This window comes from Actinomadura geliboluensis, from assembly GCF_043197915.1.
Classification (GTDB): Bacteria; Actinomycetota; Actinomycetes; order Streptosporangiales; family Streptosporangiaceae; genus Spirillospora; species Spirillospora geliboluensis.
Window position 1 is genome coordinate 588,148 of the sequence record NZ_JBICUA010000003.1, and the last position, 115,343, is coordinate 703,490.

Annotated in this window: 83 protein-coding genes and 1 pseudogene; 44 read left to right on the top strand and 40 right to left on the bottom strand. The window is 74.9% G+C overall.

What is annotated here, in order from left to right; genetic code table 11:
* Positions 1-130: 130 nt before the first annotated feature.
* From ACGFI1_RS13020 to ACGFI1_RS13030, 3 genes are all read right to left on the bottom strand, one after another.
* Positions 131-1,324 carry a thiolase C-terminal domain-containing protein gene (locus ACGFI1_RS13020; RefSeq protein ID WP_392785227.1) on the bottom strand — a complete coding sequence of 398 codons (1,194 nt, stop codon included), beginning with the start codon at positions 1,322-1,324 and terminating at the stop codon, positions 131-133.
* Positions 1,325-1,423: 99 nt separating this feature from the next.
* Positions 1,424-2,479: a threonine aldolase family protein gene (locus ACGFI1_RS13025; RefSeq protein WP_386869495.1), complete on the bottom strand. Its 1,056-nt coding sequence runs from the start codon at positions 2,477-2,479 to the stop codon at positions 1,424-1,426.
* A gap of 63 nt (positions 2,480-2,542) precedes the next feature.
* Entirely contained in the window at positions 2,543-3,109 is a 567-nt protein-coding gene (locus ACGFI1_RS13030) for a hypothetical protein (RefSeq protein ID WP_138633531.1), read from the bottom strand.
* 560 nt (positions 3,110-3,669) lie between these two features.
* Between ACGFI1_RS13030 and ACGFI1_RS13035 the strand changes: the two genes are divergently transcribed.
* Positions 3,670-5,124, top strand: a complete 1,455-nt coding sequence (locus ACGFI1_RS13035; protein ID WP_138633528.1) for a helix-turn-helix domain-containing protein — start codon at positions 3,670-3,672, stop codon at positions 5,122-5,124.
* Here the strand turns inward: ACGFI1_RS13035 and ACGFI1_RS13040 are convergent.
* A complete protein-coding gene (locus ACGFI1_RS13040; RefSeq protein WP_386869491.1) occupies positions 5,108-5,875 on the bottom strand; it encodes a histidine phosphatase family protein in 768 nt (255 codons plus the stop codon). The genes ACGFI1_RS13035 and ACGFI1_RS13040 overlap by 17 nt on opposite strands.
* A 100-nt stretch (positions 5,876-5,975) precedes the next feature.
* Here ACGFI1_RS13040 and ACGFI1_RS13045 point away from each other — a divergent pair, with 100 nt between their 5' ends.
* Together ACGFI1_RS13045 and ACGFI1_RS13050 are read left to right on the top strand one after the other, a co-directional pair.
* Positions 5,976-6,341 (top strand): hypothetical protein, encoded by a 366-nt coding sequence (locus ACGFI1_RS13045; protein ID WP_364554659.1) that lies wholly within the window; start codon positions 5,976-5,978, stop codon positions 6,339-6,341.
* Between the two features lie 148 nt (positions 6,342-6,489).
* Positions 6,490-6,897 (top strand): hypothetical protein, encoded by a 408-nt coding sequence (locus ACGFI1_RS13050; protein WP_138633641.1) that lies wholly within the window; start codon positions 6,490-6,492, stop codon positions 6,895-6,897.
* Positions 6,898-6,958: 61 nt separating this feature from the next.
* On the opposite strand, the gene ACGFI1_RS13055 is transcribed toward ACGFI1_RS13050, so the two are convergent.
* On the bottom strand, positions 6,959-7,546 hold the full coding sequence (locus tag ACGFI1_RS13055) for an NERD domain-containing protein (protein WP_387074943.1): 588 nt from the start codon (positions 7,544-7,546) through the stop codon (positions 6,959-6,961).
* Positions 7,547-8,014: 468 nt separating this feature from the next.
* Between ACGFI1_RS13055 and hrpB the strand changes: the two genes are divergently transcribed.
* Positions 8,015-10,513 (top strand): ATP-dependent helicase HrpB, encoded by a 2,499-nt coding sequence (hrpB, locus tag ACGFI1_RS13060; RefSeq protein ID WP_392785230.1) that lies wholly within the window; start codon positions 8,015-8,017, stop codon positions 10,511-10,513.
* Here hrpB and ACGFI1_RS13065 read toward each other — a convergent pair.
* A complete protein-coding gene (locus ACGFI1_RS13065; protein WP_138641723.1) occupies positions 10,500-11,249 on the bottom strand; it encodes a TetR/AcrR family transcriptional regulator in 750 nt (249 codons plus the stop codon). The genes hrpB and ACGFI1_RS13065 overlap by 14 nt on opposite strands.
* Before the next feature lie 93 nt (positions 11,250-11,342).
* On the opposite strand from ACGFI1_RS13065, the gene ACGFI1_RS13070 reads away from it, so the two are divergent.
* Both ACGFI1_RS13070 and ACGFI1_RS13075 read left to right on the top strand, forming a co-directional pair.
* On the top strand, positions 11,343-12,302 hold the full coding sequence (locus tag ACGFI1_RS13070; RefSeq protein WP_387074950.1) for an ATP-binding cassette domain-containing protein: 960 nt from the start codon (positions 11,343-11,345) through the stop codon (positions 12,300-12,302).
* Positions 12,303-12,313: 11 nt separating this feature from the next.
* Positions 12,314-13,093: an ABC transporter permease gene (locus ACGFI1_RS13075; RefSeq protein WP_138641728.1), complete on the top strand. Its 780-nt coding sequence runs from the start codon at positions 12,314-12,316 to the stop codon at positions 13,091-13,093.
* Here ACGFI1_RS13075 and ACGFI1_RS13080 read toward each other — a convergent pair.
* The 3 genes from ACGFI1_RS13080 to ACGFI1_RS13090 are packed head-to-tail and all read right to left on the bottom strand — an operon-like array spanning position 13,090 to position 15,215.
* Entirely contained in the window at positions 13,090-13,842 is a 753-nt protein-coding gene (locus ACGFI1_RS13080) for a hypothetical protein (protein ID WP_392785233.1), read from the bottom strand. The genes ACGFI1_RS13075 and ACGFI1_RS13080 overlap by 4 nt on opposite strands.
* Positions 13,843-13,899: 57 nt before the next feature.
* The gene (locus tag ACGFI1_RS13085) at positions 13,900-14,622 is read right to left on the bottom strand and encodes an anti-sigma factor family protein (protein ID WP_138641726.1); all 723 of its coding nucleotides are present in this window, start codon (positions 14,620-14,622) and stop codon (positions 13,900-13,902) included.
* Positions 14,619-15,215: a sigma-70 family RNA polymerase sigma factor gene (locus ACGFI1_RS13090; protein ID WP_245868263.1), complete on the bottom strand. Its 597-nt coding sequence runs from the start codon at positions 15,213-15,215 to the stop codon at positions 14,619-14,621. Before ACGFI1_RS13090 ends, ACGFI1_RS13085 begins: the two co-directional genes overlap by 4 nt.
* 321 nt (positions 15,216-15,536) lie before the next feature.
* Between ACGFI1_RS13090 and ACGFI1_RS13095 the strand changes: the two genes are divergently transcribed.
* From ACGFI1_RS13095 to ACGFI1_RS13105, 3 genes are all read left to right on the top strand, one after another.
* Positions 15,537-16,244 (top strand): hypothetical protein, encoded by a 708-nt coding sequence (locus ACGFI1_RS13095; protein ID WP_392785235.1) that lies wholly within the window; start codon positions 15,537-15,539, stop codon positions 16,242-16,244.
* A 64-nt stretch (positions 16,245-16,308) separates the two neighbouring features.
* On the top strand, positions 16,309-16,734 hold the full coding sequence (locus ACGFI1_RS13100; RefSeq protein WP_392785237.1) for a PPOX class F420-dependent oxidoreductase: 426 nt from the start codon (positions 16,309-16,311) through the stop codon (positions 16,732-16,734).
* Between the two features lie 147 nt (positions 16,735-16,881).
* A complete protein-coding gene (locus tag ACGFI1_RS13105) occupies positions 16,882-17,328 on the top strand; it encodes an SRPBCC family protein (RefSeq protein WP_301176419.1) in 447 nt (148 codons plus the stop codon).
* 169 nt (positions 17,329-17,497) lie between these two features.
* On the opposite strand, the gene ACGFI1_RS13110 is transcribed toward ACGFI1_RS13105, so the two are convergent.
* The 8 genes from ACGFI1_RS13110 to ACGFI1_RS13145 all read right to left on the bottom strand — a co-directional run bounded on the left by ACGFI1_RS13110 (position 17,498) and on the right by ACGFI1_RS13145 (position 29,674).
* Entirely contained in the window at positions 17,498-19,978 is a 2,481-nt protein-coding gene (locus tag ACGFI1_RS13110; RefSeq protein ID WP_392734335.1) for a GMC oxidoreductase, read from the bottom strand.
* Positions 19,979-19,981: 3 nt separating this feature from the next.
* The gene (locus ACGFI1_RS13115; protein WP_138634416.1) at positions 19,982-21,076 is read right to left on the bottom strand and encodes an alpha/beta fold hydrolase; all 1,095 of its coding nucleotides are present in this window, start codon (positions 21,074-21,076) and stop codon (positions 19,982-19,984) included.
* Between the two features lie 134 nt (positions 21,077-21,210).
* Entirely contained in the window at positions 21,211-24,147 is a 2,937-nt protein-coding gene (locus ACGFI1_RS13120) for an ATP-binding protein (RefSeq protein WP_392785239.1), read from the bottom strand.
* A gap of 254 nt (positions 24,148-24,401) precedes the next feature.
* Positions 24,402-25,835 (bottom strand): rhamnulokinase, encoded by a 1,434-nt coding sequence (locus tag ACGFI1_RS13125; RefSeq protein WP_392785241.1) that lies wholly within the window; start codon positions 25,833-25,835, stop codon positions 24,402-24,404.
* A complete protein-coding gene (locus ACGFI1_RS13130) occupies positions 25,832-26,452 on the bottom strand; it encodes a LutC/YkgG family protein (protein ID WP_387074976.1) in 621 nt (206 codons plus the stop codon). The genes ACGFI1_RS13125 and ACGFI1_RS13130 overlap by 4 nt, the downstream gene beginning before the upstream one ends.
* Entirely contained in the window at positions 26,449-27,903 is a 1,455-nt protein-coding gene (locus ACGFI1_RS13135) for a LutB/LldF family L-lactate oxidation iron-sulfur protein (RefSeq protein ID WP_392734340.1), read from the bottom strand. The genes ACGFI1_RS13130 and ACGFI1_RS13135 overlap by 4 nt, the downstream gene beginning before the upstream one ends.
* Positions 27,900-28,613 (bottom strand): (Fe-S)-binding protein, encoded by a 714-nt coding sequence (locus ACGFI1_RS13140; RefSeq protein ID WP_392785243.1) that lies wholly within the window; start codon positions 28,611-28,613, stop codon positions 27,900-27,902. The genes ACGFI1_RS13135 and ACGFI1_RS13140 overlap by 4 nt, the downstream gene beginning before the upstream one ends.
* A complete protein-coding gene (locus ACGFI1_RS13145; protein ID WP_240807207.1) occupies positions 28,610-29,674 on the bottom strand; it encodes a LacI family DNA-binding transcriptional regulator in 1,065 nt (354 codons plus the stop codon). The genes ACGFI1_RS13140 and ACGFI1_RS13145 overlap by 4 nt, the downstream gene beginning before the upstream one ends.
* A gap of 304 nt (positions 29,675-29,978) precedes the next feature.
* On the opposite strand from ACGFI1_RS13145, the gene ACGFI1_RS13150 reads away from it, so the two are divergent.
* From ACGFI1_RS13150 to ACGFI1_RS13195, 10 genes are all read left to right on the top strand, one after another.
* The gene (locus ACGFI1_RS13150; RefSeq protein ID WP_392785244.1) at positions 29,979-31,517 is read left to right on the top strand and encodes a sugar ABC transporter ATP-binding protein; all 1,539 of its coding nucleotides are present in this window, start codon (positions 29,979-29,981) and stop codon (positions 31,515-31,517) included.
* Entirely contained in the window at positions 31,517-32,635 is a 1,119-nt protein-coding gene (locus ACGFI1_RS13155; RefSeq protein WP_386869458.1) for an ABC transporter permease, read from the top strand. Before ACGFI1_RS13150 ends, ACGFI1_RS13155 begins: the two co-directional genes overlap by 1 nt.
* Positions 32,632-33,630 (top strand): ABC transporter permease, encoded by a 999-nt coding sequence (locus ACGFI1_RS13160; protein WP_392785245.1) that lies wholly within the window; start codon positions 32,632-32,634, stop codon positions 33,628-33,630. The genes ACGFI1_RS13155 and ACGFI1_RS13160 overlap by 4 nt, the downstream gene beginning before the upstream one ends.
* Positions 33,631-33,686: 56 nt before the next feature.
* Positions 33,687-34,772 (top strand): rhamnose ABC transporter substrate-binding protein, encoded by a 1,086-nt coding sequence (rhaS, locus tag ACGFI1_RS13165; RefSeq protein WP_138634444.1) that lies wholly within the window; start codon positions 33,687-33,689, stop codon positions 34,770-34,772.
* A 4-nt stretch (positions 34,773-34,776) separates the two neighbouring features.
* Positions 34,777-35,106, top strand: coding sequence for an L-rhamnose mutarotase (locus tag ACGFI1_RS13170; protein ID WP_387074990.1), 330 nt, complete (start codon positions 34,777-34,779; stop codon positions 35,104-35,106).
* Between the two features lie 10 nt (positions 35,107-35,116).
* Positions 35,117-36,331, top strand: coding sequence for an L-rhamnose isomerase (gene rhaI / locus ACGFI1_RS13175; RefSeq protein ID WP_392785247.1), 1,215 nt, complete (start codon positions 35,117-35,119; stop codon positions 36,329-36,331).
* A 22-nt stretch (positions 36,332-36,353) separates the two neighbouring features.
* Positions 36,354-38,405, top strand: a complete 2,052-nt coding sequence (locus ACGFI1_RS13180) for a bifunctional aldolase/short-chain dehydrogenase (protein ID WP_392785249.1) — start codon at positions 36,354-36,356, stop codon at positions 38,403-38,405.
* Between the two features lie 136 nt (positions 38,406-38,541).
* The gene (locus tag ACGFI1_RS13185; RefSeq protein ID WP_392785251.1) at positions 38,542-41,073 is read left to right on the top strand and encodes an alpha-L-rhamnosidase-related protein; all 2,532 of its coding nucleotides are present in this window, start codon (positions 38,542-38,544) and stop codon (positions 41,071-41,073) included.
* A 9-nt stretch (positions 41,074-41,082) separates the two neighbouring features.
* The gene (locus ACGFI1_RS13190) at positions 41,083-43,293 is read left to right on the top strand and encodes an alpha-L-rhamnosidase-related protein (RefSeq protein WP_392785253.1); all 2,211 of its coding nucleotides are present in this window, start codon (positions 41,083-41,085) and stop codon (positions 43,291-43,293) included.
* Positions 43,294-43,311: 18 nt separating this feature from the next.
* Positions 43,312-44,730, top strand: a complete 1,419-nt coding sequence (locus tag ACGFI1_RS13195; RefSeq protein ID WP_392785255.1) for an arabinose isomerase — start codon at positions 43,312-43,314, stop codon at positions 44,728-44,730.
* A gap of 364 nt (positions 44,731-45,094) precedes the next feature.
* On the opposite strand, the gene ACGFI1_RS13200 is transcribed toward ACGFI1_RS13195, so the two are convergent.
* Complete coding sequence (locus ACGFI1_RS13200) at positions 45,095-45,442, bottom strand: DUF1801 domain-containing protein (protein WP_386869444.1); 348 nt, start codon at positions 45,440-45,442, stop codon at positions 45,095-45,097.
* A gap of 138 nt (positions 45,443-45,580) precedes the next feature.
* On the opposite strand from ACGFI1_RS13200, the gene ACGFI1_RS13205 reads away from it, so the two are divergent.
* From ACGFI1_RS13205 to ACGFI1_RS13235, 7 genes are all read left to right on the top strand, one after another.
* Complete coding sequence (locus ACGFI1_RS13205) at positions 45,581-48,775, top strand: family 78 glycoside hydrolase catalytic domain (RefSeq protein WP_392785257.1); 3,195 nt, start codon at positions 45,581-45,583, stop codon at positions 48,773-48,775.
* A gap of 5 nt (positions 48,776-48,780) precedes the next feature.
* On the top strand, positions 48,781-51,945 hold the full coding sequence (locus ACGFI1_RS13210) for a family 78 glycoside hydrolase catalytic domain (RefSeq protein WP_392785259.1): 3,165 nt from the start codon (positions 48,781-48,783) through the stop codon (positions 51,943-51,945).
* Positions 51,946-54,900, top strand: coding sequence for a glycosyl hydrolase (locus ACGFI1_RS13215; protein WP_392785261.1), 2,955 nt, complete (start codon positions 51,946-51,948; stop codon positions 54,898-54,900). It begins immediately after the preceding gene.
* 72 nt (positions 54,901-54,972) lie between these two features.
* The gene (locus tag ACGFI1_RS13220) at positions 54,973-55,446 is read left to right on the top strand and encodes a MarR family winged helix-turn-helix transcriptional regulator (RefSeq protein WP_392785262.1); all 474 of its coding nucleotides are present in this window, start codon (positions 54,973-54,975) and stop codon (positions 55,444-55,446) included.
* A 107-nt stretch (positions 55,447-55,553) separates the two neighbouring features.
* Positions 55,554-56,345, top strand: a complete 792-nt coding sequence (locus ACGFI1_RS13225; RefSeq protein WP_392785537.1) for an aldo/keto reductase — start codon at positions 55,554-55,556, stop codon at positions 56,343-56,345.
* 71 nt (positions 56,346-56,416) lie between these two features.
* Positions 56,417-56,641 carry a hypothetical protein gene (locus ACGFI1_RS13230; protein ID WP_138634480.1) on the top strand — a complete coding sequence of 75 codons (225 nt, stop codon included), beginning with the start codon at positions 56,417-56,419 and terminating at the stop codon, positions 56,639-56,641.
* Positions 56,642-56,695: 54 nt separating this feature from the next.
* Positions 56,696-57,601 (top strand): ribokinase, encoded by a 906-nt coding sequence (locus ACGFI1_RS13235; protein ID WP_392785264.1) that lies wholly within the window; start codon positions 56,696-56,698, stop codon positions 57,599-57,601.
* Here the strand turns inward: ACGFI1_RS13235 and ACGFI1_RS13240 are convergent.
* Positions 57,598-57,981: a PH domain-containing protein gene (locus ACGFI1_RS13240; RefSeq protein WP_240807213.1), complete on the bottom strand. Its 384-nt coding sequence runs from the start codon at positions 57,979-57,981 to the stop codon at positions 57,598-57,600. The two genes, ACGFI1_RS13235 and ACGFI1_RS13240, sit on opposite strands and share 4 nt — an antisense overlap.
* A gap of 108 nt (positions 57,982-58,089) precedes the next feature.
* Here ACGFI1_RS13240 and ACGFI1_RS13245 point away from each other — a divergent pair, with 108 nt between their 5' ends.
* Positions 58,090-59,019 carry a Ppx/GppA phosphatase family protein gene (locus tag ACGFI1_RS13245; protein ID WP_392785267.1) on the top strand — a complete coding sequence of 310 codons (930 nt, stop codon included), beginning with the start codon at positions 58,090-58,092 and terminating at the stop codon, positions 59,017-59,019.
* Between the two features lie 9 nt (positions 59,020-59,028).
* On the opposite strand, the gene ACGFI1_RS13250 is transcribed toward ACGFI1_RS13245, so the two are convergent.
* From ACGFI1_RS13250 to ACGFI1_RS13265, 4 genes are all read right to left on the bottom strand, one after another.
* Complete coding sequence (locus tag ACGFI1_RS13250; RefSeq protein ID WP_392785269.1) at positions 59,029-61,059, bottom strand: protein kinase domain-containing protein; 2,031 nt, start codon at positions 61,057-61,059, stop codon at positions 59,029-59,031.
* A gap of 124 nt (positions 61,060-61,183) precedes the next feature.
* Positions 61,184-64,462, bottom strand: coding sequence for an error-prone DNA polymerase (locus ACGFI1_RS13255; RefSeq protein WP_392785271.1), 3,279 nt, complete (start codon positions 64,460-64,462; stop codon positions 61,184-61,186).
* 9 nt (positions 64,463-64,471) lie between these two features.
* Entirely contained in the window at positions 64,472-65,983 is a 1,512-nt protein-coding gene (locus ACGFI1_RS13260; RefSeq protein WP_392785273.1) for a DNA polymerase Y family protein, read from the bottom strand.
* Complete coding sequence (locus ACGFI1_RS13265) at positions 65,980-66,816, bottom strand: hypothetical protein (RefSeq protein WP_392785275.1); 837 nt, start codon at positions 66,814-66,816, stop codon at positions 65,980-65,982. Before ACGFI1_RS13265 ends, ACGFI1_RS13260 begins: the two co-directional genes overlap by 4 nt.
* 149 nt (positions 66,817-66,965) lie before the next feature.
* On the opposite strand from ACGFI1_RS13265, the gene mtnA reads away from it, so the two are divergent.
* Positions 66,966-67,994 carry an S-methyl-5-thioribose-1-phosphate isomerase gene (mtnA, locus tag ACGFI1_RS13270; RefSeq protein WP_392785276.1) on the top strand — a complete coding sequence of 343 codons (1,029 nt, stop codon included), beginning with the start codon at positions 66,966-66,968 and terminating at the stop codon, positions 67,992-67,994.
* Here the strand turns inward: mtnA and ACGFI1_RS13275 are convergent.
* Positions 67,984-69,273: a M28 family peptidase gene (locus tag ACGFI1_RS13275; RefSeq protein ID WP_392785278.1), complete on the bottom strand. Its 1,290-nt coding sequence runs from the start codon at positions 69,271-69,273 to the stop codon at positions 67,984-67,986. The genes mtnA and ACGFI1_RS13275 overlap by 11 nt on opposite strands.
* A gap of 142 nt (positions 69,274-69,415) precedes the next feature.
* Positions 69,416-70,165: pseudogene (locus tag ACGFI1_RS13280) on the bottom strand (PA domain-containing protein); the annotation flags it as partial.
* 65 nt (positions 70,166-70,230) lie between these two features.
* On the opposite strand from ACGFI1_RS13280, the gene recD2 reads away from it, so the two are divergent.
* Positions 70,231-72,468, top strand: a complete 2,238-nt coding sequence (gene recD2, locus ACGFI1_RS13285; RefSeq protein WP_392785281.1) for an SF1B family DNA helicase RecD2 — start codon at positions 70,231-70,233, stop codon at positions 72,466-72,468.
* Between the two features lie 23 nt (positions 72,469-72,491).
* On the opposite strand, the gene ACGFI1_RS13290 is transcribed toward recD2, so the two are convergent.
* From ACGFI1_RS13290 to ACGFI1_RS13305, 4 genes are all read right to left on the bottom strand, one after another.
* Positions 72,492-73,277, bottom strand: a complete 786-nt coding sequence (locus ACGFI1_RS13290; RefSeq protein ID WP_386869414.1) for an MBL fold metallo-hydrolase — start codon at positions 73,275-73,277, stop codon at positions 72,492-72,494.
* Between the two features lie 8 nt (positions 73,278-73,285).
* Positions 73,286-73,849, bottom strand: coding sequence for a TetR/AcrR family transcriptional regulator (locus tag ACGFI1_RS13295; protein ID WP_392734392.1), 564 nt, complete (start codon positions 73,847-73,849; stop codon positions 73,286-73,288).
* A gap of 204 nt (positions 73,850-74,053) precedes the next feature.
* A complete protein-coding gene (locus tag ACGFI1_RS13300; RefSeq protein ID WP_138637615.1) occupies positions 74,054-75,079 on the bottom strand; it encodes a LacI family DNA-binding transcriptional regulator in 1,026 nt (341 codons plus the stop codon).
* A 61-nt stretch (positions 75,080-75,140) separates the two neighbouring features.
* Positions 75,141-75,710, bottom strand: coding sequence for a TetR/AcrR family transcriptional regulator (locus ACGFI1_RS13305; protein WP_138637614.1), 570 nt, complete (start codon positions 75,708-75,710; stop codon positions 75,141-75,143).
* 67 nt (positions 75,711-75,777) lie between these two features.
* On the opposite strand from ACGFI1_RS13305, the gene ACGFI1_RS13310 reads away from it, so the two are divergent.
* The gene (locus tag ACGFI1_RS13310; RefSeq protein ID WP_392785283.1) at positions 75,778-77,181 is read left to right on the top strand and encodes an MFS transporter; all 1,404 of its coding nucleotides are present in this window, start codon (positions 75,778-75,780) and stop codon (positions 77,179-77,181) included.
* On the opposite strand, the gene ACGFI1_RS13315 is transcribed toward ACGFI1_RS13310, so the two are convergent.
* Positions 77,094-78,623 carry a peptide ABC transporter substrate-binding protein gene (locus ACGFI1_RS13315; RefSeq protein WP_392785286.1) on the bottom strand — a complete coding sequence of 510 codons (1,530 nt, stop codon included), beginning with the start codon at positions 78,621-78,623 and terminating at the stop codon, positions 77,094-77,096. The two genes, ACGFI1_RS13310 and ACGFI1_RS13315, sit on opposite strands and share 88 nt — an antisense overlap.
* 167 nt (positions 78,624-78,790) lie before the next feature.
* Here ACGFI1_RS13315 and ACGFI1_RS13320 point away from each other — a divergent pair, with 167 nt between their 5' ends.
* Entirely contained in the window at positions 78,791-80,233 is a 1,443-nt protein-coding gene (locus ACGFI1_RS13320; RefSeq protein WP_386869405.1) for an LVIVD repeat-containing protein, read from the top strand.
* Positions 80,234-80,315: 82 nt separating this feature from the next.
* Here the strand turns inward: ACGFI1_RS13320 and ACGFI1_RS13325 are convergent, their stop codons facing one another.
* Both ACGFI1_RS13325 and ACGFI1_RS13330 read right to left on the bottom strand, forming a co-directional pair.
* On the bottom strand, positions 80,316-81,662 hold the full coding sequence (locus tag ACGFI1_RS13325; RefSeq protein ID WP_392785288.1) for an FUSC family protein: 1,347 nt from the start codon (positions 81,660-81,662) through the stop codon (positions 80,316-80,318).
* Positions 81,663-81,722: 60 nt separating this feature from the next.
* Complete coding sequence (locus tag ACGFI1_RS13330) at positions 81,723-82,256, bottom strand: CGNR zinc finger domain-containing protein (protein WP_138637609.1); 534 nt, start codon at positions 82,254-82,256, stop codon at positions 81,723-81,725.
* A gap of 116 nt (positions 82,257-82,372) precedes the next feature.
* On the opposite strand from ACGFI1_RS13330, the gene ACGFI1_RS13335 reads away from it, so the two are divergent.
* The gene (locus tag ACGFI1_RS13335; RefSeq protein WP_387075039.1) at positions 82,373-82,528 is read left to right on the top strand and encodes a hypothetical protein; all 156 of its coding nucleotides are present in this window, start codon (positions 82,373-82,375) and stop codon (positions 82,526-82,528) included.
* 46 nt (positions 82,529-82,574) lie between these two features.
* Here the strand turns inward: ACGFI1_RS13335 and ACGFI1_RS13340 are convergent, their stop codons facing one another.
* Positions 82,575-84,020, bottom strand: coding sequence for a hypothetical protein (locus ACGFI1_RS13340; RefSeq protein ID WP_392785290.1), 1,446 nt, complete (start codon positions 84,018-84,020; stop codon positions 82,575-82,577).
* 108 nt (positions 84,021-84,128) lie between these two features.
* Here ACGFI1_RS13340 and ACGFI1_RS13345 point away from each other — a divergent pair, with 108 nt between their 5' ends.
* From ACGFI1_RS13345 to ACGFI1_RS13360, 4 genes are read left to right on the top strand one after another with little or no spacing between them, the layout of a single operon-like run.
* Positions 84,129-85,253: an amidohydrolase family protein gene (locus ACGFI1_RS13345; RefSeq protein ID WP_392785292.1), complete on the top strand. Its 1,125-nt coding sequence runs from the start codon at positions 84,129-84,131 to the stop codon at positions 85,251-85,253.
* Positions 85,254-85,281: 28 nt separating this feature from the next.
* The gene (locus tag ACGFI1_RS13350) at positions 85,282-86,670 is read left to right on the top strand and encodes an FAD-dependent oxidoreductase (RefSeq protein ID WP_386869397.1); all 1,389 of its coding nucleotides are present in this window, start codon (positions 85,282-85,284) and stop codon (positions 86,668-86,670) included.
* 48 nt (positions 86,671-86,718) lie between these two features.
* Entirely contained in the window at positions 86,719-90,084 is a 3,366-nt protein-coding gene (locus ACGFI1_RS13355; protein WP_392785294.1) for a DUF4132 domain-containing protein, read from the top strand.
* Between the two features lie 44 nt (positions 90,085-90,128).
* Complete coding sequence (locus tag ACGFI1_RS13360) at positions 90,129-92,291, top strand: DUF4132 domain-containing protein (RefSeq protein WP_392785296.1); 2,163 nt, start codon at positions 90,129-90,131, stop codon at positions 92,289-92,291.
* Positions 92,292-92,304: 13 nt separating this feature from the next.
* Here the strand turns inward: ACGFI1_RS13360 and ACGFI1_RS13365 are convergent, their stop codons facing one another.
* The 3 genes from ACGFI1_RS13365 to ACGFI1_RS13375 all read right to left on the bottom strand — a co-directional run bounded on the left by ACGFI1_RS13365 (position 92,305) and on the right by ACGFI1_RS13375 (position 95,283).
* Entirely contained in the window at positions 92,305-93,555 is a 1,251-nt protein-coding gene (locus ACGFI1_RS13365) for a tetratricopeptide repeat protein (protein ID WP_392785298.1), read from the bottom strand.
* A 34-nt stretch (positions 93,556-93,589) separates the two neighbouring features.
* The gene (locus ACGFI1_RS13370) at positions 93,590-94,693 is read right to left on the bottom strand and encodes a cystathionine gamma-lyase (protein ID WP_392785300.1); all 1,104 of its coding nucleotides are present in this window, start codon (positions 94,691-94,693) and stop codon (positions 93,590-93,592) included.
* A 137-nt stretch (positions 94,694-94,830) separates the two neighbouring features.
* Entirely contained in the window at positions 94,831-95,283 is a 453-nt protein-coding gene (locus ACGFI1_RS13375; protein ID WP_392785302.1) for a MarR family winged helix-turn-helix transcriptional regulator, read from the bottom strand.
* A 111-nt stretch (positions 95,284-95,394) separates the two neighbouring features.
* Between ACGFI1_RS13375 and ACGFI1_RS13380 the strand changes: the two genes are divergently transcribed.
* Complete coding sequence (locus ACGFI1_RS13380; RefSeq protein WP_392785304.1) at positions 95,395-96,237, top strand: alpha/beta fold hydrolase; 843 nt, start codon at positions 95,395-95,397, stop codon at positions 96,235-96,237.
* 50 nt (positions 96,238-96,287) lie between these two features.
* On the opposite strand, the gene ACGFI1_RS13385 is transcribed toward ACGFI1_RS13380, so the two are convergent.
* Positions 96,288-97,187, bottom strand: a complete 900-nt coding sequence (locus ACGFI1_RS13385) for a tetratricopeptide repeat protein (RefSeq protein WP_138641524.1) — start codon at positions 97,185-97,187, stop codon at positions 96,288-96,290.
* Positions 97,188-97,202: 15 nt separating this feature from the next.
* A complete protein-coding gene (locus ACGFI1_RS13390; protein WP_392785306.1) occupies positions 97,203-100,682 on the bottom strand; it encodes a protein kinase domain-containing protein in 3,480 nt (1,159 codons plus the stop codon).
* 48 nt (positions 100,683-100,730) lie between these two features.
* On the opposite strand from ACGFI1_RS13390, the gene ACGFI1_RS13395 reads away from it, so the two are divergent.
* The 7 genes from ACGFI1_RS13395 to ACGFI1_RS13425 all read left to right on the top strand — a co-directional run bounded on the left by ACGFI1_RS13395 (position 100,731) and on the right by ACGFI1_RS13425 (position 113,239).
* A complete protein-coding gene (locus tag ACGFI1_RS13395) occupies positions 100,731-104,060 on the top strand; it encodes a DUF4132 domain-containing protein (protein ID WP_392785308.1) in 3,330 nt (1,109 codons plus the stop codon).
* Positions 104,057-105,151, top strand: coding sequence for an ATP-binding protein (locus ACGFI1_RS13400; RefSeq protein WP_138638422.1), 1,095 nt, complete (start codon positions 104,057-104,059; stop codon positions 105,149-105,151). The genes ACGFI1_RS13395 and ACGFI1_RS13400 overlap by 4 nt, the downstream gene beginning before the upstream one ends.
* Positions 105,151-107,424: a DUF5682 family protein gene (locus tag ACGFI1_RS13405; protein ID WP_392785310.1), complete on the top strand. Its 2,274-nt coding sequence runs from the start codon at positions 105,151-105,153 to the stop codon at positions 107,422-107,424. Before ACGFI1_RS13400 ends, ACGFI1_RS13405 begins: the two co-directional genes overlap by 1 nt.
* Positions 107,421-108,575 carry a VWA domain-containing protein gene (locus ACGFI1_RS13410; RefSeq protein WP_392785312.1) on the top strand — a complete coding sequence of 385 codons (1,155 nt, stop codon included), beginning with the start codon at positions 107,421-107,423 and terminating at the stop codon, positions 108,573-108,575. Before ACGFI1_RS13405 ends, ACGFI1_RS13410 begins: the two co-directional genes overlap by 4 nt.
* Complete coding sequence (locus ACGFI1_RS13415; protein WP_392785317.1) at positions 108,572-110,557, top strand: hypothetical protein; 1,986 nt, start codon at positions 108,572-108,574, stop codon at positions 110,555-110,557. Before ACGFI1_RS13410 ends, ACGFI1_RS13415 begins: the two co-directional genes overlap by 4 nt.
* A 61-nt stretch (positions 110,558-110,618) precedes the next feature.
* A complete protein-coding gene (locus ACGFI1_RS13420; RefSeq protein WP_392785319.1) occupies positions 110,619-112,055 on the top strand; it encodes a sugar porter family MFS transporter in 1,437 nt (478 codons plus the stop codon).
* Entirely contained in the window at positions 112,052-113,239 is a 1,188-nt protein-coding gene (locus ACGFI1_RS13425) for an FUSC family protein (protein ID WP_392785321.1), read from the top strand. Before ACGFI1_RS13420 ends, ACGFI1_RS13425 begins: the two co-directional genes overlap by 4 nt.
* On the opposite strand, the gene ACGFI1_RS13430 is transcribed toward ACGFI1_RS13425, so the two are convergent.
* Together ACGFI1_RS13430 and ACGFI1_RS13435 are read right to left on the bottom strand one after the other, a co-directional pair.
* Positions 113,223-114,161 (bottom strand): MBL fold metallo-hydrolase, encoded by a 939-nt coding sequence (locus ACGFI1_RS13430; protein WP_392785323.1) that lies wholly within the window; start codon positions 114,159-114,161, stop codon positions 113,223-113,225. The two genes, ACGFI1_RS13425 and ACGFI1_RS13430, sit on opposite strands and share 17 nt — an antisense overlap.
* An 88-nt stretch (positions 114,162-114,249) precedes the next feature.
* Positions 114,250-115,308, bottom strand: coding sequence for a rod shape-determining protein (locus ACGFI1_RS13435; protein WP_386869365.1), 1,059 nt, complete (start codon positions 115,306-115,308; stop codon positions 114,250-114,252).
* Positions 115,309-115,343 lie beyond the last annotated feature (35 nt).

Below are 115,343 nucleotides of genomic sequence, written 5' to 3' on the forward strand. Positions count from 1 at the left end.
CACCACGCCCAACCAAGAAACAAGATTCGCCCCCCCCCCGGGGGGGGCGGGGGGGCCCCCCCCCCCCCCCCCCGGGGGGGGGGGGGGGGGGGGCGCCCCCCCCCCCCCCCGGCGGGTGTTCTGAGCGGGGTCAGGCGGTGGCGGGCTTGTAGACGGCCACGGCGCAGGCGCTGCCGAGGCCGATGTTGTGCTGGAGGGCGACGCGGGCGCCTTCGACCTGGCGCTTGTCGGCCTGGCCGCGCAGCTGCCAGGTCAGCTCGGCGCACTGGGCGAGGCCGGTGGCGCCGAGGGGGTGGCCCTTGGAGATCAGGCCGCCGGAGGGGTTGACGACCCACTTGCCGCCGTAGGTGGTGGCCTGGTCGTCGATGAGCTTGTGGCCCTCGCCGACCTCCGCCATGCCGAGGGCCTCGTACGTGATGAGCTCGTTGGCGCTGAAGCAGTCGTGGAGCTCGATGACGTCGACGTCGTCGATGGAGACCTGCGCCTCGTCCATGGCCTTGCGGGCGGCCTGCTGCGAGACGCCGAACCCGACGACCTGGATGGAGGAGTGGTCCTCGAAGCTCTGCGGGGTGTCCGTGGCGATGTGGTGCCCGGCGATCTCGACGGCCTGGTCCCACAGGTCGTTCTCGTCCAGGAACCGCTCGCTGACGACGAGCGCGGCGCCGGCCCCGTCGGAGGTGGGGGAGCACTGCAGCTTGGTCAGCGGGTCGAAGATCATCGTGGCGTTCTTGACGTCGTCGAGCGAGTACTCGGTCTGGAACTGCGCGTACGGGTTGTTGACCGAGTGCTTGTGGTTCTTCCAGCCGATCCACGCGTAGTGCTCGGGGGTGGAGCCGTACTTCTCCATGTGCTCGCGGCCGGCGTTGCCGAACATCTGCGGCATGGGCGCCTTGTCCAGTTCCCACTCGCGGCCCGCGGTCATGGAGCGCAGGTGGTGGTCGATGATGGTGACCTTGGACTCGCCGACGCCGGCGCCGAGCGAGCCCTTCTTCATCTTCTCCATGCCGAGCGCGAGCGCGCAGTCGGCGAGGCCGCCGCGGACGGCCTGGCGGGCGAGGAACAGCGCGCTGGAACCGGTCGCGCACGCGTTCATCACGGTCATGACGGGGATGCCGGTCATGCCGGTCTCGTAGAGGGCGCGCTGGCCCATCGACCCGTACATGGAGCCCGCGTAGGCCATCTCGATCTTGTCGTAGCCGACGCCGGCGTCCGCCAGGGCCTTGCCGACGGCCTCCTTGGCCATGTCGGGGTACTCCCAGTCGCGGGAGCCGGGCTTCTCGAACTTGGTCATGCCCACGCCGACGACGAAGGTGCGGTTGGCCATCGGGCTCGCCTCCTGTAACCGAATGCTGTTCGGTGACACGATAACGCGCCGCCCGCGGGGCCGCCGGGGCGCTCTCGATGATCGGGACGAACCCGCCGGTCAGCCCGGCATCTCGGCGGCGAGGGCGGCGGCGAACGCGGCCACGTCCTGCTCGGTGGTGTCGAACGAGCAGACCCAGCGGACCTCGCCGGTCGCCTCGTCCCAGGTGTAGAAGGCGAATCGCTCGCGCAGCCGCTCCGCGACGTCCTTCGGGATGACCGCGAAGACGGTGTTCGCCTGCACCGGCTGCGTGATCTCCACGCCGGGGACGGCGCGGGCGGCGGCCTCCAGCCGGCCCGCCATCGCGTTGGCGTGCGCGGCGTTGCGCAGCCACAGGTCGCCGTCCAGCAGCGCGACGAGCTGCGCCGACACGTACCGCATCTTCGACGCCAGCTGCATGCTCGACTTGCGCAGGTAGCTCACCCCGCGGACGGCGTCCGGGTTCAGGACGACGATCGCCTCGCCGAGCAGCAGGCCGTTCTTGGTGCCGCCGAACGACAGCACGTCCACGCCCGCGTCGGTGGTGAGGGCGCGCAGCGGGACGCCGAGGGACGCGGCGGCGTTCGCGATGCGGGCGCCGTCCATGTGCACGGTCATGCCGCGCTCGTGCGCCGCCGCCGCGACGGCCGCGGTCTCCTCCGCCGTGTAGACGGTGCCGAGCTCGGTGCTCTGCGTGATCGACACGACGGCGGGCTGCCGCCGCTGGACGTTGCCGAACCCGGTCGCGTACCGCTCGACCAGCCCGGGGGTGAGCTTGCCGTCCGGCGCCGGGACGGTGACCAGCTTCAGCCCGGCGATCTTCTCGGCGGCGCCGCACTCGTCGGTGTTGATGTGCGCCGACTCCGGGCACACGACCGAGCTCCACCGCTCCGACATCGCCTGCAGCGACACCACGTTCGCGCCCGTCCCGTTGAACACCGGGTACACCTCGGCGCGGTCGCCGAAGTGCCGCCGGACGACCGCGCGGAGCCGGCCGGTGACCGCGTCGTCGCCGTAGGCGGGCTGGTGCCCGGTGTTGACCTCGGCGAGGGCGGCGAGGACGTCGGGGTGGACGCTCGCCTGGTTGTCGCTGGCGAAACCGCGCGCGGCGGGAGGGGTCTCGGGCGGGTGAGTCATGCGCCCATTCTCCCGGACGGCGGCGGCCCGCCGGATCGCCGGCCCGGCCGGGCCCGCCGATCGCTAGGCCGGGCGGTCGGTGATGTTCTGCACCGGCGCGGGCGCGGCGTCGGCCGGCGGGTGCTCGGCGGCGCGCAGCGCCATGCGGGCGCGCATGGCGTCGAGGTCGTCGCCGAACCTGGCCACGGTGGACTGCAGGTCGCGCCAGAGCCCGGTGCGCTGCTCCAGCTGGGCGACCTTGGTGCGCAGCTCGCCGAGGCGCCGCTCGGCGGTGTCCAGCCGGGCGCCGTGGCCGGCGGTGTCGCGGCCGGTGCGGATGAGGCTGGTGGCGACGGCGGCCAGGTCGCGCTCGGTGTCGTCCATCCGCTCGTCGATGCGCGGCAGCAGCCGGTCGTTGAGCTGCCCGACGAGGGAGTCGAGCTCGGTGCGGACGGTGCGCAGCTCGGCGTCCTGGTCGCGGACGGTCTGCTCTAGGATCGCGATGCGCTCGACGAGTGCGGGGAGCAGCCGGCCCAGCTCCACCGACCGTTCCAGATCCCGTCCCACCTTGGCGAGCAGGCCGACGCCCTCGCGCAGATGGCGCTCCGCCTCGGCGGCGGCGCGGCGGACGAGACCCGGGATCACGGTCATGGCGCTCCCTCCAGGGGCCGGTCGGGCGGAATCTCCTTAAACTGTAGGCGAACCGAGCGTGAACATTTTGTGAACCCGGATGTTTATTTCGGCGTCCGGGCGCGCCTCCGGGCGGCCGGCGGGCGGCGCGTCCGGCCCGCCGCCGGCGGCGGCACGGCGCAGGTGCAAAGGCCCCGGCGGACGATGAGCCAGGCGCGTTCGGCGGTGTAGTCCGCGCGGCTGAGCGCCGGGCGGACGCGGTGGCAGGTCAGGCAGAGCATGTGCGGTCGGTCCTCCCCGTAGCGGCCGGGAGCCCCCCGCGCCCGGTGGGTCGTTCCGGCCCGCCGCCCCGCGCGCATTCCCCCCGGATGCGCGGACGGGGCGGCGGGACCCACAGGATGGCCCTTCGTCTCCCAGCCGCCGGTAACGGTAGGCGTCCCCAGGTTGCATGCACGTTGCGACCGGATGCTCACGGAGCGTGTCCCCATCCGGCCGTGCGGGATCCGTGGAATCGGTTGCGCCGAACCCCGCGGGGGGCGGATCCTCGGACCGGCCGAGGTTCTCTCCGGGGGAAGGGACTGATGGTGGTGCGCGATCCGGTGGCCGTCCGCCTGCCCATCTCCGAGTCCTGGCGGCGCTCCCGGGACGCGGGCGTCGACGCGGGCGTGCAGGCGGCGCCGCTGGTGTACGAGCGGGACGTCCTCGCCGACGCCCGCGACGTCCACCCCCTGCAGCCGCACCTGCCGATGCTGGAGTCGCTGCTGCGGCGGGTCGCGGACGAGACCGAGCACCTGATGGTGATCACGGACGCGGACGGGCACGTGCTGTGGACGCAGGGCCCGCCGGCCGCGCGCCGGGCCGCCGACGCGATCGGGCTGACCGAGGGGTTCCGCTGGGCGGAGGACGCGGTCGGCACCAACGGGATCGGCACCGCGATCGCCGCGGGCCGGCCGGAGTACGTCTACGCCGCCGAGCACGTCGCGCACGTCCTGCACCGCTGGTCGTGCGCGGGCGCGCCGATCATCGACCCCGACTCGGCGCGGGTGGTGGGGTGCATCGACGTCAGCGCGACCGTGGCGGCGCTGCATCCGGCGACCGTCGCGCTGGTGGCCGCCGCGGCGCGGCTGGCCGAGTCGCGGCTGGAGAACGAGATGCTGGTGCGGGACGAGCGGCTGCGCGAGCGGCTGCTGCCGCACCTGCGCGGGCTCGGCGGGGGCGGCCTGCTGGTGACCGCCACCGGCCGGGTGCTGGCGGCGGGCGCGGCCGGGCTGCGCGGGCTGCGGCTGGCCGTCCCCGAGCCCGGCGGGACGGTCGCGCTGCCGGACGGCCGCGTCGCCGTCGCCGAGCCGCTCGGCGAGGCGTTCCTGCTGCGGTCGGCCGACCGGGTCGGCGCGCGGGTGGTCCCCGACCCCGGCGCGGAGGCGGCGCCGGCGGCCCGGCCGGCCGCCGGCGACGGGCCGCTGCTGGCGCTGTCGCTGCTCGGCGACGGGCAGCCGCACGCGCTGCTGGACGGGCGGCGCTTCGAGCTGACGCTGCGGCACGCCGAGATCCTCGCGCTGCTGGCGCTGCATCCGCGCGGGCTGAGCGGCGACCGGCTCTCGCTGTGCCTGTACGGCGACGACGGCAGCCCGGCGACCGTGCGGCCGGAGATCCACCGGCTCCGCCAGCAGTTCGGCGACATCGTCAGGGCCCGCCCGTACCGGCTCGGCTGCGCGGTCGAGGCCGACTTCATCACGGTGCGGCGGCTGCTGGACGACGGCGACGCCGGCGGCGCGGTGCGGCTGTACGGGGGCGAGCTGCTGCCCCGTTCGGACGCGCCGGCGATCCGCGCGGAGCGCGACGAGCTGGCGGTGCGGGTGCGGCGGCAGGTGCTCGACCGCGGCGGCGCCGAGACGCTGTGGGCCTACGCGCAGACCGAGCCGGGCCGCGCCGACCTGGAGGCGCTGGAGCGGCTGCGCGCGATGCTGCCCGCGGGCGATCCGCGGCGGGCCGCGGTCGCCTCGCGCAGCGACCGGCTGCTCAGCGGCGAGCTGTAGAGCGCGGCTCCGCGGGGGCCGCGGGCGGCGGCGCGCCGAGGCCGGTCAGGTGGGCGCAGTCGTTGTAGCAGACGGCCTGGAGGCCGGAGCCGTCGCCGCGCCAGCGGGTGACCGAGGCATTGGCGACGGGTTCCTTCTCGATCCGCATGATCTCGGCCTCGGTGAGGTCCTCCACCAGGTAGCGGGTCATGACGATGATCGCGTCGTGGGTGACGACGAGGACCCGGCCGCCGGGGGCGTCGGCCTCCAGGTCCCGGTAGAAGCTGCGCAGCCGCAGCGCGAGGTCGGCCCACGACTCCCCGCCGGGCGGGCGGTAGTAGAACTTGCCGAGCTGGTCCAGCCGGGCGGCCTCGGCGGGGAACCGGCGCCGGACGCCGAGGGCGGTGAGGCCCTGAAGGGCGCCCTGCTCACGGTCGCGGAGCCGCTCGTCGACCCGCAGCCGGGGGCCGCCGGGGTGCCGCGGGGCGGCGTAGGAGGTCTGCGCGAGGGCGATCTCGGCGGTGTCGACGGTGCGCAGGTAGGGGGAGGCGATGACGTGCGTCGGGCGCTCGTCCTCGGGGAGCGCGGCGAGCCAGCGGCCGAGGGTGGCGGCCTGGGCGCGGCCGGTGTCGGACAGGGGGATGTCGGCGTCGCGTTCGGTGATGCCGGCCTCTTCGGCATCGGTGCCGAGGACGGCCTGGTAGGCGAGGTTGCCGGTGCTCTCACCGTGCCGGGTCAGGTTCAGCCACTGCAGCGCTCTCACGCCCGCCATGCTGCCATGTCCCGGGGGCGGGCCGGTGCCCGTGCGCGCGATCCCGCCGGACGGTCAAGGCGATTCCGCTGTGCTCTACGGCCGGTAGTACTCTCGTTCCGTGACCGACGTCCTGGGCACCGTGATCATCGTGGTGGCGCTGCTGACCGCCGTTTACGCGCTGGTGTCGGCGCTGCGCAACCGGGCGATGGACCTCGGGCACCTGATCGCGCTCGGCGCGCTGGAGGCGCTGCTGATCGCGCAGGCGGTCGTCGCGTTCGTGAAGCTGTCGGGCGGTGAGGGGCCGGACGGCACCGCCACCTTCGTCGGCTACCTGCTGGGCTCGCTGCTGATCCCCGTCGCGGGCGCCGGGTGGGGGCTGCTGGAGCGCACCCGGTGGGGGTCCGCCGTCATCGTCGTCGCGGGGGTGGCCGTGGCCGTCATGGTCGTCCGGATGGACCAGTTGTGGAGCGGTGGCGGTGTCTGAGCCCGAGGGAACGCGCGCCGAGCGGGCCGAGCGGGCCGGGGGCGAGTCCGTCCGGCCCGGGGCCCGCGCGGACGGCGGCGCCCGCGCCGGCGCCCCCGCCCGCACGGGTGGCGGGTCCCGGCCCGGGACCGCGGGCGGGCCGGGACGGCTGCTGGTCGCCGTCTACGCGATCTTCGCGCTCGCGGCCGGTGCGCGGGCGGCGGTGCAGATCGCCACCCAGTACTCCGAGGCGCCGCTGGCCTACGCGCTGTCGGCGTTCGCCGCGGCCGTCTACGTCCTGGCGACGGTGGCGCTGGCCCGCGGCGGCCGCACCTCGTTCCGGGTCGCCGTCGCGGCCTGCTCGACCGAGCTCGCTGGGGTGCTGGTGGTGGGCACGCTGAGCCTCGCCGACTCCGCCGCGTTCCCCGACGAGACCGTCTGGTCCCTGTACGGGCGCGGCTACGGGTTCGTCCCGCTGGTGCTGCCGGTCGTGGGCCTGTGGTGGCTGCGCCGCACCGCCCGCGCGGGCGGCGGAACCCGCGCGGGCGGTGGGCGCCCTGTGAGCGGCGGCGTGTGAGCCCTCCGGCCACAGGTGTCGGGTGGTCATCGCTGCCCCTTCCGGCGGCGGGGCCCGCCGCCTAGGCCGCCGCGGACAGGGACGACCGGCCGCCGATCGGGAGGGCCTGCACGGCGGCGCGCATGATCGCCTCGACCTCGTCGGGCGACAGGTCGGCGGTGGGGTTGCGGCGCATCCAGCGGACCAGTTTCAGCGGCGGCGCGAACACGATGCCGTCGGCGGCGAACGGGGTGCGGACGAGGTCGCCGCCGTGCACCGCGAGCACCGGAGTCACCTTCACCGGGACCTCGGCGACGCGGGAGACCGCCACGGCGGCGGCCTCGGCCCGCGCGGTCAGCGCGCCGACCAGCTTGGACTGGGTGCGGCCGTCGATGAACAGCTTGCCGCCGTGGTGGGAGATCTCCGCGTCGGGGTGCCATGCCTCGTTGTGGACGAGCCAGAGCCCGCCCGGCCCGATGACGAGCTGGTCGGCGGTGCCGTGGCCGGGGACGGTCCGGGCGTGCAGCACGCGGTGGCCGTTGCGCTCCAATGTGTAGCGCAGCACCCGGTTCATGCGCTCGTCGCCGCGCAGTCCGAGCCGCCATACGCGGGACGAGTGGTACACGCGCCAATGGACGAACACGTCTGCGGACGCCACCGCAACGGCCATGATGATTCCGAATAGCGGGTTGACGAGCAGTCCGCACAGTATGAGCGTCGCCGCGGCCAGAAATGCGCGGGTCCGCAATCTCCCTTTTCGGCCGCGCTGCCAGAGCTCCTCGTACACCGCCTGCGGCGAACCGCCGGTGAACGCCGGCCTGTCCCTGAGGTAGATGGAGCTGCCGAACATGCCGAACCTCCCAGCACCTGCGATGACGCCATCATTATGGGGACGCCGATGCGATTTGCGCCACACTTCGCAAGGTGACTTATATCAAACTGCCAAGTCAGTTCCGGGGCTTGAAGTCATTGCTCACCTGCTCTTTCGCCAGGATTGGGAGGGGGGAGAGGCGGGAAGAATCCGGAACGTCCCGGAGAATGCAATGAAAGGCTCGATGCAAGTATCACCGCAACGAACAGAGCCTTTTTCGGTGCAATGGATTTCCGCTGCGGCGGGCGGGCCGGGCAGACTGGGGCGATGCAGCTGAGCGCCGCCGAGAACCTGCCCGTCCACCGCGCCGTCCCCGCGCTGCGCGCGGCGCTGGACGGGCACGGCGCCGCGGTGCTGTCGGCGCCGCCGGGCACGGGCAAGACGACCCTGGTGCCGCTCGCCCTGGCCGGGCTCGCGCTCGGCGGCCCGCCCGCGGCCGGGAAGGTCCTGGTGCTGGAGCCGCGCCGGCTCGCGGCCCGCGCCGCCGCCCGCCGGATGGCCTGGATCCTCGGCGAGCGCGTCGGCGGCGCGGTCGGCGTCACCGTGCGCGGCGAGAACCGCCCCGGCACCCGCGTCGACGTCGTCACGACGGGCGTGGTGCTGCAGCGCCTGCAGTCCGACCCGGAGCTGGACGGCGTCGGCACGGTGATCCTGGACGAGTGCCACGAGCGGCACCTGGACGCCGACACCGCGCTGGCGTTCCTGCTGGACGTCCGCGCGGCGCTGCGCCCCGACCTGCGGCTGGTCGCGGCATCCGCGACCGCCGACACCGGCCCGTGGGCGCGGCTGCTCGGCGGCGCGCCCGTCGTGGAGACCGAGGCCGCGCTGCACCCGGTGGAGACGGTGTGGGCGCCGCCGGAGCGGCCCGTCCCGCCGCCGCACGGCCTGCGCGTCGACCCGGCGCTGCTCGCGCACGTCGCCGCGACCGTCCGCCGCGCCGTGGCCGAGCGGGACGGCGACGTGCTGTGCTTCCTGCCCGGCGTCGGGGAGATCGCCCGCGTCGCCGGGATGCTCGGCGGGGTCGCGGCCGACGTCCTGCAGATCCACGGGCAGGCGCCCCGCGCCGTGCAGGACGCGGTGCTCGCGCCCGCGCCGGGCCGCCGGGTCGTGCTGGCCACGTCGGTGGCCGAGTCGAGCCTGACGGTGCCGGGCGTCCGCGCGGTCGTGGACTCCGGCCTGGCCCGCGAGCCCCGCACCGACCACGCGCGGGGGCTCGGGTCGCTCACCACCGTCCGCGCGTCCCGCGCCACCGCCGAGCAGCGCGCCGGGCGCGCCGGCCGGGAGGGCCCCGGCACCGTGTACCGCTGCTGGACGCGGGCCGAGCACGACCGGCTCCCGGCCCGCCCCCGCCCGGAGATCGAACTGGCCGACCTCACCGGCTTCGCGCTCCAGGCGGCCTGCTGGGGCGACCCCGACGCGGCCGGGCTGGCGCTGCCGGACCCGCCGCCGCCCGCCGCGATGGACGCCGCCCGCGCCGCGCTGCGCGCCCTCGGCGCCGTCGCCGGCGGCAGGGTCACCGACCGGGGCCGCCGGCTGGCCCGGATCGGCCTGCACCCCCGGCTGGCCCGCGCGCTGGTGGACGGCGCCGCGGCGGTGGGCGGCCGCGCCGCCGCCGAGGTGGTCGCGCTGCTGTCGGAGCCCCCGCCGCGCGCGGCGGGCGACGACCTGACCGCCGCCTGGCGCGCGCTGCGCCGCCAGGACCGGCCCGCCGACGCCCACGCCGCCCGCTGGCGCGACGAGGCCGCCCGCCTGCGCCGGGCGCTCGACGGCGGCGCCGGCCCCGCCGGGCCCGCCGGGCGGAGCGACGACCACGCGGCGGGGACGGTCGTGGCGCTGGCGTTCCCCGAGCGGGTGGCGCGGCGGCGGGGGAGCGGCTACCTGATGGCGTCGGGGACGGGCGCCGCGCTCGCCGAGGGGTCGGCCCTCGCCGGGGCGCGGCCGGAGTGGCTGGCGGTCGCGGCGGCCGACCGCCCGGCCGGGTCGGCGTCGGCGCGGGTGCGGCAGGCCGTGGTGATCGGCGAGGACGTGGCGCGGTCGGCGGCGGCGCCGCTGCTGGACGCGGCCGAGGAGGTCGCCTGGCGGGACGGGGACGTGGCGGCGCGGCGCGTCGAGCGGCTCGGCGCGATCGAGCTGTCCGCCCGGCCGCTGCGCGACCCCGACCCCGGCCTGCTCCGGGCGGCGCTGCTGGACGGCCTGCGCGCCGAAGGGCTCGGGCTGCTGACCTGGACGCCGGGCGCGGTCGCGCTGCGGGAGCGGCTGGCGTTCCTGCGTGCCGCGCTCGGCGAGCCGTGGCCGGCCGTCGACGACGCGGCGCTGCTGGAACGGGTGCCCGAGTGGCTCGCGGGGGCGCGGCGCCGCGCCGACCTCGCCCGTATCGACGTCGCGGGCATGCTGCGCGGCCTGCTGCCCTGGGACCAGGCCAAGCGCCTGGACGAGTACGCCCCCGAGCGCGTCGAGGTGCCGACCGGGTCCCGGATCCGGGTCGACTACTCGGGGGAGCGGCCCGTCCTGGCGGTGAAGCTGCAGGAGCTGTTCGGCTGGGACGCCGCGCCGGCCCTCGCGGGCGGCCGGGTCCCGCTGGTGGTGCACCTGCTGTCCCCGGCGGGCCGCCCGGCCGCCGTCACCGCCGACCTGGCCTCGTTCTGGCGGGAGGGCTACCGGGCGGTGCGGGCCGAGCTGCGGGGCCGCTACCCCAGGCACCCCTGGCCGGAGGACCCGTCCACCGCCGTCCCGACGAGGCGGACGAAGCGGGCTAGCGGGAGCTGATCAGGACCTCGATGCCGTCCAGCACGCGGGCGAGGCCGAACTCGAACGCGCGGCTCGGCGCGGCGGGGGCGCGGTACTCCTGCCCGGCCGCGGTGCCGACCCGGGTCCCGAGCGGGTAGTCGGCCTCGTCCACGAGCGTGTCGAGTACGGGGGCGACCGACTCCCACCACTGCTCGTCGCTCATGCCGGTGCGCCGCTCGGCCTCGGCGGCGCTGACCGAGACGCGGGCGGCGCTCTCGGCGAACCCGGTGACGAGCGCGACCACCGAGTCCATCTCCAGGTCGGTGAGGCCGAGGCCGTCCACGGCGCGCAGCTCGTACTCGTACTTGCCGAGGGTGTTCGGGCCCATGGGCGGGCGCGCCATCGTGATCTGCAGCAGCCACGGGTGCCGGTGGAACAGCGCCCAGTTGTCGCGGGCGATGTGCTCCAGCCGGGCCCGCCACGCGGCGTCGGCGGGCGGGGTCAGCTCGCCGAAGGCGCGGTCGACCATGACGTCGACCAGCTCGGCCTTGCCGGGGACGTAGGTGTAGATCGACATGGGCGAGACGCCCAGCTCGTCGGCGATGCGGCGCATGGAAACCGCGTCCAGGCCCTCGGCGTCGGCCAGCGCGATCGCGGTGCGGACGATCTCCTCGGCGGTCAGCCGCGGCTTCGGCCCGCGCCTGGGCGGCGCCTGGACGCCCCACAGCAGCTCCAGGCTGCGCTTGGGGTCGCCGCTCCCGCTGTACTCGGTCACCCGCCGATCCTCTCAGGGATGAAACTCTGTACGACGTACGTTATATTGGCCGCGATGGTAAATCCGTACGACGTACATAGTTTTGGAGGGCGCATGGCCGGACCACCGCTCGCGGTCGCCGCCGAGGGGCTGCGCAAGCGCTACGGCGACAAGGAGGCCCTCGCCGGGCTCGACCTGCGCGTGCCCGCCGGCACCGTGCACGGGCTGCTCGGCCCGAACGGCGCCGGAAAGACCACCGCCGTCCGCGTCCTGACCACGCTGGCCAGGCCGGACGGGGGCACCGCCCGGGTCGCCGGGCACGACGTCGTCCGCGCGGCGGGGGAGGTGCGGCGCAGCATCGGCCTCGTCGGGCAGCACGCGGCGGTCGACGAGGTCCTCGGCGGGCGGCAGAACCTCGTCATGTTCGGCCGCCTCTACCACCTCGGCGCCAAGGAGGCCCGGCGGCGGGCGGACGAGCTGCTGGAGCGCTTCGGGCTCACCGAGGCCGCCGCCAAGCCCGCGGGGGAGTACTCCGGCGGCATGCGGCGCCGCCTCGACCTGGCCGCGTCCATGATCCTCGCGCCGCCGGTGCTGTTCCTGGACGAGCCCACCACCGGCCTGGACCCGCGCGGCCGGGGCGAGGTCTGGGACGCCGTGCGCGCGCTGGTCGACGGCGGCACGACCGTCCTGCTCACCACCCAGTACCTGGAGGAGGCCGACCGGCTGGCGGCCGGCATCTCGGTGATCGACCGCGGCCGCGTCATCGCCGAGGGCGCGCCCGACGAGCTGAAGAAGCGCCTCGGCGGCGACCGGATCGAGGTCGTCCTGGACGACCCCGGCGCGCTGTCCGCCGCCGCCGGGATCGTCGGCCGGGTCGCGGCCGGGGAGGTCGACGTGGACGCCGAGGCGCTGCGGATCGGCGCCCCGGTCTCCGGCCGGGCCGCCGCGCTGACCGAGGCCGTCCGCGCCCTGGACGACGCGGGCGTCGCGGTCGCCGACATCGGGCTGCGCCGCCCGACCCTGGACGAGGTGTTCCTGCACCTCACCGACGACAAGCAGGAGGTGGGCGCGTGAGCGTTCAAGCGATGCGCTGGGCGGTCGCCGACGGCCGGACGCTCACCGGCCGGGCCCTCGCCCACTGGGCGCGGCAGCCCGGCCAGATCGCCATGGGGCTGCTGTTCCCGGTGATGGTCGTGCTGATGATGGGCTACCTGTTCGGCGGCCAGATGGACGTCCCCGGCGGCGGCAGCTACCGCGCGTTCATCGTCCCCGGCATGTTCGCCCTGACCATGGTGTTCGGCGTCGAGGAGACGTTCGTGCGGGTCGCGGGCGACGCGGCCAGGGGCGTGACCGACCGGTTCCGCGCCATGCCGATGTCGCCGTCCGCCGTCGTGGTCGGCCGCGCCGCCGCCGACATGATCCACTCGGTGGCGGGGCTGGCCGTGATGGCGGCGTGCGGCGTGCTGATCGGGTGGCGCGTGGAGGACGGCGCCGCCAAGGCCCTCGCCGGGTTCGGGCTCCTGCTGCTCCTGCGGTTCTCGCTGATCTGGCTCGGCGTCTACCTCGGCCTCCTCGCCAAGGGGCCGGAGTCGGTGGCGGCCGTGCAGGTCCTGGTGTGGCCCATCGGGTTCCTGTCCAGCGCGCTGGTCGCGCCGGACACCATGCCCGGCTGGCTGGGCGCGATCGCCGAGTGGAACCCGATGTCGGCGACCGTCACCGCGTGCCGCGAGCTGTTCGGCTCACCCGTCACCGGCGACTCGTGGGCGGCGCAGCACAGCCTGCTGATGGCGCTGGTGTGGCCGCTGGTGATCGCGGCGGTGTTCGTCCCGCTGTCGGTGCGCCGCTACCGCGCCATGGGCCGCTAGGGCAGCACCGACGCCCGGTGCCGGGCCAGCGGAAGCGCCGGGTAGCACTCCTCGGGAAGGGGCTCCGCTCCGTCTGCCGCGCGGGGGGACGACCCCCCACGCCCCCCGGCGGCCGCGCCGGGCAGCGCGGCGCGGAGCCTCTTCCCGGCCGCGGCGGCCTCGTAGGGCTGGACGACGCACAGCTCGGCCTGCATCGCCTGCCGCGCCGCGCCCATCAGCGCCGGGACGTCCCCGACGATCACGATCTCGGTGGGCGCGCCGCCGTAGGACAGCCGGACGGCCACGGCGTGCATCCCGGCGGTGCCGGCGCCCTCGTAGCGGAACTCGCAGACCAGGCGGTCGCCGTCCAGCGGCCCCTCCTGGATCAGCCACGCCTGGCCCGGCACGACGGCGCCGAGCGACCCCTCCCAGGGCGCCGCCGGGACCGTGCCGAGCGCGGCGGCCGCGCGCCCCGCGGCCTTGCGGCCCTCCGCCGGGCCGATCGCGGCGATCGCGGCCAGGAACGCCCGCGCGCCCGGCGTCGCCGCCGCCCGCAGGCAGCCGATCAGGTCGCCGAGCGCGGCGCGCCGCCCCTGTACGTGCGGGGCCGCGGCCTCCAGCGCGCCGAGCTGCGCCGACGCCCACACCTCCGCCTGCAGCGGGCCGGGCAGCGCCGGGAGGGCGTCCGCCTCCCGGACGTAGGCCGCGTACACCTCGCGGAGCCCCGGCAGCATCAGCTCGGGGCCTGTCGAAGACCGGCTCGCACTCACCCCGCCAGCCTATGAGACGCGGGGGAGCGGCCCGTCCGGAGTGTGCCCCGCGCCGCGCTACGCGGGGACGGTGAGCAGCGTGCGCCCCGTGCCGATCGTGCGGACCTCGAACCGGCTGATCTCCTCGGGCCGCAGCGCCGTCCCGCCCTGCAGCGCCAGCGCCGGCTGCGGCGACCCGGGCAGCCCGTAGCCCTTGGCGGGGACGGACCAGCCGACGACCGTGTGCGCCTCGCCGCGCCGGTCCACCGCGACCAGCTCGCACTCCAGCGGGCCGCGGACCTTGCCGAGCCGCATCGCGATCCGGCTGCCCCACGCCTTCTCCTGCGTGGCGACCGTCCCGGTGACGCCGGTGCCCGCGTCGGTGGCCGACGTCCGGTGCCCGTCGCGCAGCAGCGCCGCCGTCCCGTCGTCCTGCCGGGCCGGGGGCGGTTCGCGGTCGGCGCCGAGCGTGAAACCGGTGCCGAGCGCCCCGCCGAGCAGCACCACCCCGGCGGCGGCCGCGGCCAGCGCGCGCGCCGCCCGGTGCCGGCGCTGCCGCGCGGTCCGGTGCCGCATCAGGTCGGCGACCACGGCGGGCTCCGGCGGGACGGGCGGCGCGCCCGCCGGCTCGGCGATCGGGCCGATCCCGTCCAGCGTCCGCGCGACCCCGCGCAGCGTGCCGAGCTCCTCGTGGCAGGACGCGCAGGACGCCAGGTGCGCCTCGAACGCGCGGCGGTCGGGCTCCTCCAGCAGGCCGAGGGCGTAGGCGCCGACGTCGATGTGCAGCATGTCCGCGGTCAAGGCGTCACGCCCCTCTCCTCCAGTGCGACGCGCAGCGCCCTGAGCGCGTAGTAGACGCGGGACTTCACGGTGCCCACGGGGATGCCGAGGTGCTTGGCGGCCTCGTTGACCGACCGGTCCCGGAAGAAGGTCTCGTTGAGGACCTCGCGGTGGGCGGGGGACAGCGCGAGGAGGGCCTCGGACACGACGACGGAGCGCAGCAGATCCTCCAACCCGTCGGGCACGCGCATGTTCTCCAGCGGGCCCTCGCCCGCCTCCTGCGGCCGTGCGTTCTTGCGGCGCTGGTCGTCGATGACGATCCGGCGCGCGACCGTCGCGAGCCACGGCAGCAGCGAGGCCGCGTTCTCGTCGAGCTGGTGCGCGCTGCGCCACGCGCGGATCATGGTCTCCTGCACCACGTCCTCGGCCCAGTGCCGGTCGCCGCCGGTCAGGCGCAGCACGAACGACAGCAGCGGGCGCCCGTAGACGCGGTACAGCTCGGTCACGATCACCTGGTCGTCCACGCCGCCCGCGGGCTGCGGGCCGCGGAACCAGCTCCACGGTCCGGGCGGGCGTTCGCGGGTGGCCGAGGCGGCCGGCGATCTGTGGGCCATCGGGGTCTCCGGGCGGGTGCGGGGGCGGGACGGCGCGGTGACCGTGCGTCGGGTGTCACGCTGGGAGGCAGTACGCGATCCCGGCGCCGCCCGGTTCAACCTGGGCCCGGTTCACCCCGGATTTTCCGGAACGTCCCTTACTTGTTCGCGATGTTCTCCTTACCTTTCGGTGCCGACGATCATCGGCGCGCGTCCAAGGGGGCGTAAGGGACGGCGACACGATCCGGCCGCCGGACGCGGGCAACGCTCACTCCACGCTTGGAGCGAATGCGGGCATCGGGCCCATTTGCCCAGAAGAGACCGAGGGGCGGGATCGGCACAGTGGAAGGAAACGGGGACGCGCAGCTCAGCTACCGCCTGCTGGTGGCGGTGGACATCCAGGGCTACAGCAGGCGCGACGCGCGCGAGCAGCTGCGCGCGCAGCGGCAGCTGTCGGACGCGCTCGACCGCGCCGCGCGCGGCGTCGGCCTCGACCGCGCCCGCTGGGACAAGCAGGTCGGCGGGGACGGCGAGCTCGCCACGCTGCCGGAGGGGACCGACCCCGCGCCGGTGGCCGGCGACTTCGTGATCCTGCTGGACGAGGCGCTGCGCGAGGTCAACGACGGCGTCGGCGGGGCCGGCGGGGGCCGGTACCCGCTGCGGGTGCGGCTGGCCCTGCACCACGGCACGCTGACCGCCGGGCCGTTCGGGCCCGCCGGCGACGCGCCCATCACCGTCCAGCGGCTGCTGGACGCGACGCCGCTGCGCCGGCTGCTGTCCGGCGACACCGGCCGCGACCTGGCCTACGTCGTGTCGGACTCGCTGTTCGACGACGTCGTCCGCACCGGGTTCTGCACGCTGCCGCCGCAGGAGTTCCAGGCGGTCAAGGTGGCGGCGAAGGGCGCGGTGTTCCGCGGCCACATCCACACCGGCCGCGCCGCCGGCCGGGCCCCGGGCACCGCCGGAGCGCGGGGCGGGCCGGCCTCCCGGCCCGCCCCCGAGGCGCCCGAGGGGCGCGTCCTGACCCTCCCGCGGCTCGCGGCGCGGTAACCGGGAAGGGAACGGGGCGGCCGGGGGTTGACCCCGGAAACGGATCTCATCCAGGAGGCGGACGATGGCGGACGACGCGGCGCTGGCGAAGCTGCTCACCGAGCGCGACCTCGGCGTGCTGGCCACGCTGAAGCGGGACGGGCGGCCGCAGCTGTCCAACGTCAACTACCACTTCGACGAGGCCCGCCGGCTCGTCCGCGTCTCGGTCACCGCCGACCGCGCCAAGGCCCGCAACCTGGCCCGCGACCCGCGCGCCAGCCTGCACGTGAGCGCCCCCGACGGCTGGTCCTGGGTCGTCGCCGAGGGCACCGCCGAGCTGTCCGCCGGCGCCGCCGACCCGCACGACGCGGCGGTGGAGGAGCTCATCGAGGTGTACCGCGACGTCCGCGGCGAGGAGCACCCCGACTGGGACGACTACCGGCGCGCCATGGTCGAGGACCGCCGGCTCGTCGTCCGCCTCCACGTCGAACGGCTGTACGGGCAGGTCTGACCCGGCAGGTCTGAACGGGCAGGTCTGAACGGGCCGGTCTGAACGGGCAGGTTTGAACAGGCGGGTCTGAACGGGCGGCCCCGGCCGGTCGCGGGCGCGGCCGGGGCGGCCTTGTGCGGGCGGAGCGCGGGTGGCTACGGTGCGGTGATGATCCAGGCCACCGCCACCACCAGCGCCGCCCCCGAAGAGGTGTTCCGGCACCTGGCCGTCCCCGAGGCGTGGGGCGCCTGGGGCCGGTTCCCCACGCCCGCCAAGCAGACGCGCAAGGGCGACACCACCACCTACGGCGTCGGGACGGTCAAGAAGATCTGGCCCGCCAGCGAGCAGACCGTCGCCTACGAGCCGTACACGCACTTCGGCTACATCGCCCTGGCCGGGCTGCCGCTGCGCCGCTACCGCTCCGACGTGCACCTGGAGGCCCGCGACGGCGGCACCGCCATCCGCTGGGAGGCGGTCTTCGAGCCGCTGGTCCCCGGCACCCGCCCGCTGATCGCGCCGCTGCTGCGGCTCATGCTGAAGGCGTTCACCCGCTGGCTGCCCGCGCACCTGGAGCACTGCCCGGCCGACTGCCCCGCCCGCCGCGCCGCGATCTGACCCGCCGCGATCTGACCCGCCGCGATCTGACCCGCCGTGGGCCGGCCCGCGCACGAATGGGCCGGAGACCGCGCGACCCCCCGCGCGGCCTCCGGCGAAAAGGTGCAGGCCGAGAGCACCCCGCAGTTCCCTCGGCCTGCACGAACCTGGCCCCCCGTTTCGGATCCGGTCAGACCGGATCCGGGCCGTACACCTCCCACAGCTCCCCGGCGAAGAACCGGCCGAAGTCGAGCAGCTTGCCCGCCCCGTCCGGGCCGGCCGTGCGGAACGTCGTGAGCTGCCGCGCGAAGTCCGTCAGCCGGATGTGCAGCACCCCCGCCGCGACGACGTCCGCGCCGTCCTCCTCGTCCGCGCCGACGTGGCCGTCCAGCAGCCGCACGTAGAGCGTGGAGGTGTCCGGCCAGATCCGCGTCGGCGGACCGTGCAGGACGTCCTTGAACCCGCTCAGCGTGCGCGGCCGGTCCGCACCGTCGGTGTAGAACAGCCGGTACTTCATCAGCCGCCGGTCGTCCGGGCCGTCCGCGACGAACAGGTTGAACGTGCCCCGCTCGACCGGGCAGCGGCCCCCGTGCCCGCCGGCGTCCACCCACCCCTCGGCCTTCGCCTCGTGCTCGGGGTCGGCGAGGAACCGGTCGGTGTCCGCCGCGGTGATCGTCAGCCGGAACGACAGGGGCATGCGCCCCTCCGCCAGCTCGCCGATCCGCGCGTCGGTCTCCCCGTAGGTGACGAACCCCTTCATCTCCTCGGTGAACGACAGCGACGTACGGCCCGCGACCACGGTGGACGGTCCCCGTGTGCCGCCGTGGTCCCCCGAGACCGGGCGGGTTCCCTGTGGGGGGGCGACCCCCCACTCCCCCCGCCCCGGGCCGTACGCCGAGCCGTTCCCCGCCCCGTCCAGCGAGCCGGCTCCCCCGGCCGGCTCGGCCCCCGTGGCAGACGGGACGGTGGCGGTCGGTGCCGCCGCACGACGCTGTGCGGACGCCCCGTCGAGCAGCCGCGTCGCCATCCGGTCGGCGTGCGCGGCGATCGTGAGCGAGGGGTTCGGGCCCACCGGTCCCGGCATCGCCGCCCCGTCGGCGATGTAGAGGCCCGGGAACCCGAACACCTCGCCGAAGGCGTCGCAGACGCCTTCGCCCGGGTGGCCCCCCATCGGGGCGCCGCCCAGCGGATGGACGGTGATGATGCGCTTGCGGAACCACATCGGATTGTCGGCGTAGTCGGCGCCGAGCACGTCCGCGATCCCCCGCATCGTCTTGCGGACGCGGTTGAACAGCGCCTCGCTGGTCTCGGCCGTCCAGTCGGCGGCGAGCCGGCCGCCCCTCAGGTGCAGCCGCCCGTCCGCGGTGTCGCGGCCCATGCCGAGCAGCGGCAGCGAACTGACCGTCAGGGCGCCGTCGCCGATCAGGTCGGACAGCTCCTTGGACAGGTTCGTGTCCGGCGCGTCCTTGAAGAACTCGGTGAACCGGTTCCACAGGAACTTCACGGCCCGCTCGAAGTCGTTGCCGAGGTCGAGGCTGTCGACGATCCAGTCGGTGAACCCCGGGTAGCCGCCGTCCTCGATGTAGGCGCCGCGGCCCGCGCCGGGCACGCCGTCCAGCTCGTCCGGCAGCCGGATCGCGGTGGTGATCACCGGCCCGCGGCTGGCGTTCAGCGGCCGGACCCGGTTGCGGTCCTTGGCGCGCAGCAGGAACGTCAGCAGGTCGCCGTTGCCGCTGAACCGGGTGCCGAGCGCCTCCGACAGGCCCGGGAAGGCGTCCCGCGACTTCAGCAGCAGGAACGCCGTGCCGTAGGTGCCGGCGCCGAGGACCAGCCGGTCGCAGGTGATCGTCTGGACGGGCGGGCGGCTCTTCTTCGCCGCCAGGTCGGCGTGGTGGACGTAGTCGACCTCGTACCCGCCGCCGTCGCGCGGCCGGATCGCCTTCACCTCGCGGGAGGTGCGGATGTCGGCGCCGTGGTGCGCCGCCGCCGACAGGTAGGTGTGGTCGAGGCTGTTCTTGGCGCCCTCGTTGCAGCCGATGTCGCACTCGCCGCACAGCTTGCACGTCCGCCGCCCGGCGCCGTGGATGTTGCCGTAGCCGGCGTCGGCGATCGGCAGGCTCAGCCCCGGCGTGCCGCCGGGCCGGGCCGCGAAGCTGACCGCGAGCGGCGGCAGCGTGATCTGCAGGCCGAGCTCGGCCGCCGCGTCCTGCATGGCGTGCGTCTTCGGGGTGTCGTCGAACGGGACCTGCTCCAGCGGGTACGGCGTCGCGCCGAGCATCGCCTCGACCGCGTCGTAGTGCGGGTCGAGGTCGGCGCGGGTGACCGGCCACGGATGGTGGCCGCCGCCGGGCAGGTCGGTGACGAACCAGCGCTCGTCCTTGCGCAGCAGCACGTTCGCGTAGATCAGCGACCCGCCGCCGAGCCCGGACGACACCACCGAGTCGCAGCCCTTGAAGCTCCAGACGTCGAACATCCCGTACAGGCCCGCGGCCGGGTCCCAGAACGCGCGGCCCATCTCGGCGGGCGAGCGGGGGAAGCTCCCCGGCGGGTACGGCTGCCCGCGCTCCAGCAGGACGACCGACTGCCCGGCCTCCGCCAGCCGGTACGCCGCGACGGACCCGCCGAACCCGGACCCGACCACGACGGCGTCGGCGTGCTCCGCTCCGCTCATCCCTCAGCCCGCCTTCCGCTTGAGGAAGTCGACGACCTGCGGGAACACCTCGGTGTCGGAGGCGGCGCCCATGAACGGGTCCTGGTGGCCGTAGCCGGGCAGGACGGCCAGCTCGTGCAGGCCGGGCGCGGACTTCTCGAGCGTCCGGTGGCAGACGATGTTGGAGTCGGTGAACACGTGGTTGCGGTCTCCGGTGAGGAACAGGATCGGCGTCGTGACCGTGGCGGCGCGCGACAGGTAGTCGTCCGGCAGGGCCGCGAGGCGGGGGTCGCGCGGGCGGTGCTTGATCGCGCGGCCGGCCTTCACCATCGCGTGCAGGTGCCGGTAGTAGTTGACGTTGCAGGCCCCGAACAGGTCGGGCAGCCGGCCGTGCGTGACCGGCGACATCTTCTCGTGCGTGTAGATCGGCTTGCCGCCGCCCCACATGAAGCTGAGCATGTGGCAGGCGGGCTCGTCGCAGTCGCGGTGGAACGGCGCGACGGCCTTGGCGAGCATCCAGCCGCGCGTGAGCACTGGAGCGTTCCCGTACCTCGGGTCCAGGTGGCAGGGCCCGAGCACGTACTCCATCAGGGCCGGGCCGTAGCCGAGCTTGATCCTCGACCAGCGCGGCGTGCGCGGCGTGAGGGAGACGCTGTTGCAGACCAGGCTGGTGACGCCGGTGACGGTGCCGGCGAACAGCGCCATCGAGAACGAGATCGCGCCGACGCAGTGGGAGATCACGTGGACCCGGCGGTCCCCGATGTGCCGCCGCAGTTCGGCGAGCGCCGCCGGGTGGTCGTGGAGCGCGATGACGTCGAGGTTGTGGCGCGCGGTCTCGGAGTTGTAGGGGAACCGGCCGCTGATCCGGAAGTCCAGCGCCCACACGTCGCCGAACCCGGCGTCGTGCAGGTGGTTCACCAGGTTGGCGTGCTCCGGCATGATGAACATGTCGCTGGAGGTCGTCAGCCCGTGCACCAGCAGGACGACGTCGTCGCAGTCGTTCCGGCGGAACCGGGTCAGGTTCAGGCCGAGGCCGTCGCCGGTCGCGAAGGGGTGCACGGACACCTCGGCGTCGGCGACGCCCGCGTGCGTGAAGCGCGCGATCCGCTGCTGATCCATGTCCTTCTCCTCCGCTTCCTGACGCTCCAACCCTGCCAAACGCGGATATCGGCGCGGCATCGTGGAGAACCCGTACTTACGGGTGCGTGCTCACCCGCTGGACGTACGGGACGTACGTGAACTAAGAGTCTGATCTACTCGGAACGGTTCATCGCGGTCGCGACGCCCACCCGCGAGGACACGCCGATCTTGGCGAAGACGCGGGACAGATGGGTCTCGACCGTCCGGACGCTGAGGTAGAGCCGCTCGGCGATCTGCTGGTTGCTGTTGCCCTCGGCGACCAGCAGCGCGATCTCGTGCTCGCGCGGGGACAGCCCGAACGGCAGGTCCTTGCGGCCCTTGGCGCCCTTGCCGGCGGCGGACCCGGCGGCGGGGACCCGGACGCCGAGCCGGCGCTGCTCGCGGGCGACCTGCGCCAGCAGCCCCTTCATCCCGCACGCCTCGAAGACCTCGGCGGCGGCGCGCAGCCGGTCGCGGGCGCGGGAGCGGTCGCCGGCGGCGGCGTGCGCGAGCCCGGCGGCCAGTTCGGCGCGGCCCGCCTCCGGCCGCCGCCCGGCCTTGGCGAGCAGGTCGGCGGCCTCCGCGGCCAGCGCGGCGGACGCGGCGGGGTCGGCGGCGCGCAGCGCGTGCGCGCGGGTGAGCCGGGCCAGGCCGGTGTCGCCGGACAGCAGCGGGTCGGTGATCGCCTCGGCGATGTCGGCCCACTTCGCGGCGTCGGCGGCGTCGTCCTGCGCGGCGCGGACGGCGGCCAGCGCCTCCGCGCAGATCAGCAGGGTGCTGAAGTCCAGGCCGGCGGTGCCGTCCCCGCACGCGGCGATCAGCGCGGTCGCGCCCTCCTCCAGCCGGCCCTCGTTGATCACCGCGAGGGCGCGGGCGACGTGCGCCATGTGCGTCCACCACTCGCCCGAGCCGGTGTCGTTGGCGACGGCCTCGTCCCCGGCCCGCAGCGCCCGCTCGTGGTCGCCCGTCCAGGACGCGGTCAGGCACTGCTGGATCAGCCCGTAGGCCAGCACCTCCTGCGAGCGCAGGTCGCGGCCGACCGCGGTGGCCTCGTCGGCGACGGCGGCGGCCTCCTCCAGCCGGCCCAGCTGGGCGAGGATGCGGGACTGGCCCGACAGCATGTAGCCGAGCACGAACGTCTGCCCGGTCGTGCGGGTGATCGACACCAGCCGCTCGGCGTGCCGCAGCGCCTCGTCGTACATGCCGAGGAACGACTCGGCGAACACCAGCCAGGCGAAGCAGTCCAGGCAGTCGGTGAACTCGTTGTCGGACGCGGCGGAGAACAGCTGGTCGGCGGTCTGCGCGTAGGCGATCGCCTCGCCGACCTCGCCGCGCCCGTAGGCGACCATCGGGCGCATCGCCGCGACCGCCGCCGTGAGGCCGGGACCCCAGCCGGGGGCGGTCTCGGGGATGGTCTCCAGGATGGCGTGCGAGCCGCGGGTGTCGATGCGCTGGATCCGGTCGGCGACGAGCCGGATGCGCAGCAGCACCGCCTCGGGGGTCTGCCGGTCGGTGATGCGGCGCAGCTCGTCCAGCACCAGGGCGCGGGCCTCGTGGATGCGGCCGAGCTGCCGCTCCATGATCGCGCACATGTGCACGGTGCGGGCGCGGCGGACGGTGTCGTCGGGCGGCAGCAGCCCGAGCAGGGTGCGCGCGGCCTCCCGGCCCTCCTCGGCGTGGCCGCTGAGGGCCTGCACCTGGGCCAGCTCGACCAGCAGCTCCACCCGGTCGGGGTAGGACTCGTCGGCGGCGCCGGGCATCAGGTCGAGCGCGGCCTGCAGCCAGTACGCGGCGGTGGCGGGCGCCTGCCGCCCGACGGCGCGGGCGGCCTCCACCAGCGTCCAGATCGCCGCGGCGTCGCCGAACCGCGCGGACCGCACCACGTGGTGGGCGCGCACGGCCGCCGGGGCGCCGAGCTCGGCCAGCCGCTCCGACACCCGCGAGTGCGCGGCGATCCGCCAGCCCGCGGCCGTCGAGGCGTAGGCGACGTGCCGGACGAGGGGGTGGCGGAACCGGAACCGGCCGCCCGGCGCGGCCCGCACCACGTCGTGGCCGGTCAGCACGTCCAGGGCGGTGAGCGCGGCGTGCTGCTCCATCTCCGCGGCGACCGCCGCGAGCGCGGGCTCGAACACGTCCGCGGCGACCGCGGCGCCGCGCGCCATCAGCAGCGCCTGCGGCGGCAGCGCGCTCAGCTCGACCTGCAGCGCCGCCCGCACCGCCGGCGGCACCTCGGTCAGGTTCGCGACGCCCTTCTCCCAGTGCCGGTCGAGGCCGCCGCCGGCCGCGGGCGCGGCCCCGTCGGCCATCTTGGCCAGGGCCTCCAGGTAGAACGGGTTGCCGCCGCTGGCCTTGAACAGCGCCTCGCACCGGGCGTGGCCGACGTCCGGGCCGAGGAACTCGCGGACCTCGCTCTGGGTGAGCGGCGAGACCGCGACCCGCGCGCCCTGCGGGCCGGCCGCGTCCACCAGCGCCGCCAGCCGCGGCGACGCCTGCGCGGGCCGGTAGGCGACCGCGACCAGCACCCGGGCGCGCGGCGGGTGCCGGACGAGGTGGTCGAGCAGTTCGATGGTCGCGTCGTCGGCCCAGTGCAGGTCGTCCAGGATCAGGACCAGCCCGGACGGCTCGGCCAGCGCCTCCAGCAGGTGCCGGACCGTGCGGTGCAGCTGGTACCGCGCCACGTGCGACTCGGGGGAGGCGGCGGGCGGGTCGCCGGACAGGTCGGCGAGCGCGGGGAACACGGTGCCGAGCAGCCGCAGCGCGGCGGGCGGCAGGTCGAGGGAGTGCTCCTCGAGGCGGTCGTCGAGCGCGTCGACCACGGCGCCGAACGGCATCTCCTGCTCGAACTCGGCCGCGCGGCCGGCCGCGAAGGGCAGCTTGCGGGCGATCGCGCCGTCGGCCAGCTCGTTCAGCAGCCGGGTCTTGCCGGCGCCGGGCTCGCCCACCAGCGCGACGAAGCCGTAGCCGCCCTCGGCCGCGTCGAGCGCGCGGTCGATCTCCCGCAGCGCGTCCCGTCGCCCCACGAGCGGAGCGTTGCCGGAGCCCCCGGCGTCGCGGGCCGCACGACCCTCCATGTCCACACCCCAACAGCGACAGGCGGCCGATACGCCGTGACGATGCTTCTTTGTTGCGGTCCTGAGAATTGGCGGGATTCACCCTATCGGGTAAAACGTCAATAAGGTGGGACAACACGCCCCGGCCTGCGTCTTACCCGCTCGGGCCGGCCTCCTTCGTGCCGTATGTACATAGCTATGAACGTCCCTTGCGGGCCCCATGTCAACCTCGGGTGGGTAAACCGTCCCGTGACCGTGACATCGCCCCGGGCGGGTCAGGACTCCAGGCCGAGGCGGACGGCGGCCTCCCGCCAGCGGGTCTCGTCGCCGGACGGGGCGTAGCGGCGGAGGTCCTGCGTGGCGGCGACCAGCGCGCGGGCTTCGGCCAGGTCACCGACCACTCCGCGGGCACGGGCCTGCGCCAGGACGTTGCCGAGGGCGGTCGCCTCGACCGGCCCCGCCACCACCGGCAGGCCGCTGGCGTCGGCGGTCAGCCGGCACAGCAGGTCGTTGCGGCTGCCGCCGCCGACCAGGTGCACGACCTCGATCTCGCGCCCCGACAGCCGGGCCGCCGCGCGCAGCGTGGCGCGGTGCGCGAGGGCGAGGCTGTCCATGACGCAGCGGACGGTCTCGGCGCGCGTCTCCGGGACGGGGAACCCGCGGCGCCGGCAGTGCGCCGCGATGCGGGCGGGCATGTCGCCGGGCGGCAGGAACTCCGGGTCGTCGGGGTCGATGAGGGAGCGCAGCCCCGGCAGCCGCGCCGCCTCCGCGAGCAGGGCGGGCAGGTCCGGGTTCCCCCAGGTCCGCAGCGACTCCTGCAGCAGCCACAGGCCCATCACGTTGCGCAGGTAGCGGACGGTCCCGTCGACGCCGCCCTCGTTGGTGAAGTTCGCGGCGCGGCTCTCCTCGGACAGGACGGGCGCGTCCAGCTCGACGCCGACCAGGGACCAGGTGCCGCAGGAGATGTAGCCGAACCGGCCGGTCGCGGCGGGCACGGCGGCGACCGCGGACGCGGTGTCGTGCGAGCCGACGGCCGTGACCTGGAGGCCGGCGTGGCCGGTCTCGGCCACCACGTCCGGGCGGAGCGTCCCGATGGCCTCGCCGGGGTCGCGCAGCGGCGGGAGGATCTTCGCGGGCAGGTCGAGCCGGTCCAGCAGGTCCTGCGACCAGGTGCCGTCGCGGACGTCCAGCAGCCCCGTCGTGGAGGCGTTGGTGCGCTCGGCGCCGGTCTCGCCCGTCAGCCAGTAGGCCAGCAGGTCCGGGACGAGCAGCAGCGTGGCCGCCCGCGACAGGTCGTCGGCCGCAAGCTGGTAGATCGTGTTGAACGGCAGGAACTGCAGCCCGGACGTCCGGTACAGCAGGTCGTCGCCGAGGTCGGCGCGGACCCGGTCCATCACGCCGTCGGTGCGGGCGTCGCGGTAGTGGACGGGGTTGCCGAGCAGCCGCCCCTCCGCGTCGAGCAGGCCGTAGTCGACCGCCCACGAGTCGATGCCGACCGACGCGAGCCCGGCGGGCGCGGCGCGCAGCCCGTCCAGGACGTTGCCGTACAGGCCGAGGATGTCCCAGTACAGGGTGCCGCCGGCGCGGACCGGCCGGTTCGGGAAGCGGCGGACCTCCGCCAGGTCCAGCACGCCGGGCCCGACGCGCCCGGCCATCACCCGGCCGCTCGACGCGCCGAGGTCGACGGCCGCGAAAGTCTCCTCGCTCATGTGATGACCAGTACCTCCAGCGTGCGGGGCCCGTGCACGCCCTCGACCCGGGACAGCTCGATGTCGCTCGTCGCCGACGGCCCCGACACGAACGTCAGCGGGCGGGACGGGTCGAGCCGTTCGAGCGCCTCCGGCACGTCCGGGGCGACCTGCTCGGCGCGGACGACGATCAGGTGGTAGTCGGGCACGAGCGACAAGGCGCGCGGCCCCTGCCCCGCGCCGTGGTCCAGGACGATCGTGCCGGTCTCGGCGATCGCGGCGGCGCAGCCCGTGACCGCGCCCGCGAGCCCGTCCAGGGACGCGACGGAGAAGTCGCGGACCAGCGGCGCCGCCACCTCCGACGTCCACTCGGCGGGCAGGTCGGCGGGAGCGCCGTAGGAGCCGGGCCGTGCCGCGAGCCGCTCCGCGACCACCGCGGCGGCCTCGGACGCCGGCGCCCGCAGCACCGTCGCGCGGTAGTCGGCGACGCGCTCGGCGAACAGGTCGAGGACGCCGTCCTCGTGGTGGCGGCGCAGGTAGCCGCGGTCGATCCGGGCGTAGGACGCCGCGACCTCGGCGGCCGGCCGGGTGGGCGTGATCCCCTCGATGCGGCGCAGGATCTCCTCGCGCGCGTTCACTCGTCCTCCTCCGTGCGGCCGCCGTCGGTCCGGGCCCACCAGGCGCGGAACGACTCCGGCGGCGGCGCGGGCGCGTCCCGCGTCTCGGTCCAGGCGTTCAGCGGCCCCGGCAGCCGCCGGATCCGGCCGCCGCGCGCCACGACCCTGCGGCTCGCCGACGCGGCGCGCTGCGCGAGCCCGAGCCGGGTGGGGGAGCGCAGCGTCCACCCGGCCGCCGTCATCGCCACCCGCTCCAGCGGATGGCGCGGGCCCTTCTCCACGGCGCGGGCCCGCAGGTGCACCAGCACCTCCGGGATGTCGATCGCGACCGGGCACGCCTCGAAGCACGCGCCGCACAGCGACGACGCGTACGGCAGGGACGCGTCCACGTCCGAGCCGATGCCGCGGATCTGCGGGGACAGGATCGCGCCGATCGGCCCCGGGTACGGCGACCCGTAGGCGTGGCCGCCCGCGCGCTGGTAGACCGGGCACACGTTCAGGCACGCCGAGCAGCGGATGCAGCGCAGCGCCTGCCGGCCCACCTCGTCGGCGAGGGTGTCGGTGCGGCCGTTGTCCAGCAGGACGAGGTGGAAGTCGCGCGGGCCGTCGCCGGGCGCCACGCCCGTCCAGGTGGAGGTGTAGGGGTTCATCCGCTCGGCCGTGGACGAGCGCGGCAGCAGCTGCAGGAACACCTCCAGGTCCTGCCAGCTCGGCACGATCTTCTCCACGCCCATCACCGAGATCAGCGTCTCGGGGAGCGTCAGGCACATCCGCCCGTTGCCCTCCGACTCCAGCACGACGAGGGTGCCGGTGTCGGCGACCGCGAAGTTCACGCCCGACACCCCGACCTTCGCCGACAGGAACTTCGCGCGCAGGTGCCGCCGCGCCGCCTCCGCGAGCGCGGCGGGGGAGTCGGTCAGGCCGGCGGGCGCGTCCTCCATCGCGCGCAGGAAGATGTCGCGGATGTCGGACCGGTTCCGGTGGATGGCCGGGACGAGGATGTGCGACGGCCGGTCGTCGCCGAGCTGCACGATCAGCTCGGCGAGGTCGGTCTCGTAGGCGGTGATGCCCTCCTCGGCGAGGAACTCGTTGAGGCCGATCTCCTGCGTCGCCATCGACTTGACCTTGACGACCTCGGTCTCGCCGGTCGCCTTCACGAGGTCGGCGACGATCCGGTTGGCCTCGGCGGCGTCGCGCGCCCAGTGCACGGTGCCGCCGGCCGCGGTGACCTTCTCCTCCAGCAGCGGCAGGTAGTGGCCGAGGTTCGCCAGGACGTGGTCCTTGATCTGCTTGCCCGCCTCGCGCAGCGCGGGCCAGTCGGCCAGTTCCGCGACGGCGCCGGCGCGCCGCTCCCGGATCGTGGTGGTCGCGTGCGCGAGGTTGCCGCGCAGCCGCGCGTCGGCCACCGCCCGGCGGGCGGCGTCGGGGAACGACGGCATTCCGACGTAGGTGGGCATGGCGGACGAGCTCATGACGGGTCCTCCTCGGTGGACGCGAGGATCTCGGCGAGGTGCACCGTCCGCACCCCGGCGCGGGTGCGGGTGAGCGCCCCGCCGATGTGCATCAGGCAGGAGTTGTCGGCCGCGCACAGCGCCTCGGCCCTCGTCTCCCGCACGGCGGTGACCTTGTCGGCGCACATCGCCGCCGACACCTCGGCGTTCTTCAGCGCGAACGTCCCGCCGAACCCGCAGCACTCGGCGGCGTCCGGCAGGTCGACCAGGTCGATGCCGCGCACCTTGCGCAGCAGCCGCAGCGGGCGGTCGCCGACGTGCAGCATCCGCAGGGAGTGGCACGTCGGGTGGTAGGTGACGCGGTGCGGGAAGTAGGCGCCGACGTCGGTGACGCCGAGGACGTCCACCAGGAACTCCGACAGCTCGTACACCCGCGAGGCGACCCCGGCCGTGCGGGGCGCGAGCCGCGGATGCCAGTCGCGGATCATCGCGCCGCACGACGCCGACGGCGTCACGACCGCGTCGTAGGGCTCGAAGGTCTCGGCGAACCCCTTCACCAGCGGCAGCGCCTGCCGCCGGTACCCGGTGTTGAGGTGCATCTGCCCGCAGCACGTCTGCGACTCGGGGAACTCGACGTCGTGGCCGAGGCGCCGCAGCAGCCGCACCATCGCCTTACCGGTCCCCGGGAACATCGTGTCGTTGACGCAGGTGAGGAACAGCGCGACTTTCACGGGGAGCCTCCAAGGGCCGACCGGCTGGACTCGCGGACCACCAGCTCGGGCTGGAACATGACCTGCTGGTGGGCGTGCCCGCCCGACTCGTCGCACTCCTCCAGCAGCAGCTCGGTCGCGATGCGGCCGAGCTGGTAGGTGGGCTGCCGCACCGAGCTGAGCGGGACGGCGGCCGCGGCCGAGAACTCGATGTCGTCGTACCCGATCAGCGCCACGTCACCCGGCACCTTGATCCCGGCCTGCAGCAGCACACGCAGCACGCCGAGCGCGAGCAGGTCGTTGGCGCAGAAGATCGCGTCCGGCAGCGGCGGGCCCGCCTCCAGCAGCCGCCGCGCCGCCTCCTGCCCGCCCCGCGCGTTCATCGCGCCGACCGCGACCTCGCGCAGCGCGTCGCGGCCGAGCCCGGCGGCGCGCAGCGCCCGCAGCGCGCCCTTGCGGCGGTCGGCGCACTGGCGCAGCACCGTCGGCCCGGTGACGAACGCCAGCGTGCGGGCGCCGGCGTCCAGCAGCTCGCCGGCGGCCAGCTCCCCGCCCGCGACGTCGTCGACGGCGACCGAGCACTGGTTGGCGCGCGGGGTCGGGTGGTCGAGCAGCACCACCGGGACGCCGCGGTCGCGCAGCCGGTCGGCGGTCTCGCCGTCGTCGCCGACCGGGGTCAGCAGCACGCCGCGGACCCGCTGCTCGGCGAACACCCGCAGGTTGCGCTGCTCCCGCTCGTCCGACTCGCCCGAGGAGGACAGGATGACCGCGTAGCCGCGCTCGCTGGCGGCCTCCTCCACGCCGCGCGCCACGTCGGTGAAGAACGGGTTGGCGAGGTCGAGGACCATCAGCCCGATCGTGCTGCTGTGCCCGGCGCGCAGCGTGGACGCCGAGCCGTTGCGGACGAAGCCGAGCTCGCGGATCGCCTGCTCGACCCGGGCGCGGGTCGCCGCGGCCACCCGCTCGGGCCGGTTGAGCACGTTGGACACGGTGCCCGGGGAGACCCCGGCGCGCGCCGCGACCTGCTTGATGCCGACCGTCCTGCTCAGCGGCTCGGGACGGCCGGTGTCGTCTGTGCTCAATCCGTGTGCCCCCGGTCCGGTCCGCCGCCTGTGTCGCCGCTCACTCTGGGACATGTCATTAAAACGTGTCAACCCCGGATCGGGCCCGGTGGACGGGCAAACCTCGCTGGCCGGTCCCGGCCGGAGGTGACTTCGAAAAACGTGCGGACCCTTGCCCGGACGGGGTTTTCGCAGCCTCGGAGGGGGTCGGCCGCAAGCTTCCCTCTTGACGGGTGTCCCGGCTCACATCTAGCGTCCTCCGCAACATCACGTTAAAACGTTTTTCATCCCCCGGAAACCGACGTCCCCCGCGAGGAGGGCCGACATGAGTGCACCCGGCCGGTCGGCACCGCCGACATTGGCCCTGGTCAACGTCAGCAAATCGTTCGGCGCCGTGCGCGCCCTGCAGGGCGTCACGCTGGAGCTGCACGCGGGCGAGGTGCACGCGCTCGCCGGCGAGAACGGCGCCGGCAAGTCCACGGTCGTAAAAACGTTCGCAGGAGTGCACCGCCCCGACGCGGGCGAGGTGCGGGTGGACGGGGAGCCGGCGGCCTTCCACGGCCCCGCCGACGCGCAGGCCGCGGGCGTCGCCGTCATCTACCAGGAGCCCACGCTGTTCCCCGACCTGTCGGTCGCCGAGAACATCTTCATGGGCCGCCAGCCGCGCGCCGCGCTCGGCCGCATCGACCGCCGCGCCATGCACGCGCGGACGGCGCAGCTGTTCGAGCGGCTCGGCGTCGCGCTGGACCCGCAGCAGCCCGCCCGCGGCCTGTCGATCGCCGACCAGCAGGTCGTCGAGATCGCCAAGGCCATCTCCCGGGACGCGCGCGTGCTCATCATGGACGAGCCCACCGCCGCGCTCACCGGCCAGGAGGTCGCCCGCCTGTTCGCGGTGACCCGCACGCTGCGCGAGCAGGGCTGCGCGGTGCTGTTCATCTCGCACCGGCTCGAGGAGATCTTCGAGCTGTGCCAGCGCGTCACCACGCTGCGCGACGGCGCTTACGTCGGCACCGACATGGTCGCCGACCTCACCCCCGACGACCTCGTCCGCCGGATGGTCGGCCGCGACCTCGACGCGCTCTACCCCAAGCAGGACGTGACCCCCGGCGAGGTCGCGCTGACGGTGCGCCGCCTCACCCGCGAGGGCGCCTTCACCGACGTCTCCTTCGAGGTCCGCCGCGGCGAGATCGTCGCGCTGGCCGGGCTGGTCGGCGCCGGCCGCAGCGAGGTCGCCCGCGCGATCTTCGGGGTGGACCGCTGGGACGCCGGCGCCGTCGAGGTCGCGGGCCGCGCGCTGCCGGCCGGCAGCCCCACCGCCGCGATGTCGGCGGGGCTCGCGCTCGTCCCCGAGGACCGCCGCCAGCAGGGCCTCGTCATGGACATGTCCATCGAGCGGAACATGGGCCTCACCCAGCTGAAGACGCTGCGCCGCGCCACCGGGCGCGGCGGGCTCATCTCCCGCCGGGTCGAGCGGGACCGCGCCGCCGACTGGGCGCTGCGGCTCCAGCTCAAGTACGCCCGCCTCAGCGACTCCGTCGGCGTCCTGTCCGGCGGCAACCAGCAGAAAGTCGTGCTCGCCAAGTGGCTCGCCACCGAGCCCGCCGTGCTGATCGTGGACGAGCCGACCCGCGGCATCGACGTCGGCACCAAGGCCGAGGTGCACCGGCTGCTGTCGGAGCTGGCCGCGCAGGACCTCGCGGTGCTGATGATCTCCTCCGACCTGCCGGAGGTGCTCGGCATGGCCGACCGGATCCTCGTCATGCACGAGGGCCGGCTCACCGCCGAGATCGCCCGCGCGGACGCGACCGAGGAGAACGTGATGGCCGCCGCGACCGGGCGTGCGGGGACGGGGAAGGCGGCCTGATGACCGTGCTCACGGAGAGTCCGGCGCGGCCGGGCGGGGCGGGCGGCTCCGCCGGCGGCGGCCGGCGGCTGGTCGAGCTGGTGCTGCGCGCCCGCGAGATGAGCATCCTCGGCGCCCTCGTCGTGCTCGTCGTCGCGACGACGATCGCGAACCCGCGGTTCCTGTCCGGGCAGGGCGTCAAGGACATCTTCCTCAACGCCTCCATCCTGGTGCTGCTCGCCGTCGGGCAGACGCTCGTCGTCGTCACCCGCAACATCGACCTGTCGGTCGGCTCCCTGGTGGGGCTCGTCGCGTTCAGCGCCGGCAAGTTCGCCGCCGGCGGCGACCGCCACGTCGTGCTCGTCCTGGTGTTCGGCGTCGCGATCGGGCTGGTCTGCGGGCTGGTCAACGGCCTGCTCGTCAGCTTCCTGCGGGTCCCGTCCCTCGTCGTCACCCTCGGCACCCTGTACGTGATCCAGGGCCTGGACTACCGCATCGCACACGGCGAGCAGATCGGCGCCGCCGACCTGCCCGCCTCGGTGCTGAGCCTCGGCAACGACGGGATCCTCGGCATCCCCTACCTGCCGATCATCACCGTCGCGGTGATGCTGGCGGCCGGGTACTACCTGCGGTCCTACTCCTCCGGCCGCGAGTTCTACGCGATCGGGTCCAGCCCGGAGGCCGCGCGCCTGGCCGGCGTGCCGATCCGCCGCCGCGTCCTCACCGCCTACCTCGTCAGCGGCGCGCTCGCCGGCCTCGCCGGGGTGCTGTGGCTCGCCCGCTTCGGCACCGTCGTCGCGGACGCCGCGAACGGCTGGGAGCTGAAGGTCGTCGCCGCGGTCGTCGTCGGCGGCGTCGCCATCACCGGCGGCGTCGGCACCGTGTGGGGCGCGGCGCTCGGCGGGCTGCTGCTCACCACCATCGGCAGCGTGCTGGTGGTGCTCAAGGTCAACTCGTTCTGGCAGGACGCGATCACCGGCGTCCTGCTGCTGCTGGCCATCAGCGTCGACCGGCTGCTGGCGCTGCGCGTCACCCGGGCGCTGAAACAGCGGTCGCTGGAATCGTCCGCGCACCGCGACGTCGCCGCCCCGGCCGAGCCGGCCGCGGCCGCCCCGGCGGAGAAGGAGGGACGGTCATGAGCCGCCTCGGAGGGCTGGTGCGGTGGGAGACCGCCGTCACCGCCCTGCTGGTCCTGGTGTTCGCGAGCGGCGCCGGGTTCTCGCCCGACTTCGCGAACAACGACAATCTGTCGTTCGCGCTGGACGACCTGTCGGAGATCGCGCTGATCGCGCTGCCGATGACGCTGCTGGTCGTGTGCGGGCAGGTGGACCTGTCGGTCGCCTCGATCCTCGGCCTGTGCAGCGCGCTCACCGGCAAGATGTGGGACGGCGGCATGGCCATCGAGACGATCATCCCGATCGTGCTCGCCGTCGGCCTGGTCTGCGGCCTCGTCAACGGGCTGCTGGTGACGAAGCTCGGGCTGCCGTCCCTCGCCGTGACGATCGGCACGATGACCCTCTACCGGGGCCTCGCCTACGTCACGCTCGGCACCGGCGCCATCTCCGAGTTCCCGACCGCGTACACCGACCTGGCGACGTCCTCGATCCCGGGCACGCCGATCCCGTACCCGATCGCGCTGTTCGTCGTGCTCGCCGTCATCACCGGCGTCGTCCTGCACGCGACCGGCATCGGGCGGTCGCTGTTCGCGATCGGCGCGCAGGAGGACGCCGCCTACTTCGCCGGCATCCGCGTCAAGCGCATCAAGCTGCTGCTGTTCGTGGTGTCCGGGCTGGTCGCCGGGTTCGCCGGCATCGTCTACACGCTCCGCTACGGCAGCGCCCGCGCCGACAACGGGCTCGGCCTGGAGCTCACCGTCATCGCGGCGGTGCTGCTCGGCGGCATCGACTTCGACGGCGGCAAGGGCACCCTCGGCGGCGTCATCGCCGCCGTGCTGCTCATCGGCCTGCTCCGCAACCTGCTGATGCTCAACGACGTCCCCACCGAGGTCCAGTCGATCGTCACCGGGCTGCTGCTCATCATCAGCGTCCTCACGCCGCGGCTGATCGCCGTGGTCCGCGAGGCCCAAGGCAGGCGGCGGGGCGCGCGACCCGCGGCTCCCGCCGCCGCCCCCTGACCCCCATGAGACACGTCCCCCCGCCGCGTCCCACCGCACCCCCGAAAGGCATCGTGATGACCATTCGTCCGCGCGTCCCGCGCCGGCTGGCGGCCGTCGCCACGGCGAGCGTCCTGGCCCTCAGCATGGCCGCCTGTGGCGGCACCACCAAGAACGACTCCGACTCCGGGGACGCCAAGGCGGCCGGCGGCAACGCCACCGCGAACCCGAACGCGCCCCTGAAGAAGGGCCTGAAGCTGGCGTTCCTGCCCAAGCAGGTCAACAACCCGTACGAGACGATCGTCGACAAGGCCGGCATCGAGGCGGCCAAGGAGTTCGGCGGCGAGGCCAAGGAGGTCGGCCCGTCCGACGCGTCCGCGTCCTCCCAGGTCTCCTACATCAACACGCTCGTCCAGCAGCGGCACGACGCGATCCTGATCGCCGCCAACGACGAGAACGCGGTGTGCGGCCCGCTCAAGCAGGCGATGGCCAAGAACATCAAGATCGTCGCCTACGACTCCGACACCAACCCCGAGTGCCGGGACGTGTTCATCAACCAGGCGAGCTCGGAGGAGATCGGCCGCAGCGAGGTCAAGCTGCTCGCCGAGCAGATCGGCCACGAGGGCGAGATCGCGATCCTGTCGGCGACGGCGAACGCCACGAACCAGAACACCTGGATCAAGTTCATGCAGGACGAGCTGAAGAAGCCCGAGTACGCCAAGATGAAGCTCGTCAAGATCGCCTACGGCGACGACGACGACCAGAAGTCGTTCCAGCAGACCCAGGGCCTGCTGCAGGCGTACCCGAACCTCAAGGGCATCATCTCGCCGACCACGGTCGGCATCGCCGCCGCGGCCCGCTACATCTCCGGCTCCAAGTACAAGGGCAAGGTCGCGCTGACCGGCCTCGGCACCCCCGACCAGATGCGCAAGTTCGTCAAGGACGGCACGGTCAAGGAGTTCGAGCTCTGGGACCCCAAGAACCTCGGCTACCTGTCCTCCTACGCGGCGGCGGCGCTGGCGTCCGGCCAGATCACCGGCGCGCAGGGCGAGAAGTTCACGGCCGGCAAGCTCGGCGAGCGCACGATCGGCGCCAACGGCGAGGTGATCCTCGGCCCGCCCACGGTGTTCGACGCGAAGAACATCGACCAGTACCACTTCTGATCGCATGTCCGAACGCACGAAGCGCGTCTGCTTCCTGCTGAAGGTCAGGCAGGACCGCCTGGAGGAGTACAAGCTGCGCCACCAGGCGGTCTGGCCCGACATGCTCACCGCCCTGCGCGATTCCGGCTGGCACAACTACTCGCTGTTCCTGCGGGAGGACGGCCTCCTCGTCGGCTACCTGGAGACCGACGACTTCGAGGCCGCCCAGGAGGCGATGGCCCGCACCGAGGTGAACGCCCGGTGGCAGGCGGAGATGGCGCAGTACTTCGAGGACCTCGACGGCCGCCCCGATGAGGGCATGCGGCCGCTGACCGAGGTCTTCCACCTGGATTGAGAGGTAACTCGTGACAGACACCCGCGCGGTGAAGGACGCCTTGCGCCGCCAGCAGATCGAGACTCCCTCGTGGGCGTACGGGAACTCGGGGACCCGGTTCAAGGTCTTCGCCCAGCGGGGCGTGCCGCGCACCCCGCAGGAGAAGATCGACGACGCCGCGCAGGTGCACCGGTTCACCGGCGTCGCGCCCAGCGTGGCCGTCCACATCCCCTGGGACAGGGTGGACGACTACGCCGCGCTGGCCGCGCACGCCGAGGAGCGCGGCGTGCGGATCGGCGCGGTGAACACCAACGTGTTCCAGGACGACGACTACATGCTCGGCAGCGTCACCAACCCCGACCCGGCCGTCCGCCGCAAGGCCCTCGACCACCTGCTCGAAGCGGTCGACATCATGGACCAGACCGGGTCGCGCGACCTGAAGCTGTGGTTCTCCGACGGCACCAACTACCCGGGGCAGGACGACATCCGCGCCCGCCAGGACCGGATGGCCGAGGCCCTGGCCGCCGTGTACGAGCGGCTCGGCGACGACCAGCGGTTCCTGCTGGAGTACAAGCTGTTCGAGCCGGCGTTCTACATGACCGACCTGCCGGACTGGGGCGCCTCCTACGCGCACTGCGTGAAGCTCGGCCCGAAGGCGCAGGTCGTGGTGGACACCGGGCACCACGCGCCCGGCACCAACATCGAGTTCATCGTGGCGTTCCTGCTGCGCGAGGGGAAGCTCGGCGGGTTCGACTTCAACTCGCGCTTCTACGCCGACGACGACCTGATGGTGGGCGCCGCCGACCCGTTCCAGCTGTTCCGGATCATGTACGAGGTGGTGCGCGGCGGCGGCTACGACGCGTACACCGGTGGGGGGGCGACCCCCCACACCCCCCGGCAAGAGCGTGGGGGGACCGGCGTGGCGTTCATGCTCGACCAGTGCCACAACATCGAGCCGAAGATCCAGGGCCAGATCCGCTCGGTGATGAACGTGCAGGAGGCCACCGCGAAGGCGCTGCTGGTGGACGCCGGCGCGCTGCGCGCCGCGCAGGAGGCCGGTGACGTCCTCGAGGCGAACGCGGTGTTCATGGACGCCTACAACACCGACGTCCGCCCGCTGCTCGCCGAGCTGCGCGAGGAGATGGGCCTGCACCCGGACCCGGTCGCCGCCTACAAGGCGTCCGGCTACTACGAGCGCGTCGTCGCCGAGCGCAAGGACGGCCACGCCGCCGGCTGGGGCGCCTGAACAGGTGAAGGAGACCGAACCGATGACTTCCACCCCGCCCGAGGTGGAGCAGCTGCTGGACCGCGCCAACACCCTCGGCGCGGATCCCCGCAACACCAACTACGCGGGCGGCAACGCGTCCGCGAAGGGCACGGTCACCGACCCGGTGACGGCCCGCGACGTCGAGCTGATGTGGGTGAAGGGCTCCGGCGGCGACCTCGGCACCCTCACCGAGAAGGGCCTGGCCGTGCTGCGGCTGGACCGGATGCGCGCCCTCGTGGACGTCTACCCGGGCGTCGAGCGCGAGGACGAGATGGTCGCCGCGTTCGACTACTGCCTGCACGGCAAGGGCGGCGCGGCGCCGTCCATCGACACCGCCATGCACGGCCTCGTCGAGGCCGCGCACGTCGACCACCTGCACCCCGACTCCGGCATCGCGATCGCGACCGCCGCCGACGGGGAGGAGCTGACCCGGCGGATCTTCGGCGACCGGGTGGCGTGGGTGCCGTGGCGGCGGCCCGGCTTCCAGCTGGGCCTGGACATCGCCGAGATCAAGCGCGCCAACCCGCGGGCGATCGGGGTGATCCTCGGCGGGCACGGCATCACCGCGTGGGGCGACACGAGCGAGGAGTGCAAGGCCAACTCGCTCGACATCATCCGCACCGCCGAGGCGTACATCGCCGAGCACGGCAAGGCCGACCCGTTCGGCGAGGTGATCCACCCGACGCTGCCGGAGGACGAGCGGCACGCGCGCGCCGCCGCGCTGTTCCCGCTGATCCGCGGCCTGGCGTCCACGGACCGGCCGCAGGTCGGGCACTACACCGACAGCGAGGCCGTCCTCGACTTCGTCTCCCGCGCCGAGCACCCGCGGCTCGCGGCGCTCGGCACGTCCTGCCCGGACCACTTCCTGCGCACCAAGGTCGCGCCGATGGTCCTGGACCTGCCGCCGGACGCCCCGCTCGACGAGGCCAAGGCCCGGCTGAGGGAGCTGCACGCCGCCTACCGCGAGGAGTACGCGGCGTACTACGCGCGGCACGCCACCGCCGGCTCCCCGGCGATGCGCGGCGCGGACCCGGCGATCGTGCTGGTGCCCGGCGTCGGGATGTTCTCCTTCGGCGCGAACAAGCAGACCGCGCGGGTCGCCGGCGAATTCTACGTCAACGCGATCAACGTGATGCGGGGCGCGGAGGCGCTGTCGTCGTACGCGCCGATCGACGAGGCGGAGAAGTTCCGCATCGAGTACTGGGAGCTGGAGGAGGCCAAGCTCCGCCGGATGCCGAAGCCGAAGCCGCTCGCCACCCGCGTCGCGGTCGTCACCGGCGGCGGCTCGGGCATCGGCGCCGCCACCGCCCGCCGGCTCGCCGCCGAGGGCGCCTGCGTCGTCGTCGCCGACCGGGACCTCGCCGCCGCCGAGAAGGTCGCGGCGGAGCTCGGCGCCGGCGCCCTGCACGCGTCGGACGCCGCCATCGCCGCCGCGGTCGACGTGACCTCCGAGGACGAGATCGCCGCCGCCGTCCGCGCCGCGGTCCTGGCGTTCGGCGGGGTGGACCTCGTCGTCAACAACGCGGGCCTGTCGATCTCCAAGCCGCTGCTGGACACGACCGCCGCCGACTGGGACCTGCAGCACGACGTCATGGCGCGCGGCTCGTTCCTGATGTCCCGCGAGACCGCCCGCGTGATGGTCGAGCAGGGCATGGGCGGCGACATCGTCTACATCGCGTCCAAGAACGGCGTGTTCGCCGGGCCGAACAACATCGCCTACGGCGCCACCAAGGCCGACCAGGCGCACCAGGTGCGGCTGCTGGCCGCCGAGCTCGGCGAGCACGGCATCCGCGTCAACGGCGTCAACCCCGACGGGGTGGTGCGCGGCTCCGGCATCTTCGCCGGCGGCTGGGGCGCCAAGCGCGCCGCCGTCTACGGAGTGGAGGAGGAGAAGCTCGGCGAGTTCTACGCCCAGCGGACGCTGCTCAAGCGCGAGGTGCTGCCCGAGCACGTCGCCGCCGCCGTCTTCGCCCTCACCGGCGGGGACCTGACCCACACCACCGGACTGCACATCCCCGTGGACGCCGGCGTCGCCGCCGCCTTCCTGCGCTGATCACCGCCGCAAAGGGCCGGCCGATGGCCCGGACCACACCGCCGCGGTGCTGTCACCACCGCGGCGGTACCACCCGTCCGAGCCACCGGCCGTCCCGTCGGGCCCGCTCTACCAAGAGGAACCCGGAAGGATAACGATGTCACCAGCGAAAAGGTTCGCCCGATCCCGCGTATCCGTCATCACTTCCCTGAGCCTGGGGGCCGCCGCCCTCGTCGCGGTCCCGTCCGGTGCCGCCGCGGCGGCGCCCCGCGACCCGCTGGGACTGCCGTCCCTGTCCAGCGCCGACCGCTACATCCTCGCCCCCTCCGGCCGGACGGTCCGCCCGGTGAAGGCCGCCGAGTCCTACGGGCTGAACGCCGACCACGTGACCGCCGCGTCCGAGACATCGGAGAAGGAAGGGCACGACCTGGACGCCGGAGCGTCCACAACCGCCAAGGCCGACGGCGTCATGACCCGCCAGACGGGCGGCGAGGCGGGGGCCGGCTTCGGCTACCGCATGCGCGTCGCGCCTGGGCACGGCCCCGTCACCCTCCGGGTGGAGGAGGCGGGCAGCGCCACCGCCCACTACGAGGTGCTGGTGAACGGCGAGGTCGTCCACGAGCGCAAGCCCGACCCGGCGCAGGCCGGCGTGTGGAGCGGCGACAAGGCGGGCCTCGTCCACTACGACGTCGCGGTCCCGGCGAGACTCGTCCGCTCCGCCGGTGACATCAGGGTGACCTTCCGCAACACCGCGAACCCCGGGCCGGGCGCCCGCATCCACGCCGTCTGGACGCTGCAGCAGGGCGGCCGCGCCCCGGCGGCTCCCTACGGCGGGACGGTCCAGAACCCGTCCGGCGCGTTCCGCCAGGGCGGCACCACGCTCACCTCCAACGAGTACGGCCGCCCCTACGTCATCTACGACTTCGGCAAGGAGGTCGGCGGGCAGATCCAGGTCACGGCCGACGTCCGCAAGGGCACCCCCAGGCTTGGCCTGGCGTTCAGCGAGAGCGCGCAGTACCTCACCACCGCGTCCGACTACAGCCAGGACCCGGTCGGCCTCGCCACCGAGACCCACTACCTCGACACCGAGGCCGGCCGCACCGCCATGACCGACCCGGTGATCCGGGGCGGGTTCCGCTACCTCATGGTCTTCCTGGACGGCCCCGGCGAGGTGAAGCTGTCCGACCTGCGGCTCAAGTTCACCGCCGACCCCGCCAACCCCGACCTGGACGGCTACAAGGGCGCGTTCCTGTCCAGCGACGACACCCTGAACCGGCTCTGGTACGCGGGCGCCTACACCGTGCAGATGGCGACGATCGACCCGACGACCGGGCGCCCCTACCCCGGCAAGGAGGGGCCGGTCCGCAACGACGCGATCGTCGGCGACGGCGACAGCATCATCAGCGACGGCGCCAAGCGCGACCGGATGATCTGGGGCGGCGACAACGCCGTCGCGGACGCGGTGTCGTACCTGACCACCGGGCAGTCGGCGCCGTCCGCCAACGCCGTCGCGTTCATGGCGAAGGGGCAGGCGGCCAACGGCCAGATCCCCGGGCTCTACCTCACCGAAGAGTTCGGCTACAACATGAACTGGGGCGAGTACGCGGCCTGGTGGGTCGACAACTACTGGACGCACTACCTGTACACCGGCGACGGCGACTTCCTCACCACGTGGTACGGCGCGATGAAGAGGAACGTCGCGTGGCTGGAGTCGAACGCCGGCGACGACGGGCTCCTCACCATGAAGGGCGCGGGCGGGACCTGGGGCTACGGCAACGACGCCGGCGGCACGTACGTCTCGTCCCTGTACGTCAAGGTGCTCGGGCAGGCGGCGCGGGCCGCCGAGGCCAAGGGCGAGCCCGAGCTCGCCAAGACCTACCGCGAGCACGCGGCCCGCACCGCCAAGGCGATCAACGACCACCTGTGGGACCCGGCCGCCGGCGCCTACAAGGTCAGCAAGTCCGACGGCAACCACCCGCAGGACGGCAACGCCATGGCCGTCGTGGCGGGCGTCGCCACCGGCGACCGCGCCCAGGCGGTGCTGAAGTTCTTCGGCGACGGCCTCGCCAACCCGCACGGCGACCTGACCGTCGACAAGCCCGGCGGCGTCGTCCCGCAGTACATCAGCCCGTTCGTGTCCTCCCAGTCGCTGCTCGCGCACTCCGCCGAGCAGGACATGGCGGGCGCGATGTCGCTGCTGCGCCGCACCTGGTACCCGATGCTCGGCAAGGCGCAGCCCGGCACGCTCTGGGAGAACGTCAGCCCGGCGGGCGCGCCGCAACTCGGCTCCTACACGAGCCTGTCGCACGGGTGGGCCGCCGCGCCGACGTCGTTCCTGACCAACCAGGTCCTCGGCGTCGCCCCGACGTCGGGCGGCTTCGGCACGTTCACCGTCCTGCCGCACCCGGTGAACGGCCTGCGCTGGGCCGAGGGACGCGTCCCGACACCGCGCGGCGACATCACCGCCGCGTGGAAGCGGCACGGCGGGACGTTCACGCTCCGCGTCGCCGCGCCCTCCGGCTCCACCGCCACCGCCGGGGTCCCCGCGCAGGGCGCCGCCGAAGTCCGCGTCAACGGAAAGGTCGTGTGGCGGGACGGGCGCTCGGTGAAGCCGGGCGTCACCGTCCGCGACGGTCTCGTGCAAGTCCCCGGACTGACCGGCACGTCCATCCTGACCGCCTCCCGCTGACCTGGAGTGATGATGGTTCCCCCCAAGACCGTCCGCCGTTCCCTCGTCCGCGCCGCCGTGGCCGCCGCCCTCACGATCACCAGCACCGCCTCGCTCGCGCTCCCCGCCGTCGCCGCGCCGCACCCGAAGGGCCCCTGGCAGGACGACTCCTACACCCCGCGGCCCGGTCAGTGGCGGCCCTACGTCCTCGCCCCGGCCGGCCGCGACGTCAAGCCCGTCAAGGTGTTCAAAGCCGACCCGCGACAGGGCGGCATCGAAGGCTCCCCGGAGGGCGCGCTGAAGAAGGGCGGGGCGTCCGTCCGGCTCACCGGTGCCGCCGACCGGGCGGGCTCCCCGCTGCTGATCGTCGACTTCGGCAAAGAGGTCGCCGGGCACCTGAAGGTCCGCGTGAAGGGCGCGACCGGGAACCCGAAGCTGCGCGCCTGCTTCTCCGAATCGGTGCAGTACATGGCGCTGGCCCCCGACGCCAACGGCGGGCAGGGCAAGATCGCGCCCGGCTGCGACACCGCCAACATCTGGAACGGCTTCCCCGGCCAGCCCTACACCGAGGACACCGACAGCCACGCCCTCCCGCTGGACGGCGTCGCGCTGCCCGGCACCGTCCGCGACGGGGCGCTGCGCGGCGGGTTCCGCTACGCGACCCTCTTCCTCGACGGCCCCGGCAGCGTCGACATCGACGCCGTCTCGCTGGACTTCACCGCCGCGCCCGACCAGCGCGACCTGGACGGCTACCGCGGCCACTTCCTCTCCAGCGACGACCTGCTCAACAAGGTCTGGTACGCGGGCGCCTACACCGTGCAGATCAACACCGGCGCGCCGAACACGGCGAAGAAGTGGCCGTACGCGCCGGGCGAGGGCGATCACGCCGACGCACCCGTCCCGCACGCCGACCCGAACACCTCCGTCATCTACGACGGCGGCAAGCGCGACCGGATCGTCTGGCAGGGCGACCTCGCCGTCCAGGCGCCCGTCGCCTACGTCAGCACCTACGACATGGGCGCGGTCGACAACTCGCTGTCGTCGCTCGCCGCCCAGCAGCTCCCGGACGGCTACGTGCCCGCCGCCAGCCTCGTCGGCCAGCACAACCAGAACGAGCTGCGCACCTACGGCGAGTACGTGACCTGGTTCGTGACCAACATGTACGACCACTGGTGGTACACCGGCGACCGCGCCTACCTCGACAAGTGGTGGCCGCAGCTCACCAAGGCGACCGCCTGGCTGGAATCGGTGCGCGCCGGCGACGACAAGGGCCTGATCGCCTTCCAGGAGTCCGGCTCCTGCGGCCACTACGGCTACTCCAACTGCGGCCACGAGACCTACGTCAACGCCCTCTACGCCCGCAACCTGCGGCAGATGGCGGCGATGGCGAAGGCGCGCGGCGACGCGTCCGCCGCCCGGACCTACGCCGCCCGGTCCGCCGAGGTGAAGAAGGCCGTCAACGACCAGCTGTGGGACGAGAAGGCCGGGGCCTACCGGCTGTCCCGCGAGATCCCCGGCGCCTACCCGCAGGACGGCAACGTCACCGCCGTCCTCACCGGAATCGCCGGCGGCGACCGCGCCGAGCGGGCACTGGCCTACCTGCGCGCCAACAACTGGACGGACATCGGATCGCTGACGGTCTCGCAGTCCACCCCCAACCCGAGCCTCCCGCCGTTCTACGCGCCGCTGCCGAGCGGGTTCGAAGCCGACGCGCGCCTGGAGACCGGCGACGCGTCCGGCCTGGAGCTGATCCGCAACTACTGGGGCCACCAGCTCCGGCAGGACCCGGGGTCGACGTTCTGGGAGCACATGCAGCCGGACGGCACCCCCAACCTGAAGCAGTTCTCCAGCCTCGCGCACGGCTGGGCGGCGCAGCCGACCGTCACGCTCAGCACGAAGGTCCTCGGCGTGCGGCCCGCCGCCCCCGGGTACGCGTCCTGGGCCGTGGTGCCGTTCACCGGGGACCTGGCATGGGCCGAGGGCACCGTGCCGACCCCGCACGGCGACATCGCCGCGTCCTGGCGCAGGACCGGCAACGGCTTCCAGCTCAAGGTCACCGCGCCGCGCGGCACCGAGGGCCGCCTCGCCGTCCCGGTCGGCCCGTCCACCCGCCGCGTCACCTTCGACGGCCGGACGGTCTGGGCCGGGGGCAAGGCCACCGCGCGCGGCGTGTCCAGCGACGGCAGGTACGTCTACGTGGACGGAGCGTCCGCCGGGCGCCACATTCTCACGGCCCGTTAGTCCGAGAAAAGGAGAGGAATGGCAGACATCACAGCGCCGCCGCCCGTCAAGGTCGGCCTCGTCGCCGGGGGGCTCGGCGCCTACTGGCCGCAGTTCCCCGACCTGCTGCCGCAGCTGAAGCGGTCCGCCGAGCGCGTCTCGGAGCGGATGCGCGGGCTCGGCGCGGAGGTCGTCGACGTCGGCTTCATCTCCGACGCGCAGGAGGGCGCGGCGGCGGCCGAGCGGCTCCGCGCGGCCGGCTGCGACATCATCGTCGGCTTCCTCACCACCTACATGACCGCGTCCATGCTGGTCCCGGTCGCGCAGCGGGCGGACGCGCCGGTGCTGCTGATCAACCTGCAGCCGACCGAGTCGATGGACCACGCCACGTTCGACACCGGCCAGTGGCTCGCCTACTGCGGCGCCTGCCCGCTGCCGGAGATGGCGAACGCGTTCGAGCGCTGCGGCGTCCCGTTCCGCTCCGTGTCCGGGTACCTGGAGGACGAGCGGGCCTGGGCGAAGATCGGCCGCTGGGTGCGGGCCGCCGGGGTCCGCGCGGCGCTGCGCCGCGGCCGGCACGGCCTGATGGGCCACCTGTACCCGGGGATGCTGGACGTCTCCACCGACCTGACGCTCGTCAGCGCCAACTTCGGCGGGCACGTCGAGGTGCTGGAGTTCGACGACCTGCGGGTGCGGGTGGGGAAGGTCACCGACGCCGAGACCGCGGCGAAGAAGGCCGAGGCGGAGAAGGTCTTCGAGCTGGACGCGTCCGTCAACGACGAGGACCTGACGTGGGCGGCCCGCGTCGCGGTCGGGCTCGACCGGCTCACCGCCGACTTCGAGCTGGACAGCCTCGCCTACTACCACCGGGGCCTGGACGGCGAGATCCACGAGCGGCTCGGCGCCGGGATGATCCTCGGCGCGTCGCTGCTCACCGCGCGCGGCGTCCCGGCGGCGGGGGAGTACGAGCTGCGCACGTCCCTCGCCATGCTGATCGCCGACCGGCTCGGCGCGGGCGGCTCGTTCACCGAGCTGCAGGCGCTGGACTTCCACCGCGGCCACGTCGAGATGGGCCACGACGGGCCCGCGCACCTGGCGATCAGCGCCCGCCGGCCGCTGCTGCGCGGCCTCGGCGTCTACCACGGCAAGCGCGGCTACGGCGTGTCGGTGGAGTTCGACGTCAAGCACGGGCCCGTCACCGCGTTCGGGATCGTGCAGCGCCGCGACGGCCGGTTCGCGCTCGTCGCGTCCGAGGGCGAGACCGTGGACGGGCCGCTGCTGCAGATCGGCAACACCACGTCCCGCGTCGACTTCGGCTGCGACCCCGGCGAGTGGACCGACGCGTGGTCCGCCTCCGGCATCTCCCACCACTGGGCCCTCGGCACCGGCCACATGGTCGCCGACCTGGCGGCGCTCGCCGACCTCCTGGAGATCGAACTCGTCCATGTGAATCCCTGACCGACCACCTCTGACGGCGTGATCGGGGGATCCGCCCCACGGCGATGACGGGCGCAGGCCCGCGACCGGCCCCGGCCGGCCGCGGGTCCCGCTCGGCATGCCCGGAAGCGGACGACGCCCCCTCGCCCACCCCCGCGCAGTTCAGAGAGGACGCCATGACCGGTTCCCCGACGTCCCGCTCCACGACCTTTCGCACCACGCCTCTCCGCTCTACGACCTTTCGACCGACCGCGCCGACCGGTGCGGCGCAGGCCGCCGTCGGCGCCGGGCACGCCCCGCAGGCCCCCGCCCGGACACTCGGACCACCCACTCGGACCACCGCTGAGGCGCCGGGATGAGCGAGCAGCCGGGAGGAAGGCCCGCGTCAGGCCCGGTCCAGCCGGACGGCCTGGCCGATGTAGTCGCGCAGCGCCTTCTCGTCGATGCCGTCGAGCGTCTTGATCTTGACGTGGCGGGTCTTCTTCCCGACGCCCTGCAGCAGCCCGTGCGCGTCCTCGAACTCGGCGCCGCGCTCGAAGGCGAAGGTCAGGTGGGTCTTGCTCTGGCTGATCACCGCGAGGACCTTCGTCCCGCGCCAGGCGGGGGAGCCGTAGGTGAGGCACTCGGCGGCGTCCGGCGCCTCCTCGGCCATCAGCGCCCGCAGCTTCGCGAGGATCTCGGCGTACTTGGGGTCGAGCTTGGTCGCGGCGTAGGTGTCGATCTCGCTGCCCATGGCGTGGGTCCCTTCGAGGCGTTGGTGCGTTCCGTGCGTCCCACCATATAGTCACGAATCTTGACGGTCAATACCTCTTACCAAATTCCCGCTCCAGTCACCCCACCCCCCGTTCGAACGACGGCTGAGGAGCCTCAGATGAACGAGTTGTCCAGAAGAAGGTTCGTGCAGGCGGGCGGCGTCGCCACGGCGGCGGTCACGGCGGGCGGCGCGGTCGCTCTGCCCGCGTCGGCGGCGCCGGCCCCGGGGAGGGCCCGGACGCTGCGCCCCGCCGATCTGCAGGTCGGCCACCTGCCGTCGCCGCTCGGGATCGACGCCGAGCGGCCCACGCTGAGCTGGCGGTTCGCCGCCGGGCCGCGCAACGCCGCCCAGTCGGCGTACCAGGTGCGGGTCGCCACCTCGCGGGACCGCCTCGCCCGCCCCGACCTGTGGGACTCGGGCAAGGTCGGCGGCCCCGCCGTGTCGGCCGTCTACGCCGGACGGGCGCTGAAGTCCCGCGAGCGGGCGATCTGGCAGGTCCGGGTGTGGGACGGGGACGGCCGCGCGTCCGCGTGGAGCGAGCCGTCCCACTTCGAGATGGGCCTGCTCGCCGCCGCGGACTGGACGGCCCAGTGGATCGGGAACGCGGCATGGTCCGCCGACCCCGAGCCGTCGCCCGCGGTGATCACGTTCCCGGCGCGGACGGCCCGCTACGTCCGGCTGGACGTGACGCGGCTCGGCCTGCCGATCAAGGAGGGCTGGCCGTACAAGGTGTCGCGGCTCCAGCTCGCCGAGATCCAGGTGCTGGACGGGGCGTCCGGCGCGAACCTGGCGGCCGGGGCGGCCGTGACCGCGTCCGAGAGCTACACGGTCGGCGGCCAGTGGGAGCCGAAGGCCGTCACGGACGGCTCGCTCACCAGCGACACCGCCCCCTTCGGCTACACGAGCATGGAGCGGCGTGAGCAGGACCTCGCCGAGCCCGTCTGGATCCAGCTCGACCTCGGCGAGGAGAAGGCGTTCGACCGCGTCCTGCTCTACCCGCGCACCGACGTGACGACCGACGACGGGAGGACGGCCAACTTCCCGGAGGACTTCACCGTCCGGACCTCCGGCGACGGCACGGCGTTCGACACGGCCGCCGCGGTGGAGGGGCAGGAGGCGCCGCCGCCGCTGCACCGGCAGCCCGAGGCGCTCCCCGTCTTCAGGCGCGAGTTCACGGTCGGCAAGCGTGTCCGCTCGGCACGCCTCTACGCGACGGCCCTCGGCGTCCTGGACATCACGGTGAACGGGCGGCCCGTCAGCGACGCCGTCCTCGAACCGCCGTACAGCGCGTACAAGGAGCGGATCGTCTACTCCACCTACGACGTGACGAGGCTGCTCCACCGCGGCGGCAACCGCGTGCAGGTGGAGCTCGGCACCGGCATGGCGCACGTCCCGCCCACGCCCGGCCGCTACGAGAAGCTCACCCGGTCGGACGGCAAGCCCGCGTTCCTCGGCCAGCTGGAGATCACCTACACCGACGGGTCGCGCGAGGTCATCGCGTCCGGCACGTCCTGGCGGACCGCCCTCGGCGCGACGACCTTCACGAACTGGTACGGAGGCGAGGACCACGACGCGCGCCGCACCCCGAGCGACTGGTCGGCCGCGGTGCGGGTCGCCGCGCCCACGGCCCGGCTCGCCGCCCGCACCGCGCCGCCGATCGTCCCGGTCGGCACCTTCCGCACCACGAAGATCACGCAGCCGAAGGACGGCGTCTACGTCGTCGACCTCGGCACCAACTTCGCGGGGTGGCCGAAGCTGCGCGTCAGCGGACCGGCCGGGACGAAGGTCACCATGCGCCCCGGCGAGCTGCTCAACGCCGACGGGACCGTCAGCCAGCACACCACCGGCTCGCCCATCTGGGACACCTACACCCTGTCCGGCGAGGGCACCGAGACATGGCATCCGCGGTTCGTCTACCACGGCTTCCGCTACCTGCAGCTCGAAGGGCTGCCGTCCGCGCCGGACGAGGGCACGGTCACCGGGATCGTGCTGCGCGCGGGCAACGCGGGCGCGGGCTCGTTCACCAGCTCGCACGGCCTCCTCAACGACATCCACCGGATCATCGACCGGGCGGTGCAGAGCAACATGTACTCCGTCCTCACCGACTGCCCGCACCGGGAGAAGCTCGGCTGGCTGGAGCAGGCCAACCTGGTGTTCCCCGCCGTCGCCCGCAACTACGACGTCGCCGCCTACTACGGTGCGATCGTCCGCGACATCGCCGAGGCGCAGACGGCGGACGGCCTCGTCCCCGACATCGCGCCCGAGTTCACGGTGTTCTCCGGCGGGTTCAGGGACGACCCCAACTGGGGCAACGTCATCGTCTTCGCGCCCTGGCAGATGTACCGCGCCTACGGGGACACGGCGACGCTCCGCACCTACTACCCGAACATGGTGCGCTACGTCGACTACCTGTCCGGCAAGGCGGACGGGCACCTGCTCGACTACGGCCTGGGCGACTGGATCACCTTCGACAACAGCACGCCCAAGGGCGTGACCGCCACGTTCGGCTACCACCGCGCCGTGTCCGCCCTCGCCCGCATCGCGAAGGTCATCGGCAAGGACGCCGACGCGGCCGAGTACGAGGCCCTCGCGGGGCAGATCGGGTCGGCGTTCAACGCCAAGTACGCGACCAGCGACACCTACGGCTCCGGCAGCCAGGCATGCGACGCGCTCGCCCTCGACATGGGCGTCGTCCCCGACGGCAAGAAGGACGCCGTCCTCGCCCACCTGGTGAACGGCATCGAGGCGAAGGGCTACCACCTCACCGTCGGCGAGATCGCGCTGCCGTCGGTGTTCCACGTCCTGTCGGCGGCCGGACGCGACGACGTCATCCACGCGTTCGCGACGCAGACCGGCAACCCGAGCTACGGCTACCAGGTCGTGCACGGCGCCACCTCGCTGACCGAGAACTGGGACGGGCCCACCTCTGGGAACTCCCAGAACCACTTCATGCTCGGCGCCATCGACGAGTGGTTCCACGCGGGGCTCGCCGGCCTCGGCCAGACCGACGACTCGATCGCGTTCGAGACGCTGCTCGTCCGGCCGGCCGTCGTCGGCGACGTGACGCGCGCCGCCGCCACCTATGAGACACCGCGCGGGCATGCCGCGGCGTCCTGGCGCCGCACCGGCAGGAAGCTCCGCCTGGACGTCACCGTCCCGCCCGGCACCAGTGCGCGCGTGGAGATCCCGGTGCCCGCCGGGGCCGCCAGGCCCACGGCACCCCGGGACGCACGCTGGATCGGCGTGGAGAACGGCCGCGCCGTCTTCGAGATCGGCTCCGGCGACTGGACGTTCGAAGGGCGCACCTCATGAGCGGGATGAGCAGACGGCACTTCCTCGGGGCAACGGCGGCCGGCGCGGCGGGCGCCGTCGTCCTCGGCTCGGCCGGCACGGCAGCGGCGGCGCCGCGGGCGGCCCGCACGCCGTCCGGGCTGCTGACGTCGCTGCTGCCGGACGGGCTCGGCGTCACGGCGGCGAAGCCCCGGCTGAGCTGGCAGGTCGCCGACCTCGGCCCCGGCACGAAGCAGACCCACTACCAGGCCCAGTTCGCCACCACTCCGGCCCGGCTGGAGCAGGGGCCGCGCCACTGGGACAGCGGCCGCGTCGCGTCCGCCGCGTCCGTGGCCGTGCCCTACGCCGGTCCGCCGCTGGCGCCGCAGACCGCGTACTGGTGGCGCGTCCGGACGTTCGACGGCCCCCGGGCGTCCCGCTGGTCCGAGCCCGCGCTGCTGGCCACGGGCGTGGACGAGTGGACCGCCGACCCGGTCTGGGCACCGGCCGCGCAGGCGCCCGGCGACGGCGTCCTCACCGCCCGGGTGCAGATCACCTCCGTCGCCGCGAGCCTGTGGTTCCGGGCGTCCGGGACGAGCGCGAACTACCTGTGGCAGCTGCGCGCCGGAACGCCCGGCGTGCTGAAGAAGCACGTGTGCGTCGACGGCTCCTACCGGGTGCTGGAGGAGAAGCGGCTCGCGGTCCCCGTCGAGACGGGCCGCTGGTACGAGGTGGCCGTCGAGATGGCGGGCGACACGTTCCGGACGTCCCTCGACGGCGCCGAGGTCGACACCACCACCGACGCCACGTACCGGACGGGCACCGTCGGGATGCGCAACGGCTCCACCGAGGCGAACGTGTGGGACCGCGTCACCTTCACCGCACCCGGCGGCAAGGCGGTCATCGACGAGGACTTCACCGAGGGCCGGGGCACGTTCGGCGCCGGGACGGTCGCGGACGGCGCGCTGACCCTCGCCAAGGGCCAGTCGACGCTGTCCTCGGCGGGATCGCCCGACGACGACTGGGCGCTGCTCCGCACCGAGTTCACCCCGCACGCCAAGCCGATCGCCGCCGCCGTGCTGCACGTCGCCGCCCAGTCGCCCACGCCGATCCGCCAGTACCCGGCGAAGGTGTGGGTGAACGGCGAGGTGGCGGGCTTCGCGTCCATGCCCAGCGGTGCGGGCGAGCCGCGCTACCACTCGTTCGACGTGACGCGCGCGCTGCGGCCGGGACGGCGCAACGCGCTCGCAGCGCTCGCCTTCACCACCCAGGACAAGCGGTTCCTGGCGCAACTCGTCGTCACCTACGCCGACGGGACGGCGTCGGTGCACGGCAGCGGCGGCGACTGGAAGGCGCGCCGCCAGGCGGGGCTGCTGCCCGACGCCGGGACGATCGGCACCGGCTACTACATCGGCCGCCAGGAGTACTGGGACATGCGGCACGAGCCGGCCGGCTGGACGAGCCCCGGCTTCGACGACTCCGGCTGGGACCCGGCGCTGGTCAAGCCCGCCATCGCCGACCTGCGGCCCGCCCTGGTCGAACCGGTCGGGCTGCACGATGTCCGGCCCGCGTCCGTGCGCAGGACCGCGCCCGGCACCTGGCTGGTCGACCTCGGCCGGGAGATCGCGGGCGGCCTGCGGCTGGAGGTGCGCGGCAGGGCCGGGCAGACCGTCGAGGTCCGGCTCGGCGAGGAGCTGAACGGCGACGGGACGGTCCGGTACGCGCTGCGCGCCGGCGTCACCTACCGGGAGACCTGGACCCTCCGCGACGGCCGCCAGGCCATCGAGCACTGGGGCTACCGGGGCTTCCGCTACGCGCAGCTCGTCTGCGACGACGACCTCGACCTCGCCGGCGCGGTCACGGGCCGCGCCTGGCGGGCGGCCTGGCGCGACTCCGACGCCGCGTTCTCCAGCTCCAGCCGCGACCTCGACCGCGTGTACGAGATGTGCCGGTACTCGATCGAGGCGACGCGCGGCGACCTCTACGTCGACACCCCGACGCGCGAGCGCGGGCCCTACGAGGGCGACGCGCTCATCAACCAGGCGTCCGAGTACGCGGTGCAGCGGTCGTTCGCGCTGGCCCGCGCGTCCGACGCGTACCTGGCGCGCAACCACACCTGGCCGACCGAGTACCGGCTGATGAACGTCATGTCGGCCTGGGAGGACTACCTTCACACCGGCGACCCCGAGCAGCTCGCCGCCGACTACGCCCTCTTCGCCGCCAAGCACCTCACCGCCTACCTCGGCGCGGACGGTCTCGTCCACAAGGACCCCGGGTCGTCCAGCCGCGACCTCGGCGACCTGGTCGACTGGCCGGCCTCCAACCGGGACGGGTACGTGTTCACCGACGTCAACACCGTCGTGAACGCCTGCCAGTACGCCGCGTTCGCCGCCATGGCGAAGATCGCCGCCGTCCTCGGCAAGGCCGCCGACGCGACGACGTGGCAGGGGCACGCCGACAGGCTGGCGGCGGCGATGCGCGAGAAGCTCCTCGACGCGTCCGCCGGACGCTTCACCGACGGCATCGGCACCGCCCACAGCGCGCAGCACGCCACCGCGTTCCCGGTCGCGCTCGGCGTCGCGGGACCCGGCACGGTGCCCGACCCCGTCGTCCGCGCCCTGGGCAAGACCCTGGCCGACGGCGGCATGAAGGTCAGCGTCTACGGCGCCCAGTTCCTGCTGGACGCCCTGTTCGCCACCGGGCAGGCCGACGCCGCGATCGGCCTCATGACCGCCAAGGGCCTCAGCTCCTGGCTGCACATGATGGACGACCTCGGCGCCACCATCGTCGCCGAGGCGTGGGACCCGTCCCTGAAGCCGAACATGACGTTCTCCCACGCCTGGGGCTCGGCGCCGGCGAACGCGATCCCGCGCCACGTCCTCGGCGTGCGGATCACCGCGCCGGGCGCCGCCGAGATCGAGGTCCGGCCCCGCCCCGGCGGCCTGGCCCGGATCTCCGGGCGCGTCCCCACGATCCGCGGCCCCGTCTCCGTCGCCCTCGACCGGGAGCGGCGGTACCGCCTCGACGTGGACGTGCCGCCCAACACCACCGCCCGCGTCGTCGTCGAGCTCGGCGACGATGACCCGCGCGCCTTCCACGTCACCGGACCCCACGCCCGCGCCCCCCGCGCCACGGGCCGCGACGCCACCGGCCGGCTCCTCACCATCGGCCCGGTCGGCTCCGGCCGCACGACACTCATCAGGAGGAAGTAAGTGAACGACCGCAACGGACAGGGGATCTCGCGCAGGCGCGCGCTGCAGCTCGGCACCGCCGCCGCCGTCGCGGCGGGCGCGGCCCCCGTCCTCGGGGGCGCGCCGGCCGCGCAGGCCGCGCCGCGCCCGGCGGCCGGACCGGGGGCGGGCGGGTTCGCCCGGCCCGGCGCCGCGGTACGGCCGCGGTTCCGCTGGTGGTGGCCGGACGGGCTGGTCGACCCCGCCGAGATCCGGCGCGAGATCGACCAGATCGCCGCGGCCGGGTTCGGCGGCGCGGAGATCGTCGCCGTGCACCACAGCATCCGCGACAAGTCCGTGCTGGACCCGGCGGGCCACGGCTGGGGCACCCCCGCCTGGAACGCCGGCGTCGAGGCCGCCCTCGACCAGGCGGCCCGGCGCGGCGTCACCGTGGACCTCACGATCGGCCCCGCCTGGCCCGCCGCCGTCCCGACGATCACGCCGGACGACGAGGCCGCCGTGCAGGAGCTCGCCTACGGGACGGCCGCCGTCGCGGGCGGCGCCACCCACGACGGCCCGCTCCCCGAACCGGTCGCCGCGCCGGAGGACGGCGTCACGAAGCGGCACCTCGTCGCCGTGCACGCCGTCAGGACCGACCCGGCGAACGCCACCCGCAAGGAGACCGGCCTCGACCCGGCGTCCTTCACCGACCTGACCGGGCGGGTCGCGGGGGAGCGGATCACCTGGACGGCCCCGGCCGGCGGCGACTGGCTGCTGTTCGCCTACTGGCGGCGCGGCAGCGGGCAGCGCCCCGAGTCCGGCCCGCACTCGGCGCCGGACGCCTGCGTCGTCGACCACTTCAGCCGGGCCGGCACCCGCGCCGTCACCGCGTTCTGGGAGGCGCGGCTGCTCACCCGCGACATCCGCAAGCTGATCAAGCGGGCGGGCGCGACGCTGTTCGAGGACTCGATCGAGCTGGAGACGCACGCGCTCAACTGGACGCCGGACCTGCCCGCCGAGTTCCGGCGGCGGCGCGGCTACGACCTGATGCCGTACCTGCCGGTCATCGTCCGCCTCAAGGAGAACACCATGTTCGCCTACGACGCGGCGACCACGTCCCACGTGCGGCACGACTTCTGGCTGACGGTCTCCGACCTGTTCAACGAGTACCACTTCGAGGCGCTCGCCAAGTGGGCGCACTCGATCGGCCTGGAGTACCGGGCGCAGCCCTACGGGCTGGAGACGGACGCGATCCACACGGCCGCGATCCTGGACGTCCCCGAAGGCGAGTCGCTCGGGTTCAAGAACCTCGACGACTACCGCGCCCTCGCCGGTGGCCGTGACATGGGCGGACGGAAGGTCCTCTCCTGCGAGGCAGGGGCCTACCAGGGCGGCGCCTACAACACCACCTGGGACAAGCTGCTGCGCACCATGGGCGGCGCCTACGCGGCAGGGCTGAACCAGACCGTCCTGCACGGCTTCTCCTACGCGACCGCACCGGGCGCGGCCTGGCCCGGGTTCGCCGGGTTCACCCCCTACAGCGGAGGCATCGGGTTCTCCGAGTCGTGGGGGCCGCGCCAGCCGACGTGGCGGCACGTCCCCGACATCGCCGGGTACATGTCGCGCATCCACCAGACCATGCAGGCCGGCAAGAGCCGCATCGACGTCGCCGTGTTCCGGCAGAAGGGCTACACCAAGACCGGCATCGGGGCCGGATGGTTCACCAAGGACGGCGTCCCGCTGGGCTGGACGCACCAGCTCATCAGCGCGCCGCTGCTCGACCTCCCGTCCGCGACCGTGTCCGGCGGGCGGCTCGCGCCCGACGGCCCCGCCTACAAGGTGCTGTTCGTCGAGGGCGACCGGTACTCCGGCAAGGAGTGCACGCTGCCGCTCGGCACGGCCCGCACCATGCTCAAGCTGACGAAGGCCGGCCTCCCGCTGGTGTTCCTCGGCGACTGGTCGGCGCCGACCGTCCCCGGCCTGGCCCGCGACGGCGAGAACGAGCGGCTGCGCGCCGTCGTCGAGGAACTGCTCGCCCAGCCGCGCGTCCGCAACGTCACCGAAGAGGCGGACGTCCCCGCCGCGCTGGACGACCTCGGCCTGCGCCCCACCGTCAGGTACGCGCAGGCGTCCACGCTGCTCACCGCCCACCGCCGGGACGGCCGCACCGACTACTTCTACCTGTGCAACGGCAAGCACGCCGAGACGGTGAAGCCGCCCGTGGCCGCGATCGACCACGAGGTCACCTTCACCCGCTCGGACCGCAAGGCCGTCCCGTACCGGCTGGACCTGTGGACGGGCGAGACCGAGCGGATCGCCGTGTACCGCGAGGACGGCGACACCGTCACCCTCCGGGTGGCGCTCCAGCCGTCCGAGGCCACCGTGATCATGCTGGCGCGCGGCGGGCACGCCCCGTCCGCCACGGCGTCCGAGGCGGAGCTGCGGGTCGACGGGCAGCGCCTGGTCGCCCGCGCCACCGCCGCCGGCACCTACGCCACGACCCTGCCCGGGGGCCGCACGGTCCGGACGGCGATCGGCGCCGTGCCCGCGCCGGTCACCCTCACGTCCTGGCGGCTGCGCGTCGAGGACATGACCCCGGTCGGGGTGAAGCACCACGACCTGGCGCTCGACGCGCTGAAGCCGTGGCCGGACATCTCCGAACTCGCGGACGTCTCCGGCATCGGCACCTACGCCGCCACGGTCACCTGGAGCGGCGGCGGCGCGGTGCTGGACCTCGGCGAGGTCTTCGACACCTGCCGGGTCACGGTCAACGGCCGCCGCCTCCCGCCGGTCTCCGTGCTCTACCCGTCCGTGGACGTCGGCCCGTACCTGCGGCGCGGCGCCAACACGATCGAGGTGGAGGTCGCCACGACGCTGAACAACCGGCTCCGCGTCGCCGACCCCGGCGTGTACGGCGGCGCGTCCCGCCAGAACTACGGGCTGATCGGCCCGGTCCGCCTCGTCCCCTACGGGGAGGCGGTGGTCCGCGCCCGCTGACCGGGCCGCGCCCGCCGACCGGGCCGGGGCCGCCGGCTTGCTCGCGGTCAGGAAAGTTGATAGTCAGGCATAGTGACTAAAAGTGAGGAGAACGCCGGGCGCCGGGCGCCCGACCTGGGCATGCTCGCGGGACGGCTGATGCGGGTCCTGCAGGACGAGCTGTTCCAGCGGCTGGCCGAGCAGGGCCACCCGGACGTCCGGCCCCGGCACGGCACCGTGCTCGCCTTCCTCGACGCCGAGGGGATGCGCGCCACCGAGCTGGCGGCCCGGTCGGGCCAGCACAAGCAGATCGTCGGCACGATCGTGGACGAGCTGACCGCGCTCGGCTACGTCCGCCGCGAACCCGACCCGGCCGACCGGCGCGCGAAGCGGATCGTGCCCACCGAGCACGGCCTCGACGAGATCGCCAAGGCCCGCGCCATCCTCGCCGACATCGAGGACCGGCACCGGCGCGCCCTCGGCGACGCGGCGTTCAGCGCCTTCAAGGACGCCTTCCAGCGCATCGTCCGCGACCAGAGCGACTGGCGGGAGCGGGGCGGGGGGTGATGTTCGGCGGCCGGTCTCGTGGGCACGATCGGCTCGGCGCACACCATCAGCGAGGGGGGACGGTCACCGTGACGGTACCGAAGGTCGACCTCATCGACGGGGCCGCGATGCCGCAGCTCGGCTTCGGGGTGTTCCAGGTCGGCGACGACGAGGCCGAGCGGGCGGTCGCGACGGCGCTGGAGAACGGCTACCGCAGCATCGACACGGCGAGCGCCTACGGGAACGAGGAGGGCGTCGGGCGCGCGCTGCACGCCTCGGGCCTGCCCCGCGACGAGCTGTTCGTGACGACCAAGCTGTGGAACAGCGAGCAGGGCCACGACAACGCCCTGCGCGCCTGCGAGGCGAGCCTGTCCCGCCTCGGCCTGGACCGGCTGGACCTCTACCTGATCCACTGGCCCATGCCGGGCCGCGGGTTGTACCTGGAGACCTGGCGGGCGCTGGAGAAGCTCAAGGCCGACGGGCGGGTCCGCTCGATCGGGGTGTCCAACTTCACCGTGGAGGCGCTGCGACGGGTCATCGACGAGGCCGACGTCGTCCCGGCGGTCAACCAGATCGAGCTGCACCCGTACTTCCAGCAGGACGGGTTGCGCGCGTTCCACCGCGACCACGGTATCCACACCGAGGCGTGGGCGCCGCTCGGGCAGGGCCACGGCCTGCTGGACGACCCGGCGCTCGCCCGCATCGCCGAGGCCCACGGCCGCACCCCGGCGCAGATCGTGCTGCGCTGGCACCTCGACATCGGCGACATCGTCATCCCCAAGTCGGTCACGCCGTCCCGGATCGCCGAGAACATCGACGTGTTCGGGTTCGAGCTGACCCCCGACGACCTGAGCGCGATCGGCGAACTGGACAAGGGCATCCGCGTCGGCCCCGACCCGGCGACCTTCGAGTCGGCCTGACCCCGGCGCCGCCCGCCCCACCGCGACCCCGGTATCCGTCACGGATCGTCACGGAGCGTAACGTTCCGTGCATGGGGGACGAGCGGGGGAGCTGGACGGGTCCCGGCGGGCTGCGCGTCACGGCGGTGCCGCTGACGGGCGCGCACCGGGTGCTGGCGGAGTACGCGGGCGTACACGGGGAGAGCGCGTTCCTGGTGACGCGCGGCGGCGAGCTGGTCGGCCGCGGCTACTACCCGTCGGTCGACGAGCTCGCCGAGGTCGTCGACCTCGCCGAACTGCGCCCGTGCGGCCGCTGAGCGGGGCGGCCGGGGGTTGCGCGGGCCGCCGCCGCGCGTGTAGGGCATTGTCCCGTGGATGAGCGCTGGGACGTCGTCGTCGTCGGATCGGTCAACGCGGACCTCGTGGTCGGCGTCGACCGGCGGCCCGCGCCGGGGGAGACCGTCCTCGGCTCCGACCTCGCCGTCCATCCGGGCGGCAAGGGCGCCAACCAGGCGGTCGCGGCGGCGCGGCTCGGCGGCCGGGCCGCGCTCGTCGGGCGGGTCGGCGACGACGGGCACGGCGCACTGCTGCGCGGCGCGCTCGCCCAGGCCGGCGTGGGCCTGGACCACCTGGCGACCACGCCCGGAGTGCCGACCGGCGTCGCGCTGATCACCGTCGGGCCGGACGGAGACAACAGCATCATCGTCTCGCCCGGCGCCAACGCCAGGCTCGGGCCCGCCGACGTCGCCGCCGCCCGCGATCTGATCGCCGCCGCGTCCGTCGTGTCGTTCCAGCTGGAGGTGCCGCTGCCCGCCGTGGAGGCCGCCGCCGGCGTCGCCGCCGACGCCGGCGGGCGCGTCGTGCTCAACCTGTCGCCGCCCGCGCCCGTCCCCGGCGGGCTGCTCGCCCGCTGCGACCCGCTCGTCGTCAACGAGCACGAGGCCGCGTACCTGCTCGACGGCGACCCCGGCGACCCCCGGGACGCCGCCGCCGCGCTCGCCCGCTCCGGGCCGCGCTCGGCCGTCGTCACGCTCGGCGCGGACGGCGCCGTGGTCGCCGACGGCGACGGCGTCACCGCGATCCCGGCGCCGGCGGCCGACGCCGTCGACACCACCGGCGCCGGCGACGCCTTCACCGCCGCGCTCTGCCTGCGCCTCGCGAGGGGCGACGCGCTGCGCGACGCCGCCCGGTACGCGGCCCGCGCGGGCGCCGCCGCCGTCCGCCGGCGCGGCGCGCAGAGCTCCTTCCCGACCCCGGCGGAGCTGCCCGCGCCCTAGCGGCTCGTGCGGGCCCGCAGCCGGTACAGCTCGTCGGCGACGTCGTGGACGTCGGAGCCGAGGTCGAACGCGCTGAGCAGGTGCAGGTCGTCGGCGGTCTCGATCTCCAGCATCCGGGTGTGCAGCAGCAGCCGGCGCCGCTCGTCGACCCGGATCGCGGTGACCTCGTCCCACCGGATGTGGCGGTGCCCCGCGTAGCCGGTGACGACGGTCAGGCCGTCCCCGTCGGCGGCGAGCCGGACCGGCGCGACCAGGTCGCGCAGCGCGAGCCCGTTCAGCCCGATCGCCGCGGCGGCCGCGAGGAACAGGAACTGCGGGTCATGGCTGTAGAGGACGATGAGCGCCGTGACGGCCGCCGCGGCGGCGCACTTCACCGCCACGTGACCAGGAGGTACCCGCCATCTGCGCCGAGATCCCGCTTCCATGCCCGACACCGTAGCCGCTCCCGGCACCGGACCGGCCCCGGCCCGTCCGGTAGCGTCGCAGCCATGCGACTCGGCGTGCTGGACGTGGGATCGAACACCGTGCACCTGCTGGTGGTCGACGCCCACCGGGGGGCGCGGCCCCTGCCCGCGTACTCCCACAAGGCCGAACTGCGGCTCGCCGCCCATCTGGACGACGCCGACCGCCTGTCGGAGGAGGGCGAGGCGCTGCTGCGCGACTTCGTCGACGAGGCGCTGCGGGTCGCCGAGGACAAGGGCGTCGAGGACCTGGTGGCGTTCGCGACCTCCGCCGTCCGCGACGCCGCCAACGGCGAGGACGTGCTGGCCCGCATCCGGGCCGGCCGGGAGATCGACATCCGCGCGCTGTCCGGCGAGGAGGAGGCGCGGCTGACGTTCCTCGCCGTCCGGCGCTGGTTCGGCTGGTCGTCGGGGCGGCTGCTGGTGGTGGACATCGGCGGCGGCTCGCTGGAGATCGCGTCCGGCATCGACGAGGAGCCGGACGTGGCGATCTCGCTGCCGCTCGGCGCGGGCCGGCTCACCCGCGACCGGTTCACCGCGGACCCGCCGCCCGCCGAGGAGATCCGGGAGCTGCGCCGGCACGTGCGGGCGGAGATCGCCCGGCGGGTCGGCGACGTCGCCCGGTACGGGCCCGCCGACCACGCGGTGGCCACGTCCAAGACGTTCAAGCAGCTCGCCCGGATCGCCGGGGCCGCGCCGTCCGCCGACGGGCCCTTCCAGCGCCGCACCCTGGCGGACGCCGACGTGACCGACTGGGCGGAGAAGCTCGCGCCGATGCCGTCCGCCGAGCGCGCCGAGCTGCCCGGCGTGTCGGAGAGCCGCGCCGAGCAGCTGCTCGCGGGCGCGGTCGTCGCGGACGCCGCGATGGACCTGTTCGGGCTGGCCGAGCTGGAGATCTGCCCGTGGGCGCTGCGCGAGGGCGTCATCCTGCGCCGGCTCGACATGATCACCGGCTGAGCCGGCCGGCTACCAGTTCGGGTGGCCGAGGACGCGGCCCGCGGGGGTGAGGACGCGGTCGCCGGTGCCGTCGGCGCGCACCGCGTGGATCACCGGGTCGCTGACGGCGCCGCGCACGTAGCAGAGCCAGCGGCCGTCGCGGGACCACGCCGGGTCCATGTCGCGGACGGTCCCGGACGTCAGCGCGTGCGCGCCGGACCCGTCGGCGTTCATCACCCAGATGTCGCTCCCGGCCCCCGGGCCCCGCACGTAGGCGATCTTGGAGCCGTCGGGGGACCATTCCGGGTCCACCGCGCGCACCCCGTCGGTGGTCAGCCGCGTCCAGGAGCCGCCTGGACGGTCCGCGTCCATGGTGTAGAGCTGCTCCGCGCCGCCGTCGCGCTTGCTCCAGAACACGATCCGGTTCGTGGACGACCACATCGGGTCGTCCTTCGCCGAGTCGTCGGTGGTCAGCTGGGCGACCGCGCCGCCCTCCAGCGCGATCGCGAAGATCTGCCGGACGCCGTCCCGCTCGCCCATGTAGGCCAGGCGGGTGCCGTCCGGCGACCACGTCACCCGGGTGCCGCGCACGATCCCGGCAACCTTGCGGGCGCCGGACCCGTCGGCGTTCATCACCCATGCCTCGCCGCCGCGGGCGTTCATCCGGGTGAACGCGACGCGCTTCCCGTCCGGTGACCGCTCGGGCAGGATGTCGCAGCTCGGGTCCTTGACGAGCGCCCGCACGGACCCGTCGCCGGGCGTGAACAGCCCGATGTCGCCGTGGCACGTCTTCGGCCAGCCCGGTTCGGTGTCGATGCGGACCAGCATCGGCCCCTTCGGGAACGCCGCCGCCTCCGTCCCGCCCGTGCCGCCGGACGGCCGGGTCAGGTAGTAGACGCCGCCCGCCACGACCGCGGCGAGCAGCACGCCCGCCGTGGTGGAGGCGACGAGCACGGGACGCCGCCTGGAGCGCGCGGGGCCGCCGCTCGGCGCCACGGTCGTGGGCAGGACGGGCGGCGGCACCTCGTACTCGCGTGCGGTGCGCGGCTCCGGCACGGGCTGCTCCGGCACGGGCTGCTGCGGAACGGGCTGATGCGGAACGGGCGGCGGGGGAGCGGGGACGGGAGCAGGCGCGGGGGCGGAGGCGGGGGCGTCGCGCGAGGTGGAGCCGGGGTTCCCGGCGGCCGGGGGCGTCCACGACTCGCCCAGCTCCGTCGTCACGGCGGCCTCGCCGGCGCCGCCGACCAGCGCGAGCAGCAGGTCGCGCGCCGTCGGCCGGGCGCCCGGGTCCTTGGCCAGCGCCGCCCGGACGAGCCCGGCGAGCGCCGGCGGCAGGTCGCCGACCTCGGGGTCGGCGTGCACGGCGCGGGCCGCGAGGAGCTGGAACGAGCCCTGCCCGAACGGGTTGCGGCCGCTCGCCGCGTAGGCGACGAGGCAGCCCCACGCGAACACGTCCACCGCCGGGGTGACCTGCTGCGTCGTGATCTGCTCGGGCGCGATCCAGCCGGGCGTGCCGACGACCTGCCCGGTCCGGGTGTGGGCGGACGCCATGTCCAGCGCCCGCGCGATCCCGAAGTCGATCACGCGGGGGCCGGAGATGGACAGCAGCACGTTGCTCGGCTTCAGGTCGCGGTGCACCAGCCCCGCGCTGTGGATCGCGACGAGCGCGGCGGCGACGCCGACCGCGACGCCGTGCAGCATCCCCGGCGACAGCGCGCCCTTCTCGGCGACGTGCTCCAGCAGCGACGGCCCGTCGATGTACTCGGTGACCAGGTAGGCGAGGCCGAGGTCCTCGCCGTGCTCCAGGACCTGCGCGGTGCAGAACGAGGCGACCCGCTGCGCGTTGGCGGCCTCGTCGTGGAAGCGGGCGAGGAACGTCCGGTCGCCGGCCAGCTCCGCGCGCACCACCTTCACCGCGACGGCGCGGCCCGCCTCGTCGCGGCCGAGGTAGACGGCGCCCATGCCGCCCTCGCCGATCTTGGCCTCGATCCGGTACCGGCCGATCCGGGTGGGGTCGTCCGGCCGCAGCTCGCGAAGGGAGGGCGCCTTCGGCCCGTCCATGGAGATCACCTTTTCCCCGCGAGCCGCGTCTTGGCGGCCGCCCCACGGCGGCACGCGGCCCCGACGCTTCCATACGATGACAGAGGGCGGCCCGAGGTTCTAGCGTCCTGCCGCCGGCCGCGGCTCAGTGGAAGTTGCGCGCCTTGACCCGGCCGGGCACGGGCAGCCGGCGCAGCCGGGTCGCGCGGATGTTCACGACCCCGTCGGCGCGCTCCAGCCGCCCGCCGACCAGCAGCGCCTGCGCGTCGACCGCGAGGCCCCGGTACCGCTCGAACACCGGCGGCGGGCACACCACGTTGATGATGCCGGTCTCGTCCTCCAGCGTCATGAACACGATGCCGCCCGCGGTCGGCGGGCGCTGCCGGTGGGTGACGAGCCCGGCGACGACGACGTTGGTCTCGCCGGGCGTCCCGGCCAGCCGCGCCGCCGGGAGGGCGCCGAGCTCGTCCAGGGCCTCCCGGACGTGCGCGACCGGGTGCACGCGGGACACCCCGGTCGCCCACAGGTCGGCGAGGGTCTCCTCGATCGGCGTCATCGCGGGCAGCGCGGGCGCCGCCGCGCCCGGCGTCACGCCCTCCAGCCGCCCGGGACCGGAACCGGCCAGCGCCCCGGCGGCCCACAGCGCCTCCCGCCGCGACAGGCCGAGCCCGTCGAAGGCACCCGCCGTGGCGAGCGCCTCCAGCGCCCCGGCCGACAGCGGCACCCGCCGGGCGAGGTCCTCCATGCTCGTGTAGGGGCGCCCTGCCGCGATGGCCTCCGCCGCGTCCTCGCCCAGGTTCCGGACCCCGTACAGGCCGAGCCGGATCGCCGGCTGCGGCTCGCCCGGCGCGTGCGGATGGTCGGAGTCGACCTCCACGGGCTCCTCCAGCGTCGGGTGGACGGCGCTGGCGTTGACGTCCACGCCCCGGACCACGACCCCGTGGTGCCTGGCGTCGGCGATGAGGCTCTGCGGGCTGTAGAACCCCATCGGCTGGTTCCGCACCAGCGCGGCGGTGAACGCGGCCGGGTGGTGCCGCTTCAGCCAGGCGCTCGCGTACACCAGGTGCGCGAAGCTCTGCGCGTGCGACTCGGGGAACCCGAACCCGGTGAAGCCGAGGATCTTCTCGTAGACGCTCTCGGCGATCCCGGCCGGGATGCCGCGCTCGGCCATCCCGTCCAGCAGCCGGCGCCGCAGCCGCTCCACCCGCTCGGGGGCGCGCTTGGCGCCCATCGCCTGCCGGAGCTGGTCGGACTCGGCCGGGGTGAACCCGGCGCAGTCGACGGCGAGCTGCATCATCTGCTCCTGGAACAGCGGCACGCCGAGCGTCCGGCCGAGCGCCGGCTCCATCAGCGGGTGCGGGCACTCGGCCGGCTCCAGGCCCTTCCGGCGCCGCAGGTACGGGTGGACGGACCCGCCCTGGATCGGCCCCGGCCGGATCAGCGCCACCTCCACGACCAGGTCGTAGAACTCGCGGGGCCGCAGCCGCGGCAGCGTCGCCATCTGCGCCCGCGACTCCACCTGGAACACCCCGACCGTGTCGGCGTCGCACAGCATGTCGTAGACCAGGGGGTCCTCCGGCGGGACGGACTGCAGGTCGTAGCGGCGCCCGTGGTGCTCCTCCACCAGGTCGAAGCAGTCGTGCAGCGCGGCGAGCATCCCGAGGCCGAGCAGGTCGAACTTCACGAGCCCGGCCGCCGCGCAGTCGTCCTTGTCCCACTGCAGGACGCTGCGGCCCTCCATCGCCGCCCACTCGATGGGGCAGATCTCCCCGACCGGCCGGTCCGCGATGACCATGCCGCCGGAGTGGATGCCGAGGTGGCGCGGCAGCGCCAGCATCCGGCCCGCCAGCTCCATGACCGGCGCCGGGACGTCGTTCTCGGAGCCGACCGGGTCGCGCGGGTCGATGCCCTTCGACCAGGCGTCCTGCCGGCCGGGGGAGTGCCCGAGCGCGCGGGCCGCGTCCCGCACCGCCATGCGCGGCCGGTAGCTGATGACGTTCGCGACCTGCGCCGTGCACTCGCGCCCGTACTTGCCGTAGACGTACTGGATGGCCTCCTCGCGGCGGCGGTGCTCGATGTCGAGGTCGATGTCGGGCGGGCCGTCGCGCCCGGGGGACAGGAACCGCTCGAACAGCAGGCCGTGCCGGACGGCGTCCACGCCAGTGATGCCGAGCGCGTAGCAGACCGCCGAGTTCGCCGCCGACCCGCGCCCCTGGCACAGGATGCCCCTGCTCCGGCAGAACTCCACGATGTCGTGCACGATCAGGAAGTAGCCGGGGAAGCCGAGCTGCTCGATGACGTCCAGCTCCTTGGCGATCTGCGCGTACGCGCCCGGCTGCCGCTCCCGCTCGGGCGGCCCGTACCGCCGGACCGCGCCCTCCGCCACCAGGTGCCGCAGCCAGCTCGCCTCGGTGTGCCCGTCCGGGACGGGCCAGTCCGGCAGCCGGGGCGCCATCACCTCGAAGCCGAACCGGCACTCGCGGGCCAGCGCGACCGTCCGCTCCCGGACGCCGGGGAACCGCGCGAGCCGCCGCGCCATCTCCGCGCCGGACCGCAGGTGCGCGGTGCCCGCCGCGGGCAGCCAGCCGGCCATGTCGTCCAGGCTGCGGCGGGCCCGGACGGCGGCGAGCGCCTGCGCCAGCCGCGCGTCCGCGCCCGGCGCGGCGAAGTGCACGTTGTTGGACGCGACGACGTCCACGCCGACGCGGCCGGCGAGCGCGAACAGCGCGTCGTTGCGGAGGTCGTCGTCGGGCTGGTCGTGGTCGATCAGCTCGACGAACACGTTCTCCCGGCCGAACATGCCGATCAGGTTCCGCAGCTCCCGCTCGGCCGCGCCGGGGCCGCCCGCCTCCAGCGCCGCCGGGACCGGGCCCTTCCGGCACCCGGTCAGCACCGCCCAGTGGCCGCCGTGCGCCCCGGCGAGGGCGTCCGGGTCGTAGACGGGACGGCCCTTGCGGCCGCCCGCGAGCTGCGCCGACGTGATCGCCGAGCAGAGCCGCGCGTAGCCGGCGGCGCCGCGCGCGAGGACGAGCAGGTGCCGGCCGGCCGGGTCGGGCTCCCCGGTCTGCGGCCCCGGCAGGCCGAGGCTCAGCTCCGCGCCGAACACCGTGCCGATCCCGGCGTCCTGCGCGGCCTGCGCGAACTGCACCGCCCCGTACATGCCGTCGTGGTCGGTGACCGCCATCGCCTCCACGCCGAGCCGCGCCGCCTCCGCGACGAGCGAGGCGGGGTCGCTGGCGCCGTCCAGGAAGCTGAACGACGAGTGGACGTGCAGCTCCGCCCAGGGCACCTCCGCCTCGGCGCGCCGCGGAACCTCCGGAGCCGCCGGGACCTCCTCCGCCGGCGGCTCGGCCGTGCCGGGCCGCCACGACAGCCGCTCCTCGAACTCCCGCCACGGGATCGGGGGGTTGTGCCAGCCGGTCATGTGCGGTGCCTAGTCATAGACGGCCTCGATGTGCCAGCGGCCGCCCTCGACGGCGAGCAGGTACGCGGTGCCGTCGTCGGTGGTGACCTGGAACCTGGCCCGGCGGCGGGCGGCACCGGGATCCCACCAGTGCTCGTCGGCGGGCCACGGGCCCGTCCACCCGGTGACGGCGGAGCGCTGCCCCCGGAACACCAGCGCCGCCGGCGGCGCGGAGACCTCGCACCGCGCCGACACCACCACCGGCCCGCCGGACGCGTCGACCAGCTCCGCCGAGGGCGGCGCCGCGGGGACGACCGCCGGCGCGGGGCCCGTCACGCGTCCCGGCCACGGCCCGCCGGGCGCCCCCTGCGGAGGCAGGTCACCGACCGGTACCCGCACGACCCGCTCGCCCGGCCCCCGGCCGCCCGCGAGCACCGGCCGGGTGATCCCGTGGTGGCCGAGCAGCGCCTGGACGCGGTCGGCGGCACGCGTGATCCGCTCGGTCACGGCCGTCCGGCCCCACAGCGACTCCTGGCGGCCCTCGTCCGGGACGATCTGGTCGGGGGCCAGCTCGACCCACGTCACGCCGCCCCACACGGCGTCGGCGGAGCCGCCCTGCCAGGCCGAGAGCTGCCACCGCACCCGCTCGGCGACGGCCAGCGCCGACAGGCCGTCGTGCCGCCACAGCCGCCGCTGCACGTCGCCGTCCGCGAACCCGACCGCGACCTCCAGCCGGACGCACGCCAGCCCGCCCGCCGCGAGCCCGGCGTGCAGGTCGCCCGCGAGCCGCTTGGCCGCGAACACCACCTGCTCGGCGCGCTCGGCGGGCGGGTCGAACCCCGCCCGCACCGACAGGTCGGCCAAGGCGTGGGCGGGCGCGAGCGGGCGCGGCTCCTCGCCGCGCGCCAGCCGGTGCGCGAGCGCCCCGTCCGCCCCGAACCGGCCCGCGACGTGCCCGGACGGCAGCGCCGCGAAGTCGCCGAGCGTCCGGATCCCGAGCCGGCGCAGCAGGTCGGCCAGCTCGGGACGGTCCAGCACGGACAGCGGGTAGGGGGCGAGGAACGCCGCCGCGCCGCCGTCCGGCACCACGACGCCGCCCTCCCCGGCGCGCGCCGCCAGTTCGGCCGCGAACAGCCCGTCCGCGACGCCGGAGCCGCAGTCGTGCCCGGCCTCGACGACCGTGTCCTGCACGAGGACGCGCAGCGCCTCCTCGCCGCCGTAGAAGCGCGCCGGGCCCCGCGCCGCGATCGCGCACAGCCCCGGCCGCACCACCTCCACGCGCGGCGCCAGCTCCGCGACGGCCGCCACGACCTCCTCGAACCGCCGCCCCTCGGCGTCGGTGTCGCGCTCGCGGACGACCAGCTCGGGGCAGCGGCGCTGCGCGTCCCGGAGCCGCTGCCCGCGCCGCACCCCCTCGGCGCGCGCCGCCGCCGAGCACGCGGCCACGCGCCCCTGGACCACGACCGCGCCGGCCGTGGCCGCCTCGATCCCGACCGCGGTGAGCGGCCAGTCGGGGCACCACACCACCAGCACCCGCGTCACGCGGCCCCCTCTCCGGGGCCGCGCGCGGCCGCGCCGGCGCCCACCGGTTCCTGCGCGCCGCCGGCCGCCGCCCTCGGCGAACGCGGTGGCAGCGGCCGGGGCGTGTGGACCCGCGCGCCCGCCGAAACGGCGCCGGGGACGAGTTCGAGCGGCGGCCGGGCGGTCTCGTCCGGCGTGACCGTGCCGTCGGGGGCGGGGAGCCAGAGGCGGGCGCTGCGGCCGGCGCCTGGCGCGTCGCGGCCTTCGGCGGTGACCCGGACGCGGCGGCCGGTCAGCCGGCCGTGGCCGTCGCCGAGGCCCTCCCAGGCCGCGTCGTCCAGCCGGAGGCGGAGCCGGACGCCCGCCCAGTCGCCGGCGAACGGGCCGGTCAGCGCCAGCACGCAGCCGTGCCTGCGGGCCAGCGCCGACAGCCGCCGGACGGCGGCGGCGCCCGGCCGCTCGGGCGGGCGCAGCAGCACCAGGTCGACGGCCTCGGCCAGCGCGGCGACCACGTCGGGCCAGCGGTCGCCCGGGTCGTCGGCGAGCAGCAGCCGCTCGGGCGCGGCGCCCATCCCGGCGGCGGCGAGGACGCCGAAGTCGGGGACGCCGACGACGCCGCACCAGCCGCCGGCGCCGTCCGCGCCGCCGTGCCGGGAGACGCCGGCGACGAGCGCGAGGCCGAGGGACGCGGCGCCGGACCCGCCGAGCCCGACGACCGAGCCGGGCCGCAGCCCGCCGCCGGGCAGCACGGGCCGCAGCGCGGGCAGCACGGGCACCGTCTCGGCGCCGTGCCGCGCGGGAGGGCGCGCCGTCTCCAGCACCGCCGACAGGTCCCGCAGCGCGGCCTCCGCCACCGTCGCCCTCCTCTCACATCCGTCCCCGCACAATTTCGAACACAAGTTCGACCTCTGTCAAGTTATCGCAGGTCACGCAGTGGAGTCGCGGAGGGCGGAAAGCCCGGTGGCGTCAGGGTTCGCGGTATTTTGCGGGCATCATGGGCGGTATGACGAACGACGTGCGAACCCTGGAGTGGACCGGCGACGGGCTGCGCCTGCTGGACCAGACCGTCCTGCCCGGGCGGGTGGAGTACGTCGTGGCCCGCGACGTCGGGACGCTCGTGGACGCGATCCGCCGGCTGGTCGTGCGCGGCGCGCCCGCGCTGGGCGTCGCGGGTGCGTTCGGCGTCGCCGTCGCCGTCCTCCAGGCGGCCCGCGAGGGATGGGACGACGCCGCCCGCGACGCCGCGATCGCGGAGGTGCGCGAGGCCCGGCCGACGGCGGTCAACCTCGCGGCGGGGGTCGACCGCGTGCTGCCGTTCGTCGCCAAGGGCGCCGACGCGGTGGCGGCCGAGGCGCAGGCGCTGCTGGACGAGGACGTGCGCGGCAACCGCGCGATCGGCGCGTTCGGCGCCGACTGGATCCTGCGCCGGGTCGGCGACCGGCCCCTGCGCGTCCTCACGCACTGCAACGCGGGCGCGCTCGCCACCGCCGGGTGGGGGACGGCGCTCGGCGTGGTCCGGAACCTGCACGAGCGCGGCCGCGTCGAGATGGTCTACGCCGACGAGACCCGCCCGCTGCTGCAGGGCGCGCGGCTCACCGCGTGGGAGCTCGACCGGGCCGGCATCCCGTGCGTCGTCCAGGCGGACGGGGCCGCGCCGAGCACGATCCTGCGCGGACTGGTCGACGTCGCCGTCATCGGCGCCGACCGGATCGCCGCCAACGGCGACACCGCCAACAAGATCGGCTCGGTGGGCGTGGCGCTCGCCTGCCGGGAGGCCGGGATCCCGCTCGTCGTCGCCGCCCCGTGGAGCACCGTCGACCCGGCGCTCCCGGACGGCACCGGGATCCCGATCGAGGATCGCCCCGCCGACGAGGTGCTGGCCTGGGGCGGAGTACGCACCGCCCCCGAGGGCGTGGACGCCTTCAACCCCGCGTTCGACGTCACCCCCGCCCGCCTCGTGACCGCGCTGGTCACCGAGACGGGCGTGCTGGAGGTGTCGGCGGGCACCACCCCCGCCCGGTTCAGGGCGTGAGGGTGCGGGTGGCGGCGCGCAGGCTCTCGTACAGCCGCGCCTCGTACGCCTTGGCGGTGCGGACGTCGCGGTCGACGAACAGGGCGTCGTTGAGCGCGGGGAGCCGCTGCGTGGCGTACCCGGTGTCGATGCCCGGCGCGTAGATCTGGTGCCGGTACCAGGGGCGGCCCGGAAGCCCCGCCGCCGTCAGCAGGTCCCGCTCGGTCTGCATGATCTTGGCGTTGAGGCGGCGGAACGCGGTGGCGTCGCCCGCGCGGAGCGCCTCGCCCGCGCGCGCCTGCAGCGCCTCGGCGGCGCGCTGCCACGCCTTGGCCTGCGCGATGTCGCGGGAGACGTCCACGGCGACGGACCCGAGCCGCTCGCGCTGCTCGGCGGCGAACGCCTCCAGGTACCGCACCGTCTCCGCCGCGTACGGTCGGTAGCCCATCGGGACGACGTCGGCGTTCGCGAGCCGCAGCGTCGCGATGCCGGCCAGCCGCGACATGGCGGCGTGGTACTCCCAGGTCGGGTCGCCGAAGTGCGACATCCAGTAGTAGTCGTCGCACGCGCAGTGGTAGTTCCCGGCGCTGCCCGGCGACGCGGCGCCGACGTCCATCGCGGGCACGCCGTACCGCTGGAAGAACGCCTGGAAGTCCGAGCCGCCGCCGATGCGGTCGATCGGCGTCTTCCCGTCGTTCTGCGCCTTCCACGCCTCGTACAGCGTCCCGTCCGTGCCGGGCCAGGACACCTCCTTGGACGCGTCGATGACCGACTGGTCCAGCGCCGGTGTCGCCGACGCGCCGAAGTGGGAGCCCGCGGCGCCGTCCATGTTCACGTAGGCGACGGCGTTGCGGAGCTGCCCCGCCCGCTGCTCGGCGTACTCGGTGGAGCCGAAGAGCCCGTACTCCTCACCGTCCCAGGTGGCCAGGACGACGGTGCGCTTGGGCCGCCAGCCCTCCTTGAGGAGCCTGCCCAGAGCGCGCCCCACCTGGAGCACGTTCTCCGTGGCGGACAGGTTGTCGCTGCTGCCGTACGTCCACGCGTCGTGGTGCGCGCCGAGGATGACCTCCTGCTCGGGGTGCTCGCTGCCGGGGATGCGCACGGTGACGTCCCACAGCGGACGCACCTGGTACTCGTTCCGCAGATCGAGGTGGACCTTCGTGCCGCCCGGCCCGAGCCGGTAGGGGAACGGCAGGCCGCCCTGCCAGTCCTTCGGGGCCTGCTCGCCCTTGAGCGCGCGCAGCAGCGGCTCGGCGGCGCCGTAGGAGATCGGCGCGGTCGGGATGAGCCCCTTCAGCATCGGGGCCTGCGACGGCGGGACGCGGTGCGCCCCCTTCACCGAGGCCCAGCCGGGGGGTCTGCGGGTCGCCGGCGGCGAGCTGGATCTGCGCGATGCTGCCGCGCTGGATGCCGTCCGGGGCGCGCCACGGCCCGTCCGGGTACACCGCGCCCTTCGCGTAGCCGTCGTCGGCGGGGTCGGAGTAGATGAGCACGCCCTCGGCGCCGCGCTTGGCGGCCTCGCGCGGCTTGATCCCGCGGAACACCGCCCCGTACCGGACGAGGACGATCTTGCCCTTGACCGAGACGCCGTTCTTCGCGAGGAGGTCGAAGTCCTCCGGCCGCCCGTAGTTGGCGTACACGACCTCGCCCCGGACGTCCCCGGACGGCGAGAAGCCGTTGTGCCCGGGGATGACCTGGTCGTAGTACTCCTGCCAGGGCCGCTTCTTCTCCTTGACCGGCAGCGCCCGGTGCCGGGGCGCGGTCATGTCGATCTTCACGCGCTGCGGCATCGACAGGTACGCGTAGTACGTCCGGATCTCGGGTTTCAGCCCGTACGACCGGAAATGCCGGACGATCCGCTGGACGCGGTGCCAGTCGCCGGTCGTCGTGGTCAGCCCCGGTTCGCGCGCCAGTTCGGCGTCCAGGGCGCGGGCGGTCCGCGCGGACGGCACGGCGCCGAACAGCCGCTCGTACTGCCGCTGCCACGTCGCGTGCGCGTCGGTGAAGCCCGCGATCGAGCCGGGCGGGGCGGGGGACGAGGCCGCGGCGGGGACGGCGGCCATGGTGAGTGCGAGGGCGGGGGCGCTCAGCGCCGCCAGTGCCCGGGTTCGGGAGCGGAACACCAGCGTTACCTCCCAGTACGCCTGCTGAAGGTGCGGTACGGGTGCGCCCGGAACGTACGTCCCGATCATGCGGAGATCCAGCGCGCCTGCCGGATCCGGCCATCCCGCCGGCCGGATCGTCCATCATGGAGATCGTGCCGACCTCCCCGAGCCCCGACCCCAGCGCCGCGCCGCGACCGGCGGAGCTTGACGCGGTCTTGGAACGGATCACCTACGCCAACGAGGACACCGGGTACACCGTCGCGCGCGTCGCGACCGCCAAGAGCGGGAGCGACCTGCTCACCGTGGTCGGCGCGCTGCTCGGCGCGCAGGTGGGGGAGAGCCTGCGGCTGACGGGCCGGTGGCGCTCGCATCCCAAGTACGGCAAGCAGTTCGAGGTCGACTCGTACACGACCGTGCTGCCGGCGACGATCCAGGGCATCCGCCGCTACCTCGGCTCCGGCATGATCAAGGGGATCGGGCCGGTGATGGCCGACCGGATGGTCGAGCACTTCGGTACCGACATCCTCCGCGTCATCGAGGAGGAGCCGAAGCGGCTCGTGGAGGTCCGCGGCCTCGGCCCGAAGCGCAGCAAGCGGATCGGGGACGCGTGGGAGGAGCAGAAGGCCATCAAGGAGGTGATGGTCTTCCTGCAGGGCGTCGGCGTCTCCACGTCCCTCGCCGTCCGCATCTACAAGCAGTACGGCGACCAGTCGATCGACACCGTGCGCAAGCGGCCGTACCAGCTCGCCTCCGACGTGTGGGGGATCGGGTTCAAGACGGCCGACACGATCGCGCAGGCCGTCGGCATCCCGCACGACAGCCCCGAGCGCATCAAGGCGGGCCTCCAGTACACGCTGTCGGAGGCCGCCGACGACGGGCACTGCTTCCTGCCCGAGCCGAACCTCGTCACCGCGGCGGAGAAGATCCTCGGCGTGCCGAAGGAGCTGATCGTCCCGGCGCTGGACGAGCTGGCCCGCGACGAGGGCGTCGTCCGGGAGCCGATCCCGGGGGACGGCGACGACGCCGCCACCATCCCCGCCGTCTACCTCGTGCCGTTCCACCGGGCCGAGCGCTCGCTCGCCCGCGGCCTCCTCGACCTGCTCGACGCGCCCACCGACCGGCTGAAGGCGTTCGCCGACGTCGACTGGGGCAAGGCCCTCCCGTGGCTGCGGAAGCGCACCGGCCAGGCGCTCGCCGCCGAGCAGGAGGAGGCCGTCAAGCTCGCGCTGACGTCCAAGGTGTCGGTGCTGACCGGCGGCCCCGGCTGCGGCAAGAGCTTCACCGTCCGCTCGGTCGTGGAGCTGGCCGCCGCGAAGCATGCCAAGATCGTCCTGGTGGCGCCGACCGGGCGGGCCGCCAAGCGGCTCGCCGAGCTGACCGGGCACGAGGCCGCCACCGTCCACCGGCTGCTCCAGCTCCAGCCGGGCGGCGACCCCAAGTACGACCAGGACACCCCGCTCGACGCCGACCTCGTCGTGGTCGACGAGAGCTCCATGGTCGACCTCGTCCTGGCGAACAAGCTGGTGAAGGCGATCCCGCGCGGCGCGCACCTGCTGCTCGTCGGGGACGTCGACCAGCTCCCGTCCGTCGGCGCGGGCGAGGTCCTCGCCGACCTGCTCGGCGCCGAGGTGATCCCGCGCGTCCGGCTCACGAAGATCTTCCGGCAGGCGCAGGAGTCCGGCATCGTCGTCAACGCGCACCGCGTCAACGCCGGCGAGCACCCGCACACCCGCGGCTACGCCGACTTCTTCCTGTTCCCGTGCGAGGAGCAGGACGAGGCCGCCGAGCTGACCGTGGACGTCGTCGCCAACCGCATCCCGCGCAAGTTCGGGCTCGACCCGCGGCGCGACGTCCAGGTCCTCGCGCCCATGCACCGGGGCACCGCCGGGGCGGGCTCGCTGAACTCGCTCCTGCAGGAGGCGCTGACCCCGCACGACGACGCCCGCCCCGAGCGCCGCTACGGCGGCCGCGTCTTCCGCGTCGGCGACAAGGTCACCCAGCTCCGCAACAACTACGACAAGGGCGAGGCGGGCGTCTTCAACGGCACGGTCGGCGTCGTCACGAAGGTCGACCTGGAGGAGCAGTCGCTCACCGTCCTCACTGACGAGGACGAGAGCATCGGCTACGCCTTCGACGAGCTGGACGAGCTGGCCCACGCCTACGCGATCACGATCCACCGCTCGCAGGGCAGCGAGTACCCGGCGGTCGTCGTCCCGCTCACCACCGGCGCGTGGATGATGCTGCGCCGCAACCTGCTCTACACCGGCATCACCCGGGCGAAGAAGCTGGTGGTGCTGGTCGGCTCGCGGCGCGCCCTCGCCGCCGCCGTCCGCACCGCGGGCGCGGGCCGCCGCCACACCGCCCTCGCCCACCGGCTGTCCCAGCGATAGGGCCCGTCCCAGTGGTGGCCGGCTCAGCGGTAGCGGGCCAGCTCCCAGGGGTCGTGGGCGCAGAACACCTCGACCTCGCCGCCGCGCGCCAGCTCCCGCAGCCGGGCGACGTTCGCGAGCCGCAGCTCCCGGTCCACCTCGCCGCCCGCCTGGACGAGCTCCATCAGCGGATGCGTCACCGGCTCGGGGCGGTCGACCTCCCCGTGGTACATGTACGCGTCCCCGGCGTGCAGGAGCCAGCGGTCCCCGTCCCGCACCGCGACGCCCGCGTGCCCCGGCGTGTGCCCGCCGATCGGGACGAGCAGGATCTCCCCGGCCACGCCGTCCAGGGCCCGGACGCCGTCGAACCCGTGCCAGGTCTCGCCCTCGCCGTCCGCGTAGGCCACCCATTCCGGGCCGTGGGCGAGTTGCGCCGGGGTCTTGCCGCCGTCCGCCCGCTCCGCCTCGAAGACGTGCACGGCCGCGTCCGGGAAGTCGCTCAGCCCGCCCGCGTGGTCGCGGTGCAGATGCGTCGGGACGATGTGCCGGACGTCGGCAGGGGAGTACCCGAGCGCCTCGACCTGCCGGACGGCGGTCGCGGCCGGGTCCAGCGTCGGCCCGGCCATCTCCACCCAGTCGTCGAGCAGCCGCTCGGACGGGCGCTCGATGTCGCCGAGGCCGATCCCGGCGTCCACGAGGAGCAGGCCGGACGAGTCCGTCTCGACCAGCAGCACGTGACCGGCGGCCCGCGCCGGCCGCAGCGGGCTCTCCGGCCCGTCGGCGGGCTCGATCTCCCGCATGGGGGCGCAGTCGAGGTGGTGAACGCGCATGGGACTCCTCACAGATGGTCGGCGAGCTGGCGGGTGACCTGGTGGACGACGGTCACGTCCCGCTGGACGCGGGCGAGCATGATGGCGCCCTGCAGGGACGACAGGACCAGCGCGGCCAGCGGGCCGACCCGCTCCTCCGGCACCCCCCAGCCGCGCAGCGCGGCGCGGAGGCCGTCCAGCCATTCCCCGTAGGCGGTGTCGCAGGCGGCGCGGAGGGCCTCGCTCGCGCCGGCCGTCTCCAGGGCCACGGTCGCGATGGGGCAGCCCTTGCCGAAGTCCGACTCCAGAAGGCTCCGGGCGAAGTGCTCGCCGATGGCCGCGAGGCCGGCCCGCCCGTCGGGCGCGGCGAGGACGGCCGCGGTGAGCGCCTCGGCGACCGTCCGGCCGGACAGCGCCACCGACTCGGCCGCGAGTTGCTCCTTGCCGTCCGGGAAGTGGAAGTACAGCGAGCCCTTCGGCGCGCCGCTCTCCGCGAGCACCTGATTCACCCCGGTGCCGTGGTACCCCTGCCGCTGGAACAGGTCCGCGGCCGTCCGCAGGACCCGCTCTCTCGTCTCTCCGCGCGGTGCCATGCCCGACAGACTAGACAGACCGGTCTACAAACTTCACAGCGCATCCGGAGCTTCTCGCAGTGTTTCGACGGTAAGTCCCCATTTCACAAGGAATGATTGAGACCTTGGAAGAAACTCGCGAGCGAAAGTTCCTGTCGAGATATTGACATCTTTCGGGGCACCTTCCCGTGGACCCGGCCCTGGCCGTGGGGAGGTGCGCCGCCGTCAGCCCTGCTCGGGAGGCGGCGGCGCGGTGCTCTTGCGGACGACGAGGCTGGTCGACAGCTCCAGCCGCGTCGCGACCGGCTCCCCGTTGCGGATGCCGAGGATGATCTGCGCGGCGGACTCCGCCATCTGCCGCAGCGGCTGGTGGACGGTCGTGAGCGCTGGGCTCGCCCAGGGCGCCACCGCGACGTCGTCGTACCCGACCACCGACAGGTCGTCCGGGACGCGCAGTCCGTGCACCCGCGCGGCCTCCAGCACGCCGAGCGCCTGCAGGTCGCTGCCGGCGAAGATCGCGGTCGGCCGGTCGGGCCGGCCGAGCAGCTCCATCGCCCGCTCGAAGCCGCCGTCCACGTGGAAGTCGCCGTAGGAGACGTACGACGGCTCGACGTCCAGCCCGGCCATGCTCATCGCGGAGCGGAAGCCGTCCAGCCGCGCGACCGAGCACAGCATGTCCGCCGGCCCGGTGATGATCGCGATGCGCCGGTGCCCCTGGTCGATGAGGTGCCGGGTCGCCGCGAGGCCGCCGGACCAGTTGGCCGAGCCGACCGACGGGACGTCGGGCTCGGGGTCCCCGGCGGGGTCGATGATGACGAACGGGATCGAGCGGGACCGCAGCCGCTTCTTGTACTCCGGCGGCATGCTGGAGAACAGCAGCACGACGCCGAGCGGGCGGCGGCGCAGCACCCCGCTGATCCACTCGGGGCCGGGGGAGTGCCGGGTGCCGCTCTCGGTCAGCACCAGGCTCGCGCCGTTGGCCTTGGCGACGCTCTCCACCCCGCGGATCAGCTCCATGGTCCACAGGCTCTCGATCTCGTGGAGGACGATCTCGATGAGCGGCGCGTCGGGGCCCGACCGGGAGCCGCGCCGGTAGCCGTGGTGCTCCAGCAGGCGCTCCACCCGGAGGCGGGTCTTGCGGGCGACGTCCTCGCGGCCGTTGAGCACTTTCGAAACTGTCGAAATGGAGACTCCGGCCTGATCGGCCACTTGGGCCAGGGTCACCCGGCCGGGTTCGTCCTCCTGCTGCATGCTGGAAGCATAAGGATCTCGGCGGCGGCTCCGAAAGCCGGTACCCGCGCGGAGACGCACATCACTGCCGCGCGTAGCGCTCGACGGCCGCGATGAGCAGGTCCTCCGCGAGGTCGTAGACCCGGTCGACGTCCTCGGCGGTGCCGGTGAACCGGCCGTTGGCCTCGGACGCCGCGAGCCCCAGCCCGATCGTGTCCAGCAGCCGCTGCAGCGGCGGGACGACGTCGTCCGGCACCCCGGCGCTGCGCAGCATCGCCTGCACCGCGTCGCGGGCCCGCCGGGCCTCCCCGGTCACGGTCGGCCGCGTGAACAGCAGCAGGAACACCGCCGGATGGCGCCGCGCGACCTCGCGCACCCCGGCGCCGAACGCGCGGAGCCGGTCCTGCCAGGGCAGCGCGGGGTCGTCGTCCGGCAGTTCCCGGATGAGGCGCTCGACCAGGCCGTCCAGGAGGCCCTGCTTGTCGCCGACGTACCGGTAGAGCGCCATCGGCGTCACGCCGAGCCGGTCGGCGACGCCGCGCATGCTCACCGCGTCGAGGCCGCGCTCCTCGGCGAGTTCCAGGGTCGCGTCCAGCACCTCCTCGCGGGTGAGGCCGCGGGTGCCGCGACCGCGCGGCGCGGGGGTCTTCATGACCGGCAGTCTAGCGGTTAATATACGCCGTATATCTACACCGTATATTAACGAGAGGTCCGGACCCATGCCCCCTCGCCAGCCCCCTCGCCGGCGCCCGGCCTGGACCCTCGCGGTCGCCTCGGCCGCCGGGTACCTGCTCGTCCTCGACCTCGTCGGGGTGAACATCGCGCTCCCCGACATGCGCCGCGGCCTCGGCGCCGGCCTCGCGGAGGTGCAGTGGGCGGTCGACGCCTACGCGCTCGCGCTCGCCGGGCTGCTGCTGACGGCGGGCGCGCTGGCCGACCGGCTGGGCCGCCGCCGCATGCTGCTCGGCGGGCTCGCCGCCTTCACGGGCGCGTCCCTGGCCTGCGGGCTCGCGCCGTCGGCGCCCGTGCTGGACGCCTTCCGCGCCGTGCAGGGGATCGGCGCGGCCGTGCTCTACGGGACGGCGTCGCCGCTGCTCGCGGCGGCGTATCCGGCGGGCCGGGGCCGCAACCGCGCGCTCGGGGTGTACGCCGCCGCGGCGGGCGCCGCCATCGCGACAGGCCCGCTGGTCGGCGGCGCGCTCACCGGGCTGCTCGGCTGGCGGGCGATCTTCTTCCTCAACGTGCCGGTCGGCGTCGCCGCGTTCGCCGTCGCCGCCCTGACCGTGCCCGAGTCGCGGGACCCGCGGCCCCGCCCGCTCGACCCGGCCGCCGCCGTGCTCCTGACGGCGGGCCTCGGCGGGCTGCTGTGGGCGCTCATCGAGATCCCCCGGCTGGGCTGGCACGCGCCCGGCGTCCTGGTCCCGGCGGCGGCGGGCGCCGCCGCGCTCACCGTCCTCGCGCGGCGACGCGTCCCCGAACCCATGATCGACCTGTCGCTGCTGCGGGACGGCCTGTACACGGCGAACGCGTCCGCCGCGCTGTTCTCGCACGCCGCCGGCACCGGGTCCCTGGCCTACTTCTCGCTCTACGTGCAGGGCCCGATGGGCACCCCGCCGGCGCAGGCGGGCCTCTGGTTCCTCACCTACAGCGCGCCGGCGCTGGCCGCGCCGCTGCTGCTCGCGCGGGTCGCGCACCGCGTCCCGTCCGCCGCGCTCGTGGCGGCCGGGCCGCTGCTGACCGTGCTGTCGACGCTGCTGCTCGCCGCGACGTACCGGACGGGCTCGTGGCCCGCGATGGTGCCGGGATTCGCCCTCGGCGGGCTCGCGGCGATCGGCAACCTGGTGTCCAGCCAGGTCGCCCTGGAGGCGGCCCCGGCCGAGCGCGCGGGCGTCGCCGCCGGGATCACGAACACCGCCAAGCAGCTCGGCATCGCGGTGGGCGTCGCGGTCCTCGGCGTCCCCTACGGCCTGGCCGGGACCGGCGGGATGCTGCTCACCGCGGCGGCGCTGGCCCTGGCCGGCGCGCTTCCGGCCCTCTACCTCCTGAGCGCCAGCCGGTCGAGGCGCAGGCCGGTGAAGGCGCCCGCGGTCACGCCGCGCACCCGCTCCGACCAGACCAGGTGATCGTGGGCGGACCACAGCGGCATCGCGGGCATGTCCCGCAGCATCGCGCTCTCCGCGAGGCGCGCGGGGATCACGCCGTCGTCGGCGGTGGCGGCCTTCTCGGCGTCGGCGACGAGGCCGGTCGTGTAGGCGTCGTCGAACCCGGTCCCGGCGGCCAGCAGCGGGGTGAGCGCGGCGACGGGCGCGGGGTAGGCGGCCGTGGTGTGGACGACGAACGGGCCGTCCACCTCGCGGCCGGCCACGGCCTCGCGGAGGCCGGTGACCGGGCGGGGGCGCGCGTCGAGCTCGAGTTCCTTGCGGAGCTGGTCGGCGACCGCTTTGACCCAGGCGTCGTCGCCCCGGTCCGCCTCGTACCAGATGTTCAGCGGCCCCGTCAGCCCGCCCGCGTCGGAGAGCGCGGCGACCGCGGCCTTCGAGTCGTGCACGCACAGCCGGCACTGCCCCTCGCGGCGGCCGGGGAGGATGCCCGGCGCCATGAGGGAGTCGGCCGGGGAGTACTGGTGCCCGAGCGCCCCCTCGGTCACCGCGGACCGGTCGATCGCCATCGACAGCGCCGACCGGACCGTGGGGGACGCCAGCCGCTCCGCCCACGCCGGGAAAGCCAGGTACGTCACGTCCCGGCCGGGGACGGCGCGGTGCCGCTTCCCGAAGTCGGCCTCCATCGACTCGTGCCGGTCGGGCGGCACCTGCGTGGCGACGTCCAACTCGCCCGTGGCCGTGGCGCTGTACTGCGCCTTCGCGTCCGGCATCACTTTCACGGCCACCGAGCGGCCCTTGCCCGACCGGGGCCGCAGGACGATCTCCCGCGCGCTCCGCGACGCCACCGTGAACGGGCCGTTCCCGACCGGTCTCCGACCATAGGACGCCCAGTCGCGCGATGTGAGGACGCTGTCGGGGAGCGGGAAGAACGCGGGGTCGCCGAGGAGGGCGGGGAATCCGCTCAGCGGACGGTCGAGCGTCACCTCGAAGGCCAGGTCGTCCTTCACCTTGAGCCCGGCCATGCTCTCCGCGCCCCGCCGGGCGCCCTTGACGTGCGCGACGTCGGTGAACAGGCGCGCGCCCGCCCAGCCCTCGCGCAGGGCGGCCGTCCAGGCGCCGGTGAACGAGCGGGACGTGACGGGCGAGCCGTCCTGGAACGTCGCGCCGGGCCGCAGCCGGACCGTCCACACCCGCCGGTCCGGGCTGGTGACCGACGCGGCGGCGGCGCTCGCGGGCGCGCCGGTCTCCGGGTCGTAGGAGACGAGGCCCGTCCACACCGCGTTCGCGATCATGCGACCGGACGTGTCGCGGACGTCGCCCGGCAGCAGCGTCGCCGGGGCGGCGGCGCCCACCGAGATCCGCGGGTCGGCGGGCTCGCTCCACGCCCGCAGGGCCGCGACGGGGGCCAGCAGCACCACCACCGCCCCGGTGACCAGGGCCGCGGTACGCGTGGAACTCTTCATGCCTCTCCTGGGAGCCGGAGCCGGCCGACGCCGCGAGCGTAGAGCAGCCGGACAGGTCCCACCAGTCCTTACGGTCCTGAGTCCATTTCGTGACCGGCCGCCTGTTGATCAAGCACGTGGCCGCGGTCACACTGGCGCTTGCGATGATCCTCTTCCGTGGAGGCGCGATGCTCCCCCGCACATCCATCCCCGCCGGGCGCCTGATCCAGGGCGGCGTGGCGGTCGCGGCGTCCGTGGCGCTGCTGGCCGGCAGCGCCTGGGCATGCCCGCCCGAGCCCGAGAACCAGACCACCCAGGCCGCGGGGCAGGCCGCCCAGGCGGAGGGGACCGGCGGCCACGCCGGGCACTTCCACCGGGCGGACGCCGCGGCGACCGAGAAGTCCGAGGCGGTCAAGGGCGTGCGGCGCGTCGGCGGCGTGACCGACGCCAAGGGCGCCATCTCCCTGATGTTCATGGACTACGGCCACGGCCGGCACAAGCGCACGATCATGTACGCGACCGGCGACTTCGGGCTGAAGGCCTACGACATCACCGCCGACCCCAAGGTCCCCAAGCTGGTCGGGCAGCTGAACATGCCCGGCATGTGGGAGACCGAGGACACCGACTTCGACCCCAAGCGCAAGATCATCTACCTGTCCCGGGACCCGCGCGCGTTCGGCGGCAACACCCGGACCGGCGAGTCGGGCATCTACGTCGTGGACGCGTCCAAGCCGGAGAGCCTGCGCCAGATCACCTACGTCAAGGTCCCGGCCGGGCACACCACGACGTGCGTGAACGACTGCAAGTACCTGTGGACGGGCGGTCCCGCCAAGGCCGACTGGATGCCCGCCGACTGGGGCGGCCGCCCGGTCTGGGTGACCGACGTCCGCAACCCGGCCAAGCCGAAGGTCCACAAGGACCCGATCGACACCGGCCGCAACGACGGCAAGACCGACTACACCCACGACATCCAGGTCGACTCCAACGGGGTCGCGTGGGCGTCCGGGCGCGGCGGCGTGCGCGGGTACTACACCACCGGCCGCCACTACGACCCGGTGGCGAAGAAGTGGCGGAAGGCCACGGCCGTCGACCCCGTCCCGTTCGCGGGCGGAGGCCTCGACGAGGCCACCACCAATTCCACCTTCATGCACAACAGCTACCGGGCAGTGGGCGGCACGCGGAACCAGGCCGCCGACCCGCGCAGGTGGGGCAACGGCAAGCTGCTGTACATCACCGAGGAGACGTTCAACGACGGCTGCGCCAACGACGGGCTGCTCGTCATCGCGTCGCTGGAGGGCTCCTACGGCGGTGAGGGCTGGCGGTCCACGCCGGAGAACAAGTTCCGCCTGCACACCGTCGGAACATGGGGCGTCGCGGGCAAGGAGGGCAGCGACCCCACCAGCACGGACTGCTCCGCCCACTACTTCGACGTCCGCGACGGCGTGATCGTCCAGTCGTTCTACTCGCAGGGCACGCGGTTCCTGGACGTCCGCGACCCGACGAACCCCCGGCAGGTCGCCTACTACCGGCCGGCGGACGCCGCGTCCTGGCAGCCCTACTGGCACGGCAAGTACGTCTACGTCGCCGACAACACGCGCGGCGTCGACGTCCTGGAGCCGACCTTCCGCTGACACCGCCGCACACGAAGGCCCGCCCCGGCCAGGGGCGGGCCTTCGCCGTCACAGCGCCGGTCTGTATCTGAGACCAGTCGTGTCAGCGCCCGTCGTGTGAGCGCTTGTCGCCGGGGTGGCGGGCGGTGCGCTCGGCGGCCTGGACGGCGGACCCGGCGGCCCGGCGCAGCTGGTGCCCGGCCTGCTGGACGACCTGGACCGGCCGGGCGGGCAGGTGCCGCTCCGCGCCGCGGTGCCGCCGCCAGTGCTCCCGGGCGCGGGCCCGGTGCTCGACGCGCAGGTTCTCGATGAGGCGGTCGACGTCCATCGACACCTCCCCGTACAGCGGCCACAGGTCCCCGGCCGCGGCCCGCCCGTGCAGCTCCCGGCGGAGCCGGGCGCGGCGCTCGCGGGCCACGTCCACCCGCACCTCCAGATCGTGCTCGGCGTAGAACGGGCGGGCGTCGCGGGCGAGGTCGGAGCGGGCGAGGCGGCCGTAGGCGGCGATGCTCGCGGCGATCCCGGCGAGGGCGTCGCCGAGTTCGCGGCGCAGCAGCGGGTCGGTCATCAGCCGGCCCCGCTCGCCGAACCGCTCGTCGTCGGCCAGCGACCGGGTCAGCCCGCGCAGCGAGAGCATGCAGTGCTCCATGGTCTCCATGGCGTTGCGCAGCGCGACGCCGGCGTCCACGAGCCGCCGCGCCCGCGGGTTGAGCCGGACGCTCTCCTCGGCGGCGCCGAGGTCGCGGTCGGTCCGGCCGATCCCGCGGGCGAGCCGCTCGGCCTCCTCCTGCCAGCGGGCGGCCTCGCCCGCGGTCCGGTCGCCGCGCAGCCCCTCGGCGATCTCCTCGATCAGCGTCCGCAGCTTGCCCGAGATGTCCTCGACGGCCTCCTCCGCCGGGCGGACCCGCACCGAGGGGACCAGCAGCGTCGCGGCCAGCCCGGTGGCGGCGCCGATCAGCGTCTCCAGCACCCGCTCGGCCGCGCCCGCCTCGCTGGCCGCGCCCAGCGCGAAGATCAGCATCGCGGAGATCGGCACCTCCAGCACGTGCTCGCCGAGCCGCAGGACGTGCCCGATGACCAGCGCGGCGAGGATGGTGAGGCCGAGCGTCCACCAGGAGAACCCGATGGTGCTCGCGGCCATCACCGCGACCAGCACCCCGGAGGTGACCGCGGCGACCCGCAGGATGCTCGCCTTGATCGTCCCGACGACGGAGAACTGCACGACGAGCAGCGCGGTCAGCGGGGACAGCAGCGGCTGCGGCCCGCCCGCCGGCAGCACGGCCGTGGCCAGCACGAACGCCAGCACGGCGGTGAGCGTCAGCCGGGCGATCTTGTAGGCGGTGGACTGCACCTCCGTCGCGACGCGGAGCGGCGGGCGGCGGGCGCGGCGGCCGTCACCGGACGCGCGGTCGCCCGCACGGGAGCGGCGGCGCAGGAACGGGAGCGACATGCCGGGAGTCCTTCCCGCACGCTGGCAATATTGCGGCAAAGTCCCAGAATGCGGGTCAGATCACGTCCGCCGGCGGGCCCGGAACGCGGCGACGTTCGTCCGGTTCGCGCACGCCTCCGAGCAGAACCGGCGCCGCCCCGCGCGGGACGTGTCGGCGTACACCCGGTCGCAGCCGTCGGCGGCGCAGACCCCGGTGCGGCCGAGGCCGTGCTCGACGATCAGCTCGGCGAGGTTCATCAGCGTGGTCGCCCGGAACCGGTGGGTGAGCCGGGACGAGGGCGGCGCGTAGTGCATGTGCAGGCCGTGCGGCTCGTGGTCGGACAGGTGCGGGTGCATGGGGATCTCCAGCATCAGCCGGTTGAGCAGCGCCGTCGCGTCCTGCAGCCGCTCGGCCTCGAAGAACGGCCGCAGGATGCGGCCCCAGGCGCGGAAGTCCTCGGCGTCGGCGTCCTCGAACTCGCGCCAGAAGAACTCGTTCTCGCGCAGGATGCGGCGCAGCGCGTCCGCCGAGGCGTCCCCGCCCGCGCTGGTCACGGCGTTGACCAGCGCGGCGGCCGCCGATACCCCGTGGCTCTTGTAGCCCGTGACGCCCATTACCCCTGCCTCCGGTTCACCCTGACGTCTGTAAATGTTATCTTGGATACAACCCTTACAGACGTCCCTGGGGATGCGCCGTGGAATGCCCGCGCTGTGGCTGGCCCGAGTCCGATGTGTACGAGGTGCTGTCGCGGCACCTGACCTCCGAGGGCGTGGTGACCTACACCCGCTGCGCGTGCGGCCGGCTGCAGATGCGCGTGCAGCGGTTCGACGCGGGCCCCGTCGTGGCCGCCGGCCGCGCAGACGGCGCGGCGCCGGACCGCCTCTGACCGGCCTGCTTCTAACCGGACCGCCTCTGACCGCACCGCACCTCCCTCAGTGGCGCCAGCGGGTGGCGGCGGCGATCTCCTCCGGGGTCGCGCCGTCCAGCAGGTCGATCTCCCCGCGCCGGACGGTCGCGACCGTGTCGACGACCGCCTCGCCGAGCGCGTCCCGCAGCGCGGCGTCCGCCTCGAACGCCGCGACCGCCGCCGCGAGGGAGGCCGGCAGCGGCGTGATGCCCCGGGCCGCGCGCTCCTCCTCCGACAAGCCCGCGGGGTCGGTCTGCACCGGCTCGGGCAGCCGCCGGTCGGCGCCGAGGCCGTCCCGCCCCGCCGCGAGCAGCGCCGCCAGCAGCAGGTACGGGTTCGCGGCGGCGTCCAGGCACTTGACCTCCAGGTTCGCGGCCGTCGCCCGCTCGCCGTCGGCGCCGGTGATGAACCGCAGCGCCGCCTCCCGGTTCTCCAGCCCCCAGCAAGCGAAAGCGCTCGCCCAGTGCGACGGGATCAGCCGCAGGTAGCTCGCCACCGTCGGCGCCCCGACCGCCAGCAGCGCCGGGAGCCGGTGCAGGATCCCCGCCGCGAACGACTCCCCGGCGGCCGTCATCCCGTACGGGCCGGAGCCGCCCGCCATCGCGTTCGCGGGGCCGTCCGACCCGTCCCGGCGCCACAGGCTGAGATGCACGTGGCAGCCGTTGCCGACCGAGTCGGCGTCGACCTTGGGGGAGAACGACGCGGCCAGCCCGTGCTCCATCGAGACGGCCCGGACCGTCTCCCGGACGAGCACGGCGGTGTCGGCAGCGCCGAGCGGGTCCTCGGCTGCCACCGAGACCTCGTACTGCCCGGCCGCGTACTCGGGGTGCAGCTGCACGACGGTGATGCCGGTCTCCTTCAGCGCGTGCAGGACGTCCCGCAGGTATCCGGCCAGCTCGGTGACCCGCGTCATGCCGTAGGCCGGGCCCTTGCACGCGGGGACGAACGCGTCCCCCTCGCCCTTCGACACCGCCCACTCGATCTCGAACGCGGCCTTCACCGACCAGCCCCGCGCGGCGAGCCGGTCGGTCTCGCGGCGCAGCAGGGCCCGCGCGTCCAGCGGGTGCGGGGTGCCGTCCTGCGCGTACCGGAGCGCGGGCGCGTGCGCCCAGCCGGGCAGCGCCGCCATCGGCACGAGCCGCTCCAGGACGGGATGCAGCCGCAGGTCGCCGGTGGGCCCGCCGATGTACCGGCCGGAGACGATCGAGTCGTCCAGCAGGAACACGTCGAACACCGGCGACATCCCGACGCCCCACGCGGCGGCGTGCTCCAGCCGACCCACCGGGACGGTCTTGGTGCGGGTGATGCCGCTGACGTCCACCCAGGTCAGCGCGACCGCCGCGATGCCCTGCCCGGACAGCCGGCGGGCGGCCTCGGCGGCCCGCCCGCCGAGCCGCGCCCGTTCGCGCCCGTCGAGCGCGTACGCGTCGGGGCCCGGGTCGCCGGGCGCGGTCTCGGAGGTCTGTTCCACGGTGCTGGCTCCCGGTCGGAGTGGCGGCGGAGGAGGCGGGCACGGCCTGTAAGGGCCCGTAAGGGCATCGTAGGGAGAACACCGGCTTGTTTCAGGGAGGCGGGCGCCGTGCTGGAGTACCTGGAGTCGCTGCCGCTGGTCGACCACCACTGCCACGGCGTCCTCGGCCGCGACCTCGACCGGACGGAGTTCGAGGAGTCGCTCACCGAGGCGGAGACGTCGGGACCGCCCGGCGTGAGCATGTTCGACACGCAGGTGGGGTTCGCGCTGCGGCGCTGGTGCCCGCCCGTCCTGGACCTGGACGCGCACGCCGAGCCGGGCGACTACCTCGCCCGGCGGGCCGAGCTCGGCGCCGCCGAGGTCAACCGGCGGTTCCTCGCCGCAGCCGGCCTGGACGCGCTGTACGTCGACACCGGCTACAGCCCGGAGGCGATCCTCGACCCGCCGGAACTCGGCCGGCTCGCCGGGGCCGCCGCCCACGAGATCGTCCGGCTGGAGACCGTCGCCGAGCAGGTCGCGGCGGACGGGGTGGAGGCCGCGCGGTTCGCCGACGAGGTGCGCGCCCGGCTCGACGCCCGCATCGACGCGGGCGGCCCCGCCGGCGCGAAGTCGATCGCCGCCTACCGGGCCGGGCTGGAGCTGTCCGGGGAGCGGCCGTCCGACGCGGAGGCGGCGGAGGCGGCCGGGCGGCTGATGCGCGCGGCGGAGGCGGCCGGGACGGCGCCGCGCGTGTGCGACGAGGCCCTGCACCGGTTCCTCGTCTGGTGCGCGGTCGACGCCGGGCTGCCCGTCCAGTTCCACGTCGGGTACGGGGACGCGGACGCCGACCTGCGCCGCGGCGACCCGCTGCTGCTGATCGGGCTGCTGCGCGCCATGGACCCCGTCCCCGCGATGCTGCTGCACAACTACCCGTTCCACCGGCACGCGGGCTACCTCGCCCAGGTGCTCCCGAACGTCTACGTCGACGCGGGGCTCGCGACCCACAACCTCGGGCACCGCTCGCCCGCGCTGATCGCCGAGCTGCTGGAGCTGGCGCCGTTCGGGAAGGTGCTGTACTCCTCGGACGCGTTCGGGCTCGCCGAGCTGTACCACCTGGGCGCGCTGCTGTTCCGGCGCGGCCTCGCCGGGTTCCTCGCGGGCGGGGTGGAGGACGGCGCGTGGGCGGCGGCGGACGCCGAACGCGTCGCGGGGCTGGTCGCGTCGGGCAACGCCCGCCGCGTCTATGGTCGGTGATGAACGCGATCTTCTGGGAGGAACCGGCATGGCCGCACGTGCACGCCTGCTCGTCATCGGGGGCGACGCCGCCGGGATGAGCGCCGCGTCCCAGGCCCGCCGGCGGCGCGGCCCGGACGAACTGGAGATCATCGCTGTCGAGCGGGGCCACTACGCGTCCTACTCGGCGTGCGGGATCCCGTACTTCGTCGGCGGCGTGGTCGGCGACCTGGACCAGCTCATCGCCCGCACCCCCGCCGAGTTCGCCGAGCGCGGCATCGACCTGCGGATGCGCACCGAGGCGGTGGAGATCGACCCGGACGGCGGCCGGGTCCGGCTCCGCGACGTCGACGGCGGCGGCGAGCGCTGGGAGTCCTACGACGACCTGATGATCGCGACGGGCGCGGTGCCCGTCCGGCCGCCGCTGCCGGGCGTGGACGCGAAGGGCGTGCACGGCGTCCAGATCCTGGACGACGGGGTCGCGATCGTCGAGGCCCTCGAAGAGCGCGAGGCGCGCCGCGCCGTCGTGGTCGGCGGCGGCTACGTCGGCCTGGAGATGGCCGAGGCGATGGTGATGCGCGGCCTGGAGGTGTCCCTGGTGGACGCCGCGGAGCAGCCCATGGGGACGCTCGACCCGGACATGGGCGCGACCGTCGCGGACGCGATGCGCGGCCTCGGCGTGAAGCTGTACCTGGGGGAGCCGGTCGAGGGCTTCGACACCGGGCCGGACGGGTACGTCACCGCCGTCCGCACCGGGAGCCGCACGCTCCCGGCGGACCTCGTCGTCCTCGGCCTCGGCGTGAAGCCGGAGACGGGGCTCGCCCGCGCGGCGGGGATCGAGACCGGCCCGACCGGCGGCGTCGTCACCGACCGGCGGATGCGGACCCGGACCGAACGGGTGTGGGCGGCGGGCGACTGCGTCGAGAGCCGCCACCTGGTGTCCGGTGGTCCCGCCGCGATCCCGCTCGGCACGCACGCCAACAAGCAGGGCCGGGTCGCCGGCATCAACCTCGGCGGCGGCTACGCCACCTTCCCCGGCGTCCTCGGCACGGCCGTGTCCAAGATCTGCGACTGGGAGGTGGCGCGGACCGGGCTGAACGAGCGGGAGGCGGCCGCCGCCGGGTTCGCGGCGGTGACCGCGACCGTCGAGTCCACGACCCGCGCCGGCTACCACCCGGGCGCCACCGAGATGAAGACGAAGCTGGTCGCCGAGCGCCGGTCGGGCCGGCTGCTCGGCGCGCAGATCGTCGGGCGGGAGAACGCCGCCAAGCGCATCGACGGCCTCGCCATCGCGCTGTGGAACCGGATGACGGTCGAGGAGATGACCGGTCTCGACCTCGGCTACGCGCCGCCGTTCGCGCCCGTCTGGGATCCGGTGCTGGTCGCCGCCCGCAAGGCCGCCGACGCCGTCGAGGCGGACATGCGCGCCGGGTGCTGACCGGTTTCCTGATCGCTTTGTCGGTGTTCTCCCTTAACGTGTGGCGCCATGAGCACGACGGGGCCGAGGACGGCCGACGAGAACACCTGGGAGACGCCGGCCGCGTGGCGAGGGCTGATCCATCCGCGCCGCGACCGGTCCCCGCGCCGCCCGGCGGTGCGGTCCGACGACGCCGCGCGCCGCAAGGCGCGGGCGCTGCTGGACGCCGCGCGCGGCCGCGTCGAGGAGATCCTGGCCCTGCCCGGCACGACGCCCGCGCTGGCCGAGCACGCCCGCGCCTACCTGGGCGGCGCGCCCGACCCGCTCGGCGCGGCGGTGGCCGCCGCCGTCGCGGTGTCCGAGGGCGGGCTGGTCGAACTCGGCGGCAAGTCCCCGCTCCTGGACGCCTGGGCCGCCGAGCACGGCCTGCCGTTCGCCGCCTGCGCCTACGCGGAACAGCCTGCGATCACGGCCGACTACGTCCAGGCCGGGATCCAGCGGACATGGGCGGGCGTCCGCGACTCGACGGCCTCCGACTACATCGGCGGCTGGTGGGCGCGGGAGGCGGAGGCCCGGCATCTGCGCGCGCTGCTGGCCGCCGCCGACGACGACGTCTACGCCGAGGCGGTCGAGTCGCTGGCGGCCCGCCGGCGGACGTCCCGGCAGCGGCTCGTCGTCTCCTACCTGGTGCCGACCCGGCGGGACTGGGTGGACGAGGTGTGCGCGGACCCCGAGATCGAGGCCATCCCCGTCCACCACGACCTGCGCTGGATGCTGTTCTGCTCGCTCGGTGACCCGCAGCAGGTCGACGCCGACCGCCTCCCGCTCGGCTACCGCGACCGCGCCCTGAGCATCCTCGCGACCCTCGTCGACGGCACCGGGCCCGCCGGCGCCGTACCGCTGCTGACGGGCGCGTTGGACGGCGAGTACCTCGGGACCGACGCCAAGCGGACCATCCTGGGCGTCCTCGCCGTGCTGCCCGTCGACGGGGCGTTCCAGGCCCTGGTCGACCGGGTCGGCGACCGCCACGTCCCGCCCGTGCTGCTGGCCGCCGCCGGGTCGTTCCCCGCGCGGGCGATGCGGTTGCTGGCGGCGTCGGCCGGGAAGCCGGAAGTGGAAACGGTCCTGCGGCAGCACGTCCTCACCCACCCGGAACTGCTGGAGGAGATGCTGCCGGAGCTGCCCGAGGAGTCCCGGGCGGCGATCGAGCGACTCCGCGACACCGGCGCCCGGGTTCCGGAGGCGGCGCCCGAGGCGCTGCCGCCGCTGCTCACCGCCCCGCCGTGGACCCGTCCACGGACGAAGGCCAAGCCCGTCGTCATCAAGGACGTGCCGTCGCCCGGCACGCGCTCGATCGCCTGGGAGCCGGGGGAGCGCGACGCCTGGGATGCCGACCTGCACCACCGCTGGCGCTGGGCCAAGCGCCTGGACTGGAACGTCCAGGCCGCGAAGTTCCAGAAGGGGGAGCTGCCCGCCTTCCAGGAGATCACGTTCCTCGTGGAGGCGCCCGATGAACTGGTGCGCCCGCGGCTCGCCGACTGGCATCCGACCGAGGCATGGGGGATGGACGAGGCGGGCCCCGTCATCGTGGCCCGCTACGAACTGGACGCGCTCGACGGCGCCGTCCGCCTGGCGCGGCTGGACCCGACGCACTGCGGCCACATCCTGCTGCCCTACCTGAGCGACGACGTCGCGCGCCTGATGGCCGACTGGCTCGCCCGGCTCAAGCAGGCCGGGAAGACGGCGCGCGCCTGGTTCGGCCGGCACGGTCACGCGGCCGTCCCCGCGCTGCTGCCGGACGCGCTCGGCAAGGCCGGCGCCGCCCGCCGCGCCGCCGAGGGCGCGCTGCGCGCCATCGCCGAGCGGCACGGGGCCGAGGGCGTCGTGGCGGCGGCCCGCGTCCACGGCGACAAGGCCGCCGGGGCGGTCGAGGCGCTGCTGTCCGCCGATCCGCTCGACGTCCTGCCCGCGAAGATGCCGGCCACCGGCGGGTGGGCCGACGCGCGCCTGCTCCCGCAGCTCCTCCTCCGCGACCGCGCGCACGCCCTCCCGGCCGCCGCCGCCCAGCACGTGGTCACGATGCTCGCCATGTCCAAGCCCGGCGCGGAGTACGCGGGGGTGGGCGCCGTCCGCGAGCTGTGCGACCCCGAGTCGCTCGCCGGGTTCGGCTGGGCGCTGTTCCGCGCGTGGGAGGCGCAGGGGGCGCCGCCCAAGGACGGGTGGGCGCTGACGCAGCTCGGCCTGACCGGCGACGACACCACGGTCCGCGGCCTGACCCCGCTGATCCGGGCCTGGCCGGGCGGCGGCGGCCACGCCAAGGCCGTCACCGGCCTCGACGTGCTCGCCGCCATCGGCACCGACGTCGCCCTGATGCACCTGCACGGCATCGCGCAGCGCGTGAAGTTCAAGGGCCTGAAGGGCAGGGCGCAGGAGAAGATCGAGGAGGTCGCCGCCGGGCTCGGCCTGACCTCCGAGCAGCTCGCCGACCGGCTCGTCCCCGACTTCGGGCTCGACGCCGACGGCGGCATGGTCCTCGACTACGGTCCGCGCCGCTTCACCGTCGGGTTCGACGAGCAGCTCAAGCCCTTCGTCATGGACGAGGACGGCAAGCGCCGCAAGGCCCTCCCCAAGCCGGGCGCCAAGGACGACCCCGAGCTCGCGCCCGCCGCCTACAAGGCGTTCTCCACGCTCAAGAAGGACGTGCGGACCGCCGCCACCGACCAGATCCGCCGCCTCGAAGCGTGCATGGTGACGCGCCGCCGCTGGCCGGTGGCCGAGTTCACCGAGCTGCTGGCCGGGCACCCGCTCGTCCGGCACATCGTCCGGCGCCTGGTCTGGCTCGCCTTCGACGGGGCCGGGGACGGCGACGGGGACGGCGGCAAGACGACCGCGTTCCGCGTCGCCGAGGACGGCACGTTCGCCGACGTGGACGACGACGTCCTCACCCTCGCCGACTCGGCGTCCGTCGGCATCGCGCACCCCGTCGACCTCGACGTCGAGCCGTGGGCCGAGGTGTTCGCCGACTACGAGATCCTGCAGCCGTTCCCGCAGCTCGGACGGCCCGTCCACCGGCTGGCGGACGAGCAGCGCGCGTCCGGCAGGCTGGCGGAGTTCGAGGGCCGGACGGTGCCGTTCGGCAAGCTCCTCGGCCTGACGTCGCGCGGCTGGCAGCGCGGCGAGCCGCAGGACGCGGGCGTCGAGTGCTGGATCTCCCGGCGGCTCCCCGGCGGACGGTACCTCACGATCGCCCTCGACCCCGGCATCGCCGTCGGGATCCCCGACGAGTTCCCCGACCAGACGCTGGTGACGGTCGGCCTGGCCGCCCGTCCCGAGCAGTTCTGGCTCAGCACCGAGAACCCGACGGGGACGTTCGCCGACCTCGACCCGGCGACCGCGTCGGAGATCCTCGCCGACCTCGCGACCCTCACCTCCTGACCTCCTGACCCGCTTAGCCCGACCTGCCGACCCGAGAGAGAGCCATGGAACTGCCGAAGGCGCTGCTGGAACCGCCGTGGGCGGCGCGCAAGTCCGCCGCGACCCCGCCGGGCGACGAGCCGGTGCTCGTCGCGGGCCTCGAACCGCCGGGCGGCCGCGCGATCCGCTGGGCGCCGGGCGAACGCGAGGAATGGGCGGCGAGGGAGCCCTACGGGTCCTGGCGGGACGGCGAATGGGAGGAGGCCGCCGAGAAGTTCCGGGACGGCCGGATGGGCTACGAGCCCACCCGGGCCGGGTTCCTCGCGGCGGCGCCCGAGCATCTGGCCCGCCCGCTGCTGGCCGGCTGGCAGCCGGAGGTGACGTGGGACTTCGCCCACTCGCTCCGGCCGATCGTCGCGCGCTTCGAGACCGACGCCTGGGACGTGTCGTTCCGGCTCGCCAAGCAGAACCCGTACGGGACGGGCCCGGTGCTGGAGCCGTTCCTGTCCGCCGACGTGGCCCGCCTGGTGGCGGACTGGCTGTACCGGCTCAAGTCGGTGCAGCACCTCGCCGCCGACTGGTTCGCCCGGCACGGCCTGGACGCCGTCCCCTACCTGGTGCCGGACGCGCTCGGCAAGCGCGTCGGCCCGCGCCGCAACGCGGTAAAAGCGCTGCGGACCATCAAGGGCGACGTCGCCGAGGCCGCCCGCGTCCACGGCGACGAGGCCGCCGAGGCGGTCGCCGCGCTCCTGGCCGCCGCACCGCCCGCCGCCGCGCCCGCCCAGCCCCCGTACAAGCCGCCGCCGCTTCCCGCCTGGCTCGACCTGGGCGCGCTGCCCGCCCCGGCGCTGAAGGGCGGTGGGGAACTGCCGCCCGAGGCGCTCCGCACGCTCCTGCTCGCGATGACCGTGCCGGACGGCCGGGGCATCGACGTCGCCCCGGTCGTGGACGGCGCCGCCGAGGTGTGCGAGCCGGAGGCGCTCACCGCGTTCTCGTGGGCGCTGTTCGAGGCGTGGGAGGCGGCCCGCTTCCCCGGCCGCAGCGGGTTCGTGCTGTCCCTGCTCGGACGGTTCGGCGACGACGAGACCGTGCGCCGCCTCACCCCGCTCATCAAGAAGTGGCCGGGCCAGCCCGGCGGGCACGGCCGGGCCGTGCACGGGCTCGGCGTCCTCGTCGAGATCGGCGGCGACGCCGCGCTCACGCAGCTCGACGGCATCGCGCAGAAGGTGAAGTACAAGGGGCTGAAGGAGGAGGCGCGGCGCCGGCTGGCGTTCGCGGCGAAGCAGCGCGGCCTGACCGGCGACCAGCTCGCCGACCGCCTCGTCCCGAGCTTCGGCCTGGACGGCGGCGGCCTCACCCTCGACTACGGGCTGCGCCGGTTCACCGTCGGGTTCGACGAGCAGCTCAAGCCCGTCATCGCGGACGAGAACGGCAAGGCCCGCAAGTCGCTGCCCAAGCCGGGCGCCAAGGACGACCCCGACCTGGCGCCCGCCGCCTACAAGCGGTTCGCGGAGCTGAAGAAGGAGCTGCGCGCCGTGGCGTCCGTCCAGGTCGCCCGGCTGGAGACGGCCATGGTCATGGGCCGGGAGTGGACGGCCGCCGAGTTCGGCGAGTACGTCGTCGGCCACCCGCTGATGAGGCATCTCGCGCGGCGCCTCGTCTGGCTCAGCGGCGACCGGGCCTTCCGCGTCGCCGAGGACCTGACGTTCGCCGACCTGAACGACGACGCGGTGGAACTGCCGGAGTCGGCGGCGGTCCAGATCGCGCATCCGCTGGAGCTGGGCGACACCCTGGACGCGTGGGCGGAGGTGTTCGGCGACTACGAGATCCTGCAGCCGTTCCCGCAGCTCGGACGGCCCGTCCACACCCTCGCCGAGGGGGAGGGCGCGGACGGCCGGCTCGCCCGGTTCGAGGGCCTGACCGTCCCGACCGGCAGGCTCCTCGGCCTCACCCGGACCGCGTGGAGCCGGGGCGCGCCGCAGGACAACGGCATCGAGCGCTGGATGTCCTGGACGCTCGCCCCGAACGCGGCCGTGGTGCTCGACCTGAGGCCCGGCATCGCCGTCGGCTACACCGACCTGAACCCCGAGCAGACGATCGAGCACGTCTGGATCGGGAAGTGGGCGGGCGACTACGCGCCGTCCCGCGTCATCGAGAACGGCTTCGCGGACCTCGACCCGGTCTTCGTCTCCGAACTCCTCGCCGACCTCACGTCCCTGACGGCCTAGGCGAAGCGGCTGACTAGGCGAAGCGGCTGCTCGGCACCGGGCCGGGGGAGCGCACCGCGTCCCTCGGCCCGGCCAGCCAGTGGCCGCGGACGGCGCCGGCCAGCCGGGCGAGCACCGCGTCGGGGTCCGGCGGCGCGCCGTCCTCGTCGACCGCCTCCGGGGCCGCCTGGACGATCTCGGCGGCCAGCTCCTCCACGGGGCGCTCGTCCGGCGGCACGGTCTCGGGCTCACCGCCCGGCGTCATGCGCAGCCGCTCGCCCCACGGCGACTTCACGACCTGGTGCAGGAACCCGGTGACGTCGGCGCTCACCACCGGCGGGTCGGTCCAGCAGGACGCGTGCTCGAACAGCACCTGCCCCTCGGCCCGCTCCCGCAGCCCCTCGACCTCGGTCTCGTTCAGGTCGTAGGCGACGACGAGCGCATCGGGGCGGCCGGGCGCGAACGGCTCGGCGGGCAGCCCGAACAGCCGCGCCGCCGCCAGCCCCAGGATCGTGCTCGACCGGTCGGGGAGCAGCCCGACCGACGCCGGCCGCCGGCCCGCCGCGTCCAGGACCAGCCGCAGCCGGTCGAGGCTCCGCCGGCACATCCCGAAACCGTCGGACATGTAGGCGAACCGGCCCGTCATGCCGTCCTCGAACCCGTACGGCGAGATCGTGGCGAGGAGGCTCCCGGTGAGCGCGAAATGCCAGCCGCGCAGGTCCCGTGCGTCCAGCGGGGCGACGGCCCGCACCGCCGCCGCCCGCGCGATCATCCGGGCGAGCCGGTCGCGGGCGGGCAGCCACTGCTCGTCCTCGGGCGCGGGCAGCCGCCCCGCCTCCCGCCCGGCCCGGTCGACGTCCCCGGAGAACAGCGCGTTGTAGGCGAGCAGGTACCGCGCGGGCCACGGATCGAGCGAATCCACCCGGGGCTCCAGCACGGCGACCGCCTCGGCGTGCCGGTTCTCCCGCTCCAGCGCGGCAGCGAGCTCCATGACCAGCACGGGCTCGCCGGGCAGCAGCTCCACCGCGCGCCGCAGCGGGGGGATCGCGAGGAAGGGAATTCCGCGCTCGATGCACGCGTAACCGAAGTCGTAGAGCTGCTGCGGCCCCTGCTCGCGGGCCATCGCCCGCGCGGCGTCCCGCAGGTCGTCGAATCCGGACAGCTCGGCCGCGCCCTCCATGAGCCGCGCGATCTCGCGCAGTTCCATGCCGTCGGCGTTGAACCGCAGGTGCCGGATCAGTCCGGCGATGTCGCCGCTTTCCAGAAGTGCACGCGCGTCGCTCATGGCGGGCCACGTTACAGCGGCCCGCCTGGTTCATTCACACCGTTTTCTCCAGCGCCTGGAGAACGTCCGCCACGAGATCCTCGGTGTTCTCGACGCCGACCGAGAAACGGACGAACCCCGGCTCCACGGCGTCGCCGCCCCAGCGCCCGCGCCGTTCCGCGGAACTGTGTACGCTGCCGAAACTGGTGGCCTGCATGACCAGCCGCAACGACCCCAGGAACCGTTCGGCCGCGGCCTCGCCGGGCAGCGTGAACGACACCACGCACCCGAACCGGCGCATCTGCCGGGCCGCGACCTCGTGCGACGGATCGTCCGGCAGCCCCGGATACCGGAGCCCGGCGACCCGCCCCCGCAGCGCCTCCGCCAGCGCCATCGCGTTGGCGGCCTGCCGCTCCAGCCGCAGCTCCAGCGTGGCGAGCGACCGGTGCGCCAGCCACGCCTCCATCGGCCCGGGAATGGCGCCCACCGTCTTCCGCCACAGCCGGACGCCCTCGGCCAATTCCGGATTCCGCGTCGCGACATGCCCGAGCAGCAGATCACCGTGCCCGCTCAACGCCTTGGTGTCACTGGCGACGGAGAAATCGGCGCCCAGCTCCAAAGGCCGCTGGCCCAGCGGCGTGGCCAGGGTATTGTCCACCGCCACCAGCGCGCCCGCCGCGTGCGCGGCCTCGGCGATCCGCGCGATATCGCACACGTCCAACCGCGGATTGGACGGCGTCTCCAGCCATACCAGCCGCGCTCCGTCCAGCAGTGCGATCTGCGCGTCCCCGCCGGTGGGCGCCATTCGCACGACCGCCCCGTACGACTCCAGCCGCTCTTTCAACTCGCGCGTCGCCATGTAGCAGTCATTGGGCAGGACGACGACATCGCCCGCGCGCGCCTGCGACAGCAGCACGGCCGCCACGGCGGCCATTCCCGATGAGAACGACACGACCTCGGCGCCGCCTTCGAGTTCGCCGATCGCCCGTTCCAGCAGCGTCCACGTCGGATTGGAGTCGCGCCCGTACGTGTAGGGCCCGCCCGTCTCCCCGGCCAGGTGGTAATGCGCCGCGAACACCGGCCCCGGCAGCCCCGGCGCGAAGTTCTCCGCCTCCGGCCGCCCGGCCCCCACCGCCAGCGTCCCGTCCCCGATCGTCACCCGCGCCTCCTCAAGCCCTCGGCCCATCGTCCGTGCACGGACCGTGAACCACGGTACGCCGGTCCGTTTCCACCACTGGGCTGCGGCCCCGCCCCTGGCGGCGGAGGAAGGGTGGACGGAGTGAACCCTGCCGGCGGTCAGTCGCGGAGGCGGGTGAGCGTCTGCGGGGTCAGGTGCTCGGCGAGCTGCTCCAGGAGGGCGCCGACCTGGGCGATCCGCTCGGAGTCGGTGGTGCCCAGGGCTTTGGCCAGCGCGGCGTCGATGGAGGTCGCGCGGACCTGCTCCACCCGGTCGGAGACGCCGGGCGCGGGCCGGATGAGGAGCCGGCGGCGGTCCCGGGCGTCGGGTTCGGCGACCACGGCGCCGGCCTCGCGGAGGCGGGCCACCGCGGCCGACACCGCGCTCTGCGGGAGGCCGGTGCGGGCGGCGATCTCGCCGATCGCGCCGCCGGGGTGCGCGCGCACGTCGCTGACCACGATCAGCACGGTCCGGACGCCGGTCGGCTGGTCGCCCAGCCCCTCGGTGGGCAGCGCCTCCTCGCCGATCTTCATCAGCGTGCGGCCCAGCAGGAACAGCTCGACTCCGTTCACCCCGCCAAGATACATCAGGAAAGATGTATCAGACTTGATGTATCAAGTTTGATGCTTTACGATGATCCACGACGGCGGCGCCCGGAGCCGCCGGTGAGAAGGGAACCCGAGATGACCGCTGTGAGCACCGCGAGGGCAGGCCATCTGCCCGTCCAGGACGCGACCCTCTACTACGAGGTGCGCGGCACCGGCCCGGTGCTGCTGATCTCCCAGAGCGGCGAAGGCGACGCCGGACGCAGCACCGATCTGGTCGACCGGCTCACCGCCGACTACACCGTCATCACCTACGACCGGCGCGGCCTATCGCGCAGTACTCCGGACGACCCCGGCCGGGGAGTGACGCTGGCCGAGCACGCCGACGACGTGCACCACCTGCTCGCGGCGCTCACCGACGAGCCCGCGGCGATGCTCGGCTGCAGCCTGGGCGCCGTCATCGGCCTGCACCTGGCCGTCCGCCACCCCGGCCAGGTCGGCACGCTCATCGCGCACGAGCCGGTCGCGCCGCGCCTGCTGCCCGCCGCCGAACGCGCGCACCACGAAGCGGAACTGGCCTGCATCCAGCGGCTCTACCGCCGAGACGGCCTGGGCCCCGCGCTGAGGACGATCGCCGAGGTGCTGGGCATCGACCCCGCCGCCCCGGGCGCCGAACCCGGCCTGACTCCCCAGCCCATGACCCCGCGGCGCATCGCCAACTTCGGGTTCTTCATCGAGCACGACTTCACCGCCGTCGTCGACGACTCCCTCCCGGTCGCGGAGCTGGCGGGCACCCCGACGCGCATCATCCCCGCCGCGGGCCGCACCACCCCGCGCACCGTCTTCGACTACCGCTGCGCCGAGGAACTGGCCGCCCTGCTCGGCACCGGGATCGCCGAACTCCCCGGCGGCCACAACGGCAACACCACCCACCCGCGCGCCTACGCCGCCCGGCTCCGCGACATCCTGCGGAACGCCTGACCTGGACGGACGGCCGCGCGGGGCCGGGGACGGCTCCCCGTGGGACGCCCCTAGGCGTCGCGGAGGGAGTCGGCGATGCTCCGCGCGATCTCGGACTCCTCGATGCGGCCGAGGGCTTCGAGGGCGACCGACTTGTTGTAGTGGTCGTTCCAGGAGTCGGGGCCGTTGTCGATGGCGTAGTCGATGACGGGCAGGGCCTCCTCGCAGCGGTCCAGCTTGACCAGCGCCGCGCCCTTGACGCTGTGCGCGCTCGCGAGGTCGTACTGGCCGGCGCCCACGGCGGTTCCGGAGGTGAGCAGGGCGATGGCCTGGTCGATGACGGCGAGGGCCTCCGCGTCGCGGCCGGCGTCCATGAGCAGGACCGCCCGGTTGACCTGCGGCGCGGGGTAGCGGGGCTCGACGGCGACGGTCTCCTCGTACGCGGCGAGCGCCTCGGCGTCGCGTTCCAGGAGGGAGAGGGCGCGGGCCTTCTCGAAGCGGGACGGCACGTCGGACGGGTTGAGCCGGATCGCCTCCTCGAACGCGGCGAGCGCCTCGGCCGGACGCCCTGAGTCGGTGAGGGCGATGCCGCGCCAGTGGTGCGCGGTCGCGTACGCGGGGCGGAGGCGGATGGCCTCGTCAAGGTCGCGCAATGCGTCCTCGAACCGGCCGGACCCGATCGCGCTGACCGCCCGGTCGTGGTGCTCGACCTCGGCGGGGCGGGGGCGGCCGCTGAGCTGCTCCAGCCTGCGGCCCGGGACGAGCTTCCCGCCGCAGTGTGCGCAGCGGGGCGCGCGGAAGACCGAGCCCGGGGCGTGGCAGCGGTCGCAGAAGTTCTTGCCGCAGTCGCCGCAGATCATGAACTCGATGGCGAAGCCCTCGGGGTCGTTGCGGGCGACCGGGTTGCCGCCCGGCACCTTCGACACCGAGATGAGGCGCGTGCAGGCCCAGCCGGAGCAGGCGAGGATCATGGGGGTGCCCTTCCGTCATCGAACGTGTGGTCCGTCGTCGAACGTGTGGTCCCAGTCGAGTTCCCAGGCCCGCAGCACATGGTCCCGGTCGCGGGACACCGCGAGGTGGGCGTCGGCGGTGAGGCCGACCCAGGTGACCGCGGCCGTGTGGGCCTTGAGGGTGTGCAGGCAGCGTCCGGACGGGACGTCCCAGACGCGCAGGTTCCCGTCGGGCCCGCCGGAGACCGCGAACCGGTCGTCGGTGCTCCGCGCCAGGCAGGTGACCGGCGCCGGCAGGCGGTGCAGGAGGCGTTCGGCGCGCAGGTCCCAGACGCGCAGCGCGCTGTCAGGGCCGACGGTGGCGGCGAGGGAGCCGGAGGCGTCCACGTGGATGGACGTGAGTTCCTCCGCCGGGCCCCGGATGTAGCCGGTGCCTTCGCCGGTCGTCCCGTCCGAGATCCAGAGGGTGCCCACCGTGTGCCCGCACGTCACGACCGTGCGGCCGTCGCCGCTCATCGCGGCCGGCGACTGGCCCGGCAGGACGCGCGACCGCCGCCCTTGGAGCTGCCAGTGCGTCACCACGCGGCGCATGTCCCACGCCAGGAGGGTCTCGGCGTCGGGGCCGAAGTGCAGGGAGAGGACGACTCCGCTGTGGCCCTTGAGGACGTGCCTGCGCCTGCCCTTGGCGAGATCCCAGACGCGGACGGTGCCGTCTTCGTCGCCGGACGCGGCGAGCCGCCCGTCCGGGCTCACCGCCAGCGACCTGACGTCTGCCTTGTGGCCGCTGAGGACGCGCACGCACTCGCCGGACGCCACCTCCCACACGCGGACCTTCCCGTCGCTCGCCCCGGTCAGCAGCCGGTGGCCGTCAGGGGTGAAGGCGACGCACGCGACGGACATGCCGCTCACCTGGAGCGTGTGCAGGTGCTCCCCGGACGCGGTGTCCACGAGCCACACGATCGGCCAGCCGCCGAACGTCACCGCGAGGACGCCGCCGGCGCTCAGTGCGCTCGCGCTCACCGACCTGCGTTCGGTTCCGGGCAGTTCGGGCCCTTGCCAGGCGCCCAGCAGGTCCGTCCGGCGGCCGTGCCGCCCGGCCTCGCGCCACAGGCGGAGCAGGTCGCGGCTCCGCTCGTGGCCGGGGACGTTCCGGGCGGCGCGCAGTTCCGCCCCGGCCCGCGCCCAGTCCCCGGCGTCCGCGTGCCTGCGGGCGCGGGAGAGCGCGAGGCCCGCCGTGTCGGCCTCGCGGGCCAGTTCCGCCGCCGTGCGCGGGCGCGCGTGGCTCCAGGGAGCGCGCGGCCCGGGATCTGCCAGGTGCCACGCGTGGACGGCCGGAGCGCCCGGTGCGGTGAGCGCGTACCGGCCGTCGTCGCTCAGCGCCACGCTTCCGCCGAGGGCGCCTCGGCCCGGCAGGGTGCGGACGCCGCGTTCTTCGCCGAGGTCCCACAGATGCAGGCCGTCCGGGCCGGTCGACAGGGCCCGCGCGCCGTCGCCGCTCACGGCGAACCGGGTGTCGGGGTTCACACGCTGCTCCAGGGCGCGCAGCGGACGGCCCGCCACGGTGTCCCAGACGCGCAGTTCCGTCTCGGTCGCGGCGAGCGCGGCGCGTCCTCCCGCGCTGAGCGCGACCCGGGCCCGGGGGAGCGACGTCGTCCGGACGAGCATGCCCTTGGCCGCGTCCCACACTCGCAGGCGCATGGTGGTGGGCTCCCACCTGACGACATGCCCGTCACCGGTCATCGCGACCGCTCCGCCGAGCGCGCGCGGGAGGTCCTGTTCCTGCTGCAGGGTGCGGACGCAGTGGCCGTCGCCGGTGTCCCAGAGCCGGACGGCCCCGCCTTCGGTGGCCGTCACCAGGAGCGAGCCGTCCGCGGCGAACGCGAGCGAGTCGACCCGCCCGGCATGGTCTTCGAGGCGGTGCAGCAGGAGCCCGGACCGGACGTCCCAGACGAGCACGGCGCCGTCCGCGCCACCGGAGGCCGCGAACCGGCCGCAGGGGCTCAGCGCGACCGCGCTCACCCCGCCCGCGAGCCCGGCGGAATGCGCGGCCAGCACGTGGACGCAGCGTCCGGCCGCCAGGTCCCAGATCCGCACGGTGCCGCCCTCCGCGCCGGGCGGGGGCGGGTTCGAGGCGTCCCGGCCGCCGCTCACCGCGAGCCCGGCGCCGGCGGCGAGCGCGACCGCGCTGACCGGGTTGGCGTGGCCCTCCAGGACGGCGGGCGGCGGCGCGGCGGGCAGCCGCCGGGCGCTCGCCAGCGCCGCGGCCGGTTCGGGGGCGTCCGGCGCCCGCCGGGCGGCGGCCTCCAGCAGCGCCACCGCCTCGGCCGCGGCGCCGCGCTCCAGATGGACGAGGCCGAGCAGGTGATCGCCGATCCAGTCGTCCTCGTGCGTCGCGCGGACCTGCTCCAACTCGCCGATAAGCTGCGCGTCCGTCATCCGCCCGGTGCGCCACAGGCGCAGACCCCGGTTGAAGACGGCGTGCGGATGGTGCGGGTCGGCCTGGACCGCCCGCTCCCACAGCGCCTCCGCCTCGTCCGGGTGGCCGAGGTCGAGCATGGACAGCGCCTGGTTCGACAGCCCGTCCGCGAGCAGCGTCGCGGGCGCGGGCCGCTCCCGGGGGTAGGGGGTGCCGGTGACCTGCGCGTACACGGTGGCGAGCGCCTCGGCCAGCTCGTCCATCCGGTCCGGGCGCGACGACGGGTCCGGCCGGAAGCACGCGCGCAGCAGGTCCGCGAGGCCGGGCGGCAGGACGCCGGCCGCCCGCACGGCGAACTCCTCGAACGCCCGGCCGCCGTCCGCGCCGGACCACACCGGCGGGCCGCCGGTGAACATCGCCAGCACGCTGAGCGCCCACGACCACACGTCCGTCGCGCGGGTCAGCGGCGCCCGGTCGCCCTCCGCCGCCCGCGCCTGCTCGGGGGAGCAGTACGCCGGGGTCAGGCCCGCGAAGCTGACCAGGGGGTCGGCGTCGGGGCGCGGGACGCCGTCCTCGCCCGCCCGGACCCGCGCCTTCGCCAGCCCGAAGTCGGTGACCTTGACCGTCCCGTCCGGGGTGAGCATCACGTTCGCGGGCTTCACGTCCTGGTGGACGAGCCCGTTGCGGTGCGCGTGGTCCAGCCCCCAGGCGAACTGGATCGCGACGTCGACGAACCGGCCCGTGGTGCGGCGGGGGTCCGGGTCGCGCAGCCGCCCGTCCTTGATCGCGTCGGCGAGGCTGCCGCCGCCGACCCACTCGGCGAACACGCCCGGCAGCGGGCCGAGCCGGCGCACGTAGGCGCAGTTCACGATGTGCGGGTGCAGGCCGAGCCCGACCCACGTCTCGGCCTCGTCCTCGAAGCCCCGCAGCGCGTCCTCCGAGCCGACCAGCTCGGGACGGGGCACCTTCATCGCGAGCTCGGCGTCCCAGCCGCGGTGCCGCACCCGGTAGACCAGGCCCATGCCGCCGGTGGCGACCACGTCGCGCACCTCGTAGAGATCGAGCACGACATCGCCGGGCCGCCAGGTCGCCTCGGTCATGGGGGAATCCTACGGATCTGTCGGCCCGCTCCTCTACCGTTGGGCGCCATGGAAGATCAGCCCCCCGGCGAGGACGTCCTGACCATCCCCGACGTGTGGCGGCGGGCCCTGCACGCCCGCCGCGGCGGCGCCCCCGGTCCGAAGATCAAGGTCGACCCGGCGGCACCCGGCGCGGTGCGGAGTCTTGTCGAGAAGACCGGCGGGGCAGTCGAGGCGCTGCTCGAAGGAGGGGCCGGGGAGGCGGCGCTCGCCGAGGCGGCGCGGCGGCACCTGGACGGCGAGGAGGACCCGGCCGGCGCCGGCGCCATCGCCGCCGTCACCGTCACGGGAGTCGGCGGGCAGGTCCGGAAGGAGGAGGTGCACCGGGCGTTCACCGACGCCTGGATCACCGAGCACGGGCTCGCCTTCGCGGCATGCGCGCTGGTCGAGCTGATCCGGACGAGGGCGGTCCGCGAGGGTGACGGGCCGTGGCGCGGTTCACGAGTCGGTGCCGTCCGGCGAGAGGGGGATGCCGACCTCGGGACCATGCTGACGGACGATCTGCGGCGCGTCCGGGGGCTGCTGGCCGCCGCCGACGACGATGAGCACGCGCGTGCGGTCGACCGGCTGGCCGCGTACCGCTCGACGCGGGCGGTGCGGTGGATCGTCTCGTACATGGTTCCCGACCGGCAGGACTGGGTGGAGGAGTGCTGCGCCGATCCCGGCGACCTCGGGCCGTGGAGCGGGTCGTCGCAGCGGCTCGCGCTGCTGACCTTCGGCAGGGCCTCGCAACTCGCGACGACGCCCGGGTTCTACTGGGGAGACCCGAGCCGTGCCCTGCTGGCCACGATGCTGGACGGGATCGGCCCGGACGTGCTTCCGTTCCTCCTCCAGGAGGCCGCCACCGCAAACCTCGATTCCGCCGATCGCAGGCGCATCTTCGAGGCGATCGCCGTCCTGCCGACCGACGAGGCGTTCCAGGCGCTGCTCGACCGGCTCGACCGCAAGCACGCGCGCGTGGCGGTCATCGAAGCCGCCCGGCGGTTCCCGGTGCGGGCGCTGCGCCTGCTGGCGCGGGCGGGCGCCGACGACCTGCTCGCGGGCCACGCCGCGGCCCACGCCGAGCTGGTCGCCGCCGTGCTGCCCGGCCTTCCGGACGACGTCGCCGCGGCCGTCGAGCGCGTCACCGCCGCGTCGGCGCGCGTCCCCGACGCCGCGCCGGACGAGCTGCCCGCCGTGCTCGCCGCCCCGCCGTGGCGCGCCCCCCGGCGGCCCGTCCTGACCGGCCTGACGCCGCCCGCGCCGCGGCTCGCCTGGCGCGACGGCGAACGGCGGGAATGGCTGGAGACGGACCTGGAGCGGCACGTCGGGAGGCCCGACGACCCCGACTGGGAGGCCATAGCCGAGGGCTACGAGGCGGGCGACCACAAGATCGCACCGCTGCAGCTGATGTGCTACGGCCCCGAGGACGTGGTCCGCCCGCTGCTTCCCGGCTACGAAGGGCTGATCCGCCGGTTCGCCCACGTGTGGATGCGGCCGCTCGCGGCCCGCTACGAACTGGACGCGCTGCCCGCCGCGCTCCGCACGGCCCGGCCGAACCCGGAGACCTGCGCCGACCCGCTGATGCCGTACCTGGACGCGGACGTCGCGCTGCTGATGGCGGAGGGCCTGGTCAAGCGCGGCAACCGGCTGCCGCCCGCCCGCCGGTGGTTCGACCGGCACGGGCTCGCCGCCGTCCCGCTGCTCGTCCCGGCGGCGCTCGCCGCGAAGGCCAAGGACTGGCGCGGCGCCGAGACCGCCCTGCGCCACATCCTCGCCGCGCACGGCCTGCCCGCCGTCGTGGACGCCGCCCGCGCGGCCCACGGCGACGAGGCGGCGGACGCGGTCGAGGAGCTGCTGTCCCTGGCCCCGACCGAGACCGGCCTCGCCCAGCCGGTGAAGACCGGCACCTGGGTGGACCCGGCGCCGCTCCCGCAGGTCCTGCTGCGCGGACGCGACCGCGCCCTGCCCCTGGACGCCGTCCGCGCCCTCATCGAACTGCTCACCCTGGACGCCCCGCACGGGATGGACCAGTTGGCGGCGGCGTGCGAGCCGGGCTCGGTGGCCGAGTTCGGGTGGGCGCTGTTCCAGCAGTGGCTCGACGCGGGCAAGCCGTCCAGGGACGGGTGGGCGCTGCGGCAGCTCGGCCGCACCGGCGACGACGGGACCGTCCGGCGGCTGACCCCGGTCATCCGCGCGTGGCCGGGCGAGGGCGGGCACAAGAACGCCGTCACCGGCCTCGGCGTCCTCGGCGAGATCGGGACGGACGTCGCGCTGATGCACCTGCACGGCATCGCGCAGAAGGTGAAGTTCAAGGGCCTGCAGGTGGAGGCGCAGGCGCGGATCCGGCAGGTCGCCGACCGGCTCGGCCTCACCACCGAGGAGCTCGGCGACCGGCTCGTCCCCGGCTTCGGGCTCGACGCCGACGGCGGCATGGTCCTCGACTACGGGCCGCGCCGCTTCACCGTCGGGTTCGACGAGCAGCTCAAGCCGTTCGTCACCGACGAGGACGGCAAGCGCCGCAAGGCCCTCCCGAAACCCGGCGCCAAGGACGACCCCGAGCTCGCGCCCGCCGCCTACAAGGCGTTCACCGACCTCAAGAAGGACGTGCGGACCGCCGCCGCCGACCAGATCCGCCGCCTGGAGCGGGCGATGGTGACGCAGCGTCGCTGGGCCCCGGACGACTTCAGTGCGTTCATCGTCCGGCACCCGCTCGTCCGGCACATCGCCCGCCGCCTGCTGTGGGTCGCCTACGGCGCTGAATCCGGCGGGGAAGGGGACGCCGCCGCAGCGACCGCGTTCCGCGTCGCCGAGGACGGCACGTTCGCCGACGCCGAAGACGACGCGTTCGACCTCCCCGCGTCGGCGCAGGTGGGGCTCATGCATCCGGCGCGCCCCGGCACGGACATCGAGGCGTGGGCCGAGGTGTTCGCCGACTACGAGATCCTGCAGCCGTTCCCGCAGCTCGGACGGCCCGTGCACGTCCTGACCGAGGCCGAGCGGGAGAGCGGCCGGCTGGAGCGGTTCGAGGGCCTGAAGGTCCCGTTCGGGAAGGTCCTCGGCCTCGTCAAGCTCGGCTGGGAGCGCGGCGAGCCGCAGGACGCGGGCGGCGAGCGGTGGATCTCCCGCCGCGTCGCCGGCGACCGGTACGTGGTGATCGACCTCGATCCCGGCATCTCGGTCGGCGCCGTGGACGCCACCGGCGACCACCAGATCATCGACTACGTATGGTTCGCGACGCGGCCCGGCGACTTCTGGCCCAGCAAGGGGACCCCTCTCACCTTCGGCGAGCTGGACGCCGTCACCGCGTCCGAGATCCTCGCCGACCTGACCACTCTCGCGGAGGCCGCGCAAGCATGAGCGACGACAAGACCGACTACCAGCGGCCCCCGGCCGAGGTCCGGTTCGCCGGGGAGCTCGACCGGCTCCGGGAGGACGACACCGGCCCCCGCCCGCCCGGCTGGGCGCTGAGCCTGACGGCGGCGCGGCGGTTCATCACCGGGGACGAGGCGCTCGGCATCGGCCGCAAGTTCGTCGGCGACACCGCCCTCATCGACCGCGCGCTCGTCACCCTCGCGACGAGCCGCGGGCTGATGCTGGTCGGGGAGCCCGGCACGGCGAAGTCGCTGCTGTCGGAGCTGATCGCGGCGGCCGTCAGCGGGACGTCCACGCTGACGATCCAGGGCGGCGCGGCCACCACCGAGGACCAGATCAAGTACTCGTGGAACTACGCGCTGCTCGTCGCGGAGGGGCCGTCCACGCGGTCGCTGGTGCCGGCGCCGCTGCTCACCGGCATGGCCGAGGGCAAGGTCGTCCGGTTCGAGGAGATCACCCGCTGCCCGCTGGAGGTGCAGGACGCGCTGCTGTCCCCGCTGTCGGACCGCGTCCTCGCCATCCCCGAACTGACCGGTGCGGACGCGATGGTGTTCGCGCGGGACGGCTTCAACGTCATCGCGACCGCCAACACCCGCGACCGGGGCGTCAACGAGATGAGCGCGGCGCTCAAGCGGCGGTTCAACTTCGAGACCGTGTTCCCGATCGCCGACTTCGGCACCGAGCTGGACCTGGTCGAGCAGGAGGCGCGGCGGCTGCTGGAGCACAGCGGCGTCGAGGCGCCGCCGCGCCGCGACGTCCTGGAGGTCCTCGTCACCGCGTTCCGGGAGCTGCGCGGCGCCGCCACCGAGGACGGCCGGGCCATGGACCGGCTGTCGGCGGTGATGAGCACCGCCGAGGCCGTGTCGGTCGCGCACCAGATCGGCGTGCGGGGCTGGTTCCTGCGCGGCGAGCCCGGCACCGCCGCCGACATCGTCGAGTGCCTCGCCGGCACCGCCGCCAAGGACAGCCCCGACGACCTCACCCGGCTGCGCCGCTACCTGGAGCAGCAGGCGGCCCGGCGCGACGGCGCGCAGTGGAAGGCGCTGCACGCCGCCCGGCACCTGCTGCCCGGCTGATGGCCGCCACGTTCCTCGGGGTCCGGCACCACAGCCCGGCGTGCGCGCGGCTCGTCCGGGACGCGATCCGGCGGCTGCGGCCCGCGTACGTGCTGGTCGAGGGGCCCGCCGACTTCGGCCCGCGGATGGACGAGCTGCTGCTCGGCCACACCCCGCCCGTCGCGGTCTTCAGCTACTACCGGGACGCCGAGCGGGTGCACGCCTCCTGGTCGCCGTTCTGCGGGTACTCGCCGGAATGGGTCGCGCTCCACGAGGGCCGCGCCGCCGGCGCCGAGCTGCGGTTCATCGACCTGCCCGCGTGGCATCCCGCGTTCGCCGAGCGCAGCAACCGGTACGCCGACGCCGAGCGCCGCTACGCCGAGGTCACCGAGCGGCTCTGCCGCGAGTTCGCCGTCGACAACACCGACATCCTCTGGGACCACCTCTTCGAGATCGATCCCGAGGGCGTCGGGGAGCGGCTCGACGCGTACTTCGCGCTGCTGCGCGGCGAGGCGGAGGCCGGGCCGGACGACACGGCCCGCGAGGCGTACATGGCGGCATGGGTGCGGGCGGCCGTGGCCGACGCCGGCGACCGTCCCGTCGTCGTGGTCACCGGCGGGTTCCACAAGCCCGCCCTCGAAGCGCTCACCGCGGCCGGCTCCACCGGGTGGCCGGACGTGCCGGAGCCGCCCGAGGGCGCGATCGGCGGCGGCTTCCTCGTCCCGTACTCGTTCAAGCGCCTGGACGCCTTCACCGGCTACCAGTCGGGCATGCCGTCGCCCGAGTACTACCAGCGGCTCTGGGAGGACGGCCCCGGCGCGGCGGCGGGCGCGCTCATCGAGCGCGTCGCGACGCGGCTGCGCGGGCGCGGGCAGGTCGTGTCGACCGCCGACCTGATCGCCGCCCGCACCCTCACCGACGGCCTCACCCGGCTGCGCGGCCACCGCGCCCCCGCCCGCACCGACCTGCTGGACGGCCTGGTGTCCGCGCTGGTGAACGACGACCTCGACCAGCGGCTGCCGTGGACGTCGCGGGGCCCGCTCTCGCCCGGCGCCCACCCGGCCGTGGTGGAGATGGTCGCCGCGCTGAGCGGGGACCGCACCGGGCGGCTGCACCCCGGGACGCCCGCGCCGCCGCTCGTCCACGACGCCGAGGCCGAACTGGAGCGCCTCGGCCTCGACCGGGACGGGCAGGTCGTCCTGAAGCTGGCGTCGCCGCGCGGGCTGGAGCGCAGCCGCGCCCTGCACCGCCTGCGGGTGCTGGGCGTCCCCGGCGCGCGTCGCGAGTCGGGTCCCGAGACGGGCGCCGACCCGGTGCTGGAGGAGCGGTGGGAGCTGACCGCCGCCGACCCCGCCGGGCACCGCCGCTCCGCGCTGATCGAGGCCGGCGCCTACGGGCCGACGCTCGCCGACGCGGCGGGCGCCGTCCTGGACGAGCGCGTGCACGCCGCCGGCGCCGACATGGAGCGGCTCGCCGCCGCGCTGTTCGACGCGGCGCTGTGCGGCTGCGCCGACCGCTCCGACCGGATCGCCGAGGCGATCGCGGCCGGGATCGCCGGCTCGTCCGATCTCGCCGGGCTCGGCGCCGCGCTCGGCACGGTCCTCGGGCTGTGGCGGCACGACCGGGTCCTCGGCACGGCCCGGAGCCCGCTGTTCGGGACGGTCGTCGAGGAGTGCGCCGCCCGGATCCTGTGGCTCGCCGAGGGGATCCGCGGCGGGCCCGCGCCCGCCGACCTCGACCGGCTGCGCGCCGTCGCCGCGGTCCGCGACGCGCTGCTGCACGCCGCCGGGACGCTCGGCCTGGACCGCGACGCCGCGCTCGGCGTCGCCCGCCGCGTCGCCGCCGGGCCCGACGTCCCGCCCGATCTGCGCGGCGCCGCGTTCGGGCTCGGCCGGGCGCTCGGCGACACCGCCGACCCGGCCCGCGCCGTGCGCGGCGCCGCCGGCCCCGACGTGCTCGGCGACTGGCTCGCCGGGCTGTTCGCCCTGGCCCGGCAGGAGGTGCTCGACCCGGACGGGACCGTCCTCGGCGTCCTCGACGAACTGCTCGGCGACCTCACCGACGGCGACTTCCAGGTGGCGCTGCCCGCCCTGCGGCAGGCGTTCGGGTTCTTCCCGCCGCGCGAGCGCGAGGCGATCGCCGAGGGCCTGCTGGAGCGGCGCGGCCTCAACGCTCCGGCCCGCACCCTGCTGCGCGCACCGGACGACCCGCTCCTCATCGCCGAGGCCCGCGCCCTCGAAGAGCGCGTGGACCGTGCCTTGGCGGCCGCCGGACTTCTTGAAGGAGAATCGTGATCCCGCCCGATCTGGAACGCTGGCGGCTCGTCCTCGGCGCCCCCGCCGAGGGATGCACGGGGGCGCTGTCCGGCGCGGCCGCCGAACGGGACGCCGCCCTCGACTGGCTCTACGGCCGCGACCCCGACCTCGGCCGGCGGGGCGTGCGGCGCGGGGGCGGCGGCGGGACGGGCAGGCCGGGCGGCGACCGCGCCGGCGGCGACGGGCCCTCCCAGCTCACCACCGTCGACTGGCTGGACGCCGTGCACCGGCTGTTCCCCAAGGAGACGATCGAGCGGCTCGAACGCGACGCCGTCGAGCGGTACGAGATCCACGAGATCGTCACGAACCCCGAGGTGCTGGAGCGCATCGAGCCGGACGCGACGCTGCTGCGCGCCGTCCTGCGCACCAAGCACCTGATGAACGCCGAGGTGCTGGCGCTGGCCCGGCGGATCGTGGAGGCCGTCGTCCGGCAGCTGATGGAGCGGCTCGCCACCGAGGTCCGGCAGGCGTTCCACGGCACCCGGTCGCGGCGCCCGAGCCGCATCAAGAACTCCCGCAACTTCGACTTCCACGGGACGATCCGCGCGAACCTGGCGCACTACCGGCCGGACGAGCGCCGCCTCTACATCGAGAACCCGCGGTTCGTGTCCCGGACGCGGCGGCACGTCGAGCAGTGGCAGCTGATCCTGCTCGTCGACCAGTCCGGGTCGATGGCCGGGTCCGTCGTGCACTCCGCCGTCACCGCCGCGTGCCTGTGGGGGCTGCCCGGCCTGAAGACGCACCTGGTCGCGTTCGACACCTCCGTGGTCGACCTCACCGCCGACGTCACCGACCCGGTCGAGCTGCTGATGAAGGTGCAGCTCGGCGGCGGCACCGACATCGCGCGGGCCGTCGGGTACGGCGCCGGGCTGGTGGAGAACCCGCGCCGCGCGATCGTCGCGCTCGTCACCGACTTCTACGAGGGCGGCGACCCGCACCGGCTCGTCCGGGAGGTCCGCGGGCTCGTCCGGCAGGGGACGCACGTGCTCGGGCTCGCCGCGCTCGACGAGGACGCGAACCCCGACTACGACCGCGCGATGGCGGGCCGGCTCGCCGCCGAGGGCGCGCACGTCGGCGCCATGACGCCCGGCCGGCTCGCCGAGTTCGTCGCCGAGCGGATCGGCCGGTGACCCGCCCCGTGCTCCGCGCCGACCTGCTCGCGCTCACCCCCGACGCGCTCGCCGCCCTCGCCAACCGGGGGCTCGTCAAGCGCGCCGCGAAGGACCTGGACGCCGGGAACGGCCCCGAGATCGCCGTGTCCCCGGACGGCGGCGTCGACGGCGCCTTCCCGGACGGCACCAAGACGTCCCTGCCCGCCGGTGCCGGGCTGGAGGCCGCGACCTGCTCGTGCGCCGCCACCGGGACGTGCCGCCACCGGATCTGCCTGGTCCTCGCCTACCAGCGGACCGCGGACGCCGGGCCGGGTGCCGAACCCGCCGGCGCCGAGCCCGAGCGGGCGGACGCGTCCTGGTCGCCCGGGACGTTCGACGACGACGCGCTCGCCCGCGTCCTCGGGCAGCGCGCCCTCACCGCGGCCCGCCGCGCCTTCCGCGCCGGGTACTCGGCGAGGCTCCGCCGCCCCACCGCGCAGGACCCGGTGGCCCATGCCGAGCTGCCGTCCTGCACCGTCCGGTTCCTCGTGCCGGGCGAGCTCGGCTACGTCGACACCGACGCCGTCGCGGCGGTGCGCGGCGAGGTCACCGTGCTCGCCGCCTGGGCGTTCCGCGCCGCCGACGAGCGCGGCCTCACCGGCGCCGAGGTCCGTCTCGACGTGGGCGGCGCGCCGGGCGCGGCGCGCGGCGACGGCGGCGCCGCGCTCGACGCCGCCCTCGACCTCGCCGGCCAGCTCCTGCTGGAAGGCGCCGCGAACGCGGGCCCGGTGCCGGCCGCCGCACTCGGCCGCACCGCCGCCGACCTGGCGGCACGCGGCATGCATTGGCCCGCCGCCGCGCTGGAGGACCTGGCCGCCCAGCTCACCGCCCACCACGAGCGTCGGGCCGACCACGACCCCGCGCGGGTCGCGGAACTGCTCGCCGAGGTCCACGCCCGGCACCGCGCCGCCACCGGACCGGACCGCACCCAGGCGCTCGGCACCGACGAGCGCGCCGAGACCCCGCTGCGCCGCGTCCGGCTCGTCGGGCTCGGCTGCCGCGTCGCGGGGACCGGCGCGCACCGCACCGCCGACATCTACCTCGCGCACGCCGGAACCGGCGTGGCGCTCGTCCTGAAACGCCGCTGGGACGTCCCGGACGGCGAGCGCCTCACCGGCGCCGACCTCGCCGGGCGCCGCATCCTCGGGGTGCCGCTGCGCTCGCTCGCCGCCTCGAACGTCGTGTCGGAGAGCGCGTCCCGCAGCGCCGGCCGGGTCGTCCGCGTCACCGCCGGCCGGATCGCGAAGACCACGGTCACGCCGCTCGGCGACGCCTGGGAGAGCCTGCCCGCCGCGCTGCTCGTCCGCGACCTCGCGGCCGAGGCCCGCGCGCTGGACGCGCTGCCGCCCCGCCTCGTCCGCCCCCGCGTCGCGGCGGAACTGGTCCGCGCCGTCGCGGTCGCCGAGGTCCGCGACATCGGCTACCACCCCGGCGCGCAGCGCCTGGAGGCCGTGGTCGCGGACGCGGCCGGGACCGCCGCCGTCGTGTCCGCCGACTACAGCCCGCACCGCCCCGCCGCGCTCGACGCGCTCGCCGCCGCGCTGGAGGGCGGCCCCCGGCTGGTGACCGGCGCCGTCCGCAGGGACCGCGGCGGCATCGTCATCGACCCGTTCGCCGTCATGACCGCGGACGGCGCCGTCGTCCCCGACCTGATGCCCGGCGACGGCACCGCGGCGCTCGACGCGCCGGCCGCCGCCGCCCGCGACCCGCTGACGCACGCCTTGGCGGAGGCCCTCGACGCCTCCGCCGAGGCCGCGCACCGCGGGCTCCTGCACACCACGCCCGGCCTGCGGGAGCGAATCGCCCGCACCGGGCGGGAGCTGGACCGCGCCGGGCTCCGCGCCGCCGCCGCGTCCGTCGCGGACCTCGCCGCGGCGCTCACCGCCGACGACCCGCACCGCACCGTCCGCGCGTGGGCCGCCGCCCACGTCCGCCTGCTGACGACCGCCGAACTCCGCTGATCGCCCCGCCACCGCGTGTATCGATGCGGGGACGCTGGGTAATGCGCGGTGGGGGGCGATCATGCAGGGTTTTTCGCGGGCGCGGGTGCACGAGGGCCCGCTCGACGAGGTCACGCCCGAAGGGCTGCGCAGGATCTGGAGATGGGCGGTCCTGATCGCCGTCGGGGGCTTCCTGTTCGGCTTCGACACCGGCGTGATCTCCGGGGCGCTGCTGTTCATCCGGACCGACTTCTCCCTGAACTCCTTCGAGCAGGGCAGCGTCGTCAGCATCCTCGTGCTCGGCGCCATGATCGGCGCGCTGCTCTCCGGCCGCCTCGCCGACCGGATCGGCCGGCGCCGGGCGCTCGGCGCCGAAGGGCTCGTCTTCCTCGCCGGAACGGCGGTCGCCGCCCTGTCGACCGGGCTGCCGATGCTGCTCGGCGGCCGGCTGATCCTCGGGCTGGCCGTCGGCGCGGCCTCCGCGACCGTCCCGGTCTACCTCTCCGAGATCGCGCCGCCCGCGATCCGGGGCAGCCTGCTGACCCTGAACCAGCTGCTCATCACGGTCGGCATCCTCGTCGCCTACATGGTCAACGTCGCGTTCGCCGGCCCCGGCGACTGGCGCGCGATGATCGCCTGCGGCGCCGTGCCCGCCCTGGTGATGGTCGCCGCGGCGCTCTGGTGGCTCCCGGAGTCCCCGGCGTGGCTGCTCGCCGCCGGCGGCCGCCACGGCCGGGCGCGGGCCCGTCGGCTGATCGCCTCGGTCACCGACGAGGACACCGCCGACCGGCTCATCGAACGGCGCCTCGCGGCGGCGCGGCAGCAGGCCCGCGACGGCGGCGGGCGCCCGGGGTGGCGCACCCTGCTGTCGGCCCGGGTCCGTCCCGCGCTGACCGTCGGCGTCGTGCTCGCCGCCGTCCAGCAGTTCGGCGGGATCAACACGATCATCTACTACGCCCCGACGATCATCGAGCGGACCGGGCTCAGCGCCGCCAACTCGATCTACTACTCCATCGCCATCGGCGTCATCAACCTGCTGATGACGGTGGTGGCGATCCGGCTCATCGAGCGGGCCGGCCGCCGGGCCCTGCTGCTGTTCTCGCTCGGGGCGATGACGGTCACGATGGTGCTGCTCGGGCTGGCGTTCGTGGCCGGCTGGCCGTCCGGGCCGTCGCTGGTGTTCATGGTCCTCTACATCGCCGGGTTCGCCGTCGGGATGGGACCCGTCTTCTGGGCGATCATCGGCGAGATCTTCCCCGGGCCCGCCCGCGCGACCGGCTCCGGCGCGTCCACCTCGGTGAACTGGGCCTCGAACTTCGTGGTGAGCCTGGTGTTCCTGCCCGTCGCCAAGGCGCTCGGCGAGGGCGAGACGTTCTGGATCTTCGCGGCGATCTCGCTGGCGGGGCTGCTGTTCACGGCGCGGTTCGTCCCGGAGACGCGGGGGCGCGAGTTCGCCGAGGTGGACGCCGACCTGCTGCGCCGCTTCGGCCGCCGGCGGGACGGCGCCGTCCCTGGATGAGGCCGGGCCGGGCGCGGCTGCGGGCGGGCTGCGCGGGCGCCTGGCGGCGGGTGCGGTCCGGGGCGTGGCCGATCGCGCAGCAGACCGCCGCCGCCACCCTCGCCTGGGTCATCGCGAAACTGTTCGGCCCGCACGGCGACCCGTTCTTCGCGCCGATCGCCGCGGTCGTCGCGCTGAACACCGCGCGCGGCCGGCGCGGGGTGAACGCCGTGCAGCTGCTGGCCGGCGTGGTGATGGGCATCGGCTTCGGCGAGCTGACCGTGCTCGCGCTCGGCGGCGGCTACGGCACCCTGGCCCTCGCCGTGTTCGGCTCGATGGTGCTGGCCCGCGCGGTCACCGAGTCCGGGCTGGTGGTCGCGCAGTCCGCCGCGTCCGCGATCCTCACCGTCACCGCCGCGGGCGGGCAGGCGGGCCCGTTCCGGATCGTGGACGCGCTGATCGGCGCGGGTGTCGCGCTCGTGTTCAGCCAGCTGCTGTTCACCCCGGAGCCCCTCGCGCTGCTGCGGCGCGCCGAGAGCGCCGCCCTGGAGGGCATGGCCGACGGGCTCGACCGGGCCGTCCGGGCGCTGCGCGAGGACGACGACCCGCTGCGCGAGGAGGCGCTGTCCCGGCTGCGGGAGCAGCGCGACCGGCTCGCCGACCTCGCCCGCATGGCCGAGGCCAGCACGTCCGTGCCGCGGTACTCGCTGGTGTGGCGGACGCGGCGCTCGGCGACGGTGCGGGAGAGCGCGGCCGCCGCCCGGCTCGACCTGCTCGGCGGGAGCGCCGTCCTGGTGGCGCGCACCGCGCTCACGGCCGGCCCGGAGCAGCGCCGCGCGCTCGTCCCGGCCGTCGCGGACCTCGCCGCGATCCTGCGCGACCTGGCCGCCGACCCCGGCGGCCACGCCGTCCGCCGCCGCGCCGCCGACGGGGCGGTCGCGCTGGCGGCGCGGGCCGGCGACCCGGACCTGGAGAGCGTCGCCTCGGGCCGGGACGCGGCCGCCGCGCTGCGCATGGCGGCCGTGGACGTGCTGGTGTTCGCCGGCGTGGACGCGGCCGAGGCGCGGGCGGCGGTGCGGGGCGGCGCCGTCCGGTACGACGTGCCCGCGCCGCCGGGCGCGGTCCGGCTGCCGCGCCTCCTGCGGCGGCTCGTCCCGCGGCGGCCCCGCCGGGACGGGCGCGACCGGGTCAGGCGCGGCAGGTGAGGGGGCGGCCGCCGTTGTAGGTGATCATGTCGCCGAGGGCGGCGGCCAGGTCGATCTCGCCGCCCGGTTCGAGGCCGTCCAGCTCGGCGTAGGCGCGGTGCAGGTTGCCGACGAGCCGCTCGGCGTCGGTCAGCTCCGCGAACGGGCCGAGGTCGGCCTCCCGCGCGGCCTCCAGCGGCGACAGCCCGGCCGGCTTCGCCGCGGCGGCCGTCGCCTGCACGAACCGCGCGTAGGCGACGACGCGGTCGATCAGCTCGGGGCCGCCGACCGGGCCGTGCCCGGGGACGATCGTCTCCGCGCCGAGCGGGGCGACGACCTCCTCCAGCACCCGGATCGCGCCCGCGACCGACCCCTGCATCAGGAACGGGGTGCCGCCGTTGAACAGCAGGTCGCCGCAGAACAGGACGCGGCGGTCCGGGATCCAGACGATGGAGTCGTTGGTGGTGTGCGCGGGCGTCCCCACGTGCCGGACCTCGCAGCGCAGGTCGTCCACCCACAGCGTCACGCCGTCGGTGTAGGTGAGGAACGGCGGCTCGATCTCGACGTCGCCCCAGTCGACCTTCGTCCAGAACGGCTCGTCGAACGGCTTGCCCCAGGCGAGCGCGCCCTCCCGCGTCCGCTCGTGGCCGACGAGGGTCGCGCCTGCGAACAGGTAGTTGCCGAACGTGTGGTCGCCGTGGTGGTGGGTGTTGACCAGCGTCCGGACGGGCCGGTCCGACACCGACCGGATCGCCTCCAGGTAGGCGCGGGTGCGGCGCTCGGTCGAGCACGAGTCGACGCTGACGACCCCGCGCGCCCCGGCGAGGAAGCCGGTGTTGTTGATCCACCAGGTGCCGTCGGGCTGGACGTAGGCGAAGATCCCGTCCGAGACCTCCTGCAGGCGGGGGCTTCCGGGGCCGTCGAGGCCGGGCGCGTCGCTCATGTCGGCGCAGTCTAACCGGGCGCCGGCCTGGGCGACGCGCCCGCCGGTCGTTACGCGGGCGGCCCCGTCGGTACTCGGGCGGCCCCCGTCAGTACTCGGGCAGCGTGGTGAGCACGTGCGGGCGCGGCGAGGACTTGCGCGCCGACGGCTCGCCGCTGCCGGCCGAGCGCAGCACCTCCCCGGCGCCGAGCACCGCCGCGTCGCCGGTGTCGTCGCCGAGCCGCGCCTCCAGCCCGGTCCGCTCCCGGATCATCCGCTCCAGGCCGGGCAGCCGCGCGCAGCCGCCGGTGAGCGTGATGCCGACGCTCACCAGGTCGCCGGAGATCTCGGGGGAGCAGCCGGTGAGGCCGGCCCGGATCGCGTCCACGATCTCCGTCACCGGCCCGCTGATCGCGCGGCCGATGTCCAGCGTGGTGAGGACGACCTCGCGCGGCATCCCGGTGGTGATGTCGCGGCCGGTCACGACCGTCTGGCGGACCGGCCGGCGGCCGAGCGGCGGCACCGCCCCGACCTCCAGCTTCGCCCGCTCGGCGGCGGACTCCGACAGCGCCACGCCGTGCTCGCGCCGGACCATCGCGACGATCGCGCGGTCCAGCGAGGAGCCGCCGACGCGGGCGGTGTGCGAGGTGACGAGGCCGCCGAAGGCGATGACGCCGGTGTCGGTGACGTCCGCGCCGACGCAGGCGATGACGGCGATCTCGGGCCGCGTGGACGAGGTCATGCCCATCCCGATCGCGGCGGCGATGGGCGTCGGCACGAGCGTGAGGCGCCGCGCGCCGGCCTGGTAGGCGGAGAACTGCAGGGCCCGGTAGTGCACGGAGGTCATCCCGCTCGGCACCGTGACGACGAGCCGGGGGCGGGCGGTGTAGTGGCGGCGGTGGTGCCGGCGGACGAGGTGCCGCATCAGGTACTCGGCCTCGTCGGTCTCGGTCGGCGCGCCCGCCCGGATCGGCCGGACGAGCGTGACGTCGGGGTTGCGCCCGGCCATCTCCCGCGCGGGCCGTCCCAGCGCGAGGATGTGCCCGGTGTCCCGGGACCGGGCGAGCACGGACGGCTCGCGGCACACCACGCCGCGGTCCCGCACGTGCATGCGCACGGTGTCGCTGCCCAGGTCGATAGCGGTGTCACGGCCCGCGAAGTCCCACATCGCGTCCCTCCCAATCGCCCCGAAAGTCGCAAGAG

Excerpts from the sequence above, each read along its gene's own strand:
- ACGFI1_RS13330 (WP_138637609.1), bottom strand. The coding sequence starts at position 82,256 with ATGGGCGTCACGGGCTACAAGAGCCACGGGGTATCGGCGGCCGCCGCG.
- ACGFI1_RS13400 (WP_138638422.1), top strand. The coding sequence starts at position 104,057 with ATGAGCGACGACAAGACCGACTACCAGCGGCCCCCGGCCGAGGTCCGG.
- ACGFI1_RS13195 (WP_392785255.1), top strand. The coding sequence starts at position 43,312 with ATGGCAGACATCACAGCGCCGCCGCCCGTCAAGGTCGGCCTCGTCGCC.
- ACGFI1_RS13230 (WP_138634480.1), top strand. The coding sequence starts at position 56,417 with ATGGGGGACGAGCGGGGGAGCTGGACGGGTCCCGGCGGGCTGCGCGTC.
- ACGFI1_RS13020 (WP_392785227.1), bottom strand. The coding sequence starts at position 1,324 with ATGGCCAACCGCACCTTCGTCGTCGGCGTGGGCATGACCAAGTTCGAG.
- ACGFI1_RS13295 (WP_392734392.1), bottom strand. The coding sequence starts at position 73,849 with ATGGCACCGCGCGGAGAGACGAGAGAGCGGGTCCTGCGGACGGCCGCG.
- ACGFI1_RS13430 (WP_392785323.1), bottom strand. The coding sequence starts at position 114,161 with ATGAGCGACGCGCCCGGCCTCGACGGCCCCGGAAGCCCCCGCCTGCAG.
- ACGFI1_RS13025 (WP_386869495.1), bottom strand. The coding sequence starts at position 2,479 with ATGACTCACCCGCCCGAGACCCCTCCCGCCGCGCGCGGTTTCGCCAGC.
- ACGFI1_RS13125 (WP_392785241.1), bottom strand. The coding sequence starts at position 25,835 with ATGAGCGAGGAGACTTTCGCGGCCGTCGACCTCGGCGCGTCGAGCGGC.
- ACGFI1_RS13055 (WP_387074943.1), bottom strand. The coding sequence starts at position 7,546 with ATGGCCGTTGCGGTGGCGTCCGCAGACGTGTTCGTCCATTGGCGCGTG.
- ACGFI1_RS13105 (WP_301176419.1), top strand. The coding sequence starts at position 16,882 with ATGATCCAGGCCACCGCCACCACCAGCGCCGCCCCCGAAGAGGTGTTC.
- ACGFI1_RS13185 (WP_392785251.1), top strand. The coding sequence starts at position 38,542 with ATGTCACCAGCGAAAAGGTTCGCCCGATCCCGCGTATCCGTCATCACT.
- ACGFI1_RS13395 (WP_392785308.1), top strand. The coding sequence starts at position 100,731 with ATGGAAGATCAGCCCCCCGGCGAGGACGTCCTGACCATCCCCGACGTG.
- ACGFI1_RS13245 (WP_392785267.1), top strand. The coding sequence starts at position 58,090 with ATGCGACTCGGCGTGCTGGACGTGGGATCGAACACCGTGCACCTGCTG.
- rhaS (WP_138634444.1), top strand. The coding sequence starts at position 33,687 with ATGACCATTCGTCCGCGCGTCCCGCGCCGGCTGGCGGCCGTCGCCACG.
- hrpB (WP_392785230.1), top strand. The coding sequence starts at position 8,015 with ATGCAGCTGAGCGCCGCCGAGAACCTGCCCGTCCACCGCGCCGTCCCC.
- ACGFI1_RS13075 (WP_138641728.1), top strand. The coding sequence starts at position 12,314 with ATGCGCTGGGCGGTCGCCGACGGCCGGACGCTCACCGGCCGGGCCCTC.
- ACGFI1_RS13115 (WP_138634416.1), bottom strand. The coding sequence starts at position 21,076 with ATGGATCAGCAGCGGATCGCGCGCTTCACGCACGCGGGCGTCGCCGAC.
- ACGFI1_RS13160 (WP_392785245.1), top strand. The coding sequence starts at position 32,632 with ATGAGCCGCCTCGGAGGGCTGGTGCGGTGGGAGACCGCCGTCACCGCC.
- ACGFI1_RS13275 (WP_392785278.1), bottom strand. The coding sequence starts at position 69,273 with ATGCTGAAGGGGCTCATCCCGACCGCGCCGATCTCCTACGGCGCCGCC.
- ACGFI1_RS13205 (WP_392785257.1), top strand. The coding sequence starts at position 45,581 with ATGAACGAGTTGTCCAGAAGAAGGTTCGTGCAGGCGGGCGGCGTCGCC.
- ACGFI1_RS13435 (WP_386869365.1), bottom strand. The coding sequence starts at position 115,308 with ATGTGGGACTTCGCGGGCCGTGACACCGCTATCGACCTGGGCAGCGAC.
- ACGFI1_RS13310 (WP_392785283.1), top strand. The coding sequence starts at position 75,778 with ATGCCCCCTCGCCAGCCCCCTCGCCGGCGCCCGGCCTGGACCCTCGCG.
- ACGFI1_RS13170 (WP_387074990.1), top strand. The coding sequence starts at position 34,777 with ATGTCCGAACGCACGAAGCGCGTCTGCTTCCTGCTGAAGGTCAGGCAG.
- ACGFI1_RS13305 (WP_138637614.1), bottom strand. The coding sequence starts at position 75,710 with ATGAAGACCCCCGCGCCGCGCGGTCGCGGCACCCGCGGCCTCACCCGC.
- ACGFI1_RS13365 (WP_392785298.1), bottom strand. The coding sequence starts at position 93,555 with ATGAGCGACGCGCGTGCACTTCTGGAAAGCGGCGACATCGCCGGACTG.
- ACGFI1_RS13300 (WP_138637615.1), bottom strand. The coding sequence starts at position 75,079 with ATGCAGCAGGAGGACGAACCCGGCCGGGTGACCCTGGCCCAAGTGGCC.
- ACGFI1_RS13110 (WP_392734335.1), bottom strand. The coding sequence starts at position 19,978 with ATGAGCGGAGCGGAGCACGCCGACGCCGTCGTGGTCGGGTCCGGGTTC.
- ACGFI1_RS13100 (WP_392785237.1), top strand. The coding sequence starts at position 16,309 with ATGGCGGACGACGCGGCGCTGGCGAAGCTGCTCACCGAGCGCGACCTC.
- ACGFI1_RS13315 (WP_392785286.1), bottom strand. The coding sequence starts at position 78,623 with ATGAAGAGTTCCACGCGTACCGCGGCCCTGGTCACCGGGGCGGTGGTG.
- ACGFI1_RS13355 (WP_392785294.1), top strand. The coding sequence starts at position 86,719 with ATGAGCACGACGGGGCCGAGGACGGCCGACGAGAACACCTGGGAGACG.
- ACGFI1_RS13255 (WP_392785271.1), bottom strand. The coding sequence starts at position 64,462 with ATGACCGGCTGGCACAACCCCCCGATCCCGTGGCGGGAGTTCGAGGAG.
- ACGFI1_RS13035 (WP_138633528.1), top strand. The coding sequence starts at position 3,670 with ATGGTGGTGCGCGATCCGGTGGCCGTCCGCCTGCCCATCTCCGAGTCC.
- ACGFI1_RS13090 (WP_245868263.1), bottom strand. The coding sequence starts at position 15,215 with ATGGCCCACAGATCGCCGGCCGCCTCGGCCACCCGCGAACGCCCGCCC.
- ACGFI1_RS13120 (WP_392785239.1), bottom strand. The coding sequence starts at position 24,147 with ATGGAGGGTCGTGCGGCCCGCGACGCCGGGGGCTCCGGCAACGCTCCG.
- ACGFI1_RS13385 (WP_138641524.1), bottom strand. The coding sequence starts at position 97,187 with ATGATCCTCGCCTGCTCCGGCTGGGCCTGCACGCGCCTCATCTCGGTG.
- ACGFI1_RS13325 (WP_392785288.1), bottom strand. The coding sequence starts at position 81,662 with ATGTCGCTCCCGTTCCTGCGCCGCCGCTCCCGTGCGGGCGACCGCGCG.
- ACGFI1_RS13420 (WP_392785319.1), top strand. The coding sequence starts at position 110,619 with ATGCAGGGTTTTTCGCGGGCGCGGGTGCACGAGGGCCCGCTCGACGAG.
- ACGFI1_RS13390 (WP_392785306.1), bottom strand. The coding sequence starts at position 100,682 with ATGACCGAGGCGACCTGGCGGCCCGGCGATGTCGTGCTCGATCTCTAC.
- ACGFI1_RS13180 (WP_392785249.1), top strand. The coding sequence starts at position 36,354 with ATGACTTCCACCCCGCCCGAGGTGGAGCAGCTGCTGGACCGCGCCAAC.
- ACGFI1_RS13155 (WP_386869458.1), top strand. The coding sequence starts at position 31,517 with ATGACCGTGCTCACGGAGAGTCCGGCGCGGCCGGGCGGGGCGGGCGGC.
- ACGFI1_RS13135 (WP_392734340.1), bottom strand. The coding sequence starts at position 27,903 with ATGAGCTCGTCCGCCATGCCCACCTACGTCGGAATGCCGTCGTTCCCC.
- ACGFI1_RS13320 (WP_386869405.1), top strand. The coding sequence starts at position 78,791 with ATGCTCCCCCGCACATCCATCCCCGCCGGGCGCCTGATCCAGGGCGGC.
- ACGFI1_RS13040 (WP_386869491.1), bottom strand. The coding sequence starts at position 5,875 with ATGGCGGGCGTGAGAGCGCTGCAGTGGCTGAACCTGACCCGGCACGGT.
- ACGFI1_RS13210 (WP_392785259.1), top strand. The coding sequence starts at position 48,781 with ATGAGCAGACGGCACTTCCTCGGGGCAACGGCGGCCGGCGCGGCGGGC.
- ACGFI1_RS13225 (WP_392785537.1), top strand. The coding sequence starts at position 55,554 with ATGCCGCAGCTCGGCTTCGGGGTGTTCCAGGTCGGCGACGACGAGGCC.
- ACGFI1_RS13290 (WP_386869414.1), bottom strand. The coding sequence starts at position 73,277 with ATGCGCGTTCACCACCTCGACTGCGCCCCCATGCGGGAGATCGAGCCC.
- ACGFI1_RS13250 (WP_392785269.1), bottom strand. The coding sequence starts at position 61,059 with ATGGACGGGCCGAAGGCGCCCTCCCTTCGCGAGCTGCGGCCGGACGAC.
- ACGFI1_RS13070 (WP_387074950.1), top strand. The coding sequence starts at position 11,343 with ATGGCCGGACCACCGCTCGCGGTCGCCGCCGAGGGGCTGCGCAAGCGC.
- ACGFI1_RS13380 (WP_392785304.1), top strand. The coding sequence starts at position 95,395 with ATGACCGCTGTGAGCACCGCGAGGGCAGGCCATCTGCCCGTCCAGGAC.
- ACGFI1_RS13425 (WP_392785321.1), top strand. The coding sequence starts at position 112,052 with ATGAGGCCGGGCCGGGCGCGGCTGCGGGCGGGCTGCGCGGGCGCCTGG.
- ACGFI1_RS13405 (WP_392785310.1), top strand. The coding sequence starts at position 105,151 with ATGGCCGCCACGTTCCTCGGGGTCCGGCACCACAGCCCGGCGTGCGCG.
- ACGFI1_RS13200 (WP_386869444.1), bottom strand. The coding sequence starts at position 45,442 with ATGGGCAGCGAGATCGACACCTACGCCGCGACCAAGCTCGACCCCAAG.
- ACGFI1_RS13190 (WP_392785253.1), top strand. The coding sequence starts at position 41,083 with ATGATGGTTCCCCCCAAGACCGTCCGCCGTTCCCTCGTCCGCGCCGCC.
- ACGFI1_RS13360 (WP_392785296.1), top strand. The coding sequence starts at position 90,129 with ATGGAACTGCCGAAGGCGCTGCTGGAACCGCCGTGGGCGGCGCGCAAG.
- ACGFI1_RS13150 (WP_392785244.1), top strand. The coding sequence starts at position 29,979 with ATGAGTGCACCCGGCCGGTCGGCACCGCCGACATTGGCCCTGGTCAAC.
- mtnA (WP_392785276.1), top strand. The coding sequence starts at position 66,966 with ATGACGAACGACGTGCGAACCCTGGAGTGGACCGGCGACGGGCTGCGC.
- ACGFI1_RS13030 (WP_138633531.1), bottom strand. The coding sequence starts at position 3,109 with ATGACCGTGATCCCGGGTCTCGTCCGCCGCGCCGCCGCCGAGGCGGAG.
- ACGFI1_RS13350 (WP_386869397.1), top strand. The coding sequence starts at position 85,282 with ATGGCCGCACGTGCACGCCTGCTCGTCATCGGGGGCGACGCCGCCGGG.